We start from the raw sequence: 115,343 nt of genomic DNA on the forward strand, positions 1-115,343 counted from the left end.
GCGACGGCGTGGCGGTGGTCGTGGGCGGTCAGGTGCGCTACACGCCGGCTGGCGGGTTCGTCGGTACCGACGCCTTCGACTACCGGATCTGCGACGCCGACGGCACCTGCGCCTCGGCGCGGGTGACGGTGACGGTGGTCCTGCCCGACGCGCCGCCCGTCGCCAACAGCGACACGGCGACGACCCTGCGGGCCGTCCCCGTCGACATCGACGTGCTGGCCAACGACACCGACGCCAACGGCGACATCGACGTGGCCAGCCTGACCGTGGACCCTGCCCCCAACGGGACCACGTCGGTCGTGGGCGGGCAGGTGCGCTACACCTCGTCGGCCTCCTTCGTCGGGGTGGACCTCTTCGACTACACCATCTGCGATGACGCTGGGGCGTGCGACACCGCGTCGGTGCAGGTCACGGTCGACCCGACCGGTACGGCCCCCACCGCCAACGACGACACCGCCAGCACCGTTGAGGACACCCCGGTGCTGGTCGACGTGCTGGCCAACGACACCGACCCCGACGGCGACATCGACGACACGACGTTGGCGGTGTCCAGTCCGCCCAGCGACGGCGTGGCGGTGGTCGTGGGCGGTCAGGTGCGCTACACGCCGGCTGGCGGGTTCGTCGGTACCGACGCCTTCGACTACCGGATCTGCGACGCCGACGGCACCTGCGACACCGGGACCGTCACCCTCGACGTGACGCCGGCCGCCTCGCCCCCCAACGCGGTCGACGACACCGCGGCGACGATGCGCAACACCAGCGTCCTCATCGACGTGCTGGCCAACGACTCCGACCCCAACGGCGACCTCGACCCGAACAGCCTCTCCGCGGCCGACGGGACGAACGGCGCCACGACCATCGTGGGTGGCCAGGTCAGCTACGACCCCACGTCCGGCTTCACCGGGACGGACCAGTTCGACTACACGGTGTGCGACCTGCTCGGCGACTGCAGCACCGCGACGGTGCAGGTCACGGTGGCCCCGAACGGGTCGAGCCCGCCCACCGCCGTCGATGACGACGGCGGGACCATCCAGCGCGGAACGGTCGACCACCCCGTGCCCGTCCTGGCCAACGACACCGACCCCGACGGCGACCTCGACGCAGCCACGCTGGCCATCGTGTCACCCCCCTCGACCGGCGCGGCCAGCGTCAGCGGCAGCACCATCCTCTGGACACCATCGGACACCACGCCGAGGGGACCCACCACGATGACGTACCGGGTCTGCGACACCGCCGCTCTCTGCGACACCGCCACGGTGACCATCGTGGTTGTCGAGGACCTCGGTGCGGCCGCCGTGGTGGCCAACGACGACACCGCGACGGTCGTGCAGGGGATCAAGGCCCCGATATCGGTGCTGGCGAACGACCTCGCACCCGGCCTGCCCTTCGAGTACAGCACGCTGGTCCCCACCGACGGCACCAACGGCACGACCCGTCGGGTCGGGAGCAGGGTCGAGTACACCTCGGTCCCGACCTACACCGGTCCCGACTCCTTCACCTACACCGTGTGCGACGAGAACGGATGGTGTGACTCCGCGACCGTCGACGTCACGGTGGTCGCCGGCGACCCCGTCGTGGCGGTCGATGACGCCGAAGGTGCGACCACCGGCGTCCCGCACACCGTCGTGGTCACGAGCAACGACAACGACCCGGACGGCAGCCTGACCCTGGCCACCGTCACGATCGTCTCGCCGCCGTCGAGCGGCCGGGCCACGACCGTGGTGCAGCCGAACCGCAGCGTCCTCTACACCGCGCAGGGGGGCTGGGTCGGTGTCGACACATTCCGGTACCGGGTGTGTGACGTGCAGGGGTTCTGCGACTCCGCGACGGTGACGATGACCGTCGTCGCCGACGGTGGGCTGGTCGTCGAGGGAGGTGCCGCTGCGGTCGAACCCACCGCGGATCCGGTCGCCGGCCGGCCGACGCCGGAGCACGATCCCATGGGCCGGCCGTCCCCCGTCCCCACCGGGTCCGACCCCTCCGCGAGCGACGAACCGCTGGTGGACCCCGACGCGGTTGCCATCGCAGCCACGGACCCCCCGTCCCCCCCGACCGATGCCGAGTCCACGGCGCCGGGTCCCGGGCCGGACGGCGGGCCGGCGACAGCCGAGGACGCGCCAGTCGATGCGAGTCCCACGGACGCTCGGGAGCCAGCAGTGGACGTCGTCGACCCACCACCCGCGATGCCTGCCAGGCGTCAGGACGGGCGCGTCACGGGCCGACACACCCGCGGGCGTCGGCGACAGGCACCGGGCCGTCCGGGACCCAGCGACGACCCCATCCCGGACTAGCGGTCAGTCCTGCTGGGGGACCACGCAACCGCCGCCGAGGCGTTCCGCGCCGCCCGTCGCACCGGTGTCCACGCCGCACTCGGCGTTGCCGAGGTCGGAGTTGGTGACCCCGAACGCGGTCATGGTGTCCACCACGGCGCCGTCGGGCAGCGGGACGATCGCCCACGCGGCAGGGAGCTCGCGAGCTTGGGTCAGCATGCCGAAGGTCTCGCCGGCTGTCGTGCGCCCCTCGATGTTGACCACGTCCGGCGGCGTCGCGACGAGCAGGTAACCCGGGTCGGCGTCATCGGGGGCGTCGATCGCCCAGATCGGCTTCAGCGGATCGGGCTCGGCGCACGTTCGGTACGTCGTCCCCGTGCCGTCCTCGACCTCCGCGCAGACGCCGCCCGCGTCCCACACCGCCACGCCGACGACCTCGCCGCCGAGCTCCAGCGTGACCTCGACCGGGTTCTCCGGCGCGCTGAACCCACGGCTGCCGCCCATGCCGAGCTGGTCCTGCAGGCGCGGTGAGACCACGAGCAGCACCACGAGCAGGACCAGCAGGAAGACCATGGACATCACCACGAACGTCCGACCGCTGGTGGTGCGGATGTCGTCGGACCGGCGGCCGTTCTGGGCGGGGGAGCTGGGAGGAGTGGTCACGGCCCACATTGTGCCGGGGTCCGGGGTCCGGGGCCGGGGCGACCGGACGGGCCCATGCCGACGTCGACGACCGCCGTACCATCCCCGCATCATGACCAGCCCAGCCCTCGTCGACATCGACGACATCCGCGCCGCCGCTGACCGCATCGCGCCCCTCGTGCAGACCACGCCCATGGAGGAGTCCCGCGCGATCAGCAGCATGGTCGGCGGGCGCGTCCTGCTGAAGTGCGAGCACCTGCAGCGCACCGGCTCGTTCAAGATCAGGGGCGCCGCCAACCGGATCGCCTGCCTCTCCGATGCCGAACGAGCCGCCGGGGTCGTGTGCGCGAGCGCCGGCAACCACGCCCAGGGCGTCGCGCTGTCGGCGACACGGATGGGTGTGGAGTCCACGGTCTTCATGCCGGCCGACGCACCGCTGCCGAAGGTGGAGGCCACCCGTGGCTACGGCGCCCGGGTGGTGCTGACCGGCGCCAACTTCGACGAGGCCCTGGCCGCAGCCCGAGCCCACTGCGAGGAGGTCGGGGCCACCTTCGTGCCCCCGTTCGACCACGCCGACGTGATCGCCGGACAAAGCACCCTCGGCCTGGAGATGCTGGCCCAGGCCCCCGACATGGCGCAGGTGCTGGTCCCGATCGGTGGTGGCGGCCTGGTCGCCGGCATCGCCGCCGCCATCAAGGCGACCGCTCCCCACGTCCGGGTCATCGGCGTCGAGCCGGCCGGCGCCGCCAGCACCCGCGCATCCCTGGACGCCGGGCACCCGGTCACCCTCGACAGCGTGTCCACGATCGCCGACGGCATCGCCGTGAAGCGGCCGGGCGAGCTGACCCTGGCCCACATCGAGCAGCTGGTCGACGAGGTCGTCACCGTCAGCGACGAGGCCATCGCCCGGGCGATCCTGCTGCTCGTCGAACGTGCCAAGCAGGTCGTCGAGCCCGCCGGCGCCGCCGGCCTGGCCGCCCTGCTGGACGGGGCGGTCGAGACGCTGGAGCCCACCGTCGCGCTGCTGTGTGGCGGCAACGTCGACCCCTTGCTGCTGAACCGCATCATCCAGTCCGGCATGTACGAGGAGGGCCGCTACCTCGTGGTCACCACGCGGGTCGGCGACCAGCCGGGTGTCCTCGCCAAGCTCCTGACGTTGCTGGCCGAGCACCGGGCCAACGTCATCGGCATCGAGCACCACCGCCTGAACACCAAGCTCGGCGTGCAGGAGGTCGAGGTCCAGATCGAGATGGAGACCCGCGGCCACGACCACATCCTCGAGCTCGTCGAGAAGCTGGAGGTCGCCGGCTACCCGGTCGAGGCCGAGCTGCCGCCGGGCGCCCGGACCTGATCCGCCGGTCGGGAACACCAGCCGTCCCGCCCTGCGTTGGGCACACCGTGATGACACCTGACCCCACCCCCTCCGCCGAGCTCGGCGTGCCCCTCGGCGTGCTGGACCTGGCCACCGTGGCCAGCGGCAGCTCCGAACGCGACGCCCTCCGCCGGTCCGTCGCCCTTGCCCAGCACGTCGAGGCCCTCGGCTACAGCCGCATCTGGGTGGCCGAGCACCACGGCATGCCGGCCGTCGCCTCCTCGGCCACCGACGTGGTCATGGCGCACCTCGCCCAGGCGACCGCCACCATCCGGGTCGGATCGGGCGGGATCATGCTGCCCAACCACGCCCCGCTGATCGTCGCCGAGCGCTTCGCCACGCTCGAGGCGTTCCACCCCGGGCGCATCGACCTCGGCATCGGCCGGGCACCGGGCACCGATCCCCGAACCGCGTGGGCGCTGCGTCGCGACGAGGCGGCCCCGCAGGGTGAACGGTTCGTGGAGGAGATCCAGGAGCTGGTGCGGTTCTTCGACGGCGACTTCCCCCGCGGCCACCACCTGGAGGGCATGCAGGCCGTCCCCGGTGCCGGCCTGCGTCCACCGCTGTGGCTGCTGGGGTCCTCGACGTTCTCCGCCCAGGTCGCGGCGCTGCTCGGCCAGCGGTTCGCCTTCGCCTACCACTTCGCCCCGGACGCGCTCGACGATGCGCTGGCGGCCTACCGCCAGTCCTTCCGCCCCTCGGCTGACCTGGCCGAGCCGTACGCGATGGTCGCGGTCACCGTCGTCTGCGCCGACACCGACGAGGACGCCCAGCGCATGGCGTTGTCAGGGGCCCTGTCGATGGTCCGCCTGCGCAACGGCGACCTGCGCCCGCTGCCGAGCCCCGAGGAGGCGCTGGCCCATCCGTGGGACGACCGCGAGCGGGCGGTGGCCGACAAGGTGATGAGCACCTGGGTCGTCGGCACCCCGGATCGCGTCGTCAAGGGCCTGCAGGCCCTCGCGGACCGCACCGCCGCCGACGAGCTGATGATCGCCGGTCACGTGTGGGACGCCGAGCTGCACCGACGGTCCTACACGCTGCTGGCCGAGGCCGCCGGGCTGGCCCCGGCGGCGTAACCCCTCGAAGGGGTTACCGGGCCTTGACCAGGTCGGCCATCTCCGCGATCAGGCGGCTGACCTCGAAGTCCTTGGGGGTGTAGACCGCGGCGACGCCGGCGGCACGCAGCGTCTCGGCGTCGTCGGTCGGGATGATCCCGCCGACCACGACGGGGATGTCGGCGGCGTCCTCGGCCGCCAGCCCCTCGAGCACCTCGGGGATCAGCTCCCCGTGGCTGCCCGACAGGATCGACAGCCCGATCAGGTGCACGTCCTCGTCGACGGCCGCCCGGACGATCTGGCCTGGGGTCAGGCGGATGCCCTCGTAGATGACCTCGAACCCGGCGTCGCGGGCACGGACGGCGATCTGCTCCGCACCGGAGGAGTGGCCGTCCAGCCCGGGCTTGCCGACCAGCAGGCGGACCTTGCCGCCCACCCGCTGCTCGGCGCGGGCAACCGCCTCGCGGGCGGCCTGCAGCGCGTCGGCCCGTTCGGCGGGGGCCGCGGCGGCGGCGCTGACGCCGGTCGGGCCGCGGTAGGTCCCCCACTCGTCGCGCAGGGCCTGGGTCCACTCGCCGGTGGTCACCCCCGCCTTCGCGGCCGCGATGGAGGCCGGCATGACGTTCTCGCCGGCGGCCACGGCACGGCGGAGCTCGGTCAGGGCGGCCTCGACCGCGTCGTCGTCGCGTTCGGCGCGGAACGCCTCGAGCCGCTCGACCTGCTCGGCCTCGCTGGCCGGGTCGACCTTGAGGATGCCGCCGTCGACGCCGGTCATCAGCGGGCTCGGCTCGGACTCGGTGAAGGCGTTGACCCCGACGACGACCTGCTCGCCGCTCTCGATGCGGCGCATGCGCTCGGTGTTGGAGCGGACCAGCTCGGCCTTCATGTAGTCCACGGCCTGGACCGAACCGCCCATCTCGGTGACCCGGTCGTACTCCGCGCGGGCGGCGTCGGCGATCTCGGCCGTCCGCGCCTCCATCACGTGGGAGCCGTTGAACAGGTCGCCGTGCTCCAGCAGGTCGGTCTCGTTGGCCAGGATCTGCTGCATGCGCAGGCTCAGCTGCTGGTCCCACGGGCGGGGCAGGCCCAGCGCCTCGTTCCAGGCGGGCAGCTGCACGGCGCGGGCGCGGGCGTCCTTGGACAGGGTGACCGCCAGCATCTCCAGGACGATCCGGGCGATGTTGTTCTCCGGCTGCGCTTCGGTCAGGCCCAGGGAGTTGACCTGCACGCCGTAGCGGAAGCGCCGGTACTTGGGGTTCTCCACGCCGTAGCGGTCGCGGCCGAGCTCGTCCCACAGCTGGGACATGGCACGCAGCTTTGCGATCTCGTCGACGAACCGGATCCCGGCGTTGACGAAGAAGGAGATGCGGCCGAACACGCGGCCGAGCTCCTCTCCCTCCACCCCGCGGGAGCGGATCTCGTCCAGCACCGCCGTGGCGGTCGCCATGGCGAAGGCGACCTCCTGCACGGGCGTGGCCCCGACCTCCTGCAGGTGGTAGCTGCAGATGTTGACCGGGTTCCAGTTGGGGACCTCGTCGACCGTGAACGTCACGACGTCGGCGGTCAGGCGCAGGGATTCGGCCGGCCCGAACACGTAGGTGCCGCGGGACAGGTACTCCTTGATGATGTCGTTCTGCGTGGTGCCGCGAAGGACGGCCCGGTCCACACCGGTCTCCTCGGCGGCCGCGATGTAGAGGGCCAGCAGCCAGGGGGCGGTGGCGTTGATCGTCATCGACGTGTTCATCTCGCCCAGCGGGATGCCGTCGAAGAGGGTGCGCATGTCGTCGATGGAGCAGACGGGCACGCCGACCTTGCCGACCTCACCGCGGGCCAGGACGTGATCGGCGTCGTAGCCGGTCTGGGTCGGCAGGTCGAACGCCACGCTGAGGCCGGTCTGGCCCTTGGCGAGGTTGGAGCGGTACAGCTCGTTGCTCGCCTTGGCAGAGGAGTGTCCGGAGTAGGTCCGCATCAGCCACGGACGGTCCTTCTCGCGCGGCTCGCTGCTCATCTGGGGGCCTCCTGGTGCGTGGCTACCGGTCAGTAGCCATCATCGTGGCCGCTGCCCGGCCGCGCCAATCAGCCCCGATCGGGGCCCAACCCACCCATCCGTGGTCCAGGCCCCGATCGTGCCGCTGCCCACCGCACCGAGTCCACCGGATCGTGCCCGTCCTCGCGCCGGGACGAGGCAGGCCCCGATCGTGCCGGTCCGCGCGCCGGCGGTACGCTGCGCGGCCATGGAGCCCGTCTACACCCCCGTCATCGGCATCTTCGTCAGCACGTTCAAGGTCATGGGCTGGAAGGTCGTCGTCGAGGACGCCCACCACGTCCCGCTGGAGGGGCCGGCGGTGCTCGCCAGCAACCACATCGGCTACCTCGACTTCGTGTTCGTCGGCTACGGCGTTCGCGAGCGCAAGCGCCTCGTGCGGTTCGCCGCCAAGAAGGAGGTGTTCGACCATCCGGTGTCGGGCCCCCTCATGCGTGGCATGAAGCACCTTCCGGTGGACCGCGACGGCGACGTCAACGACATCATGGAGCAGGCCCACCAGCGGCTGCAGCAGGGGCAGCTGGTCGGCATGTTTCCCGAGGGCACGATCAGCCGGTCGTTCATGCCGAAGTCGGCCAAGACGGGGACCGCTCGCATGGCCATGCGAGCCGGGGCACCCCTCATCCCGGTGGCCGTCTGGGGCTGCCAGCGGATCATGACCAAGGCGGTCAAGAAGAACGTCCAGCGGGGACTGCACATCGTCATCAAGTACGGCGAGCCGATCGCCTACGAGCCAGACGAGGACCCTCGCGACGTCACCAAGCGGATGATGGCCGCGATCACCGACATGGTGGTCGACCTGCAGGACCGCTACCCCCAGGCACCTGCCGACGACAGCGACCGGTGGTGGCTCCCCGCGCGGCTCGGCGGCACCGCCCCGACCCCGGAGGAAGCCGAGCGCATCGCCCGTGAGGAACGGATCGCCCGTCGGGCCAAGCGGCGAGCGGCCCGCGAGGAGGCGGCCGACAGCGCCGACCCGGTCACGACCGAGCCGTCCGCCGAACGACCCGTCGATCCGCCCGAGGACGCCGCCGGGTCAGCCGGCTGACACGGAGTCGACCACCAGGTTGGTCCCGACCTGGCAGAACGTGGCCATCCCCTCGTCGACGATGCCGGTGACCTCCACGGCGTCGCCCTCCCTGGCGATCACGTTGCCCTCGGCGTCGGCGATGACCCGGTTGGCCTGGTCGATCGCCACGTCGCTGCGGGTCCCGGCGATCAGCTCGTACCGGGTGCCGTCGTCGCCGTCCAGCCAGAAGCAGCCGCCCTCGATGTCCCCACCGCCCAACGTGCCCGTGTACGTCCGCGCGCCCGGGGCCGGCGGGGGATCGGCCGGGGTGTCCTCGGTGGGGCCCTCGCTGGACGGTTCCTCGGGGGGTGCGCTGGCGGGCGCCTGCGCCGTCGACGTCGCCGACTCGGAGACCGACACGTCGTCGTCCCCGTCACCAGCCGTGTCGCTGGACGCGCACCCGGCGGCGAGGACGGCGAGCAGCAGCAGCGACCCGATCAGCAGGCGAGCACGGCGCGGAGGGGTGTGGGGAGCGGTCATCGGGGGACAACGTCCTTTCGTGGCTGCGGGGCGGGAGGCCCGTCGAACGGTCCGACGCCGGTCGGGGTCGGGTGGTTGCCGTGGATGACGTGATCCTGGCCACCAGCGCCGACGACGTGGCCGGCTGGCTCTCCCGCGCCCAGCATGCCCCCTTCCTTGCCGTCGACACCGAAACGACCGGCTGGGACCCGTGGGTCGACGACCTCCGGACCGTGCAGGTGGCCGCCGACCCGGGCCTGCCCGTCCTGGTCCTCGACGTCGCAGCCGTCGACGTCGCCGCGCTCGGCGACATGCTGGCCGACCCCGGCATCCTCAAGGTCTTCCACCACGCGGCGTTCGACCTGCGGATGCTCTGGCGGGCCGGCCTGACCGTGCGCCGGGTCGCCGACACCATGCTGTCCCAGCAGCTGCTGGACGCCGCCGTGCCCGACCCGGTCGGCGCCAGCCTCGAGGCGATCGCCGCCCACCGCCTGGACCGTCGGCTGGACAAGTCGATCCGCACCACGTTCGGCAACGCGGGCCTGACCCAGGCGCAGATCGACTACGCCGCGGAGGACGCCCGGGTGACATGGGACGTCTTCGCCCAGCAGACCCGCGAGCTGGTCGCCGGCGGCCTGGTCGATGTGGCGCGCTGCGAGTTCGACGCCGTGGCGCCACTCGCCGCCATGGAGCTGCGGGGTATCGCCATCGACGTCGACGCCTGGCGGGACCTCGTCGCCACCGTCGAGGTGCAGCTGCCGGCCCTGCACGATGCCGCCCAGGCTGCGATGGTGACCGAGGAGTCCCCCCGGACCCTCTTCGGCCCCGAACCGGTCAACCTCGACTCGCCCGAGCAGGTGACCGAGGCGCTCCGGCGGGTCGGCATCGACGTGGCGTCGACACGCGAGTCGGTCCTGCGCGACCACGCCGAGCACCCCGCAGTGGCCACCCTCCTGGCCTACCGGCAGGCCGCCAAGATCGTCCAGGGATGGGGTGGGGACTGGTTGGCCCGAGCGGTGCACCCGGCGACCGGCCGCATCCACGCCCGGGTGCGCCAGATGGTCGGCACCGGCCGGATCGCCCACAGCGACCCCAACCTCACCCAGATCCCCGCCGACCCGGTCTACCGACGCTGCTTCGTGGCCGAACCCGGCCACGTGCTGGCGGTCGCCGACTACAGCCAGCAGGAGCTCCGGGTGCTGGCGGCGGTGTCGGGGGACGAGGCCCTGACCGACGTCTTCCGGCGCGGCGCCGACCTGCACGTCGAGACGGCGGCCACGGTCTTCGGCACCGCCGTGGACGACGTGACCGACGAGCAGCGGAAGGCGGCGAAGGCGCTCAACTTCGGGCTGATGTACGGCATGGGCGCACGGGGGTTCGCGCGCTCGACCGGCACGACGGTCGAGCGGGCCCAGGAGGTCATGGACGCCTACTTCGCCGGGTACCCCTCGGTCGCGGCGTGGCTGCGCCGTACCGAGTCGATCGCGCGGCGCCACCACGTCGTGCGGACCCCGCTCGGTCGCGCCCGCCACCTGCACGAGGCCGGCACGCTGGCCCGCAACGCGCCGATCCAGGGGGCCGGGGCGGACATGACGAAGCTGGCGGTCGCGGAGGTGGACCGACGGCTTCGTGACCGGTTCGGCGACGACCCCTCGGCCCCCATCGGGCTGGTCCTCACCGTGCACGACGAGCTGGTCGTGGAGGCCCCGGCCGAGGCCGGTGAGGAGGCTGCGGCCCTACTGGTGGAGGGGATGCTCGCGGCCGGCGCGGCGATCCTCGGCGAGGTCCCCGCTGCCGTCGACGTCGAGCTCGGCCGGTCCTGGGCGGGATGAGACCAGCTCCACCGGGCCACGCCTGGCGAACGCGGCGAAGGCGGTTGGCGTCAAGGGCTCGCTGAACAGGTACCCCTGCCCGAGCCGACAGCCGAGGCTGCGAAGGGCGTCGAGCTGGTCGACCGTCTCCACTCCCTCGGCCACGGTTCGCAGGGCGAGGGCATCGGCCAAGCCCTGTACGGTGGCCACGATGGCGTCGTCGGCCGGGTTGGTGCCGAGGCCACGGACGAAGGCCGCGTCGAGCTTGAGGACGTCCACGGGGAACCGGCGCAGCTGTGCGAGGGAGGAGTACCCGGTCCCGAAGTCGTCGACCGCCACGCGAACGCCGAGCTCACGGAACGCGTTCAGCTCGGCTCGGGCGACGGCCTCGTCGGTGGCCAGCGCACGTTCGGTCAGCTCGACGAACAACGAGTCGGCCGGCAGCCGCATCGCCTTCATCATCGCGGCGGTCCGCTCGGCAAGGTCACCGTCCACGAGCTGCTGTGCCGACAGGTTGATGCTGACGCTCAGGTGCGGCGGCATCGTCGTGTCGGCATGCCATTCGCCGGCCTGCCGGATGGCCTCCGCCAGGACCCAGGAGCCGAGCGGCCGGATCAGGCCCGTGTCCTCGGCCAGGTCGATGAAGTCCCGTGGGGACAGCACGCCGAGCTCGGGATGCGCCCAGCGGACCAGCGCCTCACAGCCGATCGTCCGTCCGGTCACGAGGTCGAGGACCGGCTGGTAGCGCAGGCGGAGCTGGCCGGTCTCGATCGCCACGCGCAGGGCCTGCTCGGCGACCAGCGTCGCGGGGCTCGACCGTCGGTCGCGGGCGTCGTACATCTGCACGCGGTTCTTGCCGAGGTCCTTGGCGCGGTACATGGCCTCGTCGGCGCGAGAGATGAGCTCGGTGGGGCTGTCCTCGGGGCGGCTGGTGGCCACGCCGATGCTGAAGGACAACCGGACCTCCTGGCGTTCGTTGCCCTCCACCGTGATCGGTGCATCGAGCACCCCGCGGATACGTTCGGCGAGCAGCAGCGCGGCCGACGGATCCTCCACGTCCGAGGCGAGCACCAGGAACTCGTCGCCGCCCACCCGTGCGGCGACGTCACCCGACCGCAGGATGCCGCCGAGGCGGATCGCGACCTCGCGCAGCAGCTGGTCGCCGGCCGCGTGCCCGTAGGTGTCGTTGACCCCCTTGAACCGGTCGAGGTCACAGAACAGGACGGCCACCGACGACTCGCTGTGCGAGGCGGTCGCCATGGCTCGCGTCAGCGCCTCGTTGAAGTGGGCCCGGTTGGGCAGGCCGGTCAGCTGGTCGTGGGAGGCGGCGCGTGCCAGCCGACGCTCGACGGCCTTCTGGGAGGAGGTGTCCCTGGCCAGCATGGAGAGGCGGTCGATGCGGCCGACGGCATCGCGGTGGGCGATGACCACGAGGGACACCGGTCGGGTGGCGCCCTCGCTGGTCACGATCTCGGCGTCACCGGACCACGAGCCGCGGGCCGTGGCCACGGGCAGCGCAACCTCGCACAGCCGCTTCCACCCGGACGGCCCGAACAGACGGCCCGCGTGGAGCGTCACGAGATCCGCCGTGCGGTTGCTGCCCATCATCTCGCGTCCGGCGGGGTTGATGAACCGCACCGATCCGTCGGGGTTCAGGATGGCCACGAGGTCGGTCGTGCCGGCGACGACCGTGGCCAGCAACGTCGTGTGCTGTCGGGCGGTGACCTCGTTGGTGGTGTCCTCCACCGTCCCGACCCAGCCGCGGCCGTCGGATCCCGCGACCGGCGCCATCCGCAGGTGGATCCAGCGTTCCTCGTCGTCGGGACGGACCAGCCGGTAGTACCCGCCGACGAACCCGTGGGACGCCTCGACCTCCTGCGCGGTCCAGCTGCTGCGATCGACCTCCAGCTGCAGCCGGTCCTCGGGGTGGACGAACTCCCAGAGCCGGCCGTCCAGCAGGTCGCGATGGCTGAGTCCGGAGATCTCCGCCAGCCGCTTGTTGGCGAAGGTCCAGTTGGACCCCGTCAGGGCGAAGATGCCGACGGGGGAGGACTCGGTGACGGTCTCCAGCAGCCGCTCGTTGCGGACGACCTCCTCCTCCACGAACCGTCGATCCGTGACGTCCCGCATGGAGACGTCGAGCTCGAGGATCTCGTTGCCGCGGCGGGAGGACCGCGGCTGGACGGTCACGTCGACCCAGGCCTCACGGCCCTCGCTGGTGATCAGCCGGGCCGTGATGGCTCGGGGCGCGCCCGTGGCGACGACCTGCTCGACGGCGGCACCGATCCCGCTGCGGTCCTCGGGATGGACGATCGCGGTCAGGTTGCTGCCCACCACGCCGGCGGTGCCGTGCCCGAGCAGCCGGTACAGCGCCGGGCTGGCGTGGGTCACCAAGCCGGTCAGGTCGGTGCGCACCACGATGTCGGAGGCGTGCACCGCGAGCATCTCGTAGTCCGACTCGCGTCGGGCCAGGGTGTCCTGCAGGACCGCCACCTCCGTCAGGTCGACCAGGGAGCCGGCCACGCCGCCGCCGCTCGGGTCGAGCCCGAGTCGGACGGTCCGCCGGCTTCCCGTCGGACCGGTGACCTCCAGGACGCGCTCGACGTGGTCGTCGACGGTCAGCCCGTGCAGCGCCCCCGGCTCGAACCAGGACTGCCAGTGGGGATCGGTCCCGACGAGGGCGCGGCATGCGTCGTTGCGCCACTGCACCCGGCCGTCGGCGTCGGCCCAGAACAACCCGGTGGGCGAGAGGTCGGCGAGCGTCGAACCCAGCTGCCGGTCGGTGAGGAGGTGCCTGCGCAGCAGCAGGCCGGCGGTCCCCACCGCTCCCACGAGGATGCCCAGCATGGCCGTCGTCCCGGAGGCGACGACGATGGCGGCTACGGCGACGAGAAGGGCAGGTACGACCGGACGTCCCGGGTTGCGGGGCTCCGACGCCTGCTCGTGCGACCGAGTGGTTGACGGGTCGATACGTGACAGTCTGTACGGGTTTCGGCGCGTTTCGTATGGCCCGCTCGGACCATTGTCGCGTCCCGTCGGTACTAGTTCCCTCCGTGTCCCGTCGCCGGGAACCGACTCAGGCCCGGGTGATCGCCGTCATGGGGTCGATGTAGTCGTAGCCCAGGTCACGGGCGACGGAGGGCTCGGTCACCATGCCGCGGTGCACGTTGAGGCCGTGGGCGATCAGCGGGTCCTTGGTCAGCACCTCGCGGTAGCCGTGGTCGGCCAGGCGGATCGCGTAGGGCAGGGTCGCGTTGTTCAGCGCGAAGCTGGACGTGCGCGGCACCGCGCCGGGCATGTTCGCCACGCAGTAGTGCACGACCCCGTCGACGACGTAGGTCGGGTCGGCGTGGGTGGTGGCCCGCGAGGTCTCGAAGCACCCGCCCTGGTCGATGGCCACGTCGACGAGCACCGACCCTGGACGCATCTGCGACACCATCTCGGCGGTGACCAGCTTGGGGGCACGGGCGCCGGTGACCAACACCGCACCGATGACGAGGTCGGCCGACAGCACCTCCGCCTGGAGGCTTGCGCCGGTGGAGTACACCGTCCGCAGCGACGGACCGAAGCGGCGGGCCAGGCGCTCGAGGACGCCGAGGTCACGGTCCAGGACGGTGACCTCCGACCCGAGCCCGTTGGCCATCTCGATGGCGTTGACGCCGACGACACCGCCGCCGATCACCACGGTCCGGGCCGGTGCCACACCGGGCACGCCGCCCAGCAACACACCCGCGCCGCCCTGGGAGACCTCCAGCGCGTGGGCCCCGGCCTGCACGCTGAGGCGGCCGGCGACCTGGCTCATCGGGGCGAGGAGGGGCAGCCGCCCGTCACGGTCGATGATGGTCTCGTAGGCGATGCAGGTGGCACCGCTCTCGACCAGGTCGGCGGTCTGCTCGGGGTCCGGCGCCAGGTGCAGGTAGGTGAAGAGCACGTGGTCGGCGGTCAGCATCGCCCGCTCCTCGGCCTGGGGCTCCTTGACCTTGATGATCATCGTGGACTCGCCGAAGACGGTCTTGGCGTCCGGCGCGATGCTGGCCCCACCCTCGACGTAGTCCTCGTCAGCGGCGCCGATGCCGGCGCCCGCGCCGGACTGGATCAGCACGTCGTGCCCGTGTGCCACCAGCTCGGCCGCGCTCTCCGGGGTCAGCCCGACACGCCGTTCGCCGCTCTTGATCTCCGTGGGTACGCCGATGCGCATCGTGGTTCCTCCTGGGTCGTCGCCGTTGCGGGTTCACCGTACTGACGGCGGGTGTGCAGGGGATTGCCAATCGAACGGTCGGAGGGCCGCGTTCGTGGACGATTCTTGCGCCAACACGGCGATCTGTCGAATGATCTGTCGTCCATGATCGATCGAATAGACGAAGCCATCCTTCGTGCGCTCCAGGACGACGGTCGGCTGAGCAATCAGGCCCTGGCGGACCGGATCGGGCTGTCGCCGTCCGCCTGCCTGCGTCGGGTGCGTCGACTCGAGGACGACGGCGTCCTGACCGGCTACCGGGCCGTCGTGGACCCCCATGCCGTCGGTCGGTCCCAGACGGTGCTGGTCGCCATCACCCTCCAGAGCCAGCGGGTCGAGCTGCTCGATGCCTTCGAGGCCGCTGTCGTCGGCTGCCCGGGACTGCGGTCGTGCCACCTGATGGCCGGGCAGGCCGACTACCTGCTGCGCCTCGACGTCGACGGGGTCGCCCACTACGAACGCATCCACCGCAGCTACATCGCCGGGCTGCCGGGTGTGACCGACATCGTCTCGACGTTCGCGCTGCGGACGGTCGTCGACGACGCGCCGCTGCCCGTGTCGGCGGCAGGGGAGTAGCGCGGGTCAGGCCGCGTCGACCGAGACCCGGCCGAGGCCGGTGGTGGCACCGCCGTCGCCGACAGTGCCGGCGAGCAGCACGTCAGCCACCGCGCCCACGGGGCTCGGACCGTCGGCCACCCACGCGGTCAGCGTCCCCTCCTCATCGTCCGAGGCATCCAGATCGTCCGGGGTGTCCAGCCGCACCGCGGTGGGCCGGCGGGTCAGCGGGTGCACGAGCAGCCAGACCTCGCGGTCGGACGGCGTGGCGCCGCTGGCGACCAGGGCCGCCCTGATGGCGTCGGCCACCGACGTGCCGTCGCCGGCCCCTCGCCGGGTGACGCCCCCGTCCTCACGGGCCAGGCTGACGTCGACGACACCCTCGGCGTCGAGGTGGGTGCGCAGCCCGGTCACCGCGGTGGCCGGTGCCGGCCGCGCGACGGCCAGGCCGGTCAGCCCGACGGTGCGGCGGACGGCGGCGAGCACGTGGTCGAGGCGGCCGCCCGGCACCTCCACCCACAGCACGACCGTCGACGGGTCGGGGGTGGCACAGCCGAGCACGGTGCAGGCACGCCCGTCGACGGCCAGCAGGAGGCGCGTCAGGGTCCGGGCCTCACCGCGATGGCGGACGAGCAGCGTGTGGAGCCGAGGGGTCTCTCGCATGGGGGTTCTCCGTGGGTGGAGGGCCGTGTCTGCGGCAGGGAGAACCGGTGCGTCGGTGTCCGGGCCGCTCGCGCAGCCCGGTGGATCGCTGGGCTACGTGGCCGAGCGAATAATGCGCGCGAAGACGCTGCTGTAACGGCAGTCGTCGGTGAGGTGGAGGTCGCGCACGTCCCAGAGCCTACGCCGTCCGCGCCCCGGCACACCACTCGGTGTGTCGCCCCACCGCGACGGGTGGCCGTTTCGCCGACACGGTGGCGGGGTGCGGTGGCCGGCCAACCCCGTGTGTGTCGCCGAACCGCGACGGGTGGCCGGTTGGGCGACACGCGTGGGTGGCATGCTGGGCAGCAGATGTCCGTGCTCAGCCGCGCAGCCGCTCGCCTTCCCCAGGTGCCCGTGCCGCTGCTGTCACCGCTGGCCAGGGGGTGGCTGCGCCGGTCGTTCGGTGAGCCGCCGCTGGACACCTCGGCCCCGCAGGGCGACCGCGGGCTGCTCGGCCCGGACTCGGCCTCGTGGCGGCTCTACGCCGACACCGCGTCGATCGTCGGGGGCATCCGGTCGTTGCTGGTCCAGCTGACCCACCCGCTCGCGATGGCCGGCGTCGCCGAGCACTCCCGGTACCTGGAGGACCCGCTCGGGCGGCTTCGCGACACCTCCGCCTACGTCGCCGTCACCACGTTCGGTGCCACCGGCGAGGCCCTGCGCATGATCGCCGCCGTCCGCGGGGCACACCGACGGGTCGTGGGCACCGCGCCGGACGGGCGGCCCTACGACGCCAGCGATCCCGAGCTGCTGACCTGGGTGTCCGTGGCCGGCACCGTCAGCTGGCTGCGCAGTGACGCGGACTTCGCCAGCGACCCGCTGTCGGCGGCCGACCGCGACCGCTTCGTCGCCGAGCAGGCTCGTATCGCTGCCCTCCTCGATCCCCGCGTCGACCCGACCGTGCTCCGTGCCCACCCCGACCCGGCGCGGGCGCTGGCCGACGGGAGCATCTCCCTTCCCCTCGTGGAGGAGGGATGGCTGCCAACCACGGAGGAGGAGCTGGAGGACCGCATGGCGTGGTTCGCGCCTCGTCTGGCGGTGGGTCCGCAGGGGCGGGACACCCTCCGGTTCCTGCTGTGGCCGCCCGTCGACCCGGTCCTGCGGTTGGGCTACCTGCCGACGCTGGCCGGGGCGATCGGCTCCCTCGACCCGGGGACGCGCCGGCTGCTGGGCCTGCCGCTCGGGGCCGGGGCGTCCGGTGTCATGCGGCTGCAGTCCGAGCTCGCCCTGATCGCGCTCCGCTCGACGCTGGCGGGCCCGTCACCCAACGCACGGACGGCGGCACGCCGGTCGGCGCCGGCCGCCGCCTGAACCCGCCGACCCGCACTGCCCGACCCGCACTGCCCGACCCAAACGGTCAGTCCGTGACCTGCACGCCGTTCCAGAAGGCGAAGTGGCCGGTGATCTCGGTGGCCTCGGGCTTGGGCTGCGGGTAGTACCAGGCACCGTCGGCGGCCTGCTGGCCGTCGACGACCACGCTCTTGTACTTCGCGTTGCCCTTCCACGGGCACACCGAGGTGGTCGCGGAGTCGACGAGGTACTCGGCCTTCACCGAGTCAGGCGGGAAGTAGTGATTGCCCTCCACCACGACCGTGGTGTCGCTCTCGGCGATGACGGCACCGTTGAAGATGGCCTTCGGCATGTCGAACCCTTTCGGCGAGCTGTCGAGTGACGGTCCAACACCCCGGTCGCTGGGGCTATTCCGTCACGCCGCGTAAGGTGCGTCCGTGCCCCTCTCCACCAGCCCCTGGACGATCGTGGCCTCGCGCGAGGTCTACGCCAACCCGTGGATCACAGTTGTCGAGCACGACGTCATCCGACCCGACGGCAAGCCCGGCCTGTACGGGATCGTCCAGTCCTCGCTGGCCGTCGGCGTCGTCCCGCTGACCGAGGAGGGCAACGTGGTGCTCGTCGGTCAGTGGCGGGTGCCCTTCGACGCCTGGTCGTGGGAGATCCCCGAGGGTGGGACGGGCGCGGACGAGGACGGGCTGACCGCGATCCAGCGCGAGCTGCGGGAGGAGACGGGGTACGTCGCCCAGGAGTGGGCGCGGCTGGGGCCGACGGTCCACCTCAGCAACTCCCACACCTCCGAGGAAGCCGACATCTACGTGGCGCGAGGCCTGACGCAGGTGGGTGCCGACCCCGACGGCGACGAGGTGCTGGAGGTCATGGAGGTGCCCGTCGAGACCGCGCTCGCCATGGTCGACCGCGGTGAGATCACCGACTCGATCACCGTCATCGCCCTCCTGCGACTCGCCCGGCACCACGGGGTGTGATCCTCGGCAGCGGTGGTTTCATTACGGATCGGTGAGGTGTCACACAACGGACCGTTCGGGGACTAGGTTCCGTGGTGTTGAGGGACGCATGCCACCCGAGGGAGGGGGCGGTTGTTGGCGTGCGCACGGACAGAGGGAGACACCATGAGACTGCTACGAATCCTGCTCGCGCTCGGCCTGCTCGGGGCGGTGCTGACCCCGGCAGCGGCGTTCGCACAACCGACGGTGGACGGCACCACCTACGTCGTCGACACCACCGCGGACGGCCCCGTCGACAGCCCCACGGGCTGTGCGGCACCCGGCGGCGACACCTGCACCCTCCGCGAGGCGGTCCTCGAGGCCAACACCAACGCGCCCGGCACGACGGACCTGATCGTCTTCGACGCCGCCGTCTTCCCACCGAGCGGGTCGACCACCATCGCGCTGACCGAGGGCGGCAACAGCCCCGGCGAACCCGGGCCGAACGCCGCGATCGGCGACCTCGACATCCTCGGCGACCTGGTGATCCACGGTCCCGGCGTCGTCGTCGACGCGTCGACCTTCGAGGGCAGCAACCAGACATTCGCGGGGGAGGGCCTGATCGGCGACCGTGCCTTCGACGTCAGCACCCCCAGCGAGTCGATGGACCGCAGCCGGGCCGGACTCCCCACGAGCCCGGTGGCCGTGGTCATCCAGGGCCTGACGGTCACTGGCGGCACGCTGTTCTCGGGTGACGGTGCCGGCATCCGAGTCACCGGGTCCTGCGCCGACCCGTCCGCGGTCAGCCTGACCCTCCGCGACGTCGTCCTGGAGGACAACGTCGTGGTCGCCGACTCGGGGAGGGGCGGCGGCCTGGCCGCGTTCGGCGCCGATGTCACCGTCGAGGACTCCACCATCCGCGACAACGCGGCCGTGCGGGGCGGCGGGATCGCCTCGTCGGCGTGCGGGGACCTCGTCGTCAGCCGGTCGACCATCACCGGGAACGAGACCAACCTGCCGAGCGCACGCCAGTTCGTCACCTCCGCCGGAGCAGGGATCTGGGCGTCGTCGGGGCTGACGATCGATCGATCGGTGATCAGCCACAACGGCGACCCCGAGGGCGGGGAGCCCGAGCAGGGCGGCGGCATCCATGTCAGCGAAGCGGACTCCACGGGCCCCGTCGCCATGCGGATCACGGACAGCGTGATCGAGGGGAACCGCTCGTGGGGCGAGGGGGGTGGCCTCTGGGTCGGCAACCGCACCTACAACGATCCCGCGGCCGGTGACATCATCGAGGGGACCCTCTTCCTGGAGAACTCCAGCGGGGACGGCGGCGGCATCTTCAACCAGGACGCTGCCGGCACGATCAACAACAGCACCATCGCGTTCAACCGCGCGTACGCCGGCGCCGGCGTCATGGTCGTCGCGGGCAACGGCCAGACCACCGCCGGGTCGTCCTTCGTGGACCTGCTGCACACCACGGTGGAGGGCAACCAGCGACCCATGGCTTCACCGGAGTACGCCGGCGCGACCGCACAGCCGGCGTCCCTGGAGGTCCGCGATGACGGCGGCGTCGCCGTCATGGGCTTCTTCAACTCGATCCTGCAGTCCTCGGCCACGCCCGATCCGACCTGCATGGGCCCGAGCACCTCCTCGTTCTTCTCCCTCGGTGGGAACTCCGACGACGACGGCACCTGCGAGCTGACGGCCCCCAGCGACGCCCCGTCGACCTCCCAGGACCTTGCCGGCCTCGCCCCCAACGGCGGCCCGCTTGCCGGCGATGCCGGCGAGCCCGTGCAGAGCATGGCGCTGCGACCCGGCAGCGAGGGCATCGATGCCGGCGCAGCGCAGGTGGACAGTCCGACGTTCGCCCAGGCGCCGTTCATTGCGTGCGGTCAGGCGGGCAGCGCCGGCGAGACCGACCAGCGCGGGGTGTCGCGTCCCCAGGACGGTGACAGCGACGGCACGGCGGTCTGTGACCGCGGTGCCTTCGAGGTGCAACCCCGGACCGTCCCCACCACCCCCACGACGGTGGACGTCGAGCTCGACAAGGACGGGCCGGGCAACGTCCTGATCGGTGACGAGGTCGTGTTCACCGTGACGGTGACCAACATCCGCAACACCGCCGCTGCCGTGGTGGTGACCGACACCATCCCGGCTGGCCTGGCGTTGGTCGGGGCCTCCGCGCCGTGCACGACCAGCGGCGCCACGGTGACCTGCGACCTGGGGACGCTGTCCGCCGGGGCGTCCCGGACGGTGACCATCACCACCATCGCCGAGGCGGAGGGCACGATCACCAACACCGCGTGCGCCAGCACGACCAGCAACGACTCCGACCCCAGCAACGACTGCGGTGACCACACGGTGGAGGTCATGCAGGAGACCGAACGCGTCGAGGGCCCCGAGCGGATCACCACCGCGGTGGCCGGATCGCAGGTCGCCTTCGGTGACGGGGAGGCGGACGCCGTCGTGCTGACGCGCAGCGACGACTTCCCCGACGCGCAGGCCGGGACGGCCCTGGCCATCGCCCGCAACGCCGCGTTGTTGCTGACCCAACCCGATGCCCTGGCGCTGGCAAGCGAGGACGAGCTGCTCCGCGTCATGAGCCCCGGCGGCACCGTGTACCTGCTGGGCGGGACAGCTGCACTCGGCCAGGCCGTGGAGGACCGCGTCGTCGAGCTCGGCTACGTGGTCGTGCGGCTGGGTGGCAGCAACCGGTTCGCGACCGCGACGGCGATCGCGGCGGAGCTGGGTGACCCCGGCACGTTGCTGTTGGCCGACGGTGGGGACTTCCCGCATGCGGTCGTGGCGGGAGCCGCCGCGGTGGTGGCCGGGGACTCCGACTTCGACCAGACCGGCACCGTCGGTGCGGCCGTGTTGCTGACCGACGGCGCGACGGTGCCGCCGGAGACCAGGGCGTACCTCGACGGACGCACCGACACCCCGGAGGTCGTGCCGATCGGCTCGCCGGCTGCCGAGGCGTTCCCCGAGGAGGCGGACGCGATCGTCGGTGGTGACGCCTACGAGGTGTCGGCCAACGTGGCGGCCGCGTTCTTCGACGGCCCCTCGGCCATCGGTGTGGCGACCGGCGCCAACTTCGCCGACGCCCTGACGGGCGGCTCGGTGGTCGGTCGGCCCGATGTCGGGCCGGGACCGATCCTGCTGACGGGGGCCGACGCCCTGCCGGGCAGCGTGGCCGACTACATCACCTCCATCAGCGACTCGGTGGGACGGGTGCTGGTCTTCGGTGGCACCGCCGCCATCGAGGCGTCGGTGGAGGAGGAGATCCAGGCCATCCTGGCCGGCTGATCCCCGAACCCGTGCTCGTGGCAGCGGCCGGCCCCACCCCGGGGCCGGCCGCGGTCGTCCGGGAGGGGCGCCCTACCCCTCGTCGTCGAACAGGTCCTGCGGGCGAGGCGCCAGGTCGACGTCGTCGTCGGTGTCGCTGCCGGCCATCGCCTCGAACGCCGGGGCCAGCGATCCCGACTTGCCGATCCGCGACAGGATCTGCTTGAGGTCCACACCGGTCAGCGAGGTCCCGATCGTCAGGCCCTGCTCGAGGTTGGACGCCACCGACTGGGCCATCTTCGACGCACCGTCGGTCGACACGATCGTCATGGAGTCGACGTTGGACAGCGGTTCGCTGGCTGCACGGACGAGCTCGGGGAGGATCCCGGCGATCAGCTCGATGACCGCTGCCTCGTTGTAGGACTGGAAGGCATCGGCGTTCTTCTGCCGTGCCTCCGCCTCGGCCTGGCCGCGCGCCAGGATGGCGGCACCCTCGGCCTCACCCTCGCGCTGGACGGCATCGGCGATGGCCTGGCGGCGGGCCTTCTCGGCCGCACCACGCTTCTCGCCCTCGATCGCCTCGGCCTCCGCCAGCGCGGTACGACGGGCCCGTTCGGCCTCACCGGACAGCCGGGCCTGCTCGGCCTCGGCCTCGGCCCGGGCGATCGCCGCGGCCTTGTCGGCCTCGGCGTCGCGGATCGCCGCGGACTTGCGACCCTCCGCCTCGGTCTCCACGCGGTATCGCTCGGCGTCGGCCGGCTTGCGGACCTCGGTGTCGAGCTCGCGTTCCTTCAGGGCGGCGCGCTTCTCGGCCACGAGCTCCTGCGCCTGCAGGACGTCCTGGTCCTTGGCCGCCTGCGACAGCGGACCGGCCGCGCGGGCGTCGGCCTCGGCGGCGTCGGTCTCGGCCTGGATCTCGGCCTGCTTCAGCCGCAGGGTCCGCTGGGCGATGGCGATCTGCTCCTCGGCCTTGAGGCGCTCCTCCTCCGACGCCTGGCGGGCCCGCGCCTCGGCGATGGCCGCCTCCATCTCCACGCGTGCGCTCTCGGGACGACCGAGGTCCTGCAGGTAGTCGCCCTCGGCGCGGATGTCCTGCAGCTGGAAGGTGTCCAGCGCCAGGCCCTGGTTGGTCAGCGAGGTCTCGGCCTCCTCGGCGACCGCGCTGGCGAACGCCGCACGGTCCTTGATGATCGCGTCGACGGTCAGGCGGCCGACGATCGCACGCAACGAACCGGCGAGGACCTCCTGGGTGAAGACCTCGATGCCGCCCTGCTGGTTGAGGAAGCGCTGTGCTGCCGCGCGGATGGCGTCGTCGGTGCCACCGACCTTGACGATCGCCACACCCTCCAGGTCGCACTTGATGCCCTGCGCGGAGATGGCGCCGCTGATGGCGACGGGGATGCGCCGCGACGACAGGTCCAGCACGTGCAGCTTCTGCACGACCGGCAGCACGAAGGTGCTCGCACCGATGATGACCCGCTGGCCCGACAGGTCAGTGGAGACCTCACCGGTCTCGGGGTTGCGGACGGGTGACCCGCCCTTGCGGCCGGTGATGATGAACGCCTGGTTCGGCCCGGCCACGCGATACCGCGAGACGACGAGCAGGATGACGAGCACGGCAAGGGCGATGAAGCCCCCGCCGCCGATGAGCAACAGATCCATGTTGGCTGACTACCCCCTTGGGTTGGGCACGGGCGGTGTGCCCACGACGGTTCGGGTGGACGGGAGGACTGGGCATCGGCGAACGTGCAGCGCTCAGCCGATCTCTATCTCGGAGCGGATGACCAGCACCGAGGTGGGGGAGAGGACGTCGACGACGACGACCTCCACGCCGGGATCGATGGGTTCCTCCGCGCGGGCCGACAGCTTGAGCGGATGGCCGTGTCGGCTGACCCGCACCTCGCCCAACCCGCCGTCGGGGATGCGGGTGATGACCTTCCCCAGCGCCCCCCGCAGGTCCGAGGACGTCGGGGTGGCGTCGGTGGTGACGTTCATCAACGACCGGGACAACCACAGCGCCAGCCCGCCCATGGCAACGCCGGCAGCACCGCCACCGCCGAGGACGACGACCTGGCCCAGCCCGGCGCCGTCCAGCAGGAACGCCCCGAACCCGAAGGCCGACAGGAACCCGCCGATCACCTCGGTGGAGAAGAACCCGCCCGCGGAGTCGACCCCGATCGCGTCGAAGACCCCGTCGAGCAGCTCTCCGCCGACCAGCCCGACGACGAGCAGCACGGCTCCGAGCACACCCAGCAGCAGGAACAGCTCCACGGCAGCCACGCTACAGGAGTTGCCGTCGCCGTCGCAGCCACCCCCGCTGGAGGCCGGCCGGTACGCTGCCGTGTCATGAGCGTCTCCAGCGAAGTCGGCCGCCTGCGCGAGGTCATCCTCCACCGTCCGGGGTTGGAGCTGCGGCGCCTGACACCCGCCAACAAGGACCAGCTGCTGTTCGACGAGCTCGTCTGGGTCGGCAAGGCCCAGGAGGAGCACGACAGCTTCGCCAAGGTGCTGGCCGACAACGGCGTCACCGTGCGGCTGTTCGCCGACCTGCTGACCACGGTCGTGTCCGATCCGGAGCTCGCGTCGGCGCTGATCAGCCGCCGGGCCACCGTCGACACGTGCGGGGTGGAGCTCGTCGACCGCGTGCACGGCTACCTCAGCGACCTGCCGCCGGCCGAGCTGGCCGAGCACCTGATCGGTGGGGTCACCGTCGACGAGGTGCCCGGCGCCGGTGACGGGTTCGTCGGCGGCGTGCTGGGGGCGACGGCGTTCCTGGTGCCGCCGTTGCCCAACTCCGTCTTCACGCGCGACCCCAGCGCCCACGTCTACGGCGGCCGGGTGCTCTCGCCCATGCACAAGCCGGCCCGCCAGCCCGAACGCCTGCTGTGGTCGACGATGTACGCCCACCACCCCGAGATGTCGGGCCGTCCCGTGTGGTACGGCGAGGACCAGCGCGACTACTTCCCCGCCACCATCGAGGGCGGCGACGTGCTCGTGCTGTCGGAACGCGCCGTCGCGGTCGGGGTCAGCGAGCGCACCTCGCCGATCGCCGTGGAGAACCTGGCCGCCAGCCTGTTCGAGGCCGAAGCGGTCGACTTCGTGCTGGCCGTCGAGCTGCCGATGGGGCGCGGGACGATGCACCTCGACACCGTCATGACCCAGGTGGACCGCGACGCGATCGTGGTGTGGCCGAAGCTGCCGAACGTCTCCCGGGCCCACCGGATCGAGCCGGGGGCCAGGGGCAAGATGAAGGTCACCGAGCAGCCCGACCTGCTGCGCGGCATCGCCGACGCGATGGCCACCGACGAGCTGCGGGTCATCACCACCGGCGAGGACGAGGTTCGCGCCGACCGTGAGCAGTGGGACGACGGCAACAACACGCTGGCCATCGCCCCCGGTGAGGTGATCGCCTACGAACGCAACGTCGACACCAACCGGCGGCTGCGCGAGGCCGGCATCACCGTCCACGAGATCTCCAGCTTCGAGCTGCCCCGTGGCCGCGGCGGCCCCCGCTGCATGTCCTGCCCCGTCGACCGCGACCCGGTGGCCTGACGCCGGTGACCTGACTCGGTTGCCCGACCCTCCCGCGTTTCGAGGGGGGTGCTCGGGGGGCAAGCCTTATGCCATGGCCCACACCGTCGCGGGAGTGCTGCTGCTCGTCGGACTGCTCGTCGACGTGGTGGCCACGACCGTCGCGAGCGGGCGTCCCGGTGGCTGGTTCAGCCGGCGGACGGGACGGGCCCTGTGGACCGCGATCCGCACGGCGGCCCGTGGCCATCAGGGCGTGATGGAGCTCGGGGGCCTCGTGGTGGTCGTCGGCCTGCTCGTCCAGTGGCTCGTCGTCGCCCTCGCGGCCTGGTGGCTGGTCCTGCTCGGCACGGGCGACGTCGTGGAGGCGACCACCGGCCGTGCGGCGTCGGCACTGGAATCCCTGTACTACGCGGGAGTGACCTTCTCCACGCTCGGCAACGGCGAGTACCTCGCCACGAGCGCCGGCGGGCGCGTCGCGACGGTGGTGGCGTCCGTCAGCGGGATCGTCCTCCTCACCCTGTGCATCACCTACCTCGTCCCGGTCATCAGCGCGGTCTCCCTCAAACGGCGAGTGGCCGCGCAGATCACCGACCTCGGGCCCACCCCCCACGACGTCGCCCGGCGACTGCTGTCGGAGGCCGGGACCAGCCAGCAGGTCGACGTCACGCTCGAGCTGTCCACGCACATCCGCACGCTCACCCAGCAGCACTACAGCTATCCCGTGCTGCACTACTTCCACAGCCGCCACCGCAAGACCGCCCTGGCCGTGGCCCTGGGGATCCTCGACGACGCGCTGGTGCTCGTCGAGCTGGCACAGGGACGCGACGAACCGCCGATCCACCTGCACCTCCTCGACACCGCCATCGAGGGATTCCTCGACGCGCTGGCCCATTCCTTCATCGAACCGGCGGACGAACCGCCTCCGCAGCCGACCGCCGAGGACCTGCGGAGCCTGGTCGGCAGCGGCGCCCTGCCGACGACCACCGACATCGACGGCCGCTACGGTTCGCGCCGCGAGCGGCGCCGACGGCTGAAGGGGTTCGTGCACGACGACGGCTGGTCGTGGGACGACGTCGCTCGTCCCGAAACGGCGCCGGCCTGACGCATGATGCGGGCATGGACCTGCAGCCCTACACCGACGCCTGGGACGACGACGACCCGCACGCCAACTTCAAGTCCGAGGTGGCCGAGTACACCCGCCAGGACCCCCTCCCGACCTTCGAGGCGCTCGGCGAGCTGACCGGGATCCCGGTCGAGGCGCTCGTGCGCTACGCCCTCGTGAAGTGGGCCAGCGAGGGCCACGAGATGATCATGCACGCCGGCCCGCGGACGGTCAGGCGGATGTGGGCCTTCTGCGAGGACGCCGAAGCCGCGGGAACCGACGCCGCCCGGCTGGAGGCCTACGAGGGCCTGCGACAGATGGTGTCGTGGTTGCACGCACCGCTGATGGACGACGGGACGTCGGAGGACCGCACGGCCTGATCCGCCGCCGGCGGCAGGGAAATCCATGCGTAACGTCGCCCGTGCTTGGTGCGTAGTCCACCGCGCCGACTGCCAGTCACACGCCGTACTCCTCGACCCCATGGGGGCTTCGCATGCGCCTTTCCATCCGTCCGCTCTCGCTGCTCTGGCTGCTGCCGCTGCTGCTGCTCGTCCCGTTGATGGTCGCGCCGTTGCCTGCCGGCGCACAGGGCGAGTCCGTGCGCTTCGCCGCCTTCGCCCCGGTGGAGGTCGCTCGTCCGGGAGATGTCGTCACCGTGGGCGGCCACCTGGCCACCGGTGACCTCGCCGACCGCGCTGCCCGTCCGGTCCCTGCGACCGACGCCGTCGAGGTCAGCCTGCACGCCCCCGACGGCGAGGTCTTCCCGCTGGGCACCGTCGTGCCCGACGCCGACGGCCTGTTCACCATCGACATCCCGGCCGAGGTCACCGCCGGCCGCACCATCGGCACGGTCCGCAACGGCCACCGCGAGACGTGGGCCGTTCGGGCCGTCGCCGCCGACGGCACCGCCGTGGCCGGCGCCGGCGCCGTGACCTTCGCCCAGGCCGCTGGTGTGCAGGTCGACTACGACTTCACGTCCTCCGTCGGCTGGGTCAAGCCCGGCGAGGAGTTCCCCGCCCGCGTCATCGTCAGCAACTTCGACGCCACCCCCGTCAGCGACCTGACGGTCACCATCCCCGCCGTCGACGGCCGCGCGGTCACCGAGGTCCGTACGGCAAACGGCAGCGCCGCCGTCGGCACCGACGGAACCCTGACCTGGACGCTGGGCGATCTGGCCCCCGCCAGCGACACCGGCCCCGCCCGGGCCACGCTGGTCGTCATCTCCGAGGCCGACACCACCACCGAGGACCCGCAGATCGTCTGGAAGGACCTGTCGGCGACCGCCACGCTGTCGACCGGCGCGACCTCCACCTCCCACGGCCCCAAGGTCATCCCGCCGGCCGAGCGCTACGACACCGCCCGCTACGGCGACCGGCCGTTCCCCGTCGTGCCCGTGCAGTTCCTCGACTTCTCCCACGCCGAGCAGAACCAGGCCGAGCTGCTGGACACGATCATCAACGACCCCGCCAACGAGGGGTCGACGTTCAACCTGTTCCAGGAGATGAGCTACGGCCAGCTGTTCCCGCACGGCACCGTGCCGTCCGCCGGGATCGAGACCGCCGACTTCGCCTACGAGGGCACCGACGGCGAGGGCTTCGACTTCCACACCGCCCCGGTTCCGCCGCCCAGCACCTGCACCGGCGTCCACCTGCCGGGCGAGGCGGGCAACCCGCTGACCTACCCCGAGCGGATCACCGACGGTTGGTACAACCTGCCGGGCACCACCGGCTACTACGGCCAGGACTCCGGTGGCTCGGCCGTCCTCCCTGCCCTCGGCGTGCCGATCCCGGCCTCCATCGACGCGGGCTGCGGTGACACCGGCAAGGCCGTCTACGACGCCGCCGCCATCGCCGACCCCGAGATCGACTACAACGAGTACGACACCGACAAGGACGGCGTCGTCGACTTCTTCATGATGATCTTCGTCGGCTGCGGTGGGAACGGCGAGAGCCAGCTGACCGTCGTCGCCGGGTGTGCGTACTTCCCCGGAGGCATCCCCGCCCCGTACGACGCGATCTGGCCGCACTCCTCGACGCTGGAGGGTGGGTTCCGTGACCCCGAGACCGGCCTGCTGGGCTACGTCTCCGACGACCGGCTGACCGACCTCGAGGGCAACCTCCTGTACTACACCGACGCCACCTACACGGTGACGACGACCACCGAGACCGAGTACCCCGCCTACGTCCGCGTCGGTCCGTACAACGTCAACCCCGAGGGTGTCTTCGACGCCGCGTCGGTCATCAGCCACGAGTACGGCCACTCCCTCGGCCTGCCCGACTTCTACTCCAACGCCGGCCTGACCACGTACGGCGAGTGGAACCTGATGGCGTCGGACTACAGCCAGAACATCGACGCCTTCGGCCGCCAGGAGCTGGGCTGGGTCGTGCCGCTGGAGGTGCCCGAGGGCACCACCGAGGTCGAGATGGTCGGCTCCAAGACCGACATCAACCGCATCGAGTGGGCCCAGCCCGACGGCACCCCGTACGTCCTCGAGGGCGAGGACGTGCACAACGGCCAGATGTACCGGGCCGGCATCCCCACCGACATCCTGATCGACCCGGCGCTGGTGGAGAACGGCGCCTCGCCGACCCACGTGTACTGGTCGACGTCGGGCAACGACTACGCCTGCCCCTCCTCGCCCAACGCCCGTGCGCTGGACCTGCGCCTGCCGCAGCTGGCCGACCTGGCTGCTGACACCCCCGTCGAGCTGTCGTTCGCGACCATGTTCGACATCGAGTGGGAGTTCGACTACGGCTTCGTCATGGTGACCACCGACGACGGCCAGACCTACACGGCCCTGGAGTCCGAGGAGGGCTTCACGACGCCGGCAACCACCAACCCGAACAACAACGTCTGCCAGGCCACCTACGGCAACGGCATCACCGGGACCACCCAGTCCTACGAGGACGGCACCAGCGCCATCGACCGCCTGCGGGGCAACGCCCCGGAGAACGACGGCTTCGCCACCGACCGGTACGACCTGACCGCCTACGCCGGCCAGGACAACGTGGTCGTCCGCTTCGGCTACGTGACCGACGTGGGCCTGGCCGAACCCGGCTGGTTCATCGACGACGTGACCGTGACCGCCGACGGGTCGGAGCTGTACGCCAACGACTTCGAGGACGGCGCCAGCGACCCGCTGCTGTTCAACGGTGGCTGTGACCCCGACTCGGGGCTGGGCACCGCGCCGATCTGCTCCAGGGGCTTCCAGTACGTGTCCTCCACCGAGGGCTCGCCAGCCGACCACGCCTACTACCTGGAGCTCCGCGACCGCTCCGGCTTCGACGCCGACGGCTACGGCCAGTCCGACCGTGGTGCCATCACATGGGAGCCGGGCATCTCGCTGGGCTACACCGACGAGTCGTTCAGCTACGGCAACATCTCCAACGGTGACCATCCCGGCCAGCACGTGCTCGACGCCGTGCCCCAGCCCGGCGAGCCTGCCCCCGAGCTGGCCGACGCGGCCTTCAACGTCGGCGAGTCCTTCTCCGACAGCGGCGAGGGGCACGTGGACAACTTCGAGGACCCCACGCGCGAGGACGGCTTGTGGCGCTTCGACTTCGAGTGCCTCTCCTTCGACGTCACGGCCATGTCCGGTGACGAGGTGACCGTCGACGACAGCGGTGCGGTCGTCTCGCCCCGCGAGGACGACATCACCGCGACCGTGTCGCTGACCCGTGGCACCGGCTGCGCCCCGGTCGACTACGGCTACGAGGGCGACCTCGGGCTGTCGGTCGAGCGCCTGGCCGGTCCCGGCCGCATCCAGACCGCGGTGGAGGTGTCGACGCGGGCCTTCCCGAACGGCGCCGACACGGTGCTGCTGGCCGACGCCGGCAACTTCCCCGACGCGCTCGCGGCAGCCCCCCTGGCCGCCGACCTCGACGCGCCGGTGCTGCTGACCTCGTCGTCGTCCCTGGCGGCGGAGGTCGCGGCCGAGCTGGAGCGCCTGGGTGCGACCGACGTGGTCCTGCTCGGCGGCGAGTCGGCGCTGTCGGCCGCGGTGGAGAACGCCCTCAGCGACTACGAGGTGACCCGCCTGGCGGGCAGCGGCCGTGTCGAGACCGCCGTCGAGGTGGCCGAGGCGCTGGCAGGGGACGACGGGGAGGTGCCGGGTGCCATCCTGGTCCGCGCCGATGCGTTCCCCGACGCGCTGGCGGCCAGCAACCTGGCCATCCCGGGTCGGCTGCCGATCCTGCTGACGGGTTCGGCCGGCCTGGACCCGGTGGCCGAGGCGGCGCTTGCCGACCTGGTCGCCGACGGTGCCGTGGTCTACCTGGCCGGTGGCACCGCGGCGCTGGCCGAGCAGGTCGCCGACGACGTGGAGGCCGCTGGGTTCGTGCCCAAGCGGCTGGCGGGGTCCAGCCGGTTCGCCACCGCGGCGGCGATCACACAGGAAGCCCTGAGCACGACCGGCGCGTCCTTCGGCTCGGCCATGCTGGCCAGCGGCACCAACTTCCCCGACGCGCTGACGGCCGGCCCGGCTGCGGCGCAGCTCGACGGGCTGCTGGTGCTGGTCGACCCCACCAGCCTGGACGGTTCGCCGGAGTCGCGGTCGCTGCTGGCGGCCAACGCCGGTTCGATCCGCCGGCTGTTCATCGCCGGTGGGACGGCGGCGGTCAGCCAGGCCGTGCAGGACCAGGCGGTGGCGACCCTGGTGGGGTAGCCACGGCAACGGCGTTCGCGGGGCCCGGCATCAGCCGGGCCCCGTTCGCGTTCGGACGAAGCGGGCCATCATCAGGTCGTCGACGTACTCGCCGTCGATGAGGAACTCCTCGCGCAGGTGGCCCTGCACCTCGAAGCCCATCCGGCGGTAGAGCCGCTGGGCCGTCGGGTTGCTGCCCATGACGCGCAGCGACACCTTGTGCATCCCCCGGCGTTCGGCGTCGTCGAGCGCAGCCCGGACCAGCATGGCGCCGATGCCACGCCCACGGGTCGCCGGGTCGACGGCGAGCCCCTGGATCTCCATGACATGGGCGTTGGAGGGGAGCGGCGTGGGGTGGCCCATCCGGATGTAGCCGACCAGCTGCCCGTCCAGCCAGGCCATGAAGTGCTGCTCCGCGGGGACCCGATCGAAGAAGTTGCCGCGGGCGGTGATCGACGAGCCGGGGGAGGTGTGCGGCTCGAAGGCACGGATGTCGAGGGCGACGACGTCGTCGTGGTCCTCCGGCCGGCCGCGGCGGACGACGGGTTCGGGCTGCTCGGTCATCCCGGCCAGCATGCCGCGCGTCGCGGCAGGTCGGTCACTGCGGCGCGGTCTTGCGGCGCAGCACCAGGCCAGCGGCGACCAGCAGGATCACGACCGCCACGCCCATGACCGCCCACTGCACCGCCAGGTTCACGTCGAACTGGTCCCGGTACTGGGTGGCCAGATTCTCCGCCACCGGGCCGCCGGCGGCGTCGTAGAGGCCGAGGACGTCCAGCACGTTGCCAGCGGCCTGGAAGCCGTAGCGCAGCGGCATGACCGTCGAGATCGCCTCGCCGACCGTGATCATCGCCGCGATCGGGAAGAGGCCACCGGAGAACAGGACCTGCGGCATGATCCACGCGGGGGCAAGGTCGTTGGCGGTCTGCGCGCTGGGCGCCGCAGCCGAGGTGAAGTGGGCGATCGCCAACGCCAGCAGCGTGGAGAGCACCATCGTGAACCACACCGCGGCGTACTCGCTGGCCGACAGGTCGGGGATGCGGTCGGTCAGGCCGAGGATGAGCAGCATCAGCGCCATGCCGATCGACAGCACCGGCGCGAGGAACGTCATCTTGGACAGGATGTAGGGCGTCAGCTTGAGGTTGACCAGCCGTTCGCGCTTGATGATCGCGAACTCCGAGGCGATCTCCTGGAGGCCCGACGTCAACCCGATCAGGAAGCCGGAGAAGACCAGCAGGAAGCAGATGAGGCCCGGGACGATCAGGTTGTCGGTGTCCGGGTCGAACGCACCCGGCCTGAACAGCGCCAGCATCAGCAGGGCGAGGGCGATGGGCCCGATGAACAGCGGGGCCAGCCGGTCGGAGTTGGAGAGGAACAACGCGGCGTTGCGGCTGGACAGGGTCGCGAACTGCGACAACGAGCGGCCGATCCCTCCCTTGCGGGGCTGCTGTCCCGGGTCCGCCATCGCCGGGCCGGCCTGGGCGTGCAGCTGGGCGATGAAGGCGTACTCGGGGGTCTGGGTGTAGCGCTGCGCCCACTCCTCGGGCGTCGTCGTTCCCTCCAGCAGCTCGTAGATCTGGTCGAACTCGGTGCAGCCGAAGTGCTCCAGCGCCCGGCGGGGGGTGCCGAAGAAGGCCAGGTTGCCGCCGCGGGCCATGAAGACGACCTTGTCGCACAGCAGGACGTTCTTGGTGGCGTGGGTGGTCAGCAGCACCGTCGCGCCGTCGTGGGACAGGCGGCGCAGCAGCTTCATCATCGCCGTGTCGGTGGCCGGGTCGAGGCCCGACGTCGGCTCGTCGAGGAAGAACACCCGCGGCTTGGTCAGCAGCTCGACGCCGATGGAGCACCGCTTGCGCTGGCCGCCCGACAGGGCCGAGACCTTGGTGTCGGCGTGGGCGGCGATCTGCAGGTCCTCCAGGGTCCTCTGCACGATGGCCTGGCGTTCGGCCTTCGACGTGTCCCCCGGCAAGCGCAGGCGGGCGGCGTAGTCGAGGGTCACCTTGACCGGCAGGTCCCGGTGGATGATGTCGTCCTGCGGCACGTAGCCCTGGGACTCGCGGTAGCGGTCGCGGGAGTGGGTGACGTCCTCGCCGTTGTAACGGACCTCGCCGTGGGTGGGCGGGCGCACCCCGGAGAGGGCGTCCATGAGCGTGGACTTGCCCGCCCCGCTGGTGCCGACGATGGCGACCATCTCGCCGGGCGCGATGGAGAGGGAGATGTTCTGCAGCAGGTTCTTGCCGCCCTTGACCTCCTTGCGCAGGCCAGCGGCCTCGATGCGGATGGCGCGGGGGCTGACGACCTCGTTGAGCGCGCCCGTCGACCAGACGAGGTGCTGGTCGCCGAAGAAGACGTGGTCGCCCTCCTTGAGGGTGGCGGACTTGACCGGAGCGCCGTTGACGAAGGTGGCGCCGTCGGCGGAGGTGTCCTCCACGACGATGCTCTGCCCAGCGTTGCGGAGGACCGCGTGGTGGGCGGACACCAGGCGGGAGTCGAGCACGAGGTCGTTGTCGTCGGCCCGGCCGACCCGCACCTGCCCGTTGGGCTGGGACAGGGCCCCGAGGTCGGCGCGGATCAGCCCGTAGTCGCCGGCGTCGCGGAACTTCGCGCGTTGCTCGGCCGCCTCGGCGACGGCGGTGCCCACGGCCGGTTCGCGCTGGGCGAGGGCCGCGAAGTCATCGCGCGTCAGGGTCCACAGGGACATGTCGGTCTCGGCCCGGACCGTGGCTGATCGGGCCCCACCGGCGAGCAAGGCGTGTTCGCCGAAGAACTCTCCGGGTCCGAGGCGTGCCAGCGGCCGGGTACCTGCCGTCGAGGTGTGCTCGACGAGGCAGGCACCTTCCTCGATCAGGTACATCGCGTCACCCGCCTCGCCCTGGTTCAGCAGCACCGTGCCGGCGGTGGCGATGGTGTGCTGCAGCAGGTTGGCGATCTCCGGCAGGGACAGCGGCGACACGCGTTGGAACAGCGGTATGCGCTGCACCAGCGCCATGCGCTGCTCCCACTCGGGGCCATGGGCCGCGGATCCTCGAGCTTCTGTGGTCGTCACGAGCGCTTCCCCTCACGAAGTTGCTGTGATCTGGGTCGAGCCTAGGGGCGCGGCCCCGAGAGGTGAAGGGCCGTTTCGTGCCCGGTAAGGGTTGTGGCCGTGCTCTCGGGGCCGCGCCATGGCGTCGTTTGGGTCAGTGGACCTCGACGACCTGCCAGCCGCTGTCCGGATCGTTGCCCTTCATGTCGAGCCGTGCGCGGACCTGCCAGCGGAACTCGGCGTTCCTGCCGCGGGCCGACGGAGGCAGGTGGGTCGGGAGCTGGACCTGGCCCTCGAAGCTGCCGGCCTGGTTGGCGCCGAGCTGCTGTCCGGCGGCGATCGTGAACTCCTGGTGGTGCAGCCGCTCGATCGCCCGGCCGTCCACCCGCTCGTCGTCCCCGTCACCCATCAGGTCCACGCCGTTGAGCGACACCCGTTCCTGCAGGGACAGCTCCACGATCACGCCGTTGACGGTGATGTCGTTGTCCTTGACCTGCACGTCGACGGCGACGCTGGCCGGCTCGCCCCGCCGCAGCTGCGGCGCCGTTCGCACGTTCACGTTCGCCCAGCTGCCGGTCAGGTTGTTCTTCATGTTGGACAGGAAGCCCATGGGATCAATCCCCCTCGATCACGCCGCGGATCCCCTCAACGGCCCGCGGCTGGTCCGGGCACTATCCCGGAGGAGGTCGAACGGTGTCCACCGTTGTCACCGCCATGTCACCTTCGGCGCCCGCCGATCCTTTCCGGGAACCAGCCGACAACCCGCTTGACGTCTCGCCGACGGCGGTGTTGATTCTTCCGCATCGGGGGCAGCAGAACTCGTCCGACGGGTCCCCCGAGAACGAAGGGGGATGGAATGGTGTCCGATTTCTGGGTTCCGTCACGTCGCACATCGGTGCTCGCCGGTCTGACCGTTGCGCTGTGCATGCTCTCGCTGGTCGGGCCCGCTGCGAGCCCTGCGGCCGCCGGCATCGGGCAGGTCTGGGTCCATTCCGGTGCCGTCAACGGGTGGTACGGAGGCGATGTTCGGGTCACGCTCGAGCTGGACGTCCGCGGCCGTTCCAACGGCTTCGAGGAACAGCTGCACTCCGCAACTTGTGCCGTCCAGGGGGAACGAGTGGCGGAGTTGCCGGCGCTGCCCGACGACGACTACTACACGACTGATCAGGTGCTTCGGGCGACCGTGTCGGGGGAGGGGCAACGCTACTTGTCCTGCTGGGCACAGTACCGGACTCGCACCTACAGCTGCACGTGGTGGTGCACCAACGACCCGTGGCAACACGCGACGCAAACGTACAACCGCGTGTTCTCGATCGACATGACCGCACCAACGGTGGAGGCAACGACGTCGGTCGAACCGAACGGTGCCGGCTGGTACAACCAACCGTTCACCGTGACGTGGAACGGACACGATTCGCTGTCCGGGGTCAACCGATGCACTGACCCGGCGTCCATCGGACCACAGGTCCAGCACGGCACCCTGTACATCCGCGGAGAGTGTTGGGACCGGGCGGACAACCGGGGCGAACGGACCGTTGTCCTGAACGTCGACATGGTGGCACCCACGCTGGACCCGATGGTGCCGCACCAGATCGTCCGGGGGAGCACCGATGCGGCTGCGGAACCACGCGCGACCGACCACGGGTCCGGTGTCGACACCGAGTCCTGTGACCCCCTGGACACCTCGACGGTGGGCATGTTCACCACGACCTGCACCGCAACCGACGTCGCGGGGAACACCACCAGCCAGACGGTGGCATACGAGGTCGTACCCCGAGAGCACCAGGTGGCCGTCACGGTGACCGGTGCGGGGACAGTGCAGGGCACGACCGACGAGATCGACTGCCCGACCGTCTGCATGGCCTGGGTGCAGGAGGACGCGGCGATCGACCTGGTCGCGACGGCAGCACATGGCTGGCTGTTCGTGGGCTGGACCAACGACTGCTCGGGCACGGGGGTCTGCAGCCTGGTCGTGGACGCTGCGAAGGATGTGGGGGCCACGTTCGTCGTCGACGGTGACGGGGATGGGGTCGCCGACACCCCACCACCCACCAACAAGGACCAGTGCAAGCAGGAGGGATGGGCCACGTTCAACAACCCGTCGTTCGCCAACCAGGGACGCTGCGTCAGCTACGTCCAGGCCAACGGCAACGCCGGCCACCGCTGAACCGCATCGAGGGGCCGCCACGCGCGCGCATTACCCCTCGCCGGGTGGAGGTGACAGCGGCACTCGGTCCCGTGGTCCGGATGCGGTGTCGTCGGCTCGCGGCGATGCCGCACCGGGGGGGCAGGGATATGCCCGTCGTGGCCGAACGAGCCGGGACTCCGAAGGGTTGGTCCGAGCTGGGGCCCAGCCGGGATCGTTGACGATGCATGCCACCAGACGACACGGTCCATCAGCAGCCACGAAGCGGAGACGATCACCACTGACGAACCGTCAGAAATGCTGGTTGAGCTGGGGAAACACCCGATCCGAGACCGTCCGAGGCGATATACTCGAACACACGATCGAGACATGGTGAGAGGTGGGGTTCGGGGCATGGGGTCAGGGGTGGTGGAAGCGGGTGAGGTGACCGAGCTGGTCACCCACCTGCATGCCCTCGCCTCCCGGTTCGACCCCGACGCCATCCCCGACCGCGACGTCGCCGGGTTGATTGCCGACCTGGGTCGTGCCGGCCGGATCGTCGACGGGATGCTCACCCGGGCGGCCCGACGGACCACCGAGGCCGACGCCCACCACACAGCAGGGGCCAAGGACGCGGCGACGTTGATCGCCACCGCCACCGGCACCACCCCTGCCGCGGCCAGGAAGATGCTGCGCACCTCCGCACAGCTGGTCGACCAGCCCGAGGTGGACCGGGCCGTGACCGACGGGACCCTCTCCACCGACCAAGCCGTGGTGGTGTCCGACACCGTCGCCGATGCACCCGAGAAGGCGGGTGAGCTGATCGTGGATGCGGCCTCGCAGTCGTTGCCGGAGCTGCGGAAGAAGGCGCGTGACATCCGCACCGCTGCCGATCCGGACCGGGAAGCAACCCGCCGTCGGCATCTGGCGCGGCGGGCGTTTCGGTCGTGGACGGAGACCGATGGGGAGTGGAAGGCGTTCCTGCAGGCCCCCGGTGACCTGGGTGCCCGGATCGAGGCGGCGTTGCGGGGTGAGCACGATGCGGTGTTTCGTGCCGCCCACGCCGCCGGACGGCGGGAGGACGATGCCTGCTACCGCTTCGATGCCCTCCTCAACCTGCTCGACCACCCCACCCGTGACCTGACCGGCACCGTGGCTCCCCCGACCGGCACGGCCGGCGATGGCCCCCGGACGGGCAGCGCGACCACCCCGGCCCAGTCGACCGTCCTGGGGACCACCAACGACGATGTCCCCGACTCACACACCCCCGGTAGCACCGACCCGGCCAACGGCGACCGGGCCGACAGCACGGACCCGACCGACGGTGACCGTGCGGGCAGCCCCGACGCGAGCGTCGACGTTGTCGGTGGCGTCGAGCCGGGCCGAGACGCTCCAGGCAGCACGGATCGGAGCCGCACCACCACGGACAGCCCACCCGGCCTCCAGCCCGACGGGCCGGATCCCGGCGCCCATGTCCAGGACCCGGACACGATCCACGACGGGTCCGGCCGGACCGACCGGACCGACAACGACCCGCCCAGCGACGACCCGGACAGGCACGAGGGATCGGCCATGCCCGGTCCCGACGCCGGACCGCTCGGCCATCCGCCGCCGCAGCGACATCGACCCTCGGGACGGCAGACCAAGGTGATCATCCGCGTCGACGGCTCCGCGCTCGTCCGTGGCGAACTGGTTGACGGGGAGGTCTGTGAGATCGCTGGCATCGGCCCCGTTGCACTGTCTGCGGTGCGTGAGCAGATGCTGGATGCCCACATCGCCTACGTCATCACCAACGCCACCGACGTCACCGTCGCCCACCTCGGCCGACAGGTCACCGCCCGGCAACGCACCGCACTGGAAGCCCGCGGCTACCGATGCGAGGTACCCGGCTGCACCGCCGACCACCTGCTGGAGATCGACCACGTCACCGGATGGGCCATCACCCGCACCACCGAGCTGTCAGACCTCGCCTGGCTGTGTGCGGCACATCATCGGGACAAGACCAGACGCAACCACCAGCTCCACGGCCCACCCGGACAACGCATCTGGACCACCGAGGGCGGCGTGGAGATCAGCCGCGACCCACCCGCCCACGCTGCCTGACACCCACCGGAACCCACACGCACCGGCCGTACCCGGGACGCCCGGTCCTGGAGCCGTCACACCGTCGTTGCCGACGACACGCGACCAATCTCGCCGATCGACCGGCCCGAAGCCGGGCTTGGCCCTCCGCCGATGTCTGTGCAAGGTGCGACCAACGCCACCCCCGCGACCGTCCGGGAAGATCGGGCTCTCCCGCCGCTGTCGCCGCGAGGTGCGAGCAGAGGAGCTTGTTCGGCAGAAGACGAGCCACTCAGGCGGGATCAAGGACGCTGGTCGGACGTCGATCTCGGGCGGTGTCGCTGCAAGGTGCGACCAGGGCGCCCCTTGACCACCCGCCGACCGGACTCGGTCCGCCGGTGTCGCTGCAAGGTGCGACCAACGGCACCCGGTCGAGGCTGACCCGCCCACGCCGCGGTGATCAGGCGGCCCCGAGCAGCGAACGGCCGATGATGACCAATCCACCGGCGACGATCAGGCTGGAGGTGATCACCGGCAATGCGGCGCTGACGCGCGCCCACGTCTGGCTCTCCAGTCGCTCCGCGACACGGAACCGGACGCGGTGCAGCAGGTAGCCGGCGCCGACCAGCGCCAGGGCCATGCCGACGCCGTAGGCGAGGACGAGGACGACCCCGAACCACGCGCGGCCGATGGCCACGCCGCCGAGCAGCACCAGGAGCGCCGACGGGCTCGGGACCATTCCACCAGCCAGACCCGGCAGGATCAGCGACCGCCATCCGGTGGACGGGGCGGACCGATGGTCGTGGCTGTGGTCGCGCGGGTCGTGGTTGGGCTGGTCGTGGTCGTGGTTGTGCTCGAGAGGGCCGTGATCGTGCGCGGCGTGGTCCGGCAAGTGAGGGTCATGGGACCTCTCGGGCAGCACAGCCGACCCATGACCGACCAGGACGCGATCGCGCTCGGGGGTCGACACGTCCGCGACGACCGCGCCGTGGCTGTGCCCGTGGTCGTGGCTGTGCCCGTGGCTGTGGTCGTGGCCGTGCCCCTTGTTGCGGAGCGCGCGGACCAGCAACGAGAGGCCGAGCAGCGTGAACAGCACGCCACCCATGACCCCGAGGATCGGGTACAGCCGCTCGGGGGCCAGGCTGGTCGAGGTGGACACGATCACGCCGAGCACCAGCACGCCGACCGTGTGGGTGATGGCCACGGTCGTGCCGAGCGCGACGGCCTGCCGGGCCTGTCCGCCCTCGCCCAGCAGGTAGGCAGCGATGACGGTCTTGCCGTGCCCCGGCGCCACCGCGTGGGCGGTGCCCAGCACGATCGCGAGCAGGATCGCCAGCAGCACGAACCCGACCGTCAGGTCCTGTCGGGCCACGAGCTCGGTGTACCGCGTGACCAGGCCCTCCAGCCCGCCGGGAGACTCGGCCTCCACCAGCTCGACGTCGGTGGCCCGCAGGGCCGTCACGGCCTCGGCGTCGCCGGCTCCGTCTCCCTCGCCCACGGTCAGCGACGCGGTCGTGACGGTCGAGACGGTCGCGTCCGGGTAGGCGCGCAGCTGCTGCGACGACGATGCTGCGGGGACGTCGCGCGAGTCGAGCCCCACCCCGTCCCCGGCAGCCAGCACCTCGCGCCAGCCGAGCGTGTCGGCCCTGTAGGCGTCGCTGAAGCCGATCGTCGTCCCCGCGGTCACCGCGACGTCGGCCGTCAGGCCGCAGCGCAGCCGCAGGGTGTCCAACCCGGCCTGCCCCGGCGGGAAGGTGACCCCGACCTCCGTGGCCCGCAGCGCGACCTCGCGGCCGTCCACGGTGAGGGCCTGCATGTCGGCAACCGCCCCGCACTCCTCCTGCGCCCAGGCGCGTTCGCCGCCGGCCGCGTCGATCGTGCTGGCGGTCTGCTGGGTCGGCACCTCCGCAAGGTCCAGCACGTAGACGACGTCGACGGACTCCGGCGTGGGCAGGATCGCCGCGGAGGTGTTGGTCGTGAAGTTGCCCAGCGGGTGCGCCGACGCCGGCCCGGCCAGCAGCAGGGTGGCCAGGAGCGCCGTCAGGAGCGCACCCAGCAGGGCCGCCGGGGTGTGCCATCGCGGACGGGCGGCCGCCAGGGAGCGGGGGTGGAGGGTCACGGCAGGTACAGCTCCAGGGCGAGGGGGTTGCGGGTCAGCAGGGCGTCCAGGCCCTCGCCGGTGATGGTGGCCATGCGCAGCTCGTGCGCGGTGTCGATCGTGCCCAGCCGACCTGCGTCCGCAGCGAGCTCGACCGCCGCGCTGCTGTTGCCGGCGACGTGGTTCGCCCACGCCAGCGCGCCGGCCGCGAAGACGTTGTCGGGGCGGGCGTCATGGGCAAGGGTGGCCAGCTCCAGCGCTCGGGTCGGGTCCCCGAAGGACGCCTCGAACAGCGCCAGCTCGAGGTCGACGGTCTGTCCCGCGTCGACCTGCAGGGCGGCGACCGTGCGGGCCAGCTCGATCGTGTCGGCCAGCCCGTCGGTGTTGCCGGCACGCTGCTGCACCTCGGCCAGGGCGATGATGACCGGCGGGGCAGGGGTGCGTGTCACCAGGTCGGAGAGGATTCGCTCGGCGGTGCCCAGGTCCCCCTCGGCGGCGGCGATCCGGGCCAGCCCAGCCGCACCGGCAGGAGTCGGCGCGGCGGCGTAGGCGTCCCGCGCGGCGGCGAGGTCACCGCGCTGCAGCAGCAGGTCGCCGAGCAGCACGCTGATCGTCGGGTCGACCGTCCCGGCCGACGCACCTCCCGCCGCAGCGGCCTGGCGCATCGCGACGATGGCGCCGTCGAGGTCACCGTTCAGCTGGCGCAGGTAGCTGGCGCGGGCGAGGGCGGACAGGTCGGGGTCGAGGGAGAGCATGGTGTCCAGCGCCTCGGCGGCGGCGCCGTAGTCGCCCAGCTCGACGTGGGCGTCGACGAGGACTCCCCAGGCGTCGGCCGAGGCGGGCGCGGCAGCGGTCGCGGACAGGCCCAGCTCGCGGGCTCGGGTGAAGTCGTGGAGGGAGAGGGCCAGCCGGCCGCTGGCGATGGTGGTGAAGTGGTCGTCGGGGTCGAGCTCGGCGGCGCGGTCCAGCGCGTCACCCGCGACGGCGTACCAGGCGGGGTCGGACGTGGTGATGGCGTGTTCGGTGGCGGCGAGTCCGAGCGCCTGCCACGAGGCGGCGCGGTCGGGGGCTGCCTCGGCGGCGGCCTGCAGGGACCGGACCTCGGTGTCGTCGGGCACCACGACGGTCGGCAGCGGGACCGTGGGCGTGTCGGAGTAGGTGAGGAACCGGCCGACCATCAGCCCGACGAGGGCGGCGACGGCGGCGGTGACGAGCAGGGCGCGAACGGTTCGGGAGGAGGGCATGGGGCGGAACGTCCCGGGGTGGGGGTGTCCCCCACGAGGGGAGAGGCGCGAGCCCCTCCCCTCGGGAGCGACGGCAGCGGATGCCGGCGTGGTCAACGGAGGACCGTTCTACTCGGTGGAGCTGTAGCCGTCCCAGGGGGCGGCCACGTAGGGGAACTCGTTGAGGAACGGCTTGTCGTTGGTGAGGATGCCGTCGGTCAGGTCGGGGGTGGCGTCGCCACCGTTGACCAGCTCGCCGGCGACGACGCGCAGGGAGATGTCCACGGTGTCGTCGTACAGGCGACGACCGTTGGGGTACCCCTGGGTGTCACCACCGATGACGCCGAGGCGGTTGTCGTTGTTGAGGTCGCCGTCAGCCGGCTTGATGGAGGTGTTCAGGCGGATGTACTCCGCCGGGGTGAAGTCCCCACCGTTGAGCTGGTTGACGTCCGGGATGCCGGTCAGGAAGACCTGCACCAGGTCGGCGCGCGGGGCGGGGGGCAGCGGTGCTGCACCGTCGGGACCGAACACGTCGGGGTAGAGGATGGCGAACAGGCCGGCCAGCTCGGGGTCGGTCACGATCGGGATGTCACCGACGGTCGAGGGCTGGTAGCCGGCGTCCGGGGCGATGTCGTCGGAGCCGACGCCGGACAGGGCCGTGGCGTCCTGGCTGGGCAGCAGGGTGTTGAAGGTGTCCTTCAGCGCGGTCGGGATGACGACCTCGTTGACCAGCGGCATGCCGAGGCGGGAGACCTGGGCGTACGGGCCGGTGTGGACCGGGGTGGCGGAGCTGCCACCGGAGAAGGTGCGGGTGCGACGACGGGACGCGCTCGCCCAGACACCGATGACGGGGTCGTCACCGTTGGTCAGCGAGTCGATCGGGATCTCGAGCACCAGGGAGTGGGTGTTCTTGCCAGCGACGGCGTCGATGGCGTCGGTGTTCGGCTCGGGGATGATGTGCGCACCCTCGAACGGACGCAGGGCACCAAGGTCGAAGATCGAGCCGAGGTCGACCCAGAAGGGGTCGTCACGCTGGCCGGCGAAGGCGGTGACGCCACCGGCGAGCTCGACGATGGCCTGCGAGGCCAGCGCGTCGTAGTCGGGGGTCGAGCGCGGGCCGAGGTTGTTCGGCGGGACCGGAAGGTCCTGGCCGAGCACCGTGCGGGTGCCGTCGACGACGCTGGACAGGGTGTAGGTCTGACGCAGGTTCCACGCGGCAGCACCCTCGCCCTCGAGGGCGGTGATCTGGCCGACGTTGTACAGCGTCGTGGTCGGGATGTTCAGCGAGGTCGTGAAGTCGAACTCGTAGGTCACGTCGGCGACGGCGTCACCGTCGTTGTCGACGTGGATCTCGTACAGGACGTCGTCGCCGAAGTTGTAGAAGTTCGGCCCACCGGACGGCTGCTGGAGGGGGATGTAGTTGGCGATGAGGACGACGTTGTCGTCGTTGGTCGGCGACACGAACGCGTAGGTGTCGGTGTTGTCGGCGACGGGGTCCTGGGCGATCAGCGGCGCCTCGCGGTGGCTGGAGGCGTCAACGGTCCCGAGGGTCGTGATCGCCAGCACCGCCGCGAGGGCTGCGGCCAGGAGCACCCGGAAGGACCGGCTGCGTGTGATGGTCATGGTCTGTGTGCTCCTCGTGTGCATCTGCTGTGCGGGGGTGTCGGTGTGATGGATGTCGGGTCGTGTGTCGAATCCCATGGATCAGCCCTCGATGGCCGCAGCAGCGGCGTCGCAGGCGGACTGGGTGGTTCCGGGACCGCAGATCAGCGGCACGCCGGCGCCCGACAGGAAGTCGGCGGTGGCATCGGAGATGTCGTCACCGTTGGCGAGCACGAGCGCAGCACCGTTGCCGGCCTGCACGGCCGACGCGAAGCCGGACGCCCATGCGTCGTCGGCGTAGCCCTCGACCAGGATGACGCGGGAGGCGTCAGCGGCGGAGGAGTAGCCCAGGTAGGACATCATCTCGATGGCGGTGACGTCACGGGAGGGACCGGCCAGGCGCTGGACGGTTTCCTCGGTGGCGCTGCTGCCGTCGTCGATGGCCGAGGCGATGTCGTCGAGGACGTCGTCGCTGACGGCCTCGGAGCCACCGGCGATGATGACGTTCTCGATCGGCAGGGCTGCGAGGGCCTCGCCGGTCTCCGGCAGCAGGGTGTCGGAGTTGGTGAGCAGGATCGGCACGTGGGCAACCGCGGACACGGCTGCGGTGACGATGGAGTCTGCGAAGGCGCTCGTCGGGTTGCCCTCGGCCGCATCGGCACGGGCGACGACCACCGCGGTGGTGTTGGGGAAGAACCGGTCGATGATGGCCACGGCAGTCAGGGCACGGGTGGCCCCGCCGACGCGTTCGGTCTCGAGGCCGAGCAGGTCGAGCTCGGCGACGACGGCCGGCCCGACCGCTTCCTCGCCACCCAGGATGATGACCCGCTCAGCACCCAGACGCGCCATCTCGGCGGCGGTCTGCGGGCTCAGCAGGGTGGAGTTGGTCAGCAGCAACGGTGCTTCGAGGGCGGCCTGGACCGCGCCGGCTCCGAGGGAGTCCGGGAAGTTGTCGTCGCGTGCAAGGATCACGTCGGGTGCGCTGCCGTCTGCGAAGGTCGCCTGGCTCCAAGCCACTGCTTCGTCAGCGGTCGTTGGACCGCTCACGATGGGGCTCGGGCTGTCCTGCGCGAGCGCAGGACCTGCAAGGGCGAACAGCATCGAGACAGCCGCGACCAGCGCAACTGTGAATCTGCTCATGTGTGTGGCCTCCAAGGCCTTGTCGGATGATGGTCAACCGAAAGGCGCATTCACGGCCACCTGGATGCCGAGTCCGCCCTCCGGTGACCCGTGGTTCGTAACGACCACCAACCCGGCTTGCCCCCTAGTTCCGAACACCAAACGAAATGCGAACCCACATGACTACTAATGACCACGCCGATACCGCCGACGGCACCCCACCCGACGAAGTCGCCGAACGCCGTGTCACACGCCCGTGGCGCACAGTGGTGCTCGTCATCGCGGCCCTCGTCGTGGGGCTCGGGGTCGGCCTGTCCCTCGCAGGGGTGTTCGGTGGGGACGACGATCCGGTGGCCAGCACGCCGGTCACGACGTCGGCGTCCTCTCGCGACGGTGACCCCGAGGCGGCGGCCGAGCTGCCTCCCCCGGACACCGGTATCACCGCCGCGGATGCCGCAGACCCCGAGCAGGCGCTGCGGGGGTTCCTCGCCGCCGAGGCGTCGGGGGACTGGGAGGCCTCCTACGAGTTCCTGTCGTCAGGGAGCCTGACCGCCTACCCCAGCGCCGCGCTGTGGGTGAACGCCCATGCCGACTTCCCGCGCATCACTGGGTATCGGGTCGACGACGTGGCCGACGACGGCACCGGCACCGCCCGGGTCGAGACGCTCACCGGCTTCGACCCGGTCATCGACCCGGTCATCGGCCTGGTCGCCGCGCGCGGTCGCTCCACCTGGACCCTCGTGGAGGAGGAGGGGCTGTGGCGCGTGGAGACCACCGCGACCGAGAACCGCCCGCTGTACCCGTCACAGGAAGGGGCCAGCGACGCTGCCCGTCAGTGGGTCGACGCCCGTGTGGCCTGTCAGGACACCTCGGCGCTGGAGGCGCGCATCGTCGGCGCTCCCGTGTTGGCGTCCCAGCTGTGCGAGGAGGACCAGCCGGCGACCGTCGAGGTCGGCGACGTCCGTTCCCTCGCCGACGCCGACGGCACGACCGCGCTGCTCAGCGAGTACGGGCCCGACGTCTACGCCTGGGCCCGCGTCGCCCCGGTCCAGTCGACGACCCCGCTCCTGCTCGTCCTCGGTCCCGTGGGCGAGGAGTGGCAGGTCGTCGGCATCCTCCCCCGCGCCTAGCGGCCGGCGGGAGGCGGCCCAGGAGGGGAGGGCGGGCCACGGCGGATCGTGCCGGAACCCACCCGGCCGGGCCTCGCGAGGCGCCTACGGCGCAGCTCGGGTCCTCAGGCCGGCTTGACGTCCGGGCGGCCTAGTTCGTCCAGGCGGTCCAGGCGGACCTTGACGGAGGCGCCCAGGTGGTACTTGCCGTCGGTGGTCGCCATGCCCGTCTCGTCCAGCTCCAGCGATGCACGCTCGCGGGGCGGGAGGCCCAGCGCACGGGCAGCCGACATGAAGCCGACGACACCGGGGACGGTCAGGCGGATGCGCAGACCGGCCTTGCTGATCCCGACGACCGTGCCGGGGGTCGGCCAGGTGATGGCCTTGCGGTCCAGCAGCACCGCCCACAGGGCGTTGCGCTCCAGCGCCTGGGCGTGGTTGACCGCGCCACCGCGCGCGTCCAGCCATGTGGCCAGCGCGGCAAGCTCCTCGGTGGTGTACGGCGGCACCTCGTCGGCGATCGCCGCACGCAGCTGGCGATGCACGACCAGGTCGGCGTAGCGACGCAGCGGGCTGGTGAAGTGGGTGTAGAACCCCGACCCGAGCGCATCGTGGGCCGACGGCTGGGCGGTGTACCCGGCCCGTGCCACCACACCGGTGGCGACGGTCGCAAGCGCCGCAGCGGCGTCCTCCCGGCCCTCCTCCTGCAGGCGCTCGACGAGCGCGACCAGGTCCTTGGGCTGGATGGTGGCGTCCTCGGCGAACGGCACGTCGAGCGCGGCTGCGGCCTGGCGCAGCGTGTCGACCCGGTCGGGGTCGAAGCCGACGTGGCCGCGGTACAGCAGCGGCAGGCCGATGGCGTGCGCCCAGCCGGCGACGGCTTCGTTGGCGGCCACCATGAGGCGCTCGACCACACGCTGGGCGACCGGGTGGGGGTCGGCCTCGGCGGTGCGGATCTTGCCGTCGACGACGACGGCCTCGAGCTCGGCGTCGGTGAACAGGTCCTCGAGGGTGTCGCGGGCGTCACGCTCGGCACCGAGCCGGCGGGCGGCCTCGGCGAGGGCGATGACGGTCGCGGTGACCGCGCCGAGCGACTCGGGGTCGGCGCCGCTGACGGCGTTGCGACCCTTGGCCAGCCCCGTGGGCGTGGGGTTCTCGAGGTAGGCCTCGACGGCGGCGTAGGACAGCCGGGCGTCGGGGTTGATCCACGACAGGTCGACCTCGGTGCCCGACACCGAGCCGTCGGGGTCGACGAGCATGGTGACGGTGACCGCACGACGGTCCTGCTTGGGCAGCAGCGACAGCTCGCCCTCCGACAGGGCCGGGTCGATCATCGAGGCGTTCGGGCCGGCGGTGAAGTAGGCGGTGGCCGCGACGGTGCGGGCGTACCGGTCGGCGGCGGAGCCGATGCCGATGGTGCCGGCGGCGTCGGCGATGTGGACCTTCACCAGCACCGGGTCGGCGGCCTGACCGGACCACGCGCCGGTCAGCGCGTCGTCGAGGTCCTTGGAGGAGTCGGCGTCGATGGTGACCTGCACCTCGTGGCGACGGTCGATCATCTCCGCGTGGGGACCGGGGACCGGCCCCTCCTCGGCGGACAGGCCAGCGGACAGGCCGGCCTGGCCGGCTGCCATGCGGCCGGTGGCACGCAGGACGTTGGAGTTGGTCTCGCCCGGCGGCAGGCCGACGGCTGCGGGGCCGCCGGGGATGGAGTCGGGGGTGGCGCCACCGTGGGCGATCACGACCGCACGTGCCCGCACCGCGGACGGGGCGAACGTCGGCAGCGGACCGGCGACCAGCGCGGTGCACATGGCCTTGCCGGTCGGCGCGAGCGTGGCGACGATCTGCTTGCCCTCGGCGTGCATCAGCTTGGCCGACATGGCGTCGTCCATGGGGATCTCGCCGCTGCCGAGGCGGGCGTCGGGGGACAGCACCATCTTCCCGGCGAACGGCTGGACCTCGCCGACGACGAAGCGCCGCTGGCGGGACTCCAACGTCATGGACGCCGCGTTCAGGCGACCCTGGTCGTCCACGGCGAGGGTCGCGACGACACGGTCGTCGGCGATCCACCCGCGGGCGACATCCGGCGGAACGAAGACGGACTCGACCTTGTGCGTACGACCAGCATCGTCCACGACCACGGGCGGGTTGCCTGTGGCGGTGGGAGCGGGGTCGACGAAGCCGAAGCCACGGGGATGAGGTGAGAAGCGACCGGAAACCTGCACGGTTGAACCAGAACCTAGGGGTGGGAGGGGCAGGACGAAGAACGGTGGGCCCCCGAGCCGGACCCACAGGGAACGCTACCCGCTCGAACCGAACCGGCCCAACCCGACCCCTGCCCGACGGGTCCGGTCAGGTGGTCGCAGGCACCGTCGTCGACGTGGTCCCGGCCGTCCCGGCCCCCTGCTGGACCGGGTCGATCCTGACCCAGGTGGCGTTCAGGGCGGCGTTCCCGCTGAGGGAGTCGACCAGCCCCGCCTCGGTCACCAGGTTCACGTTCACGCCGGACGTGGCGGCGGCGGTCGACCAACCGACGTCCTTGACGTCGTGCCCCCACCCGTGCGGGATCGAGGCCACGCCGGGCCGCATGTCCTCGCTGACCTCCAGCGGGACCTCGATGGTCCCGACCCGGGAGGACACCGTCACGCGGTCGCCGTCGCACAGCCCTCGGGCTGCCGCGTCGTCGGGATGCAGCAGCACGGTGCAGCGGTCGCGGCCCTTCACCATCGACTCGATGTTGTGCAGCCACGAGTTGTTGCTGCGGAGGTGCCGCCGGCCGATCAGCTGTAGGTCGTAGTCGTCGTTGGGGGCCACGTCACCGCCCTCCAGCGCCCGTGCGGCCTCGAGCAGCGACGGCGGGGCCAGGTGCACCCGACGGTCACGGGTCCGCAGGATGCCGGGCAGCCGTGGCTCCAGCGCACCGAGGTCCAGCCCACCCCTGGCCCGCCGGGCTGCCGCCGCCGTGACCCCCGCTCGGCCACGGCGCAGCGGACCCCGCGGACCCGTCGCGATCAGGGCGCTGGTGACCAGCGTGTCCGGCACGGCGCCGCCGATCGTGCGGAGCAGCGGACGGACGGCACCCCCAACGGCACCGCCGGGCAGCTCCGCCGCGAGCCGCAGGATGATCGACCAGTCCGTCCGGCTGTCGGCGGGCGGCTCGAACACCTTCGGCGACCACCGCAGGTTGTTGCGGACGCTGAAGTACGGGAAGACGATGTCGAGGTCGTCGCGCTCGAGGTGGCTGACCGGCGGCAGGATGATGTCGGCGTGCCGGGTCGTCTCGGTCACGTACATGTCCACGCTGATCATCAGGTCAAGGTGGCGCAGCGCCTCGTCGACCCGGGCCGACTCGGGGCTCGACAGCGCCGGGTTGCCCGCCACCGTGATCAGGCCCCGCAGTCGACCGGGTCCCTCGGTGAGGACCTCCTCGGGCATCGCGACCACCGGCAGCTCGCCGTGGACGTCACGCAGGCCGCGGACACGGCTGGGGTTGGTGCCGAGGCTGGATCGCCCCCACAGCAGCCGGAGAACGGCCGCGAGGTCGACGGGCGGGGAGGCGAACATCGCGCCGCCCGGTCGGTCGAGGTTGCCGGTGACGACGTTGAGCACGTTGATCAGCCAGTGGGTCACGGTCCCGGTCGGCTGGTGGCACACGCCGATCCGCCCGTAGACGCAGGCTCGCTCGGCCCGGCCGATGGCCCGGGCCAGGTCGGCGATCACCGCCGCGTCCACCCCGGCGGCTTCGCCGGCGCGGTCGGGTGTCCAGGGGTCGGCGAGCTGCGCGATGTCGGCCATCCCGGTGATCGGTAGGTCGCGGGTGTCGACGGCACCGTCGCGGAAAAGGACGTGGAGGATGCCCAGCAGCAGGGCCGGGTCGCCGCCGGGGCGCACGGCCACGTGCTGGTCGGCCAGCCGGGCGGTCTCGGTGCGGCGGGGGTCGACCACGACGACCCGACCGCCCCGGGCGCGGATCGCCTTCAGCCGTCCGCGGGCGTCGGGCATGGTGGTGATGGACCCGTTGGACACCGCCGGGTTGGCGCCGATGACGACGAGCAGGTCGGTGCGGTCGACGTCGGCGACGGGCATCAGCGTGGTGTCGCCGAACATCTCGTGGGCCGCCACGTACTGGGGGAACTGGTCGACCGACGACGCGGAGTACCGGTTGCGGCTGCGCATCACCCGGGCCAGCACCTCGACCGCCAGCGCCGAGGAGCTGTGGGCCGTCGGGTTGCCGGCGTACAGGCCGAGCGCATCCCTGCCGTGCTCGCGCTGTACCGCCCGCATCCGTTCACCGGCCAGGGACAGCGCGTGGTCCCACGAGGTCTCCTCCAGGCCGTCGCCCACACGCACCAGGGGACGACGCAGCCGCTCGGGGTCTCGGTGCAGGTCCCACAGCGTCGTGCCCTTGGGGCAGATGTACCCCTTGCTCATCACGTCGTCGGGATCACCCTCGATCCGGGTGACGACGTCCCTCTCGACGTGGACCCTGACGCCGCAGTGGGCCTCGCACAGCTGGCACTGGCGGTTGACGACACGGCTGGCGGGCATGGACGGCTCCGGATGCGTTGGTTAACGGTGTTCTTCTGGAGCCTAGGGGACTCAGACCCGGCTGGACAGGGGACCGGCCAGGTCGCCTCGGTCCACCACCTCGACCTCCCCGGCGCCGACCCACCTCGCCCAGGTGTGCAGCTCCTCCACCAACGGGGTCACGACCGTGGCGGCGTCGGCCTCCGGCAGCAGGTGCGCTGCGGCCACCCGAAGCACCCCGGCCTTCCGGTCGTGCTTGAGGTCCACCAGGGCGACCAGCCGGTCGCCGAGCAGGAACGGCAGCACGTAGTACCCCCATCGCCGCTTCTCGGCGGGGACGTAGATCTCCACGGTGTAGTCGAGGTCGAACATCCGGGCGACCCGCGGCCGGTTCCACATGACGGGGTCGAAGGGGTTCAGCAGGGTCGCCGCACCGATCCCCCGGGGGACGACGAGGTCCGGCACCGCGTAGACCGGACCCCGCCAGCCCTCGACGTCGACCCGGTCCACCACCCCGTCGGCGGCCATCTCCGCCAGGTGGCGACGGGCGGTCGGGACGTGCTGGCGGTGGTGGTCGGCGAGGTCCGCAGCCGTGCCCACGCCGACCGCGTGCAGCGCCCGCAGCAGCAGGGCTCGCTCGGCGTCGTCCGGGGACGGCACCGGCGCGTCCAGCCACACCGCCGGGATGACCCGTTCGGGCAGGTCGAAGTACGCCGTCATGCGGTCGTCGCGCCACGCGATCGCCAGGTCTCCCCGCAGGTGGTGGTAGTCCAGCGCGGCCCGTCCCATCGAGCGGCTGCCCCACGTGGTGATGCGACCGCCGGGATCGTCGAGCTGGGCAGCCGACAACGGGCCCCGTGCGGCGACGTCCTCCATGACCGACTGCATGTACTCGGGACGTTCGTCCATGACGTGGCGGACCGCCCGCCACGGCAGCGTGGACGCCCGTCGGTGCGCGAACAGCGGCCAGGTGTCGACCTGGGCGGTGGCGTCGACGTGGATCCAGCCCTCGTACACCTCGCCGGACCGCCACACGAACCGGTCGAGCGCGTCGGTGTCGTAGGGGCCCAGCCGGCTCATGACGACCTGGTGGTGGGCCCGGGCCAGCACGTTGATCGGGTCGATCTGCAGGACGCGGATGTCGTCGTAGACCCGCCGGAAGTGCCGAGCGTCGATGCGGCCGACGGGACGGCGACGCTGCATGCCCAGCCCGGCCAGCACCACACGGCGGGCCTGCCCCGCCGTCAGCCGTCGACGGGCGGTCACCGCGGACCACCGGCGCGGGTGCCCGACCGCAACGCGCCGGGCAGCCCGCGGGCCCCGCTGGCGGGCGGGACGTCGACCGGGTCGCGGTCCGACACCCATGGGGTGGGCGGGGCCACGGTCAGCGCGGCGAGCTGCAGCAGCACGGCGTCGTAGTTGACCCGCCAACCCGACCAGTCCCGCCAGGCGGCGTCGCGGTCGTCCCGCAGTGGGACCCCGCCCGCCGCCATGCGGTCCAGCGCATCCTCGAACTCCTCGCGCGTCACCGAGATCGGATCGGTCGGCAGGGACTCGGGGTCGTAGCGCAGGCCGTGCTGGTCACCGATGGCCCGCAGCGCCAGGAACCCCGCACGGATGCACAGCTGGGCGACCGGCATGCCGACGTCGCCGTCCTCGTCGACGCGAATGTCGCTGGATTCCTCGACGATGGCGTGCAGGTCGACCGCGGAGACCAGCATCGCTGCGGAGTCCAGCACGGCCCCGGCTGCCGTCACCCACGACAGGCGCGGGTCGGGGGAGCGGAAGAACACCAGCGCCGGCAGGGACGTGTGTGACTCCTGGACGCGGGCGAACCACTCCTCCCACTCCTGCCACATCGCGTCGGTCGTGCCGAGCCCCCTGATCCGTCGGTAGCGGATCATCATGTCCACGGGCGTCGGCGGCGTGCTGGCACGCACCTCCAGCAGCGACACGTGTCGCTCACGCTCGCTGAACGCGGCGTACATCGACGGCAGGTAGGTGACGAGCAGCAGCGCCAGGACCGACAACGACAGCGCCCCCTCGAAGAACGACACGAGGACGCCGCCGAGCGTGTCGGGCTTGTCGAACCCCAGCGTGATCAGCGACGAGCCCGACAGCACCAGCGCCTGCTCCACGGAGCACTGCTCGATGGCCCACAGGATCGCGGCGAAGCCGAGCCAGGTCAGGCCCAGCCACACCAACGGCAGCAGGAGGAGGGTGAGGGGGCCGTAGCGGGCCATCAGCCGATCGCGGCTCTCGTAGGAGTCGCGGAACCGCAGCAGCACGTCGAAGACCTTGCGGGTGCTGGCGAACAGCGTCGCGGTCAGCCGCACGGGCTCGCCACGGGGCAGCACCACCGTCCGCATCGCCGACATCACCACGGCACCCACGACCCACCAGCCGAGGCCCGCGACGAGGATCCTGACGGCCATCATCGGCCACACGGTAGGGGATGGAGTCCGGGGTGGGGCAGGACCCGGGCGCTCACCCGGCGGGGACGGCGGTGACGACGCCGAACCAGCCGCGAGGGTCGGTGTCGAACCGGGCGACCCGCAGGCCGGCGGCGGCCAGGCGGTCGGTGATCGTGGCCTCGGTGAACTTGGCGGAGATCTCGGTGTGCACCTCCTCGCCCTCGACCAGCTCGAGGTCGAGGTCGAGGTCCTTGACCCTGACCCGCATGTCCCGCCGCGCGCGCAGCCACATCTCGATCCGGGCCTCCGGCGCGTTCCAGCGGGCGACGTGGTCGAAGTCGTCGGGCTCGAAGTCCGCGCCGAGGGTGGCGTTGACGTTGTGCAGGACGTTGCGGTTGAACGCCGCCGTCACCCCGGCGTCGTCGTCGTAGGCACGGACGAGGGTCTCGGTGTCCTTGACCAGGTCGACGCCCAGCACGAAGCCGTCGCCGTCGACGAGCATGGCGCGCACGTCGGTCAGCAGCGCCACCTGCTCGTCGGGGTCGAGGTTGCCGATCGTCGAGCCCAGGAAGGCCACGAGACGACGGCCGGTGCGCGGCACGTCGGTCAGGTGGTGGTCGAAGTCGCCGACGATGCCGTGCACGTCCAACCACGCGTAGTCGCCGGTCAGGGCCTCTGCTGCCCCGACGATGGCGTCCTCGCTGACGTCGAACGGCACGTACCGCGGCCGGTCGACGTGTCCGGACCGGTGCATGGCCTCCAGCAGCACGCGGGTCTTGCGGCTGGCCCCCGACCCGAGCTCGACCAGCTCGACCGGGGCGATGTCGGCCACGACGGCGTCGGCGACCCGCTCGAGGATCGCCGTCTCGGTGCGGGTCTGGTAGTACTCCTCGAGCTGGGTGATGCGGACGAACAGCTCCGACCCGGCGGCGTCGTAGAAGTACTTCGGTGGCAGCGCCTTGGGGGTGGCGGTCAACCCCGTGCGGACGTCGGCAGCCATCTGCCCGTGGTAGTCGGTGTCGACCGCGATGCGGGTCAGGTCGAAGGTGGCGCTCACTGGTGGATCTCCAGGTTCGTGGGGGTCAGGTGGGCCCGGCCGCCCTCGGTGACGGGGACCCAGTCGAGGGCGGGGTCGAGGGGTTCGCTGGCCAGCAGGTGGGCGCCGTCGGTGTCGGTGGCGACGTACAGCGTGTTGGCGGGCCTTCCCGCCGCGGCGTTGACGGCGGCGACGCCGGTGGCGTCGGCCAGCACCAGGGTCAGCGTGGCCGTGACCCCGAGGGAACGGCAGGCCTTCTCGGTCCTCGCCGTCGCCTCCTCGGCCGCCTCCAGCACCGACGCGCCGCCCCGGTGGGCGTCGGCGGCCAGGCCGAACAGCACGGCGGTGTCGCTGGGACCGGGGAGCTCGGCGAAGGCCCGGTCCGACAGCTCGGCCATCAGGGGGCGGGCGACGGTCGCGCGGAAGTCGGCGATCCAGCCGTTGTGGGTTCCCGCGAGCCCGCCGCTGGTGAAGGGATGCACGAAGGAGGGGCCCTGCGGCAGGCCGGGTGTGGTCGACCTGACCGCTGCGAGGATCACGTCACCGCGGAGGCGACGGGACAGGGTGGGCAGGTTGGCGTCGGACCACGGTGGCTGGACCGTCCGGTACAGCAGCGGCTCGTGGTCGCCGCCGTCGAACCAGGCCACCCCGGTCCCGTCGACGTTGACATGGCCGGAGTGCTGCTCCAGCGGATCGTAGGCGAGCACCTCCAGCGACCTCGGCGGGTCGTACAGCAGGCTCGACAGCGGGGCAGCAGGGCCGGTCCGCGCGGCCAGGCGGCACATCCTCAGCGCCGCCCGGCAGCGGACGGTCGTCCGGTGGCGTCGACGTCGTAGGCCACGCGGACACCCGAGAAGATCTGTCGACGGTAGGGGTGGTCCCAGTTGCGGAAGGTGGTCCGGGCCACGCCGCTGCGGGTGGCCCAGGACGCGCCGCGCAGGACCTTCCAGTCACCGCCGAAGAACACCTCGCTGTACTCGGGGTAGGGGAAGGTCGTGTAACCCGGGTAGGGCTCGAAGTCGCTCGTCGTCCACTCGTAGCTGTCGCCGATCATGTGCTCCACCCCCAGCGCGGACGCCCCCCGGGGGTAGCTGCCGACCAGCGACGGACCCCACAGCCCCCGGTCGACGTTGGCGAGTTCGGGTCCCGGCGGGGCGTCGCCCCAGGGGAACGGTCGCGAGGCGCCGGTTGCCGGGTCGTGGGCGGCGGCCTTCTCCCACTCCTGCTCGCTGGGCAGCCGACCGCCGCACCATGCGGCGAACGCCTCGGCCTCGAAGAAGCTGATGTGCTCGACCAGCTCGCGCGGGTCCAGCTCGTCGACTCGGTTGAACCGACGGATCCGCCAGCCGCCGTCGGCGGTGGGCACCCAGCCCTGCGGCGCGGTGTGGCCGGTCTCGTCGCGCCACTCGACGCCTCGGGGTGACCACCAGCGGTCCTCGCGATAACCCCCGTCGGCGACGAACGCGGCATACCGGCGAGCCGTCGCCGGGAACCGGTCGATCGCGAAGGTGGGCACGTCGACGGTGTGGCGCGGCCGTTCGTTGTCGTAGGCGGCGACGGCGGCCTCGCGTGCGGCCGGTCCGGCAGCGAGCGACACGTCGGCGGCGTGCAGCGCCCCGAACCCGAACGGTCCACCCGGGACCGTCACGATCTCGGTGTCGTCGACCCGACGAGGTCGGCGGATCGTGCGTGCGGTTGCGGGCAGGTACAGCTGCAGCCGCGGGTCGTCGGTCGCGGCAAGCTCCTCGGCGTCCCCCGGACGGGGGTCCTCGCGCAGGTCCAGGGCCTGCAGCATCGTCTCCTGGTGCTGCGCCTCGTGCTGCAGGACCATCAGGTAGACGTAGCCGTCGGCCAGCAACGGCACGTCGGGATCGAGGTCGGTGGCCTCGAGCAGGCGCAGCGCATCGGCGCGGATGTCCGCAGCGTACGCGGTCGCCTCGGGCCGCTTGAGCAGCGGCAGGTCGGCACGGGTCCAGCGGGGGTTGTCGAAGGGGTTGTAGATCCGGTCGAGGTCGGGGTCGTGCTGGCTGCGGTCACCCAACCCGCGCAGCAACCACAGCTCCTCGAAGTTGCCGATGTGGCCGAGGTCCCAGACCAACGGGGACATGATGCGGTCGAACTGCCGGTGCATCGCCTCGTCGTCCAGCGGGTCCAGCAGCGTGAACGTCCATCGCCGTCCGTTGTCGAGCGCGGCGGCCAGGCGGGCCTTCACCCGCCCGGGGTCGGCGTGGCGGCCGGTCGTCGTCGAGGTGTCGCTCACGTCTCGGTGTCCTCCAGGGCTGGGACGGTCGTGGTCGGGGGATCGGGGCAGGACGGCAGGAACGGGACGGTCGTGGTCCGGACGGAACGGGTCAGCACAGCGTCAGGGTGCCGACGGGTTCGCGGGCCCAGTCGAGCGCCGCGGTGGGTCCGTCGACGAAGCGCTCGCGGAGCTCGTCGGACGGGGTCCGACCGCGGAGGGTGAAGCGGTCGAGGAACCGCTCGGCCCGCCGGATGTCGGCCGGGTCGAGGTAGGCGGGTCCCAGACGTGCCGCGCCCTCGGCGGCCATCGTCCACACCTCGACGGCCATCGCGCACAGCTCGCCGTCGGCCACGCCGAGGTGGGCGGCGCGCTGCAGCAGCTCGGGCAGGCGCGCGCGATGCGGCTCGAGCAGCCCTCGGACGGCGTCGAGGGTGCGGTCGTCGTACAGCAGCCCTGCGAGGAGGACGACAGGGACGGCACGCCACCGTCCGGGCAGCGCGTCCACCGAGCGGATCTCCAGGAACCCGCGCAGCCGGACCTCCGGGAACAGGGTCGTCAGGTGGTAGGCCACGTCGGTGGTCGTGGGTCGTCCGTGCACGGGATGCCCGTCGAGGATCCACCGCTCGAGCGTGAAGCCGGGTTCGCCGGGCACGGCGTCGTCGCCGTCGCGGAACAGCAGCACGTCGGCGGCCAGCGCCTGCGCGCACAGGACGTCGACGGGGTCGGTGCGTCCGGCGACGAAGGCGGCCGGCACCCCCGTCCTCGTCTGGTCCAGCCACTGCCACGCGAGCGCCCGCCCGTTGACGGCCCCCGCGGTCGGGCTGCAGGCGAAGGTCGCCGTCATCAGCGGCGAGGCCAGCAGCGCCGTGGCCCAGCGGTCGACGGGCTGGCTGCCCACGCCGAGGTCGAGGTTGACCTGCAGCGACGCCGTGTGGGTCATCATCGTCCGGCCGTGCGGGCCGCGCCGCCCGAAGTAGTCGTGCATCGCCGGGTACCGCGGACAGGCCAGCTGCTGGCGGACCGACCCAGCGGGATGCCACACGTCCAGGCCGGCGGAGACCAGGGCCAGTCCGCGAGAGTCCAGCAGCGTGGCGATGTCACCGACGGTGTCCGACATCGCCCCCAGCGCGGCAGCTGCCGTCCATGCCGGCGGGCCGGCGAACTCCAGCTGGGCACCCGGCTCGGGCAGGAGTCGGCCACCGTCGGCGGTCCGCCATCCCGTCAGGGACCTGGCGCTCGGCGGTTCGGGGTCCAGGTCCGGGTGGTCGTCGAGGACCGCAGTCATGGTCGCCAGGTCGGCACGGCCGACCGGGGCGCCGTGCCGGTCGACATGGACCAGGAAGTGCTCGGACTCCAGCCCCACCGCGCCGGGACCCGGGCAGCTGGCCGACGGGACCAGCGTGGACGCCAGCAGCGCACGAACCTCTTCCGGTTCGGTCACCGCGGTCATGTTGGTCGCCCCTTCGTGCACAGCCGTCACTCTTCCCACTCTCGCCCATCACGACGCGATGGGGGCGGGCAGGCCTGTGGTTGTGAACACCGGCGTGTCAGGGGATTGTTCCGCACCGTGCTTTCGAAAGGGTGAACTCCCGGTGGGCGGAACCCGACGGCTACGGGGCGCGCACGTCCGTGATCGACATCGTGAACGTCACGCCGGTCGGGCCGGTGTAGGCGACCTCGTCGCCCTTCTTGCTGCCGAGGAGCGCCTTGCCCATGGGGGAGGTGGCGCTGACGACCTCGACCCCCTCGCCGGGCGTGTCCTCCATGGAGCCGATGAAGTACTCCTCGACGTCGCCGTCGTCGTCGACCGTCACGATCATGCCGACCGCGACCTCACCGGAGTTCGGGTCGACCTCGGAGATGACGGCGTTGCGGAGGCGGGCCTCGAGGACGCGGATGCGGTCCTCGTTCATGCCCTGCTCGTCCTTCGCCGCGTGGTACTCGGCGTTCTCCTTGAGGTCGCCGTGACCGCGCGCGACCTCGATCCGGTCGGTGATCTCCTGCCGGAGGGTCGTGGATCGGCGCTGCAGCTCCTCCTGAAGGCGGTCATGGGCCTGCTGGGTGAGGTGCTCTGCGTGCTCGGTCTCGCTCATAGTGCAGAGAGTCTAGTGCGGGGTGTGACATCCGCGGCGGCGCGACGTGTCACGATGGTCGGGTGCCCGAGCTTCCCGAAGTCCGCGCCCACGCCGAGCGGATGACCGCCGCCCTCGCCGACGACGTCCTCGACGGCGTCACCCTGCTGGGCTTCTCGTCGCTGAAGACCTTCGACCCGCCGCCCGACGCGGCGGTCGGCAACGCACTCCAGCAGGTCGGCACCCGCGGCAAGCACCTGCTGCTGGACTTCGGGGACACCACCCACGTGGTCCACCTCATGCAGGGCGGCCGACTGCGTCCGGACCCGAAGGAGGCCAAGAAGCCCCGCGGGGGGCTGTTCCGCTGGACCTTCGCCGACGCGGGCTCGTGGCTGCTGACCGAGGCCGGCACCGAACGCAAGGCCGGGGTGTGGGTCCTGCGCAGCCCGGTGGAGGGACAGCCGCCGCTGGACGGGCTCGGCCCCGAGGCCGACACCGTCGACGCCGCACAGCTGGCAGCCATGTTCGCGGCCCACTCGGCCCGCATCCACACGATGCTGCGCGACCAGCGGGTCCTGGCCGGGATCGGGCGGATGCTCGCCAACGAGATCTGCCACCGCGCGAAGGTCTCGCCGTTCGCCCAGACCGCCTCCATGGGGGCCGAGGACGCCGAACGGATCGCCGCGGCCATGCACGAGGCAATCGAGGAGGCGCTGGCGGTGGAGCGGGTGCGCGACGACATGTCGTCCTCGGCCGACCGACCGTCCCGGGTGCACAACCACACGGGCGATCCCTGTCCCGAGTGCGGGGACCAGGTGCGGGCGGTGGAGTACAACGCCTACACGGTCAACTACTGCGCGACGTGCCAGACCGACGGCAAGGTCCTGGCCGACAACGCGATGAGCAAGTTCGGGGTCCGCGACGCGCCGCCGAAGAAGCGCCCGAAGCGGTCCCGCCGGTAGTTCAGCGGGCCCACTCCAGCGCCTCGGCGGGGCTGCGGCGTCGGAGGTCCCGCTGCTCGTCGGCGGGGTGGCGACGCCGTCGGGTGAAGCGGTCGAGGAACGCGTCGGCCGTGTCGAGCCAGCGCTCGCCGACCCATGCCGCGCCCATCCGGTCGGCCCCGCCCATGGCCAGCTCCCACAGCGGTCCGGCCAGCTCCCACACCAGCGGGTCGGTGAGCCCACGGCGAACAGCGCGGTCCTGCAGGCGGGGAAGGTCGCGCCGGGCCCGCTCGAGCAGGTCCCGGGCCCGTGCCGTCGTGTCGGGCTCGTAGAGCAGTCCGGTCAGCAGCACCGCCGGCGCGGCACGCCATCGCCGCGGCAGCTGGTCCACCCCGCGCACCTCCAGGAACCCACGCAGCCGGACCTCCGGGAACAACGTCGACAGGTGCATGTCGACGTCCACGGTGGTCGGTGGGCCGTGCTGTGGGTGCCCGTCTCGAACCCAGTCGCCGAACGTCCAGCCCGGTCGACCCGGGTGCATCTCGATCCCGCGGGAGACCAGCATCACGTCGGCGCGCATCACGTCCCACAGCAGGTGCGCGACGGGATCGTCCACCCCGGTGGCGATCAACGCCGGGACGCCCGTCCGGGTCGGGTCCAGCTGTGCCCAGGCCAGCGCGCGTCCGTTGACGGCTTCTGCGGTGGGGGAGTTGGCGAACGTCGCGACGACCAGCGGCGCGGCCAGGTTGGCCACCACCCACCGGTCGACGGCCATCGCGGGCGGACCGAGGTCGAGGTTGACCTGCAGGCTGGCCGACGCGCACATCAACGCCTGGCCGTTGGTGCCCCGACGGCCGAAGTAGGTGCCCATCGCCCGATACCGCGGCAGGTCCAGCTGGACGTCGAGTCCCTCGGGCGGATGGAACGGGTCCAGGCCCGCCCCGGCCAGCGCCAACCCTGCCCGGTCCAGGCACGGCTCGATCGCCGTGGCCAGCCCGTCCAGCCGGTCGAGCGCCGTCGCCAGGGTCGGCTCGGGGTCGGTGATCAGCTCGAGCTGGCCGCCGGGTTCCTCGGTGATCTGCCCGTCCTCGCTCAGCCAGCGGGGCCGTTCGCTGCCGCCCTGCGCCACCACGCCGTCGGCGGCGTCGATCGCGTCGACCAGCTCCTCCAGCTCCGAGCGTCGTCGATCCCCGGTGTGGAGGACGAACATCTCGGCCTCCAGCCCGACGGCGCCGCGGACCGGCAGGTCGTCGGTGGGGACGAAGCACGTCGCAGCGAGATGGGCGGCGACGTCGTCGGCGTCGCGCAGCACACGAGGGTCCAGCACGGGCGTCACGGTACGACGGCACGGGCGACCGATCGGTATCGTCCGACGGCGTCGTCGGTGACGGTTCGGTGACCGGCGGTCCGTTCCGGACCCGCCGCGTGCTTACACTGCCCGCCCGATGGCTGTCCGCGTCCCGCTTGGTCCCGACCTGCTGTACCGGCTCTACGACCGGCAGCTGGAGTCGCGAGTGCGCGCGGGCACCCTGCCGCAGCACGTCGGCGTCATCCTCGACGGCAACCGGCGCTTCGCCCGGGAACGCGGCTACGACAGCCCGGCCGACGGGCATCGGGCCGGTGCGGAGAAGATCCCCGAGCTGCTGGACTGGTGCGCGTCCCTGGGCATCGGCTGGGTCACCCTGTGGCTGCTGTCCACGGAGAACCTGGGTCGGGACGAGGACGAGCTGGCCGCCCTCGTGGAGATCATCGGCGAGAGCGTCCGCGGCCTGGCCGACCGCCGTGACCGGTGGCCCGGACTGCGCATCACCGGCGTCGGCGCGATCGGCGAGCTGCCGGGGGCGCTGCAGGAGGAGCTCGCCGCGGCCGAGGACGCCACCGCCGACGGCGACACCCTCCACGTGCAGATCGCCGTCGGCTACGGCGGACGACAGGAGATCATCCATGCGCTGCGCAACCACCTGGAGGAGCGCGCCGCCGCGGGCGACAGCATCACCGACGTGATCGATGATCTGCAGCCCGAACACATCGCCGCGAACCTCTACACCGCCGGCACGCCGGACCCGGACCTGATCATCCGCACCTCCGGGGAGCTGCGGCTGTCGGGATTTCTGATGTGGCAGTCGGCCCATTCGGAGTTCTACTTCTGCGACCCGTACTGGCCGGAGTTCCGCCACATCGACTTCCTCCGCGCCCTGCGGGACTTCCAGCGTCGCCGGCGTCGGTTCGGTCGTTGAGGCACCCCCACCGCTGACCGGGCGAGCGGGCCGCACGGGCGTGCGACACTGCCCGCCATGCCGATCGAACAGACCTCAATCGACGGGCTCCTCGTGGTCCGCTGGGACACCCACGACGACGACCGCGGCTTCTTCCGCCAGACCTATCAGGTCCGCGAGCTCGACGAGGCCCTCGGACGTCCGGTGACGTTCCGCCAGGGCAACCACTCCCACTCCGTGCCCGGTGTGCTGCGCGGGTTCCACGCCGAGCCGTGGGACAAGTGCGTCTACGTCGTGCGTGGCCTGGCCATGGCCGCGATCGCCGACATCCGGCCGGACTCGCCGACCTTCGGCACCGTCGAGACGTTCCTCCTCGGTGCACCGCCCGACGGCGAGCGCATCCGGCTGTTCATCAGCGAGGGGCTGGCCAACTCCTTCGTCACCCTCGGCGAGGAGCGGACGGACTACCTCTACGACGTCAGCGGCTACTGGCAGGCGGGGGTCACGCAGCCGGCGGTGATCTGGGACGACCCCGACCTGGGTGTCGACTGGCCGCTGGAGGACCCGATCCTCAGCGAGAAGGACCAGCAGAACCCCACCCTCAGGGAGCTGTTCCCCGACCACCCGAAGTGGGCGGGGGAGGACGGCTGAGCGAACGGCGGGGACACCTGCACGGAACCGACGGCCAGGAGTCGTAGAGTGCCAACAGGAGTGGAAACCGTCATCGAACTCGTCCGTCACGCCAAGGCGCACAGCCGCGACCGTTGGTGGGGCCGACCGGACCGCGAACGACCGCTGACCGACGTCGGCATGGACCAGTCGCGGGCGCTGGCCAAGGAGCTCCACACCGGCGCGCCCATCGCGAAGCTGTTCTCCAGCCCATGGACGCGCTGCCTGCAGACCCTCGACCCGCTGGCCGACACCCTCGGCGTGCACGCGGTCGAGGAGGACGTCCTCGGTGAGGTCGTCTCGTTGCCGGTGCACGACGGCGGCGACGCCTGGGTCACCTCCGCCTGGCTGGGCGGACGGGCCGTGGGCTTCGTCGACCGGGTCGTCGCCACCTACGCCGGCAAGCGCGTGGTGGCCTGCTCCCACGGTGACGTCATCCCGGCCGTCGTCGCGCTGATCGTCGGCCGTGACGGCCTCGACGTCACCGACGTGCGCTGCAAGAAGGGCGGCCGCTTCACCCTCACCTTCTCCGACGCCCGCTGCGTCGACGCGACCTACCACCCACCGCCGGACTGACCCCACGCGGGTCGGCCCGCCTCCCACAACTGCATACGCCCAGCTCTGCTCGCGAGTTCAGCCAGACCGTTCAACCAGAGAGGCCACCCTGATGGACAACCGGATCAGCTACGTCATCGACACGTGTGTGCTGTTGGCCGACCCACAGGCGATGTATCGCTTCGACGAGCACGAGGTCGTGCTCCCGCTCGTGGTCGTGGAGGAGCTGGACCGGCAGAAGACGCGCATGGACGAGGTGGGGCGCAACGCCCGGCACGCCATCCGGCAGATCGAGGAGCTGCGCACCGGCAGCCCCGACGGGCTCGTGTCACCGGTGACCCTCAGCGGCGGCGGGACCCTGCGGGTGGAGCGCAACCACGTCGACCAGGCGCTGCCGAAGTACCTGGACCCGATGAAGCCCGACCACCGGATCCTCGCCGTGGCGCTGGCGCTCAACGGGACGCTGGTCACCAAGGACGCGGCCCTCCGGATCAAGGCCGCGCAGCTGGGAGCCCCGGCCGAGGACTACCGCGCAGACCAGGTGCAGGTCGACCACCACTACACCGGCATCGACGAGATCGAGGTCGCCGAGTCGTGGATGGCGGACTTCCACACCGACGGCAAGGCGGTGCTGGCGGACCGGGCGCACGCCCACTGGACCAACCAGTGCCTCGTGCTGAAGTCCGGCCAGTCCGGCTCCGGGCTGGCGCGCGTCACCGAGATCCGTGACGACGAGGTCGTCGTGACCCGCGTCCCGGGGTCGCCGCGAGCCTTCGGCGTCCAGCCACGCGACGTCCGGCAGACCTTCGCGCTGGACCTCCTGACCGACCCGGCCGTGCCCTGTGTGTCGCTGATGGGCATGGCGGGGACCGGCAAGACCTTCCTGGCCCTGGCCGCCGGCCTCGAGCAGGTCGTGGAGCGGTCCACCTACCGACGGCTGAGCGTCTACCGCCCCCTGGTCGCGGTCGGTCGCCAGGAGGTCGGGTTCCTGCCCGGTGACCTCGACGACAAGCTGTCGCCGTGGATGGCGGCGGTCCACGACAACCTCTACAGCCTGTTCCGCAAGGACTCCGACAGCCCCTTCCACGGCCAGGGGCACGTCCAGCGCATGGTCGACGCGCTGCTGGACCGCGGTCAGCTGGAGATGGCGGCGATCACGTACCTCCGCGGCCGCTCGATCACCGACGAGTTCGTGATCGTCGACGAGGCGCAGAACCTGGAGCTGCCGACCCTGAAGGTCATCCTGACGAGGATGGCGCTGGGATCCAAGGTGGTGTTCTGCGGGGACCTGTCGCAGGTCGACAACCCCTACATCTCGCCCCACGGCGGCATGGCCGCGCTCATCGAGAAGCTGAAGGGCACCGAGCTGTTCGGCCACGTCACCATGGCCAAGGGGGTCAGGTCGCCGCTGGCCGAGCTGGCCGCGATGTCGTTCTGAGCCCGATGCCGACGACCGCGGGGAGGGACTAGCCCACTATGACGATGTGGAACCCCTCGAACGGATCATGGTGCAGCCGGCCGATGCGTACGATCCTTCTCTCGACGCACCTCGACGTGGACGGGATCGAGGTGTCGACGAAACCGAAGGGTTGCGGTGCACCGGGTAGACGAAGCGACAGGCCATCCGGATGTGCAGTCAGCATCGTCGCCCGTGACCGCCGACACCAGGGCGACCGCGGTCCTGGCGGTGCTGGCGGGCGTCAGCGCTGAGCTGGTCGCGCAGCGCAACGGCGTCGCCCGTGAGGTGCTCGACGGCTGGGTCGAGGTGTTCGTCACCGGTGGACGGCAGGGCCTGGCGGGCGAGTCCACCGCCGAGGCGGTCGTGCAGCGCGATCGCCACCTCGGGGTCGTCGCCCACGAGCTGCGGTCGCCGCTGCAGATGATCCGGGGGTGGGCCGAGCTGCTCGCCGACGAGGTCGACACCGACCTGATCCCCCGGGCGGCCGCCGGGATCGTGGCCCAGGTCGACCGGCTGCAGCGGCTGTCCGACGACGCGGTGGATGCCACCGCGGTGGCGCTCGGCCGACTCCGGCTGTTCCCGACCACCCAGTCCCTGGCCGCGACGGTAGCCGCGATCGTGGGGGCCAGGTCGGTCGGGCGCCCCGTGCTGGTCGTCGACGACGACGCGAGGGTGGACATCGACGTCGACCGGTTCGGACAGATCGTCGACAACCTGCTGGAGAACGCCCGTGTGCACGGGGCGGGACGCGCGACGGTCACCGTGCGACGGGACGGCGACGACGCGGTCGTCACCATCTCCTCACCGGGCGACCCGATCGACGCAGTCGACGTCCAGCGACTGTTCGAGCCGTTCCAGCGCGGCAGGACGACCGGCGACGGGGTCGGCCTCGGGCTGTACGTGTGCCGGTCCCTGATGACCGCCCACGGCGGCCAGCTGGGGCTGCGGACCAGCGTCGACGGCAACCACTTCTGGCTGCGGCTGCCGGTCTCGCCTCAGACGCGGTCGCCCGTGACGACGAAGGACACCTGCCGGGCGATCTCCACGCCGTGGTCGGCGATGCGCTCGTAGTACCGGGCGATCAGCGCCAGGCTGACGGCCTCCTCGACGGACTGCTCACCGGTGTACAGGTCGGTCAGCAGCACCTTCTGCAGCAGGTCGACCTGGTCGTCGGCGTCCTCGAGCTCGTTGGCGGCCAGGGCATCCTGTGACATCCAGGCCTCGACCCCGCCCTCGAACAGCTGCTGGCTGATCGTGCCCAGCTGCTGCACGGTCTCGCGCAGCTTGGGGTTCAGCGACGGCGGATGGATCCAGCGCAACGACTCGCCGACATGGCGCAGCAGGTCACCGGACCGCAGGACGTCGTTGACGCAGCGCAGGATGGCGATGACCCGACGGAGGTCACGCGCCACCGGGCCCTGGCGGGCGATCAGCACGAAGCCCATCTCCTCCAGCTCCTGACAGCGGACGTCGATCTCGCGGTCCGCGGCCACGAGCTTCTGCGCGGTCAGCGTGTCGCCGGACAGGAACGCCTCGGTCATCGGGCCGATCGCGTCGGAGACCAGGTCGGCGACCGCCTTCAGGCGCCGATCGCACTCGTCCATCGCTTCCTGCAGCAGCGGGCGCCCCTGCGGCGGCTCGCCCTCAAGCGCGGCGAACGGGTCGTCTGGCACGTCGCGACTCATGATGACGGGCACGTTAGCCCACCGTGACAGGGGCCGCAGGTTCACCGGCCGTTCCGCTAGGCTCGGGAGGTCATGACTGCACGCAGCTGGCGCCTGCTCGCCCGCCGGAGCGAACCGTTCCTGCTGACGCAGCCGTGGACGCTGCCGCTGGAGTCGTGGGACCAACGGTCCTTCGTGGAGGTCGCCCGTGGGACCCACCGGCACGTCGTGCGGTTCCTGGTCGTCGGCGAGGGGATCTACGCCCTCAAGGAGCTGCCCGGCGACATCGCCCGGCGCGAGTACCGCCTGCTGCGCGAGATGGCTGCGGACGGCCTGCCGGTCGTCGACGTGATCGGGGTCGTCCAGCGCGACGACCTCGACGACATCCTGGTGACCCGCTACCTCGACTACAGCCTGCCGTATCGCCACCTGTTCCTGACCCGCTGGGGCCAGGAGGAGGAAGAGGGCCGCATCCAGGGGCGGGCAGTCGGCGAGCGGCTGCTCGACGCACTCTCGCTGCTCATGGTCCGCATGCACCTCGCCGGGTACTTCTGGGGCGACTGCTCGCTCAACAACACGTTGCTGAAGCGGGATGCGGGGGCGCTGGCGGCCTACGTCGTGGACATGGAGACCGGCGAGCGACACGCCTCGTTGTCCGACGGCCAGCGGCTGGTCGACCTCGAGATCGCCGAGACGAACATCGCCGGTGGACTCATGGACGTGCAGGCCGAGCTCGGGGTCGAGGAGGGGCTCGACCCGCTGGAGACCGCCGAAGGCCTGCGGACGCGGTACGACGCGCTGTGGGAGGAGCTGACCCGCGACGAGGTCGTGGGCACCGACGAGCGGTACCTGATCGACGAACGGATCCGTCGCCTCAACGAGCTGGGCTTCCACGTCGACGAGGTCGAGGTCGTCCCGCTGGAGGGCGGCGAACGCGGGAAGCTGCGGCTGCGCACGTCCGTCACCGAGCAGGGCCACCACTCCAGGCGGCTGACCGACCTGACCGGCATCCGTGCCCAGGAGGGGCAGGCGCGGGCGTTGCTCAACGACCTCGCCAGCTACCGGTCGTGGGTGGAGTCCACGACTGGGCACCAGCTGCCCACCAGCGCCGCGGCGTTCCGCTGGCTGACCGAGGTCTTCGAGCCGACGGTCCAGGCCATCCCCGACACCCTTCAGGGCAAGCTGGAACCGGTCGAGGTCTTCATCGAGATCCTCCGACACAAGTGGATCCTGTCGGAGGAGGCAGGGCGGGACGTCGGCATGGAGCTCGCGGTCGAGAGCTACCTGGCCACCGTCCTCCCGTCGGCTCCGGACGAGAAGGTCATCGCCGTCAGCGGCGAGGACCTGGACACCGGGTTCATCGGCTACGGCTGATCCCCCGAGCTCGACCATGCGATCGCCTGGAGTCGACGCACGGGCAGCTGGCGGTCAGCTCGCCCGCGGGACGTGCTGCTGCTCGACGTAGGCCTTGACGTCGGCGACCGGGATACGCCACGAGCGCCCGATCTTGCTGGCGCCGATGCGCCGGCTGCTGATCAAGCGGTAGACCGTCATCTCCGAGACCCGCAGGTAGTCCGCGACCTCGGTGACCGTCAGGAGCGACCCGAGGTCCGAGGACTGCGTCAGGGGCGTGTGGCCGGTGGCCAGGTCGTGAACGGAGGCGGTCGATTCGATGGGGGAAGCGTGCATGTCTGGTGTCTCCTGTGGTGAACGTGTGTTCTGATCACATGGAACACCATGGGTGTGACATCGGGGGGCAGGGGCCCCACGAAACCCCGCGAACGAGGCGCATCGGGGCGACCGCGACCGGCCTGCCCGGGGGTGACGTGAGGTGTCCGAGATGAAGGGTACCGGTGGTTGATCGACCGATCAATCAATCCACCTCCTCCAGGCGTGGTGCCATACTTCCGTCCCGATGAGCTACCGCAGATTCGTCGCCCTCGGTGACTCCCTGACCGAAGGAAAGGGCGACGCCTATCCCAACGGCGAGCTTCGTGGCTTCGCCGACATGGTCGCCCACGGGCTGCGGGCAACCGTTCCCGACGTCGTGTACGCCAACCTTGCCCGTCCGAGCGTGCGAGCCCACGAGATCCGACGGGACCAGGCACCACAGGCGGCGGCGATGGCCCCCGACCTCGTCACGGCCGTCGCCGGCATCAACGACGTCATCGCGCTCGCGTTCCCCCGCCGTCGCGTGCACGACGAGGTCCTCGCCCTGTTCGAGGACCTCCGTCGTGCGCTGCCCGACGCGACGATCGTCACGTGCACACTGCCCGACCTCGGGCACCTCAGCGCGGTGGCGCGCCTGTGGCGAGGCCGCGTGCGAGTGCTCAACGAATCCGCCCGTGCCGCGGCCCGGGCCCAGGACCTGGTCCTGGTCGACCTCGAGGACGACCTGCCGATGACCGCCGAGGAGCTGGCCCTGGACCGGGTCCACCCCTCGCCCCTCGGCCACCTGCGCTTCGCCCGACGGTTCGCCCGGGCGCTGGACGTCCCGCAACCGGACCCCAGCTACCTCGCCCGGCGTCCGCGGGCAGAACGCCTCTACCGCCTGTACCGCACCGCGGTCGTCGCCCCACGCTTCGTCACCAAGCGCGTGGCGCGCGACACCCTCATCGCCGGACAGCCGCCCAAGCGTCCCCAGCTCGAACTCGTCTGAGCCCACGGATCCGTCCGATGGATGGCCGTTCGGGGAACACGGGACGAACAGCCACGACCCGAGCAGGAACCGCCGGGGTCGGCGGCGAACCCCCAGTGGAGGCGCCACCGACGCGCCGGGCCCGACGTACCCGCCACGTCGTGCCGAGCCGAAGCAGGAAGGGTTGTTGTGCACGCGCGTCTCGACGAGGGGATGTGGGCCGTCCACCGGGACGGCGAGATCCACCTCGGCATCCTCGAGGGTGGCCTCGACACCGGCTGGCACGCTCGCTTCGGCACCATCCCCTCCGGGGAGCTGGCGACCGTCGCCACGCACCTCAACACCGCCGGATCGTGGGCCAGCGGTCGGACCCGCATCCGCGCAGCCAAGGGCATGGCCTGCATCCACCTCGCGGAGGGGCCGGTCCGGCTGCTGCACCAGCACGCGGCTGCGCGCCTGCAGATCCTCTGCACGGTCGTCGACCGGGGCGTGCCGGAGGCCGATCCGGTCCCGACCCGCCCCGTCCGGGTCACTCCTCGTCGGGGTGGACTGGCCCTCGACGCCCGGGTTGTCGGGCACCCGCTGGCCGAGGGGACGGTGTCCGCGGACCCCAACGGTGGGGTCGGCCTGTCGGTCCCGACCTCCGCGGGTCCCCTGGACCTGCACCTCCCCGCCCTCCCGCTGCTCGTCGCGGCTGCGGAAGCGGCCAGGGACGACATGTCCCTGCGGCTGTGGGGAACGGCGGCCGACGGCACCGACGTGATCATCGTGGTGCCCACGGCCACGGCGCGGACCGCCGCTGCCGAAGCGCAGTGGCTGCTGCCGGGGTTCGCGCGGCGGTTCGGCCAGAAGGCCGTCTGACCCCGGATCGCATCGCAGGAGACAGCCCGGGACGATCTCCCCGTCGCGGCGTCTCAGCTTCGCCTCGGGCAGGCCGATCGTGGTGGCATGCATCGACGCCATCTGCACGTCCTCGTCGTCGAGGACAGTGACGCCGACGCCGTCGTCGTCCATGAACGGCTGACCGAGGCGGCGCCGATCGACGTCCGTGTGGACCGTGTGCCGAGCCTCGGCCAGGCAGTGGCGTCCCTCGAGCAGACGGCCTTCGATGCGGTGATCTACGACATGGGGTTGCCCGACGCCCAGGGGCTGCCGGGCTTCCGCGAGCTCGCCCTGGCCGCACCAGACACCCCGATCGTGATCCTGACCGGCAACGACGATGCGGACACGGCCTCGACGGCGCTCGCCGAGCGCGCGCAGGAGTTCCTGCCCAAGCAGATGATGGACTCGCCGTGGTTGCTGCGCGCGGTCCAGCACGCCATCGAGCGCCACCGGCTGCTGGTGGAGGTCGAGTCCCTGGCCCTCGAGGACCCGGTCACGGGCCTGCACAACCGACGCGGCCTGGACTTCCTCGGTCGACAGCACCTCCGGCATGCCGACCGCACGGGGTCGCCGGTGACGCTGCTGTACCTGGACCTCGATGCGTTCAAGGCCATCAACGACGCCCATGGCCATGCCTACGGCGATCAGGTGCTCCGTGCGGTCGGTGAGGTCCTGTCGAGCTGCTGTCGGGACGTCGACATCGCCGCCCGGGTGGGTGGCGACGAGTTCGCGCTCCTCGTGGTCGGCGACCAGCCGGCGGCAGGGGCCTCCATCGTCGAACGGGTCCGCGACGCCGTCGACGGGCTCGGGGATCGTGGACTGGTCCCACGGGACTTCGGGGTCAGCATCGGTGCGGCCCATCGGCCCTGCGGCGACCGCGAGATGGACCTCGAGCACCTGCTGCGGGTCGCCGACCTCGACATGTACCGCGACAAGGCCGCGCGGCGGGTCGCCAGGTCGACGCAGGGGATGCTGCGGTCGTGAGCGCGGTCGACGTCGCCTCCAGGTCCGACACTGGTGTCGAGGGGGCACCGGGGTCACGGGGGGCGGTTCCGGGGTCGGGTTCTCGATCGTCCGGATCCGGCCCGGACCGACCCTGGCCAGCGTGCGCGGCCATCCTCGTGGGTGTGCTGGCCTTCGGGCTGCTGCTGACCGCCCTCCTTGCCGGCGCGGTCGGCGCCGACCGACACCGCGACGACGACGAGCGGGTCGCGGCCGCGGCCGCACGTGTCGCGCAGGAGGTCGAGCACCGCATGGGTGCGGAGGTGTCGAGCCTCCAGGCGCTGCGCAACGAGATGATGCTCGACTGGCCCATGGACGTCGCGTCGTTCCATCGACGCCTCGACCTGCACACCGCCGAGGCGCTCTTCGCCAGCGCCGCCGCGGTCGAGTTCACCCGCGTGGTGCCCGCCGAGTCGGTCGGGGAGTTCCTCGCCACCCGGACGGACGATCCCACCCGTGCCGACCTGGGGTACCCCGAGCTGGACCTCCGGCTGGACGACGCCGAGCAGCACTACCTCATCGACTACGTCCATCCCGTCGAGGGCAACGAGGCCGCCTACGGCCTGGACCTCCTCCTCGTCCCGGGGCGCAGCGAGGTGACGGTCGCAGCGGGGGAGTCCGGCATGCCGTCCATCACCGCCCCGCTGGACCTGGTCCAGGGCGGACGGGCGGTCATCGTCGACGTGCCGGTCTACGACACCGAGGCGGTCCCGCCGACCGTCGAGGCGCGTCGGCGGGCGTTCGTCGGCGTGGCCGTCGTCGTGATCCGGATCGAGGACCTCCTCGGCCCTGCCCTCGACGGCGAACCCGATGTACTCGTGACGGTGACCGATGTCTCCGGGAGCACCGCGGGTGCGGACGCCGAGAACCGGGTCGTCGTCGCCGATGCGGCGGCGGACGGCGGGGTCGACGGTCCGATGCACGAGGTCGAGGTCGCGGCGGCCGACCGTGTGTGGGCGGTCCGGACCGTGCTCGCCCCCGGCGCCCGCGCCAGCGGGACCTCGCCGTCGGCCGTCTGGAGCATCGGGAGCCTCGTCTCGCTCGTCGTGGCCCTTGCCGCGGCGACGATGGAACGGTCGCGCAGGCGAACCCGGGCTGCCGCGCAGGAGGTGGCCGAGGCCACCCGGGAGATCCAGATGATCCTGGCGGCCTTCCCCGACATGCACTTCCGTGTGGCCGGCGACGGCACCCTCCTCGGCTTCCACCAGGGTGGTGGCGGACCGGCCCGGCTCAGCGACACCGACATCGGTCGACCGATGTCGGAGCTGCTGCCCGCCAACGTCCTCCAACGCGCCGACGCCGCGCGCGTCGCCGCACGCACGTCCGCACACCCCGTGTCCTTCGAGCACCTGATGGAGGTGGACGGTCGGAACCGGACCTTCCACGTGCGGTTCTCGCGGCTCGAGCACGACGAGCTGGCGGTCTCCGTGCGCGACATCACCGAGCTGGCCGACGCCCGCCGCGAGCTGTCGCAGCTGAACGCCGAGCTCGAGCAGCGCATCGTCGAACGAACCGCAGAGCTGGAACGCACCAACGCCGAGCTGGAGCAGTTCGCCTACCTCGCGTCCCATGACCTGCAGGAACCGCTGCGACACGTGTCGATGTTCGTCGACCGGCTGCAGACCAGGTACGGCGACGTCCTCGACGAACGCGGCCAGCAGTACCTCGGGTTCGTGACGGACGGCACCACCCGCATGCGGGCGATGATCCAGGCCCTGCTGGAGTACTCGCGGGTCGGTCGCTCGGCGCTGGACATCGAGCTCGTCGACCTCGACGACCTCGTGGCCGACGTCGTGGCCACCATGGGCACCACGATCGCCGAGGCAGGCGCGCGGATCGAGTGCCGCACCGGGCTGGTCGTGGCCACCGACGCCGCGCTGGTGCGTCGGGTCGTGCAGAACCTCGTCTCCAACGCCGTCCGCTACGGCCACCCCGACCGGCCCCCCGTCGTGACCATCACCGCCGCACGCGTGGGCGCCACGTGGACCTGCACCGTGGCCGACAACGGCATCGGCATCGACGACCGCTTCGCCGACCGTGCCTTCGACATGTTCGAGCGGCTCGGCTCGACACGAAGCGACAGCACCGGGATCGGCCTGGCGATCTGTCGTCGCTGCGTGGAGCTGCTCGGTGGTGTCATCGACGTCGAACGGGGTGTCGACGTCGGGACCCGGATCACCTTCACCCTCCAGGAGCCGCCGGTATGACCGTCGAACACCAGTTCAGGGTCCTGCTCGTCGACGACAGTCGCGCCGACGTCGTCTTCATCGACGAGTCCATGCAGGACGTCGGCTTCGACGCCGAGCTCCTCGTCGCGACCGATGGCCAGGCGGCCCTGGAGCTCCTGCGGGCGGTCGAGCGGGCCGAGGGCCCGCGTCCCGACCTGATCCTCCTCGACCTGAACCTGCCCTACATCGGCGGGCTGGAGCTACTGGACTACATCAAGGGCAGCGACGTGTTGGTCGAGGTGCCGGTGATCGTCCTCAGCACCTCCGACGCACCGGCCGACATTGCCTCGTCCTACCGCGGCCACGCAAGCAGCTACATCGTCAAGCCGTCGGACGTCTCGGAGTACGACCGCCTGACCGACGCCCTCCGGCAGTACTGGACGACGGTGGTCCGGCTGCCCGGCCCCGTGCGGGTCTGACCTGTCGGCGAGGAGGCCGTAGCCTCCTCCTCCATGCCGCTCGTCAACGCCACCGACCGTCCCATCGCCGCCGCCTCCGCCGAGAAGGTGCCCGACCGGGTCGTCCGCGTGCTGGAGCTCGACCGGCCGGACGCCCGCAACGCCATGAGCACCGCGCTGCTCGGACAGCTGCTCGATGCGGTCACCGACGCGCGTGAGGACGACGACGTCGCCGCGATCGTCCTGACCGGCGCCGCCGGGCACTTCTCCGGGGGTGCCGACCTCAAGGAGGCCATGGACCGGGCCGGACAGGTCCGCCGCATGGAGCTGTTCGGGATGGTCTACGAGGCCGTCGCGACCAGTCCGAAGGCCACCGTGGCCGGCATCACCGGGTCGTGCGTGGGCGGGGGAGTGGAGGTGGCGGCCGCCTGCGACATCCGTGTGGCCGACGCCACGGCACGGTTCCGGTTCCCCGGCGCATCGCTGGGCTTCCCCGTCGGCCCCGCCAAGCTGGTCGGCCTCGTGGGACTGGGCACCGCCAAGGACCTGGTGCTGACCTCACGGATGATCGACGCGGCCGAGGCCCACCGGATCGGATTGGTCCAGCGGCTGGTCGACACCGATCCGCTGGAGGCGGCGGTGGACGTGGCAACCGCGATCGCGGGCAACCACCCCCACGCCATCACCTACCTCAAGGCCCAGTTCGATCGGTTCTCGGGCCTCGGTGACCGGGTCGCCGCGGAGAACGACGCGCTGCACGCCCTGGCCGAGGCCGGCGGGGACTTCACCGCGCTGACCGCCCCCAACCCGAAGACGACGTCGGGCTGGTCGGCGGTCGCTTGGAAACACCGCTAGCCGGCCGCCCTGGGCCAGCGGGGCACTCGGGATCGGCGCAGGAGTTGGGTAGCCTGCCGTCATGACCACCAAGCCGGATCGCAACCTTGCCCTCGAACTCGTCCGCGCCACCGAGGCGGCAGCCATCGCCGCCGGCCGCTGGATGGGCCGCAACAACAAGGAGGCCGGCGATCAGGCCGCCGTCGACGCGATGCGCCAGCTGCTGGACACCGTCGACATGGACGGCGTCGTGGTCATCGGCGAGGGCGAGAAGGACGAGGCGCCGATGCTGTTCAACGGCGAGGAGGTCGGGTCCGGCAACGGTCCCCAGACCGACATCGCCGTGGACCCCATCGACGGCACGCGGCTGCTGGCGCAGGGTCGACCGGGGTCGCTGGCGGTCCTCGCGATGGCGCCCCGGGGCACCATGTTCAACCCGGGGCCCATGGTCTACATGAACAAGTGGATCGTCGGTGCCGAGGCCAAGGGCGCGGTCGACATCGACGCGCCGATCAAGGACAACCTGGCCCGGATCGCCAAGGCCAAGGGCAAGGCCGTCAACGACCTGACGGTGATGATGCTGGACCGCGACCGGCACGCCGAGATGGCCCAGGACGTCCGGGACGCCGGCGCGCGCCTGCGGCTGATCATGGACGGCGACGTGGCCGGCGGACTGCTCGCGGCGATGCCCGACAAGGCCGTCGACGTGCTGATCGGCATCGGCGGCACACCCGAGGGTGTCACGACCGCCTGCGCCATCCGTGCGCTGGGTGGCGAGATGCTCGGCCGACTGTGGGCCCGCAACGACGAGGAGACCGCGGCCGCCAACGAGCAGGGCTACGACCTCGACGAGGTCCTGACCACCGAGCGCCTGGTCTCCAGCCAGGACACCTTCTTCGTCTGCACCGGTGTCACGACCGGCGACCTGGTCCCCGGCGTGGACTACACCGGGTCCGGCGTGACCACCGACTCGTTGTGCATGCGCGGCAAGTCCGGCACCGTCCGCTACATCCGCGCGATCCACACGGTGGAGAAGCTCCGGGAGCTGGGCGCCGAGGGGGTTTGAGGGGTGGGGCGCTGACGGACACCCGCCGTTCACCGGGGTGTGTCAGGCTGCGGGTGTGCACGACCACCTCGATCCGCTTGCCCCGTTCCCGCCTGCGCCCGAGGGGGCCCGCTACGGCGACCGTGAGCTGACACAGCTGGCCTTCAACGCCCGTGTCCTCGCCCTCGCCCTGGATCCGGCGCAGCCGCTGCTGGAGCGCGTGAAGTTCTGCGCCATCCACTCCGGCAACACCGACGAGTGGGTCCAGAAGCGCCTCGACCTGATCCGACAGGACGCCGACCTGGGCGAGGACGCACGTGGGTGGCTCAGCGCCGCCGGGCAGCTCGCGGCCATCCGGGCGATCCTCGGCGACGTGGCCCGCCGCCAGGGACGGATCCTCGAGGAGGTCCTGACCCCGGAGCTGGAGAAGGAGGGCATCGCGCTGGTCGACCACACCTCCCTCGACGAGGAGGCACGGGCCCACTGCACCGCGGTGTTCGAGGAACGGATGTACCCGATCCTCACCCCGCTGGCGATCGACCCCGGCCGCCCGTTCCCGCACATCTCCACCCTGTCGATGAACCTGGCGGTCCGTCTCCGGCTGGCCGACGGCGGCACGTCGCTGGCACGGGTCAAGATCCCCCACCAGCTGCCCCGCTTCGTGGCGCTCCCGCCCGAACCGGACGGCCACCTGCGGTTCGTCCCCACCGAGCAGGTCATCGCCGCCCACCTGCCGCGGCTGTTCCCCTCAGTGGAGGTCCTCGAGCACGGCATGTTCCGGGTCACCCGCCATGCCCACGGCGCCTTCGCGGAGGAGGAGGCCGAGGACCTGCTGGAGACCATCGAGTCGGGCCTGCTGGAGCGTCGCTTCGGCAAGGTCGTGCGCATCGAGGTCGCGGCGGACTGCCACGAGGACCTGCTGGCCCCGTTCATGGCCGAGATGGACGTCGACGAGGCCGCCGTGGTCAGGATCGACGGCCTGCTCGACCACGGTGGCCTGTGGCAGCTCTACGGCCTGGACCGTCCCGACCTGAAGGACGCCAAGTGGACGCCCCGCGTCCCCGCCTCGATCGGCCGGGGGGAGGAGATGTGGTCGCGGATCCGCGCCGGCGACATCCTCGTGCACCACCCCTACGAGTCGTTCGAGCACACCACGCAGGCCTTCATCGAGCGGGCCGCCGACGATCCGAAGGTCGTGGCGATCAAGCTCACGATCTACCGCACGACCGGGATCGACAGCCCGATCGTGGCCGCGCTGATCAGGGCTGCCGAAGCCGGCAAGCAGACCGTCGCCCTGGTCGAGCTCAAGGCACGGTTCGACGAGGAAGCCAACATCCGTCGGGCCCGGAACCTCGAGTCCGCGGGCGTGCACGTCGTCTACGGCCTGATCGGCCTGAAGACCCACACCAAGACCTGCCTCGTGGTGAGGGAGGAGAACGGGCGGCTGCGTCGGTACGCCCACATCGGCACCGGCAACTACAACCCGGCGACGGCGGGCATCTACGAGGACCTCGGCGTGTTCACCACCCGGCCGGACGTCGGCGGGGACCTGTCGCACCTGTTCAACATGCTGACCGGCTACTCCGCCACCGACGCCTACGACACGCTCCTGGTGGCGCCCCGGACCATGCGCGAGGGCCTCCTGCAGCGCATCCGTCGCGAGGTCGACGCGGGCCCCGAGGGCCGTATCGTCATCAAGTGCAACAACCTGGTCGACCGGGAGATCATCGACGCCCTCTACGAGGCATCGGGGGCCGGGGTCGAGGTCGACCTCGTCGTGCGGTCGATGTGTGCGGTCCTGCCGGGCATCCCGGGCCTGAGCGAACGCATCCGGGTGCGGTCGGTTATCGGCCGGTTCCTCGAGCACTCCCGCATCTTCCGGTTCGGCACACCCGACCGGGGCGTGGACTACCTGATCGGGTCGGCCGACATGATGTCGCGCAACCTCGACCGGCGGGTCGAGGCGATCGTCCCGATCACCGACCCGGGCAACCGTGCGCGGCTGCAGGAGATCCTCGACGTGCTGCTGGCCGACGAGTCATCGGCGTGGATCCTCGATCCCGCAGGGCGGTGGCGCCGTGAGCAGGGCGACCCCTCCTCGGCCACCCACGACGTCCTCCAGCGGGCAGCCGTCGCGCGCCACTGAACCATCGGGCGCAGCGCTCGACCTCAGGAGCGGGGGTCTGCGGGGTGGTGGTGCTGCAGGTGGCGCAGCACCGCCCGGTTGACCTCCGTGGAGGCTTCGAGGATCGCCCCGTGGGTGGTCTCGGGGATGACGACGAGGTCCGCGGCCGGCAGGTGGTCAGCCATGCGCTCGGCGGTGGCCAGCGGCGTGAACGGATCGTGTGATCCCGAGACGAGCAGGGTCGGCTGGTGCAGGGCCCGCAGCAGGTCACCGGGATCGTGGCGGTGCATGGCATGCAGGACGGAGGTGAAGTACGCCCCGCTCAGCTGCGCCGCGTGATCGGTGTAGGAGCGCAGCACGTCGGCCGGGGTCAACGGCCCGAACGCCGTGCTCGCCCGCGCGAGCGGCACGAACGGCAACGTGCGCCAGACGGTGCGGTACACGGCGGTGCCCATCGGTTCGCGCAGCAGCCGCAGGCCGCGCAGGACGGTGCTGACCAGCGGATGGGCCAGCCAGCCCGCGCCGTACAGGTCGCGGAACGGGGACCGGTCGGCGGCGGTCACCCCGACCATCGAGCGGATGCGACCGGGGATGCGGCGGGCCACCTCGACCATGACCTGCCCGCCCATGGAGTGCCCGACCAGCGAGACCTCGGCCACCCCCGCGGCGTGCAGCACGTCGAGCACGTCCTCGGCGAACCGCTCGACCGACAGGCCCCGGGGGTCCAGGCCGGTTCGCGGCAGACCGGACGTGGCGATGCCCCGGTAGTGCAGCAGCAGCACCCGGTAGCCGGCGTCCGACAGGGCCGGGGCCATGTCGTGCCACCAGGTGTCGGCGCAGAGGAACCCCGACAGCAACGCCACGGTCGGGCGGTCGTTGCCGCCCCGGTCGGACAGCGTCGTCCATCGAATCGTCGCGCCGTCGGCGGTCGTGGTCGAGCGGTCCTTGGGCCAGTACACGCCGGGGGAGAGCTGGGGTCGTGCCATGACGGGGGACTGTGCCATGCGGCGACGGGCCCCGAGCAAACGACACGGCCCATCGGCGACACGGCCCGACGAACAACAGCGCCGGGGTGCCGACACCGATGGGCGGGTTCTCGTATCGTTCCGCGCATGGTGGCTACCCCCCTGACCGACGCCGAGGTCGCGAGCTGGCGCGAGCGGTTCCCGATCCTGTCGACGCAGACGTACCTGATCAACAACTCCCTGGGCGCGATGCCCGACACGGTGCCCGCGTCACTGCAGGCGTTCACCGACGCGTGGGCCACGGAGGGCGTGGAGGCGTGGCGCACCACGTGGCTGCCCGAGGTCCGGCGGGTCGCCGACCTGCTCGGGTCCCTCATGGGGGCGCCACAGGGCACCGTCACGGTCCACCAGAACGTCGCGTCGTTGATGGCCATCGTGGTGAGCGGCATCGACTGGGGTGCCCGCGACACCGTCGTCATCTCCGAGATCGACTGGCCGAGCCACCACCACCTGCTCGAGCAGCACCGCCGTTCGCGGGTACACGTGGTCGACGAACCCGACGGGGCCATCGGCATCGACGCCGACCGGTTCTGCGCCAACATCGACGACCGCACGGCGCTGGTCGTGGTCAGCCACGTCATCTTCCGGACCAGCGCCATCGTCGACGTGAAGAAGATCATCGCGAAGGCACACGAGATGGGCGCGGTCGTCGTGGTCGACGGCTATCACGCGATGGGCCACATGCCGGTGGACGTCATGTCGCTGGGTTGTGACTTCTACGTCGGCGGCAGCGTGAAGTGGCTGTGCGGCGGCCCCGGGGTGGGCTACATGTACGTCAACCCGGGGGTGCGCGAGCGCTGGCGCCCGTGGGCGGTCGGCTGGCTGGGCCACGACGACCCGTTCGGGTTCTCCAACGAGTGGCGCCCCGGACCGGGGGCGCTCGGCTGGATGGGCGGCACGCCGTCGATCCCGTCGCTGTACAGCGCGCGGGCGGGGTACGAGATCATCGCCGAGGTCGGTACCGACCGGATCCGCGCCACCCACGAGGTGCTGACCAGCCACCTGGTCGCGGCCGCGCGGGGTCACGGGTTCACCGTCAACTCCCCCCTCACCGTCGAACACCGGGCCGGCGGCGTCACCCTCTCCCTCGGGGATCGCACCGCGGCGGCAGCCGAACGCCTCATCGCGGAGGGCATCGTCGTCGACTACCGCCCCGGTGGCGGCATCCGTGTCGGCGCCCACTTCTTCAACACCCTGGAGGAGCTGGACCGGCTGGTCCAGGCGATGCGTCGGTAAGGGCTGGCCCTAGCCGCGAGCGGCGCGGGGCGGGCGGCGTTCGCCGGTGGTGATCCACTGGCCCTTCTCGGCGATCCCGACCCCGTGGTCGCCGATCCGCTCCAGGTGACGGGCGACCTGGATCATCATGATCGCCCATTCCGTGGCCCCCGTTCCCTCGGCGGCGTGGGTCATCAGTCGCCCGATCAGCCCGTCCCGCAGGCGGTCGAGCCGGTCCTCGACCTCGGCCATCTGCTCGACCCCACGCGGGTCCCGACGGCTGAACAGGTCCAGCGCCGTCCGGACCGCGCGTTCGGCGGCCAGCGCCATCTCGCGGACCTGTGCGGTCAGGTCGTCGGGACCCCACCCGCGCAGTCCTCGGGTCAGCTTGGCGATGTTCACGGTGTAGTCGCCGATGCGTTCGACGCTGCGGGCGAGGGAGAGGAGGCTCAGGAGCAGGCGCAGCTCGTCGGCGATCGGTGCCTGGCGGGTGATCAGGCCGTGCACCACGTCCTCGGCCTCGTGGGTGCCCAGGTCGATGGCGTCGTCGCGGCTGATGATCCGCTGGGCTTCCTCGACGTCACCCTGCAGCAGGGCGTCGGTGGCGGGCACGACGGCCGCTTCGACGGCTCGGCCGAGGCGGAGCAGGTCGTCCTCCACGTGCAGCAACGCGACGTGGTAGTCGACTCGCAGCATGCCCATGGCGCGGATGGTCCTCTCCTCGACGCTCTGTTCTGCGCGGGGGCCCTCGTCGGGCTGCGCGGGGTGGTCGGGGATGGTCATACCCCGATCTTGCACGACCGAGTCTCGACCGGCAGGCTGGCGCCCACGCTGAACACGGTTGGACAGGAACATGAACCGCCCATGAAATCGCCTGACCAGCGGGCTGCGAACAAGCTCGAACCGCGCCACGGCGCCTACCCTCGCGGGACGATGCCCAAGATCATGGTGGTCGAAGACGAACCCGCAATCGTCGATGCGTTGGAGTACGGCCTGTCGGCCGAAGGCTTCGAGGTGGTGTCTGCCATGGACGGCAAGGCCTCCATGGAGATGTTCGACCGAGAGCGCCCCGACCTGGTCCTGCTCGACCTGATGCTGCCCGGCATGCCCGGCACCGAGGTCTGCAAGCAGCTGCGCAGCACGTCGGCCGTGCCGATCATCATGCTGACGGCCAAGGACTCCGAGATCGACAAGGTGGTCGGCCTCGAGCTGGGGGCCGACGACTACGTCACCAAGCCGTTCTCGATGCGTGAGGTGGCTGCACGGGTGCGTGCCGTCCTGCGGCGCGGCGCCGACTGGGACCTGCCCGACATGGGCGCGCCGCTGGAGGTCCAGGCCGTCCGCATCGACCCCGAGCGCCACGAGGTGTCGGTCCGGGGCGAGCTGGTCGACCTGCCGCCCAAGGAGTTCGCGCTCCTCGAGCTGCTGGTCCGCAACGCCGGCCGCGTCATGACCCGCGACCTCATCATCGACCGGGTCTGGGGCGCCGACTACGTGGGGGACACCAAGACCCTCGACGTGCACATCAAGCGCATCCGCGGACGCATCGAACACGACCCGCGCAACCCCGAGCTGATCGTCACCGTCCGAGGGGTCGGGTACAAGTTCACCGACTGACCGCACGGCGCGGGGGACGATAGCGGCATGCTGCGCCGCACCCGTTACCTGCTGCCGCTGGCGATGATGCTGGCTGCCCTCGTCGGGGCGGCCGGTCGCTCGGCCATGTGGTGGGTCGTCCCGCTGCTCGGCCTGGCGGGCCTGGGGCTGGACGCCCTGCTGCTGCGGATCTCCGAGGAACGCCTCCGGGGCGTGGCCGACCAGGTGGTGAAGTTCGCCTCCGACGTCGAGCAGCCGCAGACCCTCACCGCCGAGGGCGGGCGCGAGTGGCAGCGGCTGGTCCAGGCGCTCAACGACGTGGCAACGGTGCTGCGCGACCGCTTCGAGTCCCTCCGCGACGAACGCGAACGGGTGCAGCGCGTGCTCGACGCCATCCCCGCGTCGGTGATGTTGTTCACCGACGGTGTGCTGGCCTACGCCAACCCCGCGGCCCGCGACACCTTCGCCCTCCCCGAGGACCTCGTCGACCTGACCCCGATGCGGGCCCTCGGGGTGGCCGGCCTGGCCGAGGCCGTCAGGGAGGTGCTGGAGACCGACCGGGTCGTCGACGTCTCCGTCACCCGCAACGGGCGCGAGCTGGAGGCCAACCTCAGCCGCATCGCGGTCAACGAGGTCGCGATCGTCGTGACCGACCTGACCGACATCCGCCGGGTCGAGCACATGCGCCGCGACTTCGTCGCCAACGCCTCCCACGAGCTGAAGACGCCCGTCACCGGCATGCAGGCGCTGGCGGACTCCCTGACCATGGCGATGGAGCGCGATCCGGAACGGGCCCGCACGATGGCCGAGCGGGTGCAGCTGGAGGCGACCAGGCTGGCGCAGCTGGTCCGCGACCTGCTGGACCTCACCCGCCTGGAGGAGGGCGTCGACGGCCGCGGCCAGCGGCGGGTCGACGTCACCGAGCTCGCGGAGGCCCAGGTCGAACGGGCACGGGAGACCGCCGAGGCGCGCGGGATCCGCCTGGCCTTCGACGCGACCCCCGACGTCAGCGTCATCGGCTACCCGGAGGACCTGAAGGTCATCATCGGCAACCTGGTCCTCAACGCCATCCAGTACAACCGGGACGGCGGTCGGGTCGAGGTCAAGGTCAGGCGCCGCGCGTCGGAGGTGATGGTGCGTGTCACCGACACGGGGATCGGCATCCCCGAGGCCGACCAGGACCGGGTGTTCGAGCGGTTCTACCGAGTCGACAAGGCGCGCAGCCGGGCGGCGGGTGGCACCGGCCTCGGGCTGGCGCTCGTGCGCCACGCCGTCGAGCGGCACAAGGGCAAGGTGCGCGTGTCCAGCGTGCTCGGCGAGGGATCGACGTTCACGGTCATGTTGCCCGTCGACGGCGGGACCTCCGAGGGCTGATCGTCCGTCCGCTGGGCCGATCCCGGACGGGTCGTCGGCGTCGTCGTCGAGGGGGCAGGAGTTCCCGGACCCGACGGCGAATGTCCCCACGACGACATCGACGTCGTGACGACGTCGGCCGAACCCGCCCCAAGGAACTCCCGTGTCGCGTACCAACGCCATCCTCTGCGCCCTGCTGCTGCTGGGCACCCTCGCCTTCGCCAGCCCCTTCCAGGCGATGTGGACCACCGACCAGCTGCGCGACCACGACCACAAGTCCGCCGCCATGCAGGGATCCCCGTCGGCCGTGCTGGCGGGCGTGACCGAGCCCCTCGGCGCCGCCGAGTGCACCGGTGGCGTGGCCGCGGTCACCGCCGAGATCGCCTTCTCCTGCGAGGGCGTCGACCTGCTCGCGTTCGTGCCGGTCGCGGGCCTCGGGCAGGAGTTCTACGGCGACAGCTCACCGGAGAAGCTGGAGGGCAGCGACGTGTGGGGCTGGACCTCGCCCACGACCGGCGAGGAGTACGTGCTGATGGGCAAGACCAACTCCACGGCCTTCTTCCGCATCGTCACCGACGCCGACACCGGCCTGCCGACCCTGGAGAACCTCGGTGAGCTGCCCAACCCGGCCACGGAGTTCAGCGTCTGGAAGGACATCAAGGTCCGCGGCAACCACGCCTACATCGTGGCCGAGGCATCGGCGCACGGCATGCAGGTGTTCGACCTGACCACCCTCGACGGCCTCGACGTCGACCCGACCCGCGAGCACGCCGCCCTCGCGCACTACCGCGACGCGTCCAACACCTCCCACAACATCGTCATCAACCCCGACACCGACTTCGCCTACATCGTGGGCGGCACCTCCGGGAACACCGTGAACGACGTGCTGTGCGGTCGCGGTGGCCTGCACTTCGTCGACATCTCCGATCCGGCGGTCCCGACCTCGGCTGGCTGCTCGGCGCTGGACCTGTACGTCCACGACGCCCAGTGCGTGACCTACCACGGTCCCGACACCCGGTTCACCGACCACGAGATCTGCTTCAACGCCGCCGAGGAATGGGTCTCCATCGTCGACGTCACCGACAAGGCCGCGCCCGTGCGCCTGGGCCTGTTCCCCTACACCCGGTCCAGCTACGTCCATCAGGGCTGGCTGACGGAGGACCACCGCTTCTTCCTGCTGGGCGACGAGACCGACGAGCAGACCTTCGGCTTCAACACCCGCACGATGATCTTCGACTTCGAGGACCTGACCGCCCCGCAGCTGCCGGTGGAGTACTTCGGCCCGACGACGGCCATCGACCACAACATGTACACACGCGACGGGCTGCTGTACCAGTCCAACTACGCCGCTGGCCTGCGCATCCTCGACACCGAGGGCCTCTACGACGGTGGCACCCTGGCCGAGATCGCCCACTTCGACGTGTTCCCCGACCACGACAACGCCAGCTTCGTGGGGACCTGGTCCAACTACCCCTACTTCGACGACGGGGTCGTGGCGGTCAACGCCTACGACGGCCTGTTCCTGCTGCAGGTCGACGCCGACCTGCTGGCCGCCGAGGCGTTCGTCCCCGGCGAATGAATGACGGGCGTCCCCGATGGCGGAGTGGCGGGCGTCGGGTGGGCGGGCCGGTAGGCTGCCCGGCCGATGACTGACTCCTCCGACGCCACCCCCTCCGTGCCCGCCACGGGCCGTCCGCTGGACCGCGACAGCGGCAAGACGCTGCGGGCACCCGTCATCGTCGATCGCCTGATGGCGACCTACGAGGGCGGGGTCATCGAGCTCGACCACTCCAGCCCCTTCGAGCTGCTGATCGCCACGGTCATGTCCGCGCAGTCCACGGACAAGAAGATCAACGAGATCACCAAGACGCTGTTCGTGAAGTACCGCACCCCCGAGGACTACCTGTCGGTCCCGGAGGAGGAGCTGCAGACCGACATCAAGTCCTCGGGCTTCTACCGGCAGAAGACCAAGTCGATCCGCGGGATCTGCCAGGCGCTCATCGAGGACTTCGACGGCGAGGTCCCGCTGCGGATGAAGGACCTGCTGACGTTGCCGGGGGTCGCCCGCAAGACCGCCAACGTCGTCCTCGCCGGCTCCGCACCGGAGGCCCTGCTGGAGGACCCCGATGCCGGCATCGCCGTCGACACCCACGTGACGCGGCTGTCCAAGCGGTTCGGCTTCACCCGCAACGACGACGCGGTCAGGATCGAGAAGGACCTGATGCGGCTGTTCCCCCGGGAGCTGTACGGCCCGGCCAGCCTCGTCATCATCCTGCACGGTCGACGGGTCTGCGACGCCCTGCGTCCCCGGTGCGGCAGCTGCGTGGTCGAGGACCTCTGCCCGTCCTCGCTGATCGCGGGACGCCGCGACAAGGCCAAGCAGGCGCGCGCCGTCGGCACGGACTGAGGTCGCGGGGTCAGGACGGCGTGCGCCGTCGACGCACGCCCACGACGCCCCACACCGCACCGGCAGCCAGCAGGACACTGCACGTCGCCGCCGGCAGCGCGCCCAGCGGGAGCTCGTCCACCGACCGGCCGGTCTGCAGCACCCACATCTCCTCGGCGATGACCGCCGGGCCCCCCTGGTCCTCCGCCGCGGTCGTGTGGAACACCCCGACCACCTCGACGAGGTCCCCCCAGCGGTCGGGCCCACCGAGGACGGTGGGGTCCTGCCCGTCGGGCAGCAGCACGGCGACGCCGCTGTTGGTCCCGAGGGTCTGGCCATGCACCGACAGGGGTCCGGCGGTGGCGTAGGCGTCGTCGTTGAGCTGCACCCAGCGGCGGGGCCCGCGGCCAAGCAGGTCGCCGACCGCCTCCCCCACGACGCGAACCCGGCGGCCGTCGAACCGTTCGGGGCAGCCGTGCAGCGTGCCGCTGGTCACCGGGACCGGCTCGACGATGGCGACCGGCGAGTCGCAGGTGCGGGCGGACAACGCCCCGCCGCGCAGCAGCGGCTCGCCGGGCGGCGGACGGACCGCGCCCGCCGACACCGCCAGCACCGCGGCCACGCCCACGACGGCGAGCAGGATGGCCAGGCCCTGCAGGCGGGTGGGGACGCGGGTCATCGGGTGCCCCGCACCATGGAGTGGATGTAGCCCATCAGGGCGAGGGCCGAGATGAACTCCAGCCGACCCAGGTACATCTGGGCGACGTAGGTGGCCATCAGCGGGGCCGGCATCGTCGGTGACGTGATCCCGACGCTCAACCCCACGCCAGCGGCTGCCGAGGTCGACTCGAACAACGACTCCTCCAGGGGGTAGCCGTAGAACAACCCGACGGCGGTCCCGGAGAAGTAGAGCGCGCCGAACAGCAGCAGGACCATCGTCGCGGCCCGGGCGACGTCGGGGTTGAGGACGTGGCTGCTCAGGTGGTGGTACCGGCTGACGACGACGGCATCACGGGGCAGGGCGACCTGGCGGGCGACCCGGGCCAGCTGCTTGCCGACCAGCCCCAGGCGGATGGCCTTGATGCCACCGGTGGTCGAACCGGACATCCCGCCGATGGTCATCGCGAGGATCAGCGCGCCGGGGGCGAGGACCCCCCAGGCGCTGGAGAACAGGGCACCGGGGACCGAGGCGAAGCCGGCGCCGCTGTGTGCGCTGACCATCTGGAACAGCCCTCGTCGGAGCGTGGCCACGAAGTCCTCGTGCACCAGCTCGGTCACGAGGCCGGCGAACATCATCGTCGACAACAACGTGAAGGTGACGGCCAGCACCTTGGTCTCCAGGTTGCGACGCATCTCCTTCGCGTCGCCCTGCCACAGCCGGTAGTGCAGGGCGAAGCTGAGGGCGCCCGCGACCATGAGGACGATCAGCACGCCCTCCACCGCAGCGGAGTGGTAATAGCCGACCGAGGACGACCGCGGGGCGAACCCACCGGTGTCGAACGCCGCGAAGAACAGGTTGGTGGCGTGGAAGGCCGCAGGCCAGAGGGCCATGCCGTCGCCGATGAGGGCGATCGTCAGGGCAGACCCGCCGATGGCGAAGTAGACCAGCGAGGCGCGCCAGATGAACCGGGCCGTCCGGCGGACGTTCGGCAGGATCTTGTCCTCGCGGGCCTCGCCGGCGTACATGCCGACGGCGCCACCTCCGCCGGCGAAGAACGTCAGGACCACGAGGATGATCCCCTGGCCGCCCATGAACTGCATCAGGTGGCGCCACAGGTTGAGCGAGTCGGGCAGGTGGTCGAGGTCGTTGAGGACCGACAGGCCAGCGCACGTCAGCGCCGACATCGCGTCGAAGTAGGCGTGCAGGAACGTCGGGAAGTACCCGGAGGCGTACAGCGGTAGTGCGCACACCAGCGGGGCGACCAGCCACGACAAGCCGGCGGCGACCATGCCCTCGCCCCAGGTGACGTCGTCCACGGCGGGCAGCAGCAGCTCGGCGATGCCGCTGAGCAGCAGGCCGACCGCGGCGCCGAACAGCATGACCGCCGCCGCATCGCGTTCGCCGTTGACCACCCCGAGCAGCGACGGGACGAGCATCGCGAGGGACACGACCAGCACCACGCGCGAGACCAGGCGCGCGATGGTGGCCAGGTCGCCGAGGTCGGGTCTGAGGGTGAGGGTCACCGCTCTCGCCGACGTCGCTCGATCACCACGATCGCGAGTGCTCCGGCGGCGGCGACCATGGCGACAGCCGCCCGGCCCGGCGCCTCGGGGATCTCGAAGGGTTCGCCCCGTCGGAGGATCCGCATCGTCTCCACGTGCAGGATCGCGACCTCGGCGGTCTCGGGGTCGACGCGACGGAACTCCGCGACCACCTCCAGCAGGTCGCCGCGCTGGGTGGCGCCGCCGACGTTGTCGATGCGAGCCGCCTGGTCACGGGTCAGCCTGACCCCGACGCCGGCGTTGCCGCCACGGAAGTCCCGGTGCGTCGGCAGCGGGCCGACCCCGTCGGCGTAGACGTCGTCGTTGAGCTGCACCCATGCGCCGTCGCGCCGTTCCAGCACCGCGCCGACGACCTCGCCGACGTACCGCACGCGCCGGCCGTCCCACGTGGAGGGGCAGTCGTACAGCTCGTTGGACGTGACCAGCTGTGGCAGCTCGGGGGCGGCGACCACGACCGGGCGTTCGGCGCCCTCCCGTCCTGCCGGCAGCTCGCACGGCACGTCCTCGCGAAGCGGGTCGATCTCCTCCGCCAGCTCGGGGGTCTGGGCGCCGGCGGCAGGGTGGTCGTGGCGCAGCGCCTCACCGAGGCCGACCAGGCCGGCGACCCCCGCGAGCGCGACGAGCACCCACAGGGCGACGACCCGGCGGCGTGTGGGGCGGTACTCCTCGTTCACACCTTGCCCCTGACCACCGACACGGCGTAGCCGATCAGGGCGAAGACGGCGATGAACTCCAGGCGACCGACCATCATCTGGGCGATGTAGACCAGCTTCAGGGGGGTCTCCAGGTCGGGCCGGACGATGCCGATGCTCAGGCCGCCCGAGGACGCGGCGGCGGTGGACTCGAACAGGCTCAGCTCCAGCGGGTAGCCGTAGAAGAGCCCCACGAGCGCGCCGACGAGGTACAGCCCCAGCCACAGCAGCAGCAGGAGGGCGGCGTCACGGACCTGCGGCCCCTGGACGATCTTGCGGACACCGGCGTGGTAGGTCTCCATCACCACGGCGTTCTCGGGCAGCAGCACCCGGCGGACGTCGGCCTTGAGGCCCTTGAGGACCACGCCGAGGCGGATGCCCTTGATGCCACCCGCGGTGGACCCGGCCATGCCGCCGACGGCCATCGCGGCCACGATCGACGCGGGCGCCAGCGCACCCCAGTCGGTGACGAACAGGCGGCCGGGCACCGTCGCCAGTCCCGTGGTGGTGTGGGCGCTGACCACCTGGAACAGCGTGTGCCGGTACATCTCGAAGAACCCGGTGAAGGTCTCGGTGCGAGCAAGGCCCAGCGACGCGATCGCCAGCAGCAGCAGGGTGGACAGGAACACGGTGCGGGTCTCGGTGTTGGCCAGCAGCTCGCGGCGGCGCCCCTGCCACAGCTGGTAGTGCAGGGCGAAGCTGAACGCCCCCGCCGTCATGATGACCAGCAGCACGGACTCGACCAGCTGCGACCGGTAGAACGCGACGCTGGAGGACTGCGTGGAGAAGCCGCCGGTGTCGAAGGCCGCCATGAACAGGTTGACGCCGTGGTACAGCGCCTCGCCGACGCCGAGGCCGGCGGCGATCAGGGCCGCCCACAGCACACCGGTGCCGATCACGCCGTACACCAGCGCGACCCGCCAGATGAACCGGGCGGTCCGCACGATGTTGGGCAGGATCACGTCCTCGCGACCCTCGCCGGAGTACAGCGTGCCCAGCCGTGCGGCGCCGGAGGAGAACGCCGTCAGGACGATGACGACGATGCCCTGGCCACCGATGAACTGCATGAGGTGGCGCCACAGGTTGATGCTGCGGGACATGTGGTCCAGGTCGTTGGCCAGGGTCAGCCCGATGGTGGCGAACCCCGACATGGCCTCGAAGTAGGCGTCCAGGTAGCTGACGTAGTGCCCGCTCAGGACGAGGGGCAGCGCACCGAACAGCGGCACCACGAGCCACGACGACGCCACCGACGCCAGCGCATGGGAGGTGTTGAGCGGGCGTCGGGTCCGCAGGCCCATCTCCGCGAGCCTTCCGATGCCGATGGCGAGGGACGCCGCCAGCACGAAGCTCCAGGCGTCCATGCGTTCGCCGAACGCCATGGCCACGACGGTCGGCACGATCATGGCGAGGCCGACGCCGTACACCACGCGGGCGGTGTAGAGCAGGATCAGCCGGAAGTCGCCGGCATCGGGCCTGATCAGCACGGGGTCAGCCGGCGACCAGCAGCATCACGCCGACGAGGCCCGCGGCCACGACGGCCATGGCGAGCGTGGCGAGGGCCACCAGGAGGATGCCGGTCAGGCCCCCCTGGAAGGGGTGCTCGTCGACGACGTCGCGCAGCCGGCGCTTGCCCGGGGGAGTGGTGCTCATGGTGCCGTGGGATCCAGGATCGATGCGCGCAGCGCGTCCTCGAGGTCCGGCGTGGTCAGGGCGATGACCTGGTCGCCGGCGGCGAGGCGGGTGTCACCGCGGGGGATCAGGGTGGCCTCGCCCCGGAACACGCACACGAGCACCGACTCCATCGGCAGGGTCAGCTCGCTGACGTTGCGCTTGTAGCCGGGGAAGTCGTGGGGGACGTCGATCTCCACGAGGTTCACCTGGCCGGCCCGAAGGGTGTAGAGGTGGATCAGCTCGCCCACCGTCGCCTGCTCGCGGATCAGGCGGGAGATCAGCGTCGTGGTCGACACGGCCTCGATGCCCATGGTCTGGAACAGCGCCTCGTTGCGCGGCGAGTTCACCCGGCTCAGCACCCGTGGCACGTCGAAGGAGATCTTGGCCAGCTGGCAGGAGACGTAGTTGACGTCGTCGGTGCGGGTGGTCGCCACGAACACGTCGGCGCGCTGCAGGCGGGTCTGCTCGAGGTAGCGCACGTCGGTGGCGTCGCCGGCGATGACGAGCAGGTCGTGGCGTTGCTGCAGCGCCTCGAGCCGCTCGGGGATCATCTCGATGACCGCGACCTCGTTGCCCTCGGCCAGCAGGTCGCCGGCGATGGCGCGCCCGACCTTGCCGCCGCCGGCGATGACGGCGTACATCAGTCCCTCCCCAGCAGCAGGTGGCGCAGGCGACGTTCCCCGCTGCGCTTGACCGAGCAGACGACCAGGTCGCCGTTGCGGAAGCGGTCGTCGAGCCGGGGGATCTGCATGCGCACGCCCCGCTGCAGCTTCGCGACGCGGGCATCGCCGTCCCGCTCGACCTCGGCGACCGAGACCCCACGGCCGTGGTCGCCGATGGTGACCTCGACCAGCGAGACGTCGTCGTCGGCGCGGGACAGGTGCACCGGGAAGGACTCTGGCTCGAGGTCGTTGCGGATGGCCGAGACGATCATCGACGTCTCGGGCACGTACCGGATCCCCATCTTGCGGTAGCTGGGCTCGCGCTGCGGGTTGAACAGTCGGGCGACGGTGTTGGGGACGTCGAAGAGCTCCTTGGCGATCTGCACCGCCATCAGGTTGGCGTTGTCGGAGGGGGTGACGGCGGCCAGCGCGTCCGCCCGCTCGACGCCGGCGCGCGACAGGACTTCCTTGTCGGTGATGTCCCCGACCAGCGCCTCGCCGTTGAACGTGGTGCCGATCCGCCTGAACGACTCGTCGCTCGCGTCGATGACCACGACGTCGTGGCCCTCGTCGCTGAGCCGTTCGGCCAGATCGGCGCCCACGCGCCCGCAACCTCCAACGATGATGTGCATCGGTTGGGGAGTGTAGGTTCGCCGGCGGCCCCGGCCGTGCTGCCGGCCCGGGCCGCTGGGCGCATCCGGCTGCTAGGCGCTGTCGCCGAGCATCATCTCCGCGGAGTTGCCGTACTTCTTCAGCATGCCGATGGCGTGGCTGCTGGCCTCCATCAGGGACGGGTCCTTCATGGCCTCGAACATCTCCGCCTCCGACGCCCACTCCGCCTCGAACAGCAGGAAGTAGGCCGGCTCGGTGCGGCGCGGGGTGGACTTCAGCACCGTCAACGACTGACGAGTCGTGTTGGGGAACTTCGCAGCGATCGGCAGGTGGTCGGCCTTGTACTCCGCGAGGAAGCCCTCGGCGTCCTCGGGCTTGGTGTACATGGCGATGAAGCTGGCCATTCGGGTGGTCCTCTCGTGGTCGGGTTGTGTGCGGCGCACCATAGGTCACCGGAGCGGTTGGGGCAGGTGCCGGGATGGCTAGGCTGGCGGTGATGAGCGCAACTTCTCCCCGTACCGTCCTGCTGGCCGCGCCGCGCGGGTTCTGCGCCGGTGTCGACCGGGCCATCGAGATCGTCGACATCGCCCTGGAGCACTACGGCGCCCCCGTGTACGTCCGGCACGCGATCGTGCACAACACCCACGTCGTCGCCGACCTCGAGTCACGCGGCGCGGTGTTCGTGGAGGACGAGGACGAGGTGCCCGAGGGCGGGGTCATCGTCTTCTCGGCCCACGGCATCCCCCCGGAGGTCCGCGAACGGGCCGCTGCGCGTGGCCTGGACCAGATCGACGCGACCTGCCCGCTGGTCACCAAGGTGCACTTCGAGGCCCGTGAGTACGCCGAGAAGGGCATGTCGATCATCCTCATCGGCCACGAGGGCCATCAGGAGGTCGTCGGCACGATGGGGCAGGCGCCGGAGTCCATCAACCTCGTCGAGACCCCCGAGGACGTCGCCCAGCTCGACCTGCCGGATCCCACGAAGGTCGCCTACGTCAGCCAGACCACCCTCAGCGTCGACGAGACGACCGGCATCATCGCGGCCATCAAGGAGCGGTACCCGCTGGCCCGTGGGCCCAAGGGCGACGACATCTGCTACGCCACCCAGAACCGGCAGGACGCCACGAAGGTGCTCAGCGAGCGCAGCGACCTCGTGCTGGTCGTGGGCAGCGAGAACTCCTCCAACTCCCAGCGCATGGTCGAGGTGGCCCTGGGCCACGGCGCAGCGGCGGCCCACCTCATCGACGACGCCTCCCACATCGACCCGGCGTGGCTGGAGGGTGTGGACACCGTCGGGCTGACCTCCGGCGCCAGCGCCCCCGACCAGCTCGTGACCGGCGTGATCGAGTGGCTGCAGGCCCAGGATCGTGGCGCCGTCGTCGAACGCCTCGACGTGGTCGAGGAGGACATGCACTTCGCCCTGCCGGCCAAGCTCCGCAACCTGCCCGTCGTCGGCGTCTGACACGAGGCATGCTTCGGCTCGGCCGTTGGCAACGGCTGTGCAGCTGAAGGGAGTCCCATGGCCAACCGGGTGGAGGGGATCGACGTCGTCCTGCTCGACGACGAGCCGGGTGATCGTGCGTTGATCCTGGCGTTGCTGGAGGGCAGCGCGGTCACCGTGACGGCGGCCTACGACGCGCTGTCGGCGTTGCTGGAGGGGCTGGACCGCATGGTCGAGCCGCCCGACGTGCTCCTGGTCGACCTGAACCTGCCGGACAGCACCGGCCTGGGCACGGTCAGGTCGCTGCGCACCGCCCATCCCCGCATCCCGATGGTCGTCGTGACGGGCGACCGCCTCGCCGCACGCGACGCGATCGTGGCCGGCGCCGACGACGTGGTGCTCAAGGACGTCCTCGAGGCCGACCTCGAACGCGCGGTCGTGCACAGCCGGCAGCGGGCGGTCGGACGGACGGGGGCCCCGGGGACCGGCTTCCACCTCGCCGACGCCCCGCTGGTGGTGCTGGACAACACCGACGAGACGATGGCGGTCAACAGCGCCGCCCATCAGCTGCTGGGGTTCGTCCCCGGTCCGGAGGTGACGTTCACGATGCTGTTCCACCCCGACGACCGCATGGAGGTCGCGACGTTCCTGGCCTCGATGTCGGAGGCGTCGGGCATGCGTGTGTGGGCCGAGGCGCGGCTGACGACGCCGTCGGGTCCGGTCGAGTGCAGCATGACCGGCACCCTCGACCCCTCCACCGACCTCGGGCACATCACCCTCAAGCCGGTCGGCTGACGCGATTCGGCTCGGTTCGACCCGTGGACCTCGGTCGGCCTGTGGTCCTCGGTCGGCTTCAGTCGTCCCCTGCCGTCTTCAGTCGTCCTCTGCCGGCTCGAAGAGCGCGTCGAGGAACGGATCGGCGAGCAGCCGCCACTGCCAGTCGCGCAGGCCCAGGGCCTCGCGGAACTCCGCTGGCGTCTGGGGGTCGGCGACCACGGCCTTGAGCAGGTGTCGGCTGGGGCACAGCAGGCCCGCGTCCAGCCCGACCTCCTCCGCGACCTCGGCCCGGATGACGCGGAGCTGGTCGGCCAGCTCCCGGTCGGCGTCGGTGGACCGGCGGCCGTTTCGTTCCGCCGGAACGGGGTCGGCGTTGGCGCCCTGCTCGAGGGCGGTCACGATGTCCTCCCCGAACGTGCGGACGGCCTGGCGGCGCACCCCCCGGCGGCCCAGCTCGCGGACCGCCTTCGGGGGCTTCTGGGCCAGGTCGACGAGGGTCTTGTCGTTGACGATCCGGCCGGGGGCCGTGTCGGTGTCCTTGGCGAGGTCCTCGCGGGCCTCCCACAGCGCCTTCGCCCGGGCCCGTGCCCGGGGGTCCAGCCGCCCGACGCCCTTGGTCCGGGTCCAGTCACGGCGATCCTCCACCGTGGGCTGGTCGATGGTGGCGGCGAGCTCCTCGACGTACCAGTCCCAGCGGTCGGCTTCGACGAGCTTGTCGCGCAGGACCGCCCACAGCCGGGGCAGGTCGGCGACGTCACCCGCGGCGTAGACCAGCATCTCCTCGGTCAGGGGACGCTTCTCCCAGTCGGCTCGCTGCATCGCGGCCTTGTCGGACTCCAGCGCCACGCCGAGGACCTCCGACAGGAGGGTCTCCAGACCCGTCGGCATGCCCAGCAGGGCAGCGGCGATGGCGGTGTCGTGGACGACCGGCGGGTCGACCCCGAGCGCCTGCATCGGCGCCACGTCGTTCTCCAGCGCGTGGAGGACGACCTCGCGCTCGGCGCAGAAGGCAGCGACCGGCGACCAGTCCTCCAGGCGCAGCGGGTCCAGCATCGCGACGCGGCCGTCACCGCCGATCTGGACCAGCGCGGCGGCCCGGTAGTAGCGGTTCCAGTCGGCGCGCTCGACGTCGATCCCGATGGGGTCGAGGTCGGCAAGCCAGTCAAGGGCCGACTGGAGGTCGGCCTGGTCGTCGATCAGTTCGTAACGGTCCAGAGGCATGTGTTGCCCATGAGGATAGGCCCGTGCGCCTCGATCGTCCCGATGGCGCGACGATGGGCGCTAGGCTGCGGCCGATGCCTGACACGCACGGTCTGCTCGCGATCCACGCCCACCCCGACGACGAGGTCATCACCACCGGGGGTGTGCTGCGCGACGGTGTCGTCCGCGGGTTCAGGGTGAAGGTCGTCACGTGCACCGACGGGTCACGTGGTGAGGTGGTCGGGGAGGGCATGGACCCCGACGAGGTCTTCCCGCGCCTGGCCGAGGTGCGCCGGGGCGAGATCGCCAACGCCCTGGGTGCGCTCGGCGTGACGGAGCACGAGTTCCTCGGCTACGCCGACTCGGGGATGATGGGGACAGAGGGCAACGAGGATCCCGCCTCGTTCTGGCAGGCGGACATGCACGAGGCGATCGGTCGCGTCGTTGCGATCATCCGCAGCTTCCAGCCGGCGGTGTTCCTCACCTACGACCCGTTCGGCGGATACGGCCACCCCGACCACATCCAGACCCACCGGGTCGGGGTGCTCGCGGTGGAGGCTGCGTCGATGGCGGCGCTGTACCCCGAGGCCGGGCCGGCCTGGCGGACCCCGAAGGTCTACTACACCGCCATCCCCAAGTCGGGGATCGTGAAGATGAACCAGATGTTCCTGGACCGTGGCCTGCCCTCGCCGTTCGGTGAGGAGGTCGACCCGGCGGACATCCCCATGGGGACCGACGACGACCTGATCACCAGCCTGGTCGACGTCAGCGAGCACATCGAGGACAAGCAGGCCGCGCTGAAGGCCCACCACAGCCAGATCTCCCCCGAGTCGTTCTTCCTCAACGTCCCCGACGACCTCGTCCCCACCCTCTACGGCACCGAGTCCTTCGTCCGCGTCCGCAGCGACGTCCCGGTCCACGACGACCTCGAGAAGGACCTGTTCACGGGGTTGTGACGCTGGTCCTCGCGTTGTTCGTTGGTCCTCGCTCCGCTCGTCGGGTCCTCGGGCTCGTGACCGGCGATGTTCGTTGGTCCTCGCTCCGCTCGTCGGGTCCTCGGGCTCGTGACCGGCGATCCGCTCCGCCGATTCTCGCCCCTCGCGAGCTCGTGGCTGCGAGTCTTGCTCACGGATCGCCGGCGCCCTGCGGCGGTGCGTGGGGGCCGCGGTGGGTCGGGCACGCGAACGGCGTGTGCGATGGGGGCCTCAGGGGGCGGTCGGCCGCACGCGGGGTCGGCGTTCGTGGGGGTTGCCGGCCCCTGGGCGGCGTCGATCGCACACCTGCGTTGAGGGTGGGTGGGCTGCCCACCCCCCGGCGGCGTCGATCGCACACACCGCCCTGCGGTGAGTGGCGTGGGGTGGGTCAGTGACGATGAACCGCTCCACCGGTCTCGCGTGGGCGCGATGCGGGGCTGGCGGGTCGTCCCCTCGTCCGACGGTCGTCGGGGTCCGACAACGGGTGCGTGCGCGGGCTCAGCGGGTCGGGCACACGAACGGCCGTGTGCGATGGGCGCCCTCGGGGGTGGTCCAGCCCACCCGGGGTCCGGCCACGTGTGTGTGGCGCCGGCCGCCTGGCGGCGTCGATCGCTCACGCAGGGTGAGGGGTGACCGCCGAGCGGGGTGGGTGCCCGTCCGGCGTGTGCGATGGGCACCCCTGTGCGTGGTCGGATGCACGCGGGGTCTGGCCTCGTGGGGGTTGCCGGCCGCCTGACGGCGTCGATCGCACACGCGGGTCGAGGGTGGGTGCGCTGCCCACCCCCTGGCGGCGTCGATCGCACACACCGCCCGGGCGAACGTCGCTGCGGGTGGTCAGCCGCGTGGAACGCCCCGCCGGCTACGCGTGGGTGCGATGCAGCGGGTCCGGACGGGGCGGGGCACACCCGGCTCCGAGGGTGGGTGCGATCGTCCGCTCACCGGGCTGTCGAACGCACACACCGGTCGTGTGCCCGACAACCATGGTGTGCCGACCGCACCGAGGTGCCCACCCACCGCCGCAGGTCACGAGCCCGAGGACCGTCGGCTCGAAGAGACGACAATCAGAACGTGCCGAAGAGCCGGTCGCCGAAGTCGCCGAGCCCGGGGACGATGTAGCCGACATCGTTGAGGCCCTCGTCGATGGAGGCCGTGACGATGCGGATGTCCGGGTCGGACTCCGTCAGGCGGGCGATGCCCTCGGGTGCGGCGATGATGCAGACCAGCGTCAGGTCGGTCGCGCCGCGGTCGCGCAGCAGCTTGGCGGCGAAGGCCGCCGAGCCGCCGGTCGCGAGCATCGGGTCCAGCAGCAGGACGCTGGCGTCGTCCAGCGACGGCGCCTTGTAGTAGTACTCGGTGGGCTGGAGGGTCTCCTCGTTGCGCTCCAGCCCCACGTAGCCCACGCCGATGTCGGGCAGCAGGTCGGTCGCTGCGCTGAGCATGCCGAGCCCGGCCCGGAGGATCGGGACCGCGACGACGTGGCGGCCGATGCGGGTCACCTCGGTGGCGGTGATCGGCGTCCGGACGGTTTCCGTCACGGTGGGCAGCGACCGGGTGGCCTCGAGCACGAGGACCGAGGTCAGGCGCTCGGCCAGCGCCCGGTAGCGCTCGGGCTCGGTGTCGGCATCGCGCAGGTCGGCCAGCAGATGGCCGGCGAGCGGGTGGTCAACGACTGTCACACGGTCCTGGGGCATGGCCGCCAACCCTGCCAGACACGGGGACATCCGGCCACCGGTCCGTGGTTAACTACCACGATCGGAGGTCGCTAGAATTCCCGGCGACATCCCGCCAAAACTGAGGGCGTTGCGACGCCCAGGAACGAAAAGGATCGACATGAGCGCTCTCGCGCGCCGCATGGGGCTGCTTGCCCTGCTGCTGGCCCTGTCCATGATCACGGCTGCCTGTGCCAACGACACGGCCGACGACGAGGCCACCGAGGACACCGCTGAGGTGGCCGAGGAGGAGGCCGAGCCGACCGAGGACGAGATGGCCGAGGAGGAGCCGACCGAGGACGAGATGGCCGAGGAGGAGCCCACCGAGGACGAGATGGCGGAAGAGGAGCCCACCGAGGACGAGGCAACCGAGGACGACGCCGCTGACGCCTCCGAGGGTGGCGTCTCCATCGAGGACTCGTGCGCGCAGTACGAGGGCGTCGAGGTCCCCGAGGACTTCAACGTGGTCCTCGTGACCGACATCGGCAAGGTCGACGACGGCACCTTCAACCAGTTCGCGAACGACGGCATGGTCGCCGCTGCTGACTGCCTCGGCTTCGAGTCCCAGGCCATCGAGACGGCCTCCGAGGCCGACTACGGCACCAACATCGCCACCGCCCTCGAGGCCGACCCGGAGATCATCGTCACGGTCGGGTTCCTGATCGCCGACGCCACCCTCGAGGCCGCTGAGGCCAACCCGGAGGTCAACTTCATCGGCATCGACCAGTTCCAGGCCGAGTACCCGGCCAACTACGTCGGCGTGCTGTTCCGCGAGGACCAGGGCGGCTTCCTGGCCGGTGCCATGGCGGGTCTGCTGACCGAGTCCAACACCATCGGTGTCGTCGGCGGCCTCGAGGTCGTCCCGCCGGTCGTGCGCCTGGTCAACGGCTACGAGGCCGGTGCCCACTACATCGACGAGTCCATCAACGTCCTCAAGGTCTACACCGACTCCTTCACCGACCCTGCCCAGGGCGCCTCGGCGGCCCAGCAGTTCCTCGGCGAGGGTGCCGACGTGATCTTCGGTGCTGGCGGCCAGACCGGTTCCGGTGGCGTGTCCGCGGCGACCGAGGCCGGTGCCTGGGGCATCGGGGTCGACCAGGACGAGTACTTCACCACCTTCGGTGGCGGCTCCTCGCCCGGGTCGGAGTTCCTGGCCACCTCGGCCGTGAAGCGCGTCGACCTGGGTGTCTTCAACCAGATCGGTGAGGTCCTCGCCGGTTCCTTCGCCGGTGGCATCTACACGCTGGACGCGGCCAACGGTGGCATCAGCTACGCGCCGTTCCACGACGCGGACATCCCCGAGGACGTCGCGACGCAGCTCGAGGAGGTCCGCCAGGGCCTCGCCGACGGCTCCATCGAGACGGGCATCGACCCGGCCACGGGCCTGCCCCTGTAGCCAGCGCCCGCACAGCCAGCCAACTCGGGCCCCGCACGGCGACGTGCGGGGCCCGCGTGTGTCGGACGCTGGGTTCCGACTACGCTCCCTGCTGGCAACGAACACGGAGGTGTGATGCAGGACGAGAGGGTTCCGGTCCTCGAGGTCGAGGGTGTGACCAAGCGGTTCCCGGGTGTGGTGGCCAACGCCGACGTCAACTTCGCCCTTCATCGTGGAGAGATCCACTGCCTGCTGGGCGAGAACGGGGCAGGCAAGTCGACGCTGATGAACGTCGTGTTCGGGCTGTACCAGCCGTCGGAGGGGCGCATCCTCGTCAACGGCGAACCCCAGCGGTTCACGTCCTCCCGTGACGCCATCGCGGCGGGCATCGGCATGGTCCACCAGCACTTCCAGCTGATCCCCGTGCTGACGGTCGCGGAGAACGTGATCCTCGGCGTGGAGACCACCCGCCGCGGCCAGCTCGACCTCGAGTTGGCAAGGGAGCGCATCGCCGAGCTCAGCCAGGCTTACGGCCTCGGCGTGGACCCCGATGCGCTCGTCGGCTCACTCAGCGTCGGCGCGCAGCAACGTGTGGAGCTGATCAAGGCGCTCTACCGCGACGCCGACATCCTGATCCTCGACGAACCCACCGCCGTGCTGACCCCGGGCGAGGTCGACGAGTTCTTCGCCGTGGTCCGCAGCCTCGTCGACGACGGCAAGTCCATCGTCTTCATCACCCACAAGCTGCGGGAGGTGCTGGCGGTCGCCGACCGCATCACCGTCCTGCGCCGTGGTCGCGTCGTCGGCAGCGCCGACCCGTCGACGAGTACCACCGCCCAGCTCGCCGAGCTCATGGTCGGCCGCGAGGTGTCCTTCCAGGTCCCAAAGACCCCGGCGGAACCGGGCCCGGTCGTCCTGGACGTCAAGGCGCTCGGCGTGACCGACGACCGCGAGGTCGTGACCGTCGCCGACTGCAACTTCCGGGTGCGTGCCGGGGTCATCTACGGCATCGCCGGCGTGGAGGGCAACGGCCAGCGCGAGCTCGTCGAGGCCATCGCCGGCATGCGCGCCGCAGCGGACGGGCACATCCACATCGACGGCACCGACATCGTCGGCATGTCGCCGCGCAAGGTCGAGCGCCTCGGCGTCGGCCACGTGCCCGAGGACCGCAACAAGCACGGCGTCGTGGGCGCCTTCACCATCACCGAGAACCTGGTGCTGAACGGCTACTACCGCTCGCCCTTCTCGCGAGGCTGGGTGATGCGCCGCGAGCCGATGGCCGAGCAGGCCGAACGCCTCGTCGAGGCCTACGACGTGCGCACGCCGGGGACCGAGATCACCGTCAGCACGCTGTCGGGTGGCAACCAGCAGAAGGTCGTCGTCGCCCGGGAGCTGTCCAGGCCGCTGAAGCTGCTGATCGTCGCCCAGCCCACCCGCGGGCTGGACGTCGGCTCCATCGAGTTCATCCATTCCCAGATCGTCGCCAAGCGCGACGAGGGGTGCGCGGTGCTGCTGGTGTCCGCGGAGCTGGACGAGATCCTGTCGCTCGCCGACCACATCGGTGTGCTGTATCGGGGGACGATCGTGGCAGAGATGCCACGCGAGGAAGCCAGCCGCGAACGGCTGGGCTGCCTGATGGCAGGTACCGAGGACCCCGGGCCGCCCGAGCAGCCCGACGCGGTGGAGGAGCTGGTGTGAGCGGTCCCGACGACCCGAAGACGACGCCGCGCGAGACCGAGGACGGAGGTGTTCCGGCAACCACCATCACCGGGCGCCTGGAGCCGTGGGTCGCGCTGAGTCCCGTCCTGGTCCTGCTGGCCGCGTTCCTGTGCGCGGTCGTGATCGGTGGCGTCGTGATGGTGCTGACCGGCGCCAACCCGGTCGAGGCCTACTGGGCGCTGCTGCGTGGCGCCGTGGGCTCGCCCGACCGGATCGCGTCGTCGCTGGCGCGCGCCACGCCGTTCATCGGCGCGTCGCTGGCGCTGGCGTTCGCGTTCAAGGCCGGCCTGTTCAACATCGGCGCCGAGGGGCAGCTGCTCATCGGCGCGCTGTTCGGTGGCTGGGCCGGGACGTGGTCGTGGATGGCCGGTGCCCCCAGCATCGTGGCCATCCCGGTCGTGATCGGCATGGGCATGCTGGGCGGTGCGCTGTACGGCGGCTTCCCCGGCTTCCTGAAGGCCAAGACGGGGGCCCACGAGGTCATCGTCACGATCATGCTCAACACCATCGCGCTCCGGCTGGTCGAGTGGCTGGTGCTGAGCCGCGATCCGGTGATCCTGCTGGACCAGACCGCGTCGGTCCCGCATTCGCGCGAGATCGCTGAGAGCGCCAAGCTCCCGCACCTCCCCTTCGCCGGATCGTCCTCCCTGCACTGGGGGCTGGCGCTGGGGATCGTGGCCTGCGCGGTGATGTGGTTCGTGATGGAGCGGACCACGACCGGCTTCGAGATCAAGACCGTCGGACTGAACCCCTCGGCCGCCGTCTACGCCGGCATGAGCGTGTCGAAGGTCTGGATCCTGGCCATGGCCGGTTCCGGGGCGTTCGCCGGGCTCGCCGGTGCAGCGGAGGTCTCGGGGTCGGTTGGCTTCATCCAGCCGGGGGTGTTCCGCAACATCGGCTTCGACTCGATCGCCATCGCCCTGCTGGCCCGCGCGAACCCGTGGGCGATCATCCCGGCTGCCCTGCTGTGGGGTGCGCTGCTGTCCGGCGCGCCGCTGATGCAGCTGGAGGCCAACCTGTCCATCGACCTCGTCCGCATCGTGCAGGCGCTGATCCTGCTGTTCGTCGCCGCCGACCTGATCGTCCGGCGCCTGTTCCGCATCCGCGGTGAACGCGGCGAGGGTGCCGCGCTGGCCGCAGGGTGGGGAGGCTGACCGTGAGCACCACCATCGTCCCCGCACCCGCACCCGAGCAGCAAGCGCTCGCCGCCCAGAACGTGCATCCCCGACGGACCCGGTTCGTCGTCATCGGCTGGGTCTACAGCATCATCGGCGTCCTGCTGATCGAGCTGGCCGGCCGCGTGCCCAGCGACGACATCACCTTCACCTTCGGCATCCCGCCGGACGTGCCGCAGGTCACGGTCGACCCGCCGGGCATGGTGCTGCTGGCCGGCCTGCTGCTGCTCGCCGGCGGCATCACCGGGATATTCGAGCATCGGCTGGGCAACGTCACCCGTGTGGGGCTCGGCGTCGCGACGGCCGTGTTCGTCCCGCTGCTGCTGGTGCTGTCCCTTGCCTACTCGACGTCGTCGAAGCAGACCAACCTCATCCCGATCCTCGTGGAGTCGCTGCGCCAGGGCACACCGATCGCCCTCGGTGCCCTTGCGGGCCTGTGGTGCGAGCGCTCCGGTGTCGTCAACATCGGCATCGAGGGCATGATGCTGGCCGCGGCCGGCGGGGGCTTCGTCGCCTACGCCGTGCTCGGCGGGGCCGAAGGCGGCTTCTGGCTGTGGGCGTCGGTCCTGATCGCCGTGCTCATCGGCGGGCTCATGGCCCTCCTCCACGCGGTGCTGTGCGTGACGTTCAGGACCGACCAGATCATCTCCGGTGTGGTCATCAACCTGCTCGCGCTCGGGATCACGTCCTACCTGCGGCAACAGGTCATCGTGCCCTCCGGCGAGGGCGGTGGCGGCATCACGCTGCCGACGTGGAACATCCCGCTGCTGTCGGACGTCCCGATCATCGGCCCGGTCTTCAGCGGCAAGCCGATCTACTTCGCGATGTTCCTGCTGGTGGCCCTGACGACCTGGGTGCTGTTCCGCACCCCGTTCGGACTGCGTGTGCGGTCCGTCGGTGAGAACCCCCACGCCGCCGAGACGCTGGGCGTGGATCCCATCCGCATCCGCTACCTGGCCGTCGTCATCGGTGGCCTCATCGCCGGCCTCGGTGGCGCGTGGTTCTCCCTCGAGACCGTCGGGTCCTTCGAGGACAACATGACCAACGGCACGGGCTTCATCGCCCTGGCCGCGCTGATCTTCGGCAAGTGGCGTCCGTGGCAGTCCTTCGGCGGCGCCATGCTGTTCGGCTTCGCCGCAGCGCTGGGCACCCGTCTGCAGATCCTGTCCGTCCGGCTCGAGGACTTCCGCTTGCTGGACCTGTCCCGCTTCGGCCTGGACGTGTCGGTCGTCCGCATCACCGGGCTGGAGATCCCCTCCCAGGCGCTTCAGTCCCTGCCGTTCGCCGTGACCATCGTCGTGCTTGCCGGCGCCATCGGACGGGCCATCGCGCCCGCCGCCGACGGCGTGCCGTTCGAGCGGTCGAAGTGATCGCGGGATCAGTGATCGCGGGATCGGTGGTCGCGGGATCGGTGGTCGCGGGATCGGTGACTGCGAACGACGTGGTCGGACGATGAGCGACGCCGACGGCGGGGATGCCCTGCTGGCGTCGGAGCACGCCGAACCGGGTGTGTCCGCCGACGCGGCCCTGGACGCCCTCGCCGACGAGGCGACGATGGTCGTGGCGGTGCGGACCGACGGCAAGGCCGCGATCCGGCGGGGGCTGCCAGCCGGCATCGAGGCTGCCGGGCTGTCCGCGCCCGTGCTGGCCGGCACGGCCGTGGCGATCGTGCTGGACATGGGTGCCGACACCGAGGCGATCGCCCTGTTCGGCCGGTTCCAGGACCCGCGGGCCGCGCTGGTCGGGACCGAGGATCCGGCAGCGGTCCTCGGCGCGCTCGGCTTCGGGCAGTGGCGGGTCAGGCATCGGTTCTGCAGCCGCTGCGGGGCGCCGCTCGAACCGCGCGCCGACGGACGGGTCCTGCGCTGCACCGCGGAGGACACCGAGCAGTTCCCCCGGCTGGAACCCGCCGTGATCATGCGGGTCGTCGACGTCGACGACCGGATCCTGCTCGGTCGCCAGCCCATGTGGCCGCCGGGTCGCTTCAGCGTGCTGGCCGGCTTCGTCGACCCGGGCGAGTCGCTGGAGGCCGCCGTGGTCCGGGAGATCATGGAGGAGGTCGGTGTGCCCGTGCGCGACGTCGCCTACCACTCCTCGCAGCCGTGGCCGTTCCCCGCCAGCCTCATGCTCGGGTTCACCGCTACGGCGACGTCGACCGACTTGGTGCTCGAGGACGAGATCGCCGAGGCCCTGTGGTTCTCGCGGGAGGAGCTGGCCGAGGCGATGGACCGGGGCCAGGCGTACGTGCCCCCCGACGTCTCGATCGCCCACCACCTGCTCGTCGACTGGCTGGGCGCCGACGTGCCCCTCGCGACCTGGTACGACCAGCGCTGATCACGGCCGGCGCTGATCACGGCCGGCGCTGATCACGGCCGGCGCTGATCACGGCCGGCGCTGACCACGACCGGCGCTGACCCGTTCGGACCAGCGCCGGCCGTCAGCGATCAGGTGTCCTGCACGGCGATCAGGCAGCGCGGCGCTGCCTGGTCACCCAGCGAGTACCCGTTGGTGAGGAGCGCACGCTCGGCCATGGTGATGGCGGTCGGCTGGTTGACCCACCGGCCGGCGAACGCCTCGCCCATCTCCTCGGTGGCGGTCTCCACCGACGCGTCGAAGCGGTAGACGTCCAGGCCGCGGTTGATGTCGTTGCCGAAGCCGTAGAACGACCCGTCCTCCTCGAACGTGTTGGTCTTGAACGACCAGGTGTCGGAGTTGGAGAAGTAGAAGAAGCCGAGCGTCTCGATGGGCATCGACGCCGGGTTGGTCGCGGCGTCGGCCAGGCCGTTGATGTCCAGGACCCACACGCCGGCGTTGTACCAGGCGATCGTGATGATGCCCTGCTCGGGGTAGATGCGGAACACGTGCGCGGTGCAGGTCAACGCCTCGCCCTGGCCGGAGCCGGAGCCGGCCGGACGGAACTCGGGGATGAAGTAGGTCCCGACCTTGTGCGTCTGCGGGTCCAGCTCGTTGTCGCCGGTGATGTCGTAGACGTGCATGCCACCGCCGGGGCAGAAGCCGTTGCCGGCGGCACCCGCCAGCTCGTCCTCCACGATCAGCAGCGTCCGCTCGTTGCCGTCGCTGTCGGTGACGGTCACCGGGTCGGCCTGGTGCTCGACGTTGATGGCCGGGTCCACGAAGTTGGAGATGACCTCGGGGTTCGCGGGGTCCTCGGTGTTGATGATCACCGTGTTCGACAGCGCCGCGGAGTAGGCCCGGGTGCCGTCGGCGGAGAACGTGATGTCGTGGGACTCCGTGCCCAGCCCGGGCAGGACCGGCATGTCGAGCTGGCCGATTCGGCGGATGTCGTCGAGGTCGGAGATGTCGTAGTACTCGATGTAGGTGGTCTCCGACCCGCCGCTGGTGATCGGGTTGATGATCAGCGAGGAGTTGGAGTTGTAGGCGTAGTCACCGGAGGGGTGCACGGTCATGTTGTGCGACCCCTCGGGCACCGGGATGAAGCCGGCGTACGTCGGCTCGTAGGGGTTGGTCAGCTCGATGACGTAGGTGCCGTAGGCCGGGGTCAGGTCGTCGGGGACCCCGTCGGGCTGGTCATCGTCCTCGCCGCCACCGACCTCGTCGACGAAGGCGATGTCCCCGTCCGCGACGGCCTGGCGGACGCAGTCGGAGCGGATGTCGAGCGCGCTCGTGTCCTCGGAGGTGAACGTGGTGAACGTGCGACCGTCACGGCTGAACACCTGGGTGTCGCCCTGGACGGTCACGCAGTCGTAGTAGGCGACGATCTCGGTCTGCTCGGGGTCGGCGATGTCGGCGATCTGCAGGCCGTTGTACTCCGCACCGGCGATGGCGTAGTCCTGCATCGACCCCACGCGGTCGGCGACCAGCGCCGACAGCACGTCGGCTGCGGCCTCGTCGATCGCGGCGGTGCCACCGGCCAGGCGGAGGACCCCGACGGTGGCGTCGGACAGGGCGTCGACGGCCTGGGGCGTCGACTGGACGTCGAGGCCGTCGACCAGGTACAGCACACCACCGGTCCTGCCGATGGCCGCCGCGGTGGTCAGGCCGTCGGCGAAGGCACGGCTCGTGGCGACGTGCGTGCGGGCCCGGATGGCGCCGCGGGCGAAGGACTCCGCGGCTGCGGCTGCAGCGACGTCGTGCACGTCGTCACCCTCGATGCGGGTGGCCGTGGCGTCACCGGCGGCCGTTTCGGCCGCGGTCACGACCTCGTCCGACACCTGGCCGGTCGTGGCGACCACGGTCAGGGCCGGCGCGTCCGGCGTCAGCAGCGGGTTGTCGGACGCGACGCTGGCCTCCAGGACGGCAGCCGTTTCCTCGGGCAGGCGATCCTCGCCCAGCAGCAGCAACGGCACGTCGTGTGCAGCCCCGAGCGCTGCCGCGGCCAGGGCGGTCTCCCAGCCGCGCTCGGGGTCGGCGTCCTCGCCGACGGCCAGCAGGAACTCGTTGGCCCCGGTGATGCGGTCGGCGATCGCGGCGGCGGTGCCGAAGCGGTTGTCGCCCTCGATCCGCTCGACGTCCAGACCGGCGTCGGTCAGCTGGGCGAGGGCGGCCGGGGACACGGCGGCCTCGCCACCGAGGACGACCGCACGGCGGGCGCCGAGGCGGGTGATCTCCTGCAACGTCACCTGCGGCACCTCCTCCACCGTGGTCAGCAGGATGGGCGCTCGCAGGGTCGCGGCCAGGGGAGCTCCGGCCAGCGCGTCAGCGTAGGTGTACGCGGTGGCGATGACGACGTCGTCGGCGGCGATGAAGGTGTCGGCGGACACGGCCACCGCCGTCTCGATGCGGGTCGGTCCCTCGAGCCGGACCGTCCGCCCCAGGCCCGCGTCGACGGTGGCGAACTCGATGTCGGTGCCGTACGGGATGGTGGTGTCGGCGCGGTCCAGAACCCGGTAGGCCAGGTTGTCGATGTGCGACATGTTGGCCGAGGAGAACGGTTCGGCCGCATCGTTGGCGGCGGCGTCCTGGGCCGTGACGGGGGCGGGGGACAGGAGGGTGGCGATCAGCAGGATCGACAGCAGCAGGGCTGGTCTGGGCAGGGCTGGACTGGGCACGGGCGGAGCCTTCGGGACGACGAACGGACGGTGTCTCCCCTTACACGTTCCTGGACCGACGATCGTTACGGTCCGCGTCGTCCGTGGGGGACGAGGGTGGGCCGTCGGATCCTCGCGGACAGGGTCTCAGGCGAGGGCACCGTTCGTGGCTGGGGGCTGCTCGTGCACGAGCTCGGCGTTGACGATGAGGTTGCCCAGGTAGCTGCCGTCGGCGAAGTCGCCGTCGCAGGTGATCAACCGGAGCCACGGTTCGGTCGTTGCGCCGTAGACCATCTCCGTCGGGAAGTCGTCCTTGCTGACCCGCATGATGCTGCGCACCGCGAAGGTGGCGGAGGATCCGTCGACCCTGTCGATGGTGATCTCGTCGCCCGCCACGAGGTCGCGCAGGCGGAAGAACACCGCCGGTCCGCGGAAGGAGTCCACGTGGCCCACGACGACGGCGGCGCCGACCTCGCCGGGTTCGGGTCCGTCCTGCCACCAGCCGGTCTCGGCGAAGTCCTCCGGGACGTCCAGGCTGCTGTCGGTCACGCCCAGCGGGATGACCGACGCGTCGACGTCGATCGCCGGGATGGACACGGTGGCGGGATCCGCCCGTTCGACCCGCCCCGCATCGCCAGCCGACGGCGCGACGGCGGTCGAGCCCTGACGGACGGTGCTCCTGGTGTCCGATGGGGGCACGGCCGTCGCAGTGGGTCCCGGTCGGGCGACGGAGCCGGTGGCGTCGATCGCCCCGACGAGCACCTCGCTCGCACCCACGTCCCGGGAGGGGAGGAGACCCGCGGACACCATGCCGACGACGAGCAGCGCCACCAACGACAGCAGGCCGACGGCCCCGGCCACGGACCTGACGACGTGCCGCCCTCGCCCCTCCCGCTGCGCGGTGTCCGGCGTCAGTGGCCCGGGCGTGTCAGCCACGTGGCCGGGTCGGCCGTCCGCGCCCTCGACCTCGTGGTCCTCCTCGGCAGCGTCGGCCTCGGTGGCGGGCCCGGTGTCCGCAGGGCCGGCCGGCTGGTCCGACGGCAGGCCCGGGCGGCCACCGGGCCGGGTCGACCGGCCCGGTCGGCGGGAGAGGAGCAGGGCCGCGGAGGTAGCAGCCGCCGAGGTGACGAGGCCGATGACGACGTACCTGGATCTGCGCATCGGTGTTGCCTTCCGTCGGTTGGGGCCGGACACGGGCCTGCCCCGGCCCAGCGACAGGAGTCACCGGACCGGGGCAGGTGGGCGCGGCGAACGCGGCAGCGGCTAGGCGCGGCTGCGGACGACGAAGGCGGCGGCGGCGACGGTGGCCAGCAGGCCCATCGCCACGAAGGGCAGGGTCGAGCCGGTGTCGGCGGTGCCGCCGGCACCGGTCGCCACGCCTCCGGTCGGGGCCGGGCCGCTGTCGGTGGTCGCAGCATCGTCGGCCGTGGTGGTCGCAGCGTCGTCGGCGGTCGCGTCGTCGGCGGTCGCGGCGTCACCGGTGTCGGCCTGGGCCGCCTCGGTCACGCTCGGCGGCAGCATCACGGTGTCGATCAGGTGCACGGTGGCGTTGGCGGTCTGGATGTCGGGGACGACGATCTCGGCCTGGCCGTCGACGTCGGTGCCGTTGATGGTGATGGTCTCGCCGGTGAAGGTCTCGTAGTCACCGGACAGGTCGGCGGAGGCGATGCGCTCGCCGGCGATGACGTGGAAGCCGAGGACGGTGGTCAGCAGGCCGGTCGGGTCGGCCAGGGCAGCCTCGAGGGTGGCGGCGTCCAGCGCGGCGAAGGCGCAGTCGGTGGGGGCGAAGACCGTGAGGGCCTCGGCGGAGTTCAGGGTGTCCACCAGGCCGGCCTCGGACACGGCGGTGACCAGCGTGGTCAGGACCGGGTTGGAGGAGGCGGCGGTCCCGACGGGGTCGTCGGCCATGCCCTCCAGCGTGCCCTCCTCGGCACCGCTCTGGACGGCCTCGACCAGGCCGTCGGTGTCACAGATCGTCGTGGAGTCCTGGGCCGCCGCGCCGGAGGCCGGGAGCAGCAGGAGACCGGCCAGCAGGCCGAGAAGGAGACGGGCGGAGCGTGTGCGCATTGGATGTCCTCGAGTTCGGGGTGTCGGGGGACCCCGGTCGGTGGGATCCACGTTTGCCGGTTCGGAGCCGACGGCCCGCCGGATGGCGACGATGTGGTTCACTGCGCGACCGCGATTGTTGCTTCGAGCGACAATCCCGCCGAAGGGTGTGAGCCTCTAGGCTGACCTGCACCGAACCGTCTCCCCCCATGAAGGAAGTCACGTGGCTCGTCGAGCGAAGATCGTCGCCACCCTTGGTCCGGCCCTGGACGACCGCGAGAAGCTGCGCGCGGCCATCGAGGCCGGCATCGACGTCGTCCGGCTGAACTTCAGCCACGGCGACCACGACACGCACGCCCGGCGGCTCGAGACCGTCCTCGAGCTCGGGGCCCGCCTGGGACGCAACGTCGGCTCCCTCGCGGACCTGCAGGGCCCGAAGATGCGGCTCGGGCTGATGCCCGATGACGGCCTGGAGATCGAGACGGGCTCGGAGGTCTACCTCCTTCCCGGCGTCGAGGAGCTGGAGAGCTACGAGAGCGAGGGCCTCAAGGCCCTTCCCGTGGTGTACGACGCGCTCGCCGAGGACGTCGAGCCGGGGGCGCTGCTGCTGATCGACGACGGGTCCCTCCGGCTGGTGGCCTCCCGGGTCGAGAACGGGACGGTGCGGGCCCGGGTCGTGGCCGGCGGCCGGGCCAAGTCCCGCAAGGGCCTGAACCTGCCGGGTGTGGCCGTCTCGGCCGCTTGCCTGACCGACAAGGACCTCGAGGACCTCAAGTTCGCCATGGAGCTCGGGGCGGACTGGGTCGCCCTGTCCTTCGTCCGTGGCCCCGACGACATCATCGACGTGCGCAACCGCATCCATGCGCTGGGTGGCGAGTCGCCGGTCATCGCCAAGCTCGAGCGTCCCGAGGCGATCGAACGGCTGACCGACATCATCGACGTCACCGACGCCGTGATGGTGGCCCGTGGCGACCTGGGTGTGGAGATCGGCCCCGAACGTGTCCCGGCGATCCAGAAGGAGATCATCGCCGAGGCCAACGCCGAGTCCCGACCCGTCATCACCGCCACGGAGATGCTGGACTCGATGATCAGCTCGCCCCGTCCGACACGGGCCGAGGCCAGCGACGTCGCCAACGCCATCTTCGACGGCACCGACGCGGTCATGCTGTCGGGCGAGACGGCTGCGGGGGCCTTCCCCGTCGAAGCCGTCCGGACGATGGCACGCATCGTCGAGGTTGCCGAACGTTCCCCTCACCTCATCCACCCCAGCCCGCCGCCCCACTCCGAGCTGAGCGTCCCGAAGGTGGTCTCCCAGTCCGCCGTCCAGGTCGCCCGCGATGTCCGGGCGACCGCGATCGTGGTGTTCTCCATGACCGGGTGGTCGGTGCAGCTCGTCAGCAAGTGCCGTCCGGAGATGCCCCTCGTCGGGTTGACCCCATCGGACCGCGCCCGGCGGCGGACCTCGATGATGTGGGGGACCGAGGCGGCGCTCGTGCCGATGAAGGATCGCGCGCAGGAGCTGCTCGAAGCCGCCGAACGCGTCCTGCTGGACGGCAACTGGGCGGCGCACGGCGACATGATCGTCCTCGTCACGGGCCCGCCGGGGTCCCTCGGAGGGACCAGCCGGATCTGGGTCCACCGCATCGGTGACGAGATCGTGAGCTGACGCACGTACGCACGCTGGCGCGGTCGGCTACGTACGGCCCAGCCAACGCCGGACCCGATTCACTAGGCCTATGTTCCCAGATACGGGCACGGGACACGGGGGTAGCGTTGTCTCGTGAAAGACGCCTCCGAACTCCGGGTGCTCGTCGTGGAGGATGCCGGCTCGGACCGGCTCCTCATCGATGCAGCGCTGACCGAACAGCTCGACGGCAGCCCCGTCGTCCTGTGGGCCGAGACCGTCCCCGAGGCCGTGCGCCAGCTGGCGGGCGACCCGATCGATGTGGTGCTGCTGGACCTCGGCCTCCCCGACACCACGGGCCTCGGGACCATCGCGGCCCTGCGGGCTGCGGACGCCGACGTCCCTATCGTGGTGGTGACCGGTACGGCGGGTGAGGCCGACCGCCGGCTGGCCGTCCGGCTCGGCGTCGACGACGTGATCGGCAAGGACCAGCTCGAGCATCGACACCACCCCCTGGGCCACAGCATCCGCAACGCCGTCGACCGGCCTCGTCCCGAGGTCGACCGCCGGACCTCGCCGGCCACGATCGGCCCGGGCAGCAGCATCCACATCGCGGTGCTGGATCCCGAGAACCGGGCGGACACCGACCTCGACCGCGTCGTCGCAGAGGTCGCCGAACGCAACGGCTGGCGACTGACCCTCAGCCGGACGACCACCATGGATGGCCTGTCCGACGTGTCTGCAGCGGGTGGCGGGCCGGACCTGCTGATCGTCGACATCGACGTCACCGAACCACGGGGGTTGGCGACCCTCCGACAGGCTCGGCTCAGGATGCCACGGTGCGAGATCATCGTGGCCAGCGACACCCATCCGGCCGTCATGGCGCTCGCGGCGCTCGACCTCGGCGCGGCCGACGTACTGCTGCGTGAGCTGATGGACGGCCCTTCGGTCGAACGGGCCATCCTCTTCGCCCTTCGGCGTCGCCGTCGGGAGATCGAGCTCTCCAGCGCGGCCGACAAGGACGCGCTCACCGGCCTGCCGTCACGGGGCGTGGTCCTGGAGCACCTCGAGATCTCCATGCGCAACATCGAGACCGGGCAGAGCGACTGCTGCACGGTGGTGTTCATGGGCCTGGACGGCCTCTCCCAGGTCAACGCCCAGTTCGGCCATCGGGTGGGCGACCATGTCCTGCGGGTCGTGGCGGGGCGCATGACCCATGTCGCACGTCGGGGCGACCTGCTGGCCCATCTCGGCGGATGCGAGTTCGTGCTGGTGCTCGACGACTTCGACCGGACGCGGGCCCTCGACGTCGTCGAGCGACTGGTCGACGCGGTGGGCAGTCCGATCGCCATCGACGCCGACTACCGGGTCCTGGTCGGGGTTCGTGCCGGTATGGCCTCGACCGACATGCCCATCGAGCCCACGGAGCTCCTGGACGCTGCTGATCGCGACCTGTACCAGCTCGCTCGGCAGCAGGCTGTCAACGAGGGCCGACAGGTGTCCGGCCGCGAGTAGTCGTCCAGGGGGCAGGCGGGTCGGGACGCAGACGTCGAGCAGGTCAGCTCGGCAGGGTGGGGGACGCTGATCCGAACAGGTGACCCTGGGCGAAGTCACACCCCCGTGCGACGAGCCAGTCCCGCTGCGCCGCCGTCTCCACACCCTCCGCGACCGTCTTCAGGCCCAGGGCCGTGGCCATCCCGAGGATGCCAGCGACGAGGGCGAGGCTGTCGGCGTCGTGGGGCAGCCCGGCAACCAACGACTTGTCGATCTTCACGACGTCGACACCGAACTGACGCAGCTGCACGAGCGACGACAGGCCGGTCCCGAAGTCATCCAGGGCCACGCGCACACCCATGGCCCGCAGCTCGGCGATCTGGACCTCGATGTCCCCGGTCCCTGTGAGCAGGACGTCCTCGGTCAGGTCCAGCACCACCCGGTGCGGGTCGAGGACGGCCTGTTCCTGGAGGGTCCGCAGCACGCGGGCGTACCGCCCGTCGACCAGCTCGGCGGTGGAGCAGTTGAGGTGGAGGTCGAGCGCGACGTCGCCGTCGTGTCGGCTCGAGGTGTCCGCAGCGTGCCGCAGCAGGGTGTCGCCCAGCTCGGCCATGAGGCCGGCGTCCTCCGCCAGGCCCAGGAAGCGGTCCGGCCCCAGCACGTCGGTTCCCCGGTCCCATCTCGCGAGGGCTTCGGCCGCGACGACGCGGCCGGTCCGGAGGTCCACGACGGGCTGGAACCACGGGACGACCTCGCCCGCGCGTACCCCCGTGCGCAGGCCAGCCTGCAGCGTCCGGCGGACGGCCGCGGCACGGCGATGCTCGGGGCCGAACAGCTCGGTGCGGCCCTTGCCGCGTTCCTTGGCGGCGTACATGGCGCTGTCGGCGTCCCGCAGGAGCGCCTGCGGATCGGCGGTCTCGGGGTTGGCCATGACGATGCCGATGCTGAACCCCGGCCGCAGCCGCGTGCCGCCCCGGACCTCGATCCCCTCCCGTGCGGCTGCATGGATGCGCTTGGCGATTTCCCACACGTTGTCGACCGAGTCGATGTCGCAGACGAGCACGAACTCGTCGCCGCCGAGACGGGCCACGGTGTCGTCGGGGCGGACGGCTGCCCGGAGGATCCGTGCGACTGACACGAGTACGGCGTCGCCGGCGTCGTGCCCCAGCGTGTCGTTGATCGCCTTGAAGTCGTCGAGGTCGATGAACAGCACGGCCACGTGTCCACCGTGGCGGCGAGCCCGTTGGAGCGCTTGCGCCATCCGATCCACGAGCAGCGTGCGGTTGGCGAGCCCGGTCAGTCCGTCGTGCAGCATCTGGTGCCGCATCCGTGTCTGTGCGCGGTGGCTCGCGGTGACGTCGACGATGATCGTGACCGCCGCCAGCTCGGCGTCACGCGCGGGATGGCGGGAACGGAGGGTCAACCACCGCACGTCAGCACCGTCGCGGACGCGCACGAGGCGGACCTCGGCATCGTCGATGTCCATCGCGGATCGGGCATGTCGTCGCAGGAACCCGGGCCCGAGCTCCTCGCCTTCGGAACCGCGCACGAGGATGTCGTCGAGCTCTGCCACGGCGTCGATGCCGAGCAACCGGCCGGCCGCGGGGTTCATCGCCATCGGGGTCAGGGCGGCTTCGCCCTCCCAGAGGATGACGCCCTCCTCCAGCTCCTCCACGACCGTCTGGAAGCGCATCGCGAGGATCGTCGCCTCCTGCTGGGACGCGGTCAGCAGGCGATGCTGCTCTCGGGAACGAATCGCGCCGGAGATGCGTTCGGCTGCGGACTCGAGCTGCGCGTCGTCCACGGGAGGGACGCTCGGGTCAGCCCAGGCCCAGCAGACGGCCCCGATCGTGGATCCGTCCGCGGTGAGGGGCATGACGACGCCGCCTTCCATTCCCTCGAGCTGGGAGTGATCCCACTGTGGGTACCGCCGGACGAGCTCGTCGGTCGAGGTCCACCTGATGGGCTGCCCGGCGTCGAGGACGTCGCCGAGGTGCGGGTACCTGCTGCGATCCACGCGGAGGGCGATGGGGTGGGCGGTGCCGTCGAGGTGGGTGGTGGACACCTCGAGGTGGGCGCCCTTGTCCTGGACGAGCCAGGTCCGCGCTGCTCCCGTCAGGGCCCCCGCGAGGGCGAGCACCGGCCCGAGTGACTCGGAGGTGTCCTGGATCATCGGTTCCAGCCGCACCCACCTGGTGTGGTCGTGCTCCAGCCCTCCGAACAGGGCGATGCCCCAGGTCGGTTCGCCGCCGTCGGGGCGGAAGCGCTGGATCATCCGCCGTTCGGCGTCCCGGTCCATGTCCGTGGACGCCAACAGCTCCATGGCTCGTTCCGGGGTCTCGATCAGGTCGGTGTAGTGGCGGCCCACGAGCAACGCCTGGGGGCTCCGCAGGAACCGCCCTGCGGCACGGTTGGCGTACAGCACGACCCCCGTCTCGGTGAGCCGGAGAAGCGCTGCCGGCACGCCATCAAGAATCTGGGGGTCCCTCTGCATCCCGCGAAGGCTTCCACTGTCGCGTACAGCGCAAACCGGAGCGAACGGAATTCAGTACGAATTCCTTCGATCTCGCCGGGGAGGGGCCGGAGGCACCGTCTTCCCGGCCACCAGCGTCTGCTCGTCGACGGTGACGAGGTGCCCGTCCCGATGTCGGATGGACAGCCAGCCGTCCTCCCATGCCTCGAGCTCGCCGAGGGCATCGGTGAGGGCCGGTTCGCCCGGACCGCGTTCCGCCGCGCCGTCACGCCAGTACCGCACGCTCACGCGCTGGCCGACGTCGGCCGGGGTGATCCGCACGACGTAGCGGGCCCTCATCGGTCGGACGTCCCGGGAAGCGCGTGCAGGACGGCCGCGGCGACGTCCTGGTCACGATCGAAGAAGAAGTGGTCGGTATCCGGCAGCACGGTGACCTCGTCGGGACGGAGGATGTGGAGGGTGTCGGGCGGGAAGAACTGGTCGTGCTCGCCGACCACGACGTGGCGTTTCGGCGGCAGCACGTCCGGCACGAGGGGGCCGAGCAGCGGGGCGTCGTCGAGGGTACGGGTCGGTGGCGCGATGCCCACCCACGTGTCGACCGACGAGCCCAAGCGGAGGGTGATCATGGCGCCGAACGACCAGCCGACCGCCGCCAGCGGGACTCCCGGGTGGGCGGCTCGAAGGTGGGCGATCCCGGCCTCGGCATCGAGGTGTTCGAGGACGCCGCCGGTCTGCGTGCCCTGCGACCCCTCGACGCCGCGGAAGTTCAGGCGGAGGGTCGCCCAGCCGGCTTCCGACAGCGCTGCGGCGATCGTGGGAAGCAGCCAGACGTCCATGTGGCCGCCGAACGCCGGGTGGGGGTGGCACAGCAGCGCCGCACCGACCGGTGGCGTGTCGGGCCGTCGGTGACGGGCCTGCAGGGACACCCCGTCGGCGGTGACGAGGGTGGCTTCGGCTGTCGGGTTGCGTGGGTGCACGGGTCCTCAGGGTAGAGTGTTGGCCGACGCGCCCGACCGGGCCCACCGTGCACCGCACGATGACCAACACGCGACCCCAACCAGGAGGCCAAACACGTGACCTACACGATCTGCGAGCCCTGCATCGACGTGAAGGACAAGGCCTGCATCGAGGAATGCCCCGTGGACTGCATCTACGAGGGTGACCGGATGCTCTACATCCACCCCGATGAGTGCGTGGACTGCGGTGCCTGCGAGCCCGCATGCCCCGTCGAGGCCATCTTCTACGAGGACGACGTCCCGGACGAGTGGAAGGAATTCACTCCCTGGAACGCCGAGTACTTCGAGGACGGCGTCTCCGGCGTCGGTTCCCCCGGCGGTGCCGCCAAGGTCGGCGCCTCCGGCGTCGACCACCCGAAGGTCGCCGCCTGGGAGTAACTCCCACGCAGAACCCACGAACCCCGCGTCCCACGACGCGGGGTTCGACTCTTTGCATGGCCTCGCTGCGCTCGGACGGTCCTCGGGCTCGTGACCGACGATCCGCTCCGCCGATTTCGCCCCTCACGAGCTCGTGGCTGCGAGTCCTGCTCACGGAGCGTCGGCGCCCTGCGGCGGTCGGTGGTGGTGGGTTCGGTCGCGGAGGTCGGTTCGGTCGCGGTGGTCGGTTCGGTCGCGGTGGTCGGTTCGGTCGCGGTGGTCGGGCTGGCGTGTGGCTTGGGCGTCTCTGAGGGTGGTCGATCGCACCCGGGGTGGGGCCTCGTGCGCGATGCACGCCCTCCAGCGGCGGGGATAGCCCACGGCGGCCGAGGGTGGGTGTCATTCCCTCCACCTGGGGATGTCCAACGCACACACCAGCTGTGTGCGGGGCTCGCCGAGGCGCTCACCCGCCGCCGTACGGCGTGGCGTTCGGCCGCCCGGCGTGGCGTCCGGCCGCCCGTGGTCGGGATGGCGTGTGGCCTGGGCGCCGCTGAGGGTGGCCGGTCCCACCCGCGGTGAGGCCGCGTGTGCGATGCACGCCTTCCAGCGGCGTGGATGCCAAACACCGGCCGAGGGCGTGCGCGATGGACAGCCCCCACCGAGGGGAATCGCACACACCGTTCGTGTGCGGGGCCCTCCGAGGTCCACACGCACCGCCGCAGGGCGCCGACGACTCCGTGGTGGCTCCCGCAGTGCCCCGATGCGAAGCGAGGGGTCGAGGAAGCCGCCGCGGATCGTCGGTTACGAGCCCGAGGACCGTCCGAACGGAGTGAGGACCAACGAACAACGCGAGGACCAGCAACAACGCGAGGACCAACCAACAACGCAAGGACCGACAGCGAGCCGGAGCCGCCACCGGCAGAACAACCGCTTACCCCAGGACGTCGCCGGCGCTGCCGTGGACGACGACGTCGGCCAGGTGGTCGAGGGGGGTGGGTTCGCGGTTGACGATGGCGAGGGGGAGGCCGCGGTCGACCGCATCCACCGGCATGCCGGCGACGGGGTGGACCTGGAGGGAGGATCCGACGACCAGCATCGCGTCGGCCCTGGCCATCAGCTCGGCGGCGGCGTCCATGGACGTGGTGTCCATGGCCTGGCCGAAGCTGATCGTGGCCGACTTGACCAGCCCACCGCAGG

Annotated in this window: 94 protein-coding genes (1 of these 94 running past the window's edge); 47 read left to right on the plus strand and 47 right to left on the minus strand. The window is 71.3% G+C overall.

The genetic code is table 11. The features are described from left to right. Positions 1 to 2,291 (plus strand): Ig-like domain-containing protein (locus CUC05_RS14200; protein WP_114476320.1); only part of this gene is annotated, 2,291 nt, incomplete at its 5' end. Positions 2,292 to 2,294: 3 nt separating this feature from the next. Here CUC05_RS14200 and CUC05_RS14205 read toward each other — a convergent pair. Beyond that, on the minus strand, positions 2,295 to 2,933 hold the full coding sequence (locus tag CUC05_RS14205; RefSeq protein ID WP_157965568.1) for a hypothetical protein: 639 nt from the start codon (positions 2,931 to 2,933) through the stop codon (positions 2,295 to 2,297). A gap of 91 nt (positions 2,934 to 3,024) precedes the next feature. Between CUC05_RS14205 and ilvA the strand changes: the two genes are divergently transcribed. Then, positions 3,025 to 4,263 (plus strand): threonine ammonia-lyase, encoded by a 1,239-nt coding sequence (ilvA, locus tag CUC05_RS14210; protein ID WP_108666785.1) that lies wholly within the window; start codon positions 3,025 to 3,027, stop codon positions 4,261 to 4,263. Positions 4,264 to 4,313: 50 nt separating this feature from the next. Continuing rightward, a complete protein-coding gene (locus CUC05_RS14215; RefSeq protein ID WP_108666786.1) occupies positions 4,314 to 5,360 on the plus strand; it encodes an LLM class flavin-dependent oxidoreductase in 1,047 nt (348 codons plus the stop codon). 13 nt (positions 5,361 to 5,373) lie between these two features. On the opposite strand, the gene CUC05_RS14220 is transcribed toward CUC05_RS14215, so the two are convergent. Then, positions 5,374 to 7,347, minus strand: coding sequence for a protein meaA (locus CUC05_RS14220; RefSeq protein WP_108666787.1), 1,974 nt, complete (start codon positions 7,345 to 7,347; stop codon positions 5,374 to 5,376). A 226-nt stretch (positions 7,348 to 7,573) separates the two neighbouring features. On the opposite strand from CUC05_RS14220, the gene CUC05_RS14225 reads away from it, so the two are divergent. Then, the gene (locus CUC05_RS14225) at positions 7,574 to 8,431 is read left to right on the plus strand and encodes a lysophospholipid acyltransferase family protein (RefSeq protein ID WP_108666788.1); all 858 of its coding nucleotides are present in this window, start codon (positions 7,574 to 7,576) and stop codon (positions 8,429 to 8,431) included. Here CUC05_RS14225 and CUC05_RS14230 read toward each other — a convergent pair. Further along, entirely contained in the window at positions 8,420 to 8,932 is a 513-nt protein-coding gene (locus CUC05_RS14230) for a hypothetical protein (RefSeq protein ID WP_170128018.1), read from the minus strand. The genes CUC05_RS14225 and CUC05_RS14230 overlap by 12 nt on opposite strands. An 80-nt stretch (positions 8,933 to 9,012) precedes the next feature. Here CUC05_RS14230 and CUC05_RS14235 point away from each other — a divergent pair, with 80 nt between their 5' ends. Then, a complete protein-coding gene (locus CUC05_RS14235; RefSeq protein ID WP_170128019.1) occupies positions 9,013 to 10,743 on the plus strand; it encodes a DNA polymerase in 1,731 nt (576 codons plus the stop codon). Here the strand turns inward: CUC05_RS14235 and CUC05_RS14240 are convergent. Further along, positions 10,648 to 13,569: a sensor domain-containing protein gene (locus CUC05_RS14240; RefSeq protein ID WP_108666791.1), complete on the minus strand. Its 2,922-nt coding sequence runs from the start codon at positions 13,567 to 13,569 to the stop codon at positions 10,648 to 10,650. The genes CUC05_RS14235 and CUC05_RS14240 overlap by 96 nt on opposite strands. Before the next feature lie 229 nt (positions 13,570 to 13,798). After that, complete coding sequence (gene ald, locus CUC05_RS14245) at positions 13,799 to 14,920, minus strand: alanine dehydrogenase (RefSeq protein ID WP_108666792.1); 1,122 nt, start codon at positions 14,918 to 14,920, stop codon at positions 13,799 to 13,801. A 144-nt stretch (positions 14,921 to 15,064) separates the two neighbouring features. Between ald and CUC05_RS14250 the strand changes: the two genes are divergently transcribed. Next, positions 15,065 to 15,535 carry an Lrp/AsnC family transcriptional regulator gene (locus tag CUC05_RS14250; RefSeq protein WP_108666793.1) on the plus strand — a complete coding sequence of 157 codons (471 nt, stop codon included), beginning with the start codon at positions 15,065 to 15,067 and terminating at the stop codon, positions 15,533 to 15,535. Between the two features lie 6 nt (positions 15,536 to 15,541). Here the strand turns inward: CUC05_RS14250 and CUC05_RS14255 are convergent, their stop codons facing one another. Beyond that, positions 15,542 to 16,177 carry a hypothetical protein gene (locus CUC05_RS14255; protein ID WP_114476321.1) on the minus strand — a complete coding sequence of 212 codons (636 nt, stop codon included), beginning with the start codon at positions 16,175 to 16,177 and terminating at the stop codon, positions 15,542 to 15,544. 348 nt (positions 16,178 to 16,525) lie between these two features. On the opposite strand from CUC05_RS14255, the gene CUC05_RS14265 reads away from it, so the two are divergent. Then, positions 16,526 to 17,527 (plus strand): oxygenase MpaB family protein, encoded by a 1,002-nt coding sequence (locus CUC05_RS14265; RefSeq protein WP_108666796.1) that lies wholly within the window; start codon positions 16,526 to 16,528, stop codon positions 17,525 to 17,527. Between the two features lie 46 nt (positions 17,528 to 17,573). Here the strand turns inward: CUC05_RS14265 and CUC05_RS14270 are convergent, their stop codons facing one another. Then, positions 17,574 to 17,858, minus strand: a complete 285-nt coding sequence (locus CUC05_RS14270) for a DUF427 domain-containing protein (protein ID WP_108666797.1) — start codon at positions 17,856 to 17,858, stop codon at positions 17,574 to 17,576. Positions 17,859 to 17,943: 85 nt separating this feature from the next. Here CUC05_RS14270 and CUC05_RS14275 point away from each other — a divergent pair, with 85 nt between their 5' ends. Both CUC05_RS14275 and CUC05_RS14280 read left to right on the plus strand, forming a co-directional pair. Then, on the plus strand, positions 17,944 to 18,492 hold the full coding sequence (locus CUC05_RS14275) for an NUDIX domain-containing protein (protein WP_108666798.1): 549 nt from the start codon (positions 17,944 to 17,946) through the stop codon (positions 18,490 to 18,492). A gap of 144 nt (positions 18,493 to 18,636) precedes the next feature. Then, positions 18,637 to 21,759, plus strand: coding sequence for a cell wall-binding repeat-containing protein (locus CUC05_RS14280; RefSeq protein ID WP_108666799.1), 3,123 nt, complete (start codon positions 18,637 to 18,639; stop codon positions 21,757 to 21,759). A gap of 72 nt (positions 21,760 to 21,831) precedes the next feature. On the opposite strand, the gene CUC05_RS14285 is transcribed toward CUC05_RS14280, so the two are convergent. Both CUC05_RS14285 and CUC05_RS14290 read right to left on the minus strand, forming a co-directional pair. After that, positions 21,832 to 23,400, minus strand: coding sequence for a flotillin family protein (locus CUC05_RS14285; protein WP_108666800.1), 1,569 nt, complete (start codon positions 23,398 to 23,400; stop codon positions 21,832 to 21,834). 93 nt (positions 23,401 to 23,493) lie between these two features. Then, on the minus strand, positions 23,494 to 24,009 hold the full coding sequence (locus CUC05_RS14290; RefSeq protein WP_157965569.1) for a hypothetical protein: 516 nt from the start codon (positions 24,007 to 24,009) through the stop codon (positions 23,494 to 23,496). Positions 24,010 to 24,084: 75 nt separating this feature from the next. Here CUC05_RS14290 and CUC05_RS14295 point away from each other — a divergent pair, with 75 nt between their 5' ends. From CUC05_RS14295 to CUC05_RS14310, 4 genes are all read left to right on the plus strand, one after another. Then, positions 24,085 to 25,290 (plus strand): arginine deiminase, encoded by a 1,206-nt coding sequence (locus tag CUC05_RS14295; protein WP_108666802.1) that lies wholly within the window; start codon positions 24,085 to 24,087, stop codon positions 25,288 to 25,290. 73 nt (positions 25,291 to 25,363) lie between these two features. Beyond that, on the plus strand, positions 25,364 to 26,371 hold the full coding sequence (locus CUC05_RS14300) for a potassium channel family protein (protein ID WP_108666803.1): 1,008 nt from the start codon (positions 25,364 to 25,366) through the stop codon (positions 26,369 to 26,371). 14 nt (positions 26,372 to 26,385) lie between these two features. Then, a complete protein-coding gene (locus CUC05_RS14305; protein ID WP_108666804.1) occupies positions 26,386 to 26,751 on the plus strand; it encodes a DUF6027 family protein in 366 nt (121 codons plus the stop codon). A gap of 113 nt (positions 26,752 to 26,864) precedes the next feature. Further along, positions 26,865 to 31,034 (plus strand): cell wall-binding repeat-containing protein, encoded by a 4,170-nt coding sequence (locus CUC05_RS14310; protein ID WP_108666805.1) that lies wholly within the window; start codon positions 26,865 to 26,867, stop codon positions 31,032 to 31,034. A gap of 30 nt (positions 31,035 to 31,064) precedes the next feature. Here CUC05_RS14310 and CUC05_RS14315 read toward each other — a convergent pair whose 3' ends face one another. From CUC05_RS14315 to CUC05_RS14325, 3 genes are all read right to left on the minus strand, one after another. Next, the gene (locus CUC05_RS14315; RefSeq protein WP_108666962.1) at positions 31,065 to 31,577 is read right to left on the minus strand and encodes a GNAT family N-acetyltransferase; all 513 of its coding nucleotides are present in this window, start codon (positions 31,575 to 31,577) and stop codon (positions 31,065 to 31,067) included. Between the two features lie 34 nt (positions 31,578 to 31,611). Beyond that, positions 31,612 to 34,059, minus strand: a complete 2,448-nt coding sequence (locus CUC05_RS14320) for an ATP-binding cassette domain-containing protein (RefSeq protein ID WP_157965570.1) — start codon at positions 34,057 to 34,059, stop codon at positions 31,612 to 31,614. 133 nt (positions 34,060 to 34,192) lie between these two features. Next, entirely contained in the window at positions 34,193 to 34,648 is a 456-nt protein-coding gene (locus CUC05_RS14325; protein ID WP_108666807.1) for a hypothetical protein, read from the minus strand. Positions 34,649 to 34,963: 315 nt separating this feature from the next. Here CUC05_RS14325 and CUC05_RS14330 point away from each other — a divergent pair, with 315 nt between their 5' ends. Both CUC05_RS14330 and CUC05_RS14335 read left to right on the plus strand, forming a co-directional pair. After that, positions 34,964 to 36,205 carry a hypothetical protein gene (locus CUC05_RS14330; RefSeq protein ID WP_157965571.1) on the plus strand — a complete coding sequence of 414 codons (1,242 nt, stop codon included), beginning with the start codon at positions 34,964 to 34,966 and terminating at the stop codon, positions 36,203 to 36,205. Between the two features lie 372 nt (positions 36,206 to 36,577). After that, positions 36,578 to 38,266 carry an HNH endonuclease signature motif containing protein gene (locus CUC05_RS14335; RefSeq protein WP_108666809.1) on the plus strand — a complete coding sequence of 563 codons (1,689 nt, stop codon included), beginning with the start codon at positions 36,578 to 36,580 and terminating at the stop codon, positions 38,264 to 38,266. 418 nt (positions 38,267 to 38,684) lie between these two features. Here the strand turns inward: CUC05_RS14335 and CUC05_RS14340 are convergent, their stop codons facing one another. The 4 genes from CUC05_RS14340 to CUC05_RS14355 form a co-directional block, all read right to left on the minus strand. Beyond that, positions 38,685 to 40,343: a nickel/cobalt transporter gene (locus tag CUC05_RS14340; RefSeq protein ID WP_108666810.1), complete on the minus strand. Its 1,659-nt coding sequence runs from the start codon at positions 40,341 to 40,343 to the stop codon at positions 38,685 to 38,687. Then, positions 40,340 to 41,566, minus strand: coding sequence for a tetratricopeptide repeat protein (locus tag CUC05_RS14345; RefSeq protein WP_108666811.1), 1,227 nt, complete (start codon positions 41,564 to 41,566; stop codon positions 40,340 to 40,342). The genes CUC05_RS14340 and CUC05_RS14345 overlap by 4 nt, the downstream gene beginning before the upstream one ends. Before the next feature lie 108 nt (positions 41,567 to 41,674). After that, a complete protein-coding gene (locus CUC05_RS14350) occupies positions 41,675 to 43,168 on the minus strand; it encodes a DUF4331 domain-containing protein (protein ID WP_108666963.1) in 1,494 nt (497 codons plus the stop codon). Positions 43,169 to 43,249: 81 nt separating this feature from the next. Continuing rightward, on the minus strand, positions 43,250 to 44,287 hold the full coding sequence (locus tag CUC05_RS14355; protein ID WP_108666812.1) for a cell wall-binding repeat-containing protein: 1,038 nt from the start codon (positions 44,285 to 44,287) through the stop codon (positions 43,250 to 43,252). A gap of 158 nt (positions 44,288 to 44,445) precedes the next feature. Between CUC05_RS14355 and CUC05_RS14360 the strand changes: the two genes are divergently transcribed. Beyond that, positions 44,446 to 45,396 (plus strand): hypothetical protein, encoded by a 951-nt coding sequence (locus CUC05_RS14360; RefSeq protein WP_157965572.1) that lies wholly within the window; start codon positions 44,446 to 44,448, stop codon positions 45,394 to 45,396. A 104-nt stretch (positions 45,397 to 45,500) separates the two neighbouring features. Here the strand turns inward: CUC05_RS14360 and CUC05_RS14365 are convergent, their stop codons facing one another. The 9 genes from CUC05_RS14365 to CUC05_RS14405 form a co-directional block, all read right to left on the minus strand. Beyond that, positions 45,501 to 47,600 carry a ribonuclease catalytic domain-containing protein gene (locus CUC05_RS14365; RefSeq protein ID WP_157965573.1) on the minus strand — a complete coding sequence of 700 codons (2,100 nt, stop codon included), beginning with the start codon at positions 47,598 to 47,600 and terminating at the stop codon, positions 45,501 to 45,503. 127 nt (positions 47,601 to 47,727) lie between these two features. Next, on the minus strand, positions 47,728 to 49,923 hold the full coding sequence (locus CUC05_RS14370) for a molybdopterin-dependent oxidoreductase (protein WP_108666815.1): 2,196 nt from the start codon (positions 49,921 to 49,923) through the stop codon (positions 47,728 to 47,730). A 51-nt stretch (positions 49,924 to 49,974) separates the two neighbouring features. After that, entirely contained in the window at positions 49,975 to 51,168 is a 1,194-nt protein-coding gene (locus CUC05_RS14375) for a winged helix-turn-helix domain-containing protein (protein ID WP_157965574.1), read from the minus strand. Next, positions 51,165 to 52,340: a hypothetical protein gene (locus CUC05_RS14380; RefSeq protein WP_108666817.1), complete on the minus strand. Its 1,176-nt coding sequence runs from the start codon at positions 52,338 to 52,340 to the stop codon at positions 51,165 to 51,167. The genes CUC05_RS14375 and CUC05_RS14380 overlap by 4 nt, the downstream gene beginning before the upstream one ends. 49 nt (positions 52,341 to 52,389) lie before the next feature. Continuing rightward, a complete protein-coding gene (egtD, locus tag CUC05_RS14385) occupies positions 52,390 to 53,373 on the minus strand; it encodes an L-histidine N(alpha)-methyltransferase (protein WP_205712342.1) in 984 nt (327 codons plus the stop codon). Then, entirely contained in the window at positions 53,370 to 54,137 is a 768-nt protein-coding gene (locus CUC05_RS14390; protein ID WP_108666818.1) for a class II glutamine amidotransferase, read from the minus strand. The genes egtD and CUC05_RS14390 overlap by 4 nt, the downstream gene beginning before the upstream one ends. A gap of 2 nt (positions 54,138 to 54,139) precedes the next feature. Continuing rightward, positions 54,140 to 55,612, minus strand: a complete 1,473-nt coding sequence (locus CUC05_RS14395) for an SUMF1/EgtB/PvdO family nonheme iron enzyme (RefSeq protein ID WP_108666819.1) — start codon at positions 55,610 to 55,612, stop codon at positions 54,140 to 54,142. 91 nt (positions 55,613 to 55,703) lie between these two features. After that, a complete protein-coding gene (locus CUC05_RS14400; protein ID WP_157965575.1) occupies positions 55,704 to 57,044 on the minus strand; it encodes a glutamate-cysteine ligase family protein in 1,341 nt (446 codons plus the stop codon). 160 nt (positions 57,045 to 57,204) lie between these two features. Next, positions 57,205 to 57,687, minus strand: a complete 483-nt coding sequence (locus CUC05_RS14405; protein WP_108666821.1) for a GreA/GreB family elongation factor — start codon at positions 57,685 to 57,687, stop codon at positions 57,205 to 57,207. 62 nt (positions 57,688 to 57,749) lie between these two features. Here CUC05_RS14405 and CUC05_RS14410 point away from each other — a divergent pair, with 62 nt between their 5' ends. Continuing rightward, the gene (locus CUC05_RS14410; RefSeq protein ID WP_108666822.1) at positions 57,750 to 58,628 is read left to right on the plus strand and encodes a DNA-formamidopyrimidine glycosylase family protein; all 879 of its coding nucleotides are present in this window, start codon (positions 57,750 to 57,752) and stop codon (positions 58,626 to 58,628) included. A gap of 1 nt (position 58,629) precedes the next feature. Here CUC05_RS14410 and CUC05_RS14415 read toward each other — a convergent pair whose 3' ends face one another. After that, on the minus strand, positions 58,630 to 59,934 hold the full coding sequence (locus CUC05_RS14415) for a glutamate-cysteine ligase family protein (RefSeq protein ID WP_157965576.1): 1,305 nt from the start codon (positions 59,932 to 59,934) through the stop codon (positions 58,630 to 58,632). A gap of 118 nt (positions 59,935 to 60,052) precedes the next feature. Between CUC05_RS14415 and uppS the strand changes: the two genes are divergently transcribed. The 5 genes from uppS to CUC05_RS14440 all read left to right on the plus strand — a co-directional run bounded on the left by uppS (position 60,053) and on the right by CUC05_RS14440 (position 64,577). After that, a complete protein-coding gene (gene uppS, locus CUC05_RS14420; RefSeq protein WP_108666824.1) occupies positions 60,053 to 60,844 on the plus strand; it encodes a polyprenyl diphosphate synthase in 792 nt (263 codons plus the stop codon). A gap of 57 nt (positions 60,845 to 60,901) precedes the next feature. Beyond that, complete coding sequence (locus CUC05_RS14425; protein ID WP_108666825.1) at positions 60,902 to 61,474, plus strand: dTDP-4-dehydrorhamnose 3,5-epimerase family protein; 573 nt, start codon at positions 60,902 to 60,904, stop codon at positions 61,472 to 61,474. Positions 61,475 to 61,534: 60 nt separating this feature from the next. After that, on the plus strand, positions 61,535 to 62,068 hold the full coding sequence (locus CUC05_RS14430) for a histidine phosphatase family protein (protein ID WP_170128020.1): 534 nt from the start codon (positions 61,535 to 61,537) through the stop codon (positions 62,066 to 62,068). A gap of 91 nt (positions 62,069 to 62,159) precedes the next feature. Continuing rightward, positions 62,160 to 63,485, plus strand: a complete 1,326-nt coding sequence (locus tag CUC05_RS14435) for a PhoH family protein (protein ID WP_108666827.1) — start codon at positions 62,160 to 62,162, stop codon at positions 63,483 to 63,485. Between the two features lie 213 nt (positions 63,486 to 63,698). Continuing rightward, complete coding sequence (locus tag CUC05_RS14440; RefSeq protein WP_170128021.1) at positions 63,699 to 64,577, plus strand: ATP-binding protein; 879 nt, start codon at positions 63,699 to 63,701, stop codon at positions 64,575 to 64,577. Here the strand turns inward: CUC05_RS14440 and CUC05_RS14445 are convergent. Next, positions 64,502 to 65,191 carry a phosphate signaling complex PhoU family protein gene (locus CUC05_RS14445; RefSeq protein ID WP_108666829.1) on the minus strand — a complete coding sequence of 230 codons (690 nt, stop codon included), beginning with the start codon at positions 65,189 to 65,191 and terminating at the stop codon, positions 64,502 to 64,504. The genes CUC05_RS14440 and CUC05_RS14445 overlap by 76 nt on opposite strands. A 72-nt stretch (positions 65,192 to 65,263) precedes the next feature. On the opposite strand from CUC05_RS14445, the gene CUC05_RS14450 reads away from it, so the two are divergent. After that, positions 65,264 to 66,544, plus strand: coding sequence for a DUF4032 domain-containing protein (locus CUC05_RS14450; protein ID WP_108666830.1), 1,281 nt, complete (start codon positions 65,264 to 65,266; stop codon positions 66,542 to 66,544). Positions 66,545 to 66,598: 54 nt separating this feature from the next. Here the strand turns inward: CUC05_RS14450 and CUC05_RS14455 are convergent, their stop codons facing one another. Then, on the minus strand, positions 66,599 to 66,859 hold the full coding sequence (locus CUC05_RS14455; RefSeq protein ID WP_108666831.1) for a helix-turn-helix domain-containing protein: 261 nt from the start codon (positions 66,857 to 66,859) through the stop codon (positions 66,599 to 66,601). Between the two features lie 226 nt (positions 66,860 to 67,085). Here CUC05_RS14455 and CUC05_RS14460 point away from each other — a divergent pair, with 226 nt between their 5' ends. The 8 genes from CUC05_RS14460 to ppk1 all read left to right on the plus strand — a co-directional run bounded on the left by CUC05_RS14460 (position 67,086) and on the right by ppk1 (position 76,343). Continuing rightward, positions 67,086 to 67,829 carry an SGNH/GDSL hydrolase family protein gene (locus CUC05_RS14460; protein WP_108666832.1) on the plus strand — a complete coding sequence of 248 codons (744 nt, stop codon included), beginning with the start codon at positions 67,086 to 67,088 and terminating at the stop codon, positions 67,827 to 67,829. 168 nt (positions 67,830 to 67,997) lie between these two features. Further along, a complete protein-coding gene (locus CUC05_RS14465; protein WP_157965577.1) occupies positions 67,998 to 68,669 on the plus strand; it encodes a hypothetical protein in 672 nt (223 codons plus the stop codon). An 87-nt stretch (positions 68,670 to 68,756) separates the two neighbouring features. Continuing rightward, complete coding sequence (locus tag CUC05_RS14470; protein ID WP_108666834.1) at positions 68,757 to 69,674, plus strand: GGDEF domain-containing response regulator; 918 nt, start codon at positions 68,757 to 68,759, stop codon at positions 69,672 to 69,674. A gap of 143 nt (positions 69,675 to 69,817) precedes the next feature. Continuing rightward, on the plus strand, positions 69,818 to 71,899 hold the full coding sequence (locus CUC05_RS14475; RefSeq protein WP_157965578.1) for a CHASE domain-containing protein: 2,082 nt from the start codon (positions 69,818 to 69,820) through the stop codon (positions 71,897 to 71,899). Further along, positions 71,896 to 72,339 (plus strand): response regulator, encoded by a 444-nt coding sequence (locus CUC05_RS14480; protein ID WP_108666836.1) that lies wholly within the window; start codon positions 71,896 to 71,898, stop codon positions 72,337 to 72,339. Before CUC05_RS14475 ends, CUC05_RS14480 begins: the two co-directional genes overlap by 4 nt. A 33-nt stretch (positions 72,340 to 72,372) precedes the next feature. After that, positions 72,373 to 73,173 (plus strand): enoyl-CoA hydratase/isomerase family protein, encoded by an 801-nt coding sequence (locus CUC05_RS14485; protein WP_108666837.1) that lies wholly within the window; start codon positions 72,373 to 72,375, stop codon positions 73,171 to 73,173. A gap of 61 nt (positions 73,174 to 73,234) precedes the next feature. After that, entirely contained in the window at positions 73,235 to 74,218 is a 984-nt protein-coding gene (glpX, locus tag CUC05_RS14490; RefSeq protein WP_108666838.1) for a class II fructose-bisphosphatase, read from the plus strand. Between the two features lie 55 nt (positions 74,219 to 74,273). Then, positions 74,274 to 76,343: a polyphosphate kinase 1 gene (ppk1, locus tag CUC05_RS14495; RefSeq protein WP_157965579.1), complete on the plus strand. Its 2,070-nt coding sequence runs from the start codon at positions 74,274 to 74,276 to the stop codon at positions 76,341 to 76,343. 23 nt (positions 76,344 to 76,366) lie between these two features. Here ppk1 and CUC05_RS14500 read toward each other — a convergent pair whose 3' ends face one another. Then, on the minus strand, positions 76,367 to 77,308 hold the full coding sequence (locus CUC05_RS14500; RefSeq protein WP_157965580.1) for an alpha/beta fold hydrolase: 942 nt from the start codon (positions 77,306 to 77,308) through the stop codon (positions 76,367 to 76,369). 126 nt (positions 77,309 to 77,434) lie between these two features. On the opposite strand from CUC05_RS14500, the gene CUC05_RS14505 reads away from it, so the two are divergent. Beyond that, positions 77,435 to 78,583: an aminotransferase class V-fold PLP-dependent enzyme gene (locus tag CUC05_RS14505; protein WP_108666841.1), complete on the plus strand. Its 1,149-nt coding sequence runs from the start codon at positions 77,435 to 77,437 to the stop codon at positions 78,581 to 78,583. Between the two features lie 9 nt (positions 78,584 to 78,592). Here CUC05_RS14505 and phoU read toward each other — a convergent pair whose 3' ends face one another. Further along, positions 78,593 to 79,345: a phosphate signaling complex protein PhoU gene (gene phoU / locus CUC05_RS14510; protein WP_157965581.1), complete on the minus strand. Its 753-nt coding sequence runs from the start codon at positions 79,343 to 79,345 to the stop codon at positions 78,593 to 78,595. Between the two features lie 150 nt (positions 79,346 to 79,495). Between phoU and CUC05_RS14515 the strand changes: the two genes are divergently transcribed. The 4 genes from CUC05_RS14515 (at position 79,496) to nth (ending at position 83,918) form a co-directional block, all read left to right on the plus strand. Beyond that, positions 79,496 to 80,179 carry a response regulator transcription factor gene (locus CUC05_RS14515; protein ID WP_108666843.1) on the plus strand — a complete coding sequence of 228 codons (684 nt, stop codon included), beginning with the start codon at positions 79,496 to 79,498 and terminating at the stop codon, positions 80,177 to 80,179. 27 nt (positions 80,180 to 80,206) lie between these two features. After that, positions 80,207 to 81,532, plus strand: a complete 1,326-nt coding sequence (locus CUC05_RS14520) for a sensor histidine kinase (RefSeq protein WP_108666844.1) — start codon at positions 80,207 to 80,209, stop codon at positions 81,530 to 81,532. Positions 81,533 to 81,674: 142 nt separating this feature from the next. Next, complete coding sequence (locus CUC05_RS14525; protein ID WP_108666845.1) at positions 81,675 to 83,090, plus strand: choice-of-anchor B family protein; 1,416 nt, start codon at positions 81,675 to 81,677, stop codon at positions 83,088 to 83,090. Positions 83,091 to 83,156: 66 nt separating this feature from the next. After that, positions 83,157 to 83,918, plus strand: a complete 762-nt coding sequence (gene nth, locus CUC05_RS14530) for an endonuclease III (RefSeq protein ID WP_108666846.1) — start codon at positions 83,157 to 83,159, stop codon at positions 83,916 to 83,918. Between the two features lie 10 nt (positions 83,919 to 83,928). Here nth and CUC05_RS14535 read toward each other — a convergent pair whose 3' ends face one another. From CUC05_RS14535 to CUC05_RS14565, 8 genes are all read right to left on the minus strand, one after another. Then, positions 83,929 to 84,576: a hypothetical protein gene (locus CUC05_RS14535; protein ID WP_108666847.1), complete on the minus strand. Its 648-nt coding sequence runs from the start codon at positions 84,574 to 84,576 to the stop codon at positions 83,929 to 83,931. After that, complete coding sequence (locus CUC05_RS14540; RefSeq protein WP_108666848.1) at positions 84,573 to 86,081, minus strand: TrkH family potassium uptake protein; 1,509 nt, start codon at positions 86,079 to 86,081, stop codon at positions 84,573 to 84,575. The genes CUC05_RS14535 and CUC05_RS14540 overlap by 4 nt, the downstream gene beginning before the upstream one ends. Next, positions 86,078 to 86,794 carry a hypothetical protein gene (locus tag CUC05_RS14545; RefSeq protein ID WP_108666849.1) on the minus strand — a complete coding sequence of 239 codons (717 nt, stop codon included), beginning with the start codon at positions 86,792 to 86,794 and terminating at the stop codon, positions 86,078 to 86,080. The genes CUC05_RS14540 and CUC05_RS14545 overlap by 4 nt, the downstream gene beginning before the upstream one ends. Next, on the minus strand, positions 86,791 to 88,296 hold the full coding sequence (locus tag CUC05_RS14550) for a TrkH family potassium uptake protein (protein ID WP_108666850.1): 1,506 nt from the start codon (positions 88,294 to 88,296) through the stop codon (positions 86,791 to 86,793). Before CUC05_RS14550 ends, CUC05_RS14545 begins: the two co-directional genes overlap by 4 nt. Positions 88,297 to 88,300: 4 nt before the next feature. Next, complete coding sequence (locus tag CUC05_RS24740; protein ID WP_157965582.1) at positions 88,301 to 88,462, minus strand: hypothetical protein; 162 nt, start codon at positions 88,460 to 88,462, stop codon at positions 88,301 to 88,303. Then, entirely contained in the window at positions 88,459 to 89,124 is a 666-nt protein-coding gene (locus CUC05_RS14555) for a potassium channel family protein (protein ID WP_108666851.1), read from the minus strand. Before CUC05_RS14555 ends, CUC05_RS24740 begins: the two co-directional genes overlap by 4 nt. Next, positions 89,124 to 89,777, minus strand: a complete 654-nt coding sequence (locus CUC05_RS14560) for a potassium channel family protein (RefSeq protein WP_108666852.1) — start codon at positions 89,775 to 89,777, stop codon at positions 89,124 to 89,126. The genes CUC05_RS14555 and CUC05_RS14560 overlap by 1 nt, the downstream gene beginning before the upstream one ends. Before the next feature lie 72 nt (positions 89,778 to 89,849). Next, entirely contained in the window at positions 89,850 to 90,161 is a 312-nt protein-coding gene (locus tag CUC05_RS14565; RefSeq protein WP_108666853.1) for a hypothetical protein, read from the minus strand. Between the two features lie 92 nt (positions 90,162 to 90,253). Between CUC05_RS14565 and CUC05_RS14570 the strand changes: the two genes are divergently transcribed. Both CUC05_RS14570 and CUC05_RS14575 read left to right on the plus strand, forming a co-directional pair. Continuing rightward, positions 90,254 to 91,219, plus strand: a complete 966-nt coding sequence (locus CUC05_RS14570; protein ID WP_108666854.1) for a 4-hydroxy-3-methylbut-2-enyl diphosphate reductase — start codon at positions 90,254 to 90,256, stop codon at positions 91,217 to 91,219. A 57-nt stretch (positions 91,220 to 91,276) separates the two neighbouring features. After that, a complete protein-coding gene (locus CUC05_RS14575; RefSeq protein WP_108666855.1) occupies positions 91,277 to 91,993 on the plus strand; it encodes a response regulator in 717 nt (238 codons plus the stop codon). A gap of 78 nt (positions 91,994 to 92,071) precedes the next feature. Here the strand turns inward: CUC05_RS14575 and CUC05_RS14580 are convergent, their stop codons facing one another. Beyond that, on the minus strand, positions 92,072 to 93,196 hold the full coding sequence (locus CUC05_RS14580; RefSeq protein WP_108666856.1) for a ribonuclease D: 1,125 nt from the start codon (positions 93,194 to 93,196) through the stop codon (positions 92,072 to 92,074). A gap of 74 nt (positions 93,197 to 93,270) precedes the next feature. Here CUC05_RS14580 and mshB point away from each other — a divergent pair, with 74 nt between their 5' ends. Beyond that, the gene (gene mshB, locus CUC05_RS14585; protein WP_157965583.1) at positions 93,271 to 94,131 is read left to right on the plus strand and encodes an N-acetyl-1-D-myo-inositol-2-amino-2-deoxy-alpha-D-glucopyranoside deacetylase; all 861 of its coding nucleotides are present in this window, start codon (positions 93,271 to 93,273) and stop codon (positions 94,129 to 94,131) included. Between the two features lie 1,079 nt (positions 94,132 to 95,210). Here mshB and upp read toward each other — a convergent pair. After that, positions 95,211 to 95,840, minus strand: a complete 630-nt coding sequence (upp, locus tag CUC05_RS14590) for a uracil phosphoribosyltransferase (protein WP_108666858.1) — start codon at positions 95,838 to 95,840, stop codon at positions 95,211 to 95,213. Positions 95,841 to 95,979: 139 nt separating this feature from the next. Here upp and CUC05_RS14595 point away from each other — a divergent pair, with 139 nt between their 5' ends. From CUC05_RS14595 to nudC, 5 genes are all read left to right on the plus strand, one after another. Then, the gene (locus CUC05_RS14595) at positions 95,980 to 97,254 is read left to right on the plus strand and encodes a BMP family lipoprotein (protein ID WP_157965584.1); all 1,275 of its coding nucleotides are present in this window, start codon (positions 95,980 to 95,982) and stop codon (positions 97,252 to 97,254) included. 114 nt (positions 97,255 to 97,368) lie between these two features. After that, a complete protein-coding gene (locus CUC05_RS14600) occupies positions 97,369 to 98,931 on the plus strand; it encodes an ABC transporter ATP-binding protein (RefSeq protein ID WP_205712343.1) in 1,563 nt (520 codons plus the stop codon). After that, positions 98,928 to 100,106, plus strand: coding sequence for an ABC transporter permease (locus tag CUC05_RS14605; RefSeq protein WP_108666861.1), 1,179 nt, complete (start codon positions 98,928 to 98,930; stop codon positions 100,104 to 100,106). Before CUC05_RS14600 ends, CUC05_RS14605 begins: the two co-directional genes overlap by 4 nt. 2 nt (positions 100,107 to 100,108) lie before the next feature. Then, entirely contained in the window at positions 100,109 to 101,497 is a 1,389-nt protein-coding gene (locus CUC05_RS14610) for an ABC transporter permease (RefSeq protein ID WP_205712344.1), read from the plus strand. Positions 101,498 to 101,579: 82 nt separating this feature from the next. Then, complete coding sequence (gene nudC / locus CUC05_RS14615) at positions 101,580 to 102,461, plus strand: NAD(+) diphosphatase (protein ID WP_108666862.1); 882 nt, start codon at positions 101,580 to 101,582, stop codon at positions 102,459 to 102,461. Between the two features lie 110 nt (positions 102,462 to 102,571). Here the strand turns inward: nudC and CUC05_RS14620 are convergent, their stop codons facing one another. The 3 genes from CUC05_RS14620 to CUC05_RS25895 all read right to left on the minus strand — a co-directional run bounded on the left by CUC05_RS14620 (position 102,572) and on the right by CUC05_RS25895 (position 107,203). Beyond that, a complete protein-coding gene (locus CUC05_RS14620; protein WP_108666863.1) occupies positions 102,572 to 105,157 on the minus strand; it encodes a cell wall-binding repeat-containing protein in 2,586 nt (861 codons plus the stop codon). Positions 105,158 to 105,283: 126 nt separating this feature from the next. Continuing rightward, positions 105,284 to 106,297, minus strand: coding sequence for a sortase domain-containing protein (locus CUC05_RS14625; RefSeq protein ID WP_205712345.1), 1,014 nt, complete (start codon positions 106,295 to 106,297; stop codon positions 105,284 to 105,286). Positions 106,298 to 106,399: 102 nt separating this feature from the next. Next, positions 106,400 to 107,203, minus strand: coding sequence for a fasciclin domain-containing protein (locus tag CUC05_RS25895; RefSeq protein WP_108666864.1), 804 nt, complete (start codon positions 107,201 to 107,203; stop codon positions 106,400 to 106,402). Between the two features lie 202 nt (positions 107,204 to 107,405). On the opposite strand from CUC05_RS25895, the gene pyk reads away from it, so the two are divergent. Continuing rightward, on the plus strand, positions 107,406 to 108,848 hold the full coding sequence (gene pyk, locus CUC05_RS14635; RefSeq protein ID WP_157965585.1) for a pyruvate kinase: 1,443 nt from the start codon (positions 107,406 to 107,408) through the stop codon (positions 108,846 to 108,848). 114 nt (positions 108,849 to 108,962) lie between these two features. After that, positions 108,963 to 110,321 carry a GGDEF domain-containing protein gene (locus CUC05_RS14640; RefSeq protein ID WP_108666866.1) on the plus strand — a complete coding sequence of 453 codons (1,359 nt, stop codon included), beginning with the start codon at positions 108,963 to 108,965 and terminating at the stop codon, positions 110,319 to 110,321. A gap of 43 nt (positions 110,322 to 110,364) precedes the next feature. Here CUC05_RS14640 and CUC05_RS14645 read toward each other — a convergent pair whose 3' ends face one another. The 3 genes from CUC05_RS14645 to CUC05_RS14655 are packed head-to-tail and all read right to left on the minus strand — an operon-like array spanning position 110,365 to position 113,750. Then, on the minus strand, positions 110,365 to 112,794 hold the full coding sequence (locus CUC05_RS14645) for an EAL domain-containing protein (RefSeq protein WP_108666867.1): 2,430 nt from the start codon (positions 112,792 to 112,794) through the stop codon (positions 110,365 to 110,367). A 51-nt stretch (positions 112,795 to 112,845) separates the two neighbouring features. Continuing rightward, complete coding sequence (locus CUC05_RS14650; protein WP_108666868.1) at positions 112,846 to 113,112, minus strand: putative acetyltransferase; 267 nt, start codon at positions 113,110 to 113,112, stop codon at positions 112,846 to 112,848. Continuing rightward, positions 113,109 to 113,750 (minus strand): alpha/beta hydrolase, encoded by a 642-nt coding sequence (locus CUC05_RS14655; protein WP_108666869.1) that lies wholly within the window; start codon positions 113,748 to 113,750, stop codon positions 113,109 to 113,111. Before CUC05_RS14655 ends, CUC05_RS14650 begins: the two co-directional genes overlap by 4 nt. Before the next feature lie 96 nt (positions 113,751 to 113,846). Here CUC05_RS14655 and fdxA point away from each other — a divergent pair, with 96 nt between their 5' ends. Next, on the plus strand, positions 113,847 to 114,167 hold the full coding sequence (gene fdxA, locus CUC05_RS14660; RefSeq protein WP_108666870.1) for a ferredoxin: 321 nt from the start codon (positions 113,847 to 113,849) through the stop codon (positions 114,165 to 114,167). 910 nt (positions 114,168 to 115,077) lie between these two features. Here fdxA and CUC05_RS14670 read toward each other — a convergent pair. Further along, positions 115,078 to 115,343 carry the 3' end of an SIR2 family NAD-dependent protein deacylase gene (locus tag CUC05_RS14670; RefSeq protein WP_108666872.1) on the minus strand. Its footprint extends 496 nt past the window's final position, so only the last 266 of its 762 coding nucleotides appear in the window; its start codon lies off the right edge, out of view; its stop codon occupies positions 115,078 to 115,080.

Source organism: Euzebya rosea (assembly GCF_003073135.1).
GTDB classification, from domain to species: domain Bacteria; phylum Actinomycetota; class Nitriliruptoria; order Euzebyales; family Euzebyaceae; genus Euzebya; species Euzebya rosea.

What these genes read in the sequence shown, in the direction of transcription:
- CUC05_RS14310 (WP_108666805.1), top strand. Translation starts at nt 26,865, where the DNA reads ATGCGCCTTTCCATCCGTCCGCTCTCGCTGCTCTGGCTGCTGCCGCTG.
- CUC05_RS25895 (WP_108666864.1), bottom strand. Translation starts at nt 107,203, where the DNA reads ATGCGCACACGCTCCGCCCGTCTCCTTCTCGGCCTGCTGGCCGGTCTC.
- nudC (WP_108666862.1), top strand. Translation starts at nt 101,580, where the DNA reads ATGAGCGACGCCGACGGCGGGGATGCCCTGCTGGCGTCGGAGCACGCC.
- CUC05_RS14240 (WP_108666791.1), bottom strand. Translation starts at nt 13,569, where the DNA reads ATGCTGGGCATCCTCGTGGGAGCGGTGGGGACCGCCGGCCTGCTGCTG.
- CUC05_RS14435 (WP_108666827.1), top strand. Translation starts at nt 62,160, where the DNA reads ATGGACAACCGGATCAGCTACGTCATCGACACGTGTGTGCTGTTGGCC.
- CUC05_RS14515 (WP_108666843.1), top strand. Translation starts at nt 79,496, where the DNA reads ATGCCCAAGATCATGGTGGTCGAAGACGAACCCGCAATCGTCGATGCG.
- nth (WP_108666846.1), top strand. Translation starts at nt 83,157, where the DNA reads ATGACTGACTCCTCCGACGCCACCCCCTCCGTGCCCGCCACGGGCCGT.
- CUC05_RS14325 (WP_108666807.1), bottom strand. Translation starts at nt 34,648, where the DNA reads ATGGGCTTCCTGTCCAACATGAAGAACAACCTGACCGGCAGCTGGGCG.
- CUC05_RS14625 (WP_205712345.1), bottom strand. Translation starts at nt 106,297, where the DNA reads ATGCGCAGATCCAGGTACGTCGTCATCGGCCTCGTCACCTCGGCGGCT.
- CUC05_RS14380 (WP_108666817.1), bottom strand. Translation starts at nt 52,340, where the DNA reads ATGATGGCCGTCAGGATCCTCGTCGCGGGCCTCGGCTGGTGGGTCGTG.
- CUC05_RS14520 (WP_108666844.1), top strand. Translation starts at nt 80,207, where the DNA reads ATGCTGCGCCGCACCCGTTACCTGCTGCCGCTGGCGATGATGCTGGCT.
- CUC05_RS14265 (WP_108666796.1), top strand. Translation starts at nt 16,526, where the DNA reads ATGTCCGTGCTCAGCCGCGCAGCCGCTCGCCTTCCCCAGGTGCCCGTG.
- CUC05_RS14215 (WP_108666786.1), top strand. Translation starts at nt 4,314, where the DNA reads ATGACACCTGACCCCACCCCCTCCGCCGAGCTCGGCGTGCCCCTCGGC.
- CUC05_RS14555 (WP_108666851.1), bottom strand. Translation starts at nt 89,124, where the DNA reads ATGTACGCCGTCATCGCCGGCGGCGGCAAGGTCGGGCGCGCCATCGCC.
- CUC05_RS14335 (WP_108666809.1), top strand. Translation starts at nt 36,578, where the DNA reads ATGGGGTCAGGGGTGGTGGAAGCGGGTGAGGTGACCGAGCTGGTCACC.
- ald (WP_108666792.1), bottom strand. Translation starts at nt 14,920, where the DNA reads ATGCGCATCGGCGTACCCACGGAGATCAAGAGCGGCGAACGGCGTGTC.
- CUC05_RS14595 (WP_157965584.1), top strand. Translation starts at nt 95,980, where the DNA reads ATGAGCGCTCTCGCGCGCCGCATGGGGCTGCTTGCCCTGCTGCTGGCC.
- CUC05_RS14355 (WP_108666812.1), bottom strand. Translation starts at nt 44,287, where the DNA reads ATGAGCAGATTCACAGTTGCGCTGGTCGCGGCTGTCTCGATGCTGTTC.
- CUC05_RS14450 (WP_108666830.1), top strand. Translation starts at nt 65,264, where the DNA reads ATGACTGCACGCAGCTGGCGCCTGCTCGCCCGCCGGAGCGAACCGTTC.
- CUC05_RS14250 (WP_108666793.1), top strand. Translation starts at nt 15,065, where the DNA reads ATGATCGATCGAATAGACGAAGCCATCCTTCGTGCGCTCCAGGACGAC.
- CUC05_RS14575 (WP_108666855.1), top strand. Translation starts at nt 91,277, where the DNA reads ATGGCCAACCGGGTGGAGGGGATCGACGTCGTCCTGCTCGACGACGAG.
- CUC05_RS14225 (WP_108666788.1), top strand. Translation starts at nt 7,574, where the DNA reads ATGGAGCCCGTCTACACCCCCGTCATCGGCATCTTCGTCAGCACGTTC.
- CUC05_RS14220 (WP_108666787.1), bottom strand. Translation starts at nt 7,347, where the DNA reads ATGAGCAGCGAGCCGCGCGAGAAGGACCGTCCGTGGCTGATGCGGACC.
- CUC05_RS14560 (WP_108666852.1), bottom strand. Translation starts at nt 89,777, where the DNA reads ATGCACATCATCGTTGGAGGTTGCGGGCGCGTGGGCGCCGATCTGGCC.
- CUC05_RS14345 (WP_108666811.1), bottom strand. Translation starts at nt 41,566, where the DNA reads ATGCCCTCCTCCCGAACCGTTCGCGCCCTGCTCGTCACCGCCGCCGTC.
- CUC05_RS14480 (WP_108666836.1), top strand. Translation starts at nt 71,896, where the DNA reads ATGACCGTCGAACACCAGTTCAGGGTCCTGCTCGTCGACGACAGTCGC.
- CUC05_RS14350 (WP_108666963.1), bottom strand. Translation starts at nt 43,168, where the DNA reads ATGACCATCACACGCAGCCGGTCCTTCCGGGTGCTCCTGGCCGCAGCC.
- CUC05_RS14390 (WP_108666818.1), bottom strand. Translation starts at nt 54,137, where the DNA reads ATGTGCCGCCTGGCCGCGCGGACCGGCCCTGCTGCCCCGCTGTCGAGC.
- mshB (WP_157965583.1), top strand. Translation starts at nt 93,271, where the DNA reads ATGCCTGACACGCACGGTCTGCTCGCGATCCACGCCCACCCCGACGAC.
- CUC05_RS14505 (WP_108666841.1), top strand. Translation starts at nt 77,435, where the DNA reads ATGGTGGCTACCCCCCTGACCGACGCCGAGGTCGCGAGCTGGCGCGAG.
- CUC05_RS14370 (WP_108666815.1), bottom strand. Translation starts at nt 49,923, where the DNA reads ATGCCCGCCAGCCGTGTCGTCAACCGCCAGTGCCAGCTGTGCGAGGCC.
- CUC05_RS14600 (WP_205712343.1), top strand. Translation starts at nt 97,369, where the DNA reads ATGCAGGACGAGAGGGTTCCGGTCCTCGAGGTCGAGGGTGTGACCAAG.
- CUC05_RS14535 (WP_108666847.1), bottom strand. Translation starts at nt 84,576, where the DNA reads ATGACCCGCGTCCCCACCCGCCTGCAGGGCCTGGCCATCCTGCTCGCC.
- CUC05_RS14360 (WP_157965572.1), top strand. Translation starts at nt 44,446, where the DNA reads ATGACTACTAATGACCACGCCGATACCGCCGACGGCACCCCACCCGAC.
- phoU (WP_157965581.1), bottom strand. Translation starts at nt 79,345, where the DNA reads ATGACCATCCCCGACCACCCCGCGCAGCCCGACGAGGGCCCCCGCGCA.
- upp (WP_108666858.1), bottom strand. Translation starts at nt 95,840, where the DNA reads ATGCCCCAGGACCGTGTGACAGTCGTTGACCACCCGCTCGCCGGCCAT.
- CUC05_RS14485 (WP_108666837.1), top strand. Translation starts at nt 72,373, where the DNA reads ATGCCGCTCGTCAACGCCACCGACCGTCCCATCGCCGCCGCCTCCGCC.
- CUC05_RS14565 (WP_108666853.1), bottom strand. Translation starts at nt 90,161, where the DNA reads ATGGCCAGCTTCATCGCCATGTACACCAAGCCCGAGGACGCCGAGGGC.
- CUC05_RS14305 (WP_108666804.1), top strand. Translation starts at nt 26,386, where the DNA reads ATGGACCTGCAGCCCTACACCGACGCCTGGGACGACGACGACCCGCAC.
- CUC05_RS14330 (WP_157965571.1), top strand. Translation starts at nt 34,964, where the DNA reads ATGCTCTCGCTGGTCGGGCCCGCTGCGAGCCCTGCGGCCGCCGGCATC.
- CUC05_RS14400 (WP_157965575.1), bottom strand. Translation starts at nt 57,044, where the DNA reads ATGACCGCGGTGACCGAACCGGAAGAGGTTCGTGCGCTGCTGGCGTCC.
- CUC05_RS14650 (WP_108666868.1), bottom strand. Translation starts at nt 113,112, where the DNA reads ATGAGGGCCCGCTACGTCGTGCGGATCACCCCGGCCGACGTCGGCCAG.
- CUC05_RS14285 (WP_108666800.1), bottom strand. Translation starts at nt 23,400, where the DNA reads ATGGATCTGTTGCTCATCGGCGGCGGGGGCTTCATCGCCCTTGCCGTG.
- CUC05_RS14445 (WP_108666829.1), bottom strand. Translation starts at nt 65,191, where the DNA reads ATGAGTCGCGACGTGCCAGACGACCCGTTCGCCGCGCTTGAGGGCGAG.
- glpX (WP_108666838.1), top strand. Translation starts at nt 73,235, where the DNA reads ATGACCACCAAGCCGGATCGCAACCTTGCCCTCGAACTCGTCCGCGCC.
- CUC05_RS14405 (WP_108666821.1), bottom strand. Translation starts at nt 57,687, where the DNA reads ATGAGCGAGACCGAGCACGCAGAGCACCTCACCCAGCAGGCCCATGAC.
- CUC05_RS14500 (WP_157965580.1), bottom strand. Translation starts at nt 77,308, where the DNA reads ATGGCACGACCCCAGCTCTCCCCCGGCGTGTACTGGCCCAAGGACCGC.
- CUC05_RS14230 (WP_170128018.1), bottom strand. Translation starts at nt 8,932, where the DNA reads ATGACCGCTCCCCACACCCCTCCGCGCCGTGCTCGCCTGCTGATCGGG.
- uppS (WP_108666824.1), top strand. Translation starts at nt 60,053, where the DNA reads ATGGCTGTCCGCGTCCCGCTTGGTCCCGACCTGCTGTACCGGCTCTAC.
- CUC05_RS14570 (WP_108666854.1), top strand. Translation starts at nt 90,254, where the DNA reads ATGAGCGCAACTTCTCCCCGTACCGTCCTGCTGGCCGCGCCGCGCGGG.
- CUC05_RS24740 (WP_157965582.1), bottom strand. Translation starts at nt 88,462, where the DNA reads ATGAGCACCACTCCCCCGGGCAAGCGCCGGCTGCGCGACGTCGTCGAC.
- CUC05_RS14580 (WP_108666856.1), bottom strand. Translation starts at nt 93,196, where the DNA reads ATGCCTCTGGACCGTTACGAACTGATCGACGACCAGGCCGACCTCCAG.
- CUC05_RS14460 (WP_108666832.1), top strand. Translation starts at nt 67,086, where the DNA reads ATGAGCTACCGCAGATTCGTCGCCCTCGGTGACTCCCTGACCGAAGGA.
- CUC05_RS14645 (WP_108666867.1), bottom strand. Translation starts at nt 112,794, where the DNA reads ATGCAGAGGGACCCCCAGATTCTTGATGGCGTGCCGGCAGCGCTTCTC.
- CUC05_RS14300 (WP_108666803.1), top strand. Translation starts at nt 25,364, where the DNA reads ATGGCCCACACCGTCGCGGGAGTGCTGCTGCTCGTCGGACTGCTCGTC.
- CUC05_RS14425 (WP_108666825.1), top strand. Translation starts at nt 60,902, where the DNA reads ATGCCGATCGAACAGACCTCAATCGACGGGCTCCTCGTGGTCCGCTGG.
- CUC05_RS14315 (WP_108666962.1), bottom strand. Translation starts at nt 31,577, where the DNA reads ATGACCGAGCAGCCCGAACCCGTCGTCCGCCGCGGCCGGCCGGAGGAC.
- CUC05_RS14455 (WP_108666831.1), bottom strand. Translation starts at nt 66,859, where the DNA reads ATGCACGCTTCCCCCATCGAATCGACCGCCTCCGTTCACGACCTGGCC.
- ilvA (WP_108666785.1), top strand. Translation starts at nt 3,025, where the DNA reads ATGACCAGCCCAGCCCTCGTCGACATCGACGACATCCGCGCCGCCGCT.
- CUC05_RS14295 (WP_108666802.1), top strand. Translation starts at nt 24,085, where the DNA reads ATGAGCGTCTCCAGCGAAGTCGGCCGCCTGCGCGAGGTCATCCTCCAC.
- CUC05_RS14270 (WP_108666797.1), bottom strand. Translation starts at nt 17,858, where the DNA reads ATGCCGAAGGCCATCTTCAACGGTGCCGTCATCGCCGAGAGCGACACC.
- CUC05_RS14255 (WP_114476321.1), bottom strand. Translation starts at nt 16,177, where the DNA reads ATGCGAGAGACCCCTCGGCTCCACACGCTGCTCGTCCGCCATCGCGGT.
- CUC05_RS14470 (WP_108666834.1), top strand. Translation starts at nt 68,757, where the DNA reads ATGCATCGACGCCATCTGCACGTCCTCGTCGTCGAGGACAGTGACGCC.
- CUC05_RS14280 (WP_108666799.1), top strand. Translation starts at nt 18,637, where the DNA reads ATGAGACTGCTACGAATCCTGCTCGCGCTCGGCCTGCTCGGGGCGGTG.